Raw genomic sequence first — 115,343 nt, 5'->3', positions numbered from 1 at the left:
CGTTTGTCTTCATCCCATTCAAATTCCATAGCTTAATTGTAGCTACATTTTGTAGTTACAACATACAACTAGTGCAGCACGGCGTAAATAAAGCCAGTCAGGGATATCCAATTTTTTAAATACCCAATAAATTTGTAGTGCGAGCGTAAAGGAAGCTGGTGTTCAAAAGCGAGCAAGATGTTTGTCTTTTGGACACGCTACGCGTTAAGCGAAGCTATGCCGTTCGCGCAGCGTCTCGTAGAGAAGGCTTTACGCACTACGGAATATGGGTAATTTATTTTTTGTAAGTCCCTAACAGTAACTTGCTGTGTGTTTCGGTAAATCCGCCTTCAGATTGGGGTGTCAGCAGTAATGGAACTTTATATAGCATCATGCACTTGTCGTTTTTTCACTAAATTGTCATGCTCCCAACTATTCAAACAATAGCGGCTTCGGGGATTGCTCCCTGCATTCTCACAAAAGCGTCAATTAAGCTTTGCAATTGTAAATCTGCCTTCATCACTGCTAAACCTCGCACTGTCACCTTACCAGGAGAGTAGACAAAACGAGTTTTGAGATGATCTGGTAAGTTCGCCGCTAGTAAATTCCAAGCTGGTTCTTCCATTGGGGTTTCTAAAATGATGTGCTGTTTGTTTTCTGGTTTAATGCGGCTAAATCCTAATTTCTTGGCTAGCTGCTTGAGTTCCATGACGCGTAATAATTGATTAGCACTCTGGGGAATTGTACCGTAGCGATCGCTCCATTCACCTGCAATCAGTGTTAATTCGTCTTTCGATTTCGCCGCTGCGACTGCACGATATGCACTCATCTTCTGATCTACATCGGGGATGTAATCGGCGGGAATAAATGCTGTCAGGTTGAGGTCAATTTGTGTATCATCAACTTTGGGAATTTCCTGTCCACGAATTTCGCGAATCGATTCTTCCAACATTTCCATATACAAATCAAAGCCGATCGCATCCATTTGACCGGATTGTTCTGCACCTAGCAAGTTACCTACACCCCGAATTTCCATGTCGCGCATTGCTAGCTGATATCCTGAACCCAATTGAGTAAATTCCTGAATTGCCCGTAATCTCTGCCGTGCCGCCTCAGATAATGTCCGCTGCTGGGGGTAAAATAACCAAGCGTGAGCTTGAATCCCTGCCCGTCCCACCCGACCCCGGAGTTGGTATAATTGCGCTAAACCAAAGCGGTGGGCATCTTCAATTAAGATCGTGTTGACTCTGGGAATATCTAAACCAGATTCAATAATTGTCGTACAAACCAAAATCTCCGCGTCACCATTGTTAAAGGTGAGCATGGTTGATTCTAACTGTCCTTCATCCATTTGTCCGTGAGCCACAGCAAATCTAGCTGAGGGAATAATTTCCCGCAATTTTGTAGTTGTTTCTTCAATTCCCTCAACTCGCGGAACTACGTAAAATACCTGACCGCCTCTGTCTAGTTCTTGACGGATAGCTGTACGGATAGTTTCATAATTCATCTGGGCGAGGTGAGTTTGAATCGGTCGTCTGGATGGGGGTGGTGTGGTAATTAAGCTCATTTCCCGAATCCCGGACAGAGACATATACAAGGTGCGGGGAATGGGTGTGGCGGAGAGTGTCAGCACATCTACCTGGGTTTTCAGGCTTTTAATTTTCTCTTTTTGGTTCACCCCAAAGCGTTGTTCTTCATCGACTACCAACAATCCTAAATCGCGGAAGGCTACACCTTTACCTAAAAGTTGATGTGTACCCACAACTACATCTAATTCTCCCGTTGATAACCGCTTTTGAATTTCTCGCCGTTCTTCAGCACTGCGGAAGCGGTTGAGTAAACCGACATTTACCGGGTAAGGTGCAAAACGTTCTTTGAGGGTGTGGTAATGCTGCTGAGTCAGGATGGTTGTGGGCGCAAGTAAGGCGACTTGTTTACCTGAAGTGACAGCTTTGAAAATTGCGCGAATGGCTACCTCTGTTTTCCCGAAACCGACATCACCACAAACTAAACGATCCATCGGGCGATCGCTTTCCATGTCTCTTTTGACATCTTGGGTGGCTTTGAGTTGGTCTGTGGTAGGTTGGTAAGGGAAAGAATCTTCCATTTCCTCTTGCCAAGGCATATCCTGTGGGTAACTAAAGCCTTGTTGTTGCGATCGCGCTGCATATAATTTCAACAAGTCCACCGCTAATTTCTTGATGGCTTTGCGGACTTTATTTTTAGTATTTTCCCAAGCTTTCCCGGTCATTTTGTGCAGTTCTGGCGCTTTATCGGCGTTAGTCCGGAACCGAGATAGAGAACCTACCTGATCAGCTGCCACTCTCAGCAAACCGTCAGCATACTGCACCACAATATAATCACGGGTTTCATCGTTAAATGTCAAACTTTCCAGTTTGATAAATTTACCAATTCCGTGGCTGCGATGAACTACATAATCCCCCTGACGTAGCTTATTAGGATCTACTTGCTTCGACGCAGCTTGACGACGCTTGCGGATATAGCTAGGAGTAGCTAAGGAATGCTGTCCGTAAAATTCTCTGTCTGTGATTATTACCAAGCGGTAGGTAGGGAGAATAAAACCTTCCAGTTCCGCCAACCCAGAATATTTGAGTGCTACAGGGATATGGTTGATTTGTAGCTTGTCAATTGCGAGGTAATCGCGGGGATTAGGGATAAACTGCGCCGGACAGTCATGTTCTTGGAGTAGAGAAACCGAACGGGAAGGTTGAGCCGAAATTAGCCAAGTAGAAAAATTGCGATCGCGTTCTTGGCGTAATGTGTCAGCCAGTTTCGCAAACTGATGTGGTGTCACCGGCACAGGTCTACTAGCTAGATTAATACCACTATTTTCTTCTGCCAGTTCTGACAAATATACTTTTTTAAACTTCGTCGCTGTGGCTAAACAATCTTCAAAAGACCGATGGATTTTTGGCAATTGTAAAGCACCTAACCCAATTTCCCCAGTTCCCAAAGACCATTGTTCCTCAGCATTTTCTACCCAGCGATCGCTATGCGCATGACATTGTTCTGGCTCATCAATGGCAATTAAGGTATTTTCGCTCAAATAATCTAAAAGTGATGCTGGTTGCTCAAAAGCTAAACCCAAAAACCGACGACTACCTTCAAGTTGTTCTGTGTCAAATTCTGACTCAGCACTCAGTACTGTTAATTCAGTACTATTCTTTAGTTTTGCGGTCACAATCGCTGCAAAACTAGTGGGAGTTAGAATGATTTGGTCAACTTTGTCAAGAGCAGAACGTTGAGTTGCGGGATCGAATTCCCGGATTTGCTCAATTTCATCCCCAAACCATTCCAGCCTGACGGGTAACTCGGACGCTACAGGAAAGATATCAACAATATCACCCCGCCGACTCCATTGTCCTTCTGTTTCCACTAAGGGTACTCGTTCATAGCCTAAAGTAGTAATTTTCGTACTGAAGGTATTTAAGTCAAATTCCATCCCCTTTTTCAAAGTTAGACAAAAAGGAATGAAAGCCTCTGGTGGTGGTAAATGGGGTTGTAGGGCCCCTGTAGTCGCCACAATCGCCATTTTTGGCTGTTGGTTGTTGACTGTTGACTGTTGACCGTTGACTGTTGACTGTTGACTGTTGACTGTTGACTCTTGAATTTTCACCAAATCAGCCAACACCTGCATTTGTCCCCAAGTCATTTCCGTTTCTGGGTCAAATGGTTCGTAAGGGGACGCTTCCGAAGTGGGGTAAAAATAAACATTCTTCCATCCCATCGCTTCTAACTGTGCATAGGCGCGTCCGGCTTCCTCTAAAGTGGCACAAACCACAAATAAATTATTGTCCGAATTTTGCGCTAGTGCAGAAGCGACCAAACCCTTAGGGAGGCGGGGAATACCATTTAACCGCAATTCCTGTTGACGGTTGAGTTTAGAAATAAATTCACTAGTTAAAGGCGATCGCGCTAAAGCACGCACAATAGAAGAAAAGGCCATAACTTTTAATGTAAATGCAAGTCGTTGTGAGGCAGCTGATGTCACTTATTGTAAATACTGTTAACAACCGTCTGATTCTTTGGGGCGAAGAAATTGGACAGGGAAGACAGTTGACAGTTGACGGTTGACGGTTGACTGTTAACTATTGCCCAATGCCCCATGCCCCATGCCCAATGCCCAATTTCCCATGCCCCATGCCCAATGCCCCATGCCCATTACTTAGGAGTTTATGTACAATTAAAGCGTTTATCGATGCGCCTTTAATACTAGATACTAAAAGTTAAGCTAAGTTCGCTCTTGATAGCGGCAATTCTAAACATGTCCTCCATGACTTTTGAAATTTTAATCATTTTGGTATTAATTATTGCCAACGGGGTGTTTTCTATGTCGGAGATGGCGATTGTCTCGGCACGGAAAGTAAGATTACAACAGATGGCGAATCAAGGAGACCTCAAAGCCAGAGAAGCATTGAAGCTGGCTGAGTCTCCGAATCAATTTTTCTCGACTATTCAAATTGGCATAACCCTGATTGGGATTCTGACTGGTGCTTTCGGGGGAGCAACTATTGCTGAGAAATTAGCGGTTTATGTGAAGGCTATACCGTTTTTAGCTGCTTATAGTCAACCGTTCTCCTTCGGGCTAGTGGTTTTGATTATTACCTATTTGTCGTTGATTGTCGGTGAATTAGTGCCAAAGCGGTTAGCGTTAAACAACCCAGAAGCTATTGCGGCGTTTGTGGCAATTCCGATGAGAGCTATAGCCGCGATCGCTTCTCCCGCAGTTTATCTGTTAAGTGCTTCTACGGAAATGGTGTTAAGGGTGTTAGGGATTACACCATCTACAGAGCCGCAAGTCACAGAAGAAGAAATTAAAATTTTAATTGAGCAAGGTACAGAGGCGGGAACCTTTGAGGAAGCCGAACAGGATATGGTGGAGCGAGTTTTTCGCCTAGGCGATCGCCCCGTCAGTTCCTTTATGACACCCCGTCCTGATATTGTTTGGCTCGATTTGGACGATGCGCCGGAAGAAAACCGCCAAAAAATGGTTGACAGTGCTTATTCCCGGTATCCGGTTTGTCAGGAAGGACTAGATAACGTCCTGGGCGTGATCCCCGTGACAGACTTATTAGCGAGAAGTTTTAAAGGTGAACCCTTAGATTTAACAGTAGGATTGCGACAACCCGTATTTGTCCCCGAAAGTACCCGTGGGTTAAAAGTTTTAGAATTATTTAAGCAAACCATTACCCACATGGCGCTAGTAGTTGATGAATACGGTGTGATTCAAGGACTAGTCACCCTCAACGATATTATGAGTGAAATTGTCGGTGATGTTCCCGCCGACCCAGGACAAGACCAACCCCAAGCCGTCCAACGGGAAGACGGTTCCTGGCTGTTAGATGGGATGTTACCTGTAGAAGAGTTTTTAGAAATCTTTGAGATGGAAGAGTGGGACTCAGAAGAACACGGTAGCTATCAAACCTTAGGCGGGTTTGTCATCACTCACCTAGGACGTATCCCCGCCGCCGCCGATCATTTTGAATGGGAAGGAATGCGTATTGAGGTGATGGACATGGACGGTAACCGGGTAGATAAAGTACTAGTGATTCCCAAGGCAAATAATAGTCAAGAGTCAAGAGTCAAGAGTCAATAGTCAATGGGCATTGGGCATTGGGCATTGGGCATTGGGCATTGGGCATTGGGCATTGGGCATTGGGCATTGGGCATTGGGCATTGGGCATTGGTGATTTCTTCCTTGTCCCCCTTGTCCCCCTTGTCCCCTCTGCCCCCAGCCCCTAACTCTGAGATAACCGCCTAACCTCCTCTCCCCCCAAAAGCTGATGTGCTTGCGTCAGAATTTGGGGGATTTTATTTGCATGGGGACTGTTCACAAGACATGGGCGTAAGTCTAGTTCTTCTAGTCGGTCGGCTTTGTTACCAGGAAACCAGTGACTCGCATTACCTAGCAAGTTGTAGCGCATTTTGGCATAGTCTACCATGTCGTAGGCGATCGCTAAATTCCACAGCCACAAAATCACCGGAATATTCACTTCACCAGGTGTTTGTTCAAAAGTGGGTAAATTAACTCGCCAGGTTTTTACCCAATCTTCTCCTAAAGTGGCGATCGCTTCTTGTTCTAACCTTGCCAAAATTGGTGGTAGAATTTCGTCTGAGCGATCCAGCAATTCCAAAGTTTTTATATGTTCATCAAAATTTTGGGGTTTTGCTGCGCCTAAACTCAGGGTATGTACCTGTGGATGACTGAGGCAAAATAAATCGTTAAACACCATCGGACTCAAAGGCGCACACAAATGCACTAATTTTGCTGGTGGTTTATACAGCATTCCGCCTTTATCCGATGGGCTAATAATAAATACCCCCATATCATGCTGTGTAGCCGCTGCAATTGCTGCCCAATTCCATTGATTAATGTAGTACCAATGCAGGTTGACATAATCAAAGAGATTGGTATTAATTGCTTGCACAATCGTATTTGTAGCTCCGTGGGTGGAAAAGCCAATAAATCTCACTTTCCCTTCTGCTTGTAGCTGCTGCGCTACTTCTACACAGCCCCCAGTCCGAATGCTGTGATTCATGCTTTCGTCATTATTAATACCGTGTATTCCTAGTAAATCCACGTAATCTAGTTGGAGATAATTAAGCGATCGCTCAAATGTCTCACGAAATTCTTGAGGATCTGCTACGGGGACAACTTTAGTTTGAACAATTAACTCTTCGCGCTTAAATTTCGGTAATATTCGCCCCAATTGCATTTCCGAAGTGCCATAACCACGGGCTGTCTCAATATGATTAATGCCCAACTCAATCGCCCGTCGAATAGTTGCTTCGAGATTTTCCTGATTATCTTGGGGAATCTCACCAGGGGACACATCCTGCCATTGGAACTGGTATCTCATCCCACCGCAGGAAAACAGTGGCATCTGTAATTCTGTGCGTCCAAATCTTCTATATAGCATTCATCGATTTTATCTTAAGTCTGGTTAAATACCAATCCTTGAAGGCATGGGGGAGGCAGTGCGTTGGTGAGGCAGTCCGATCTTGGGGAGCCACTGCGGTCTTGGGGTTTCCCCAAGTGGAGCAAGTGGCGTGGTTTCCCCCAGGAGGAACTGCCAAAAGGGTTTCCCGGCTTGTAGACGCGGAGCGGCTTCCCGCAGGGTAGCAACTGCCGTCATGGGGCTTGTGGCTCCCAAGGGGCATGGGGAGGTGAAAATAGTAATTAGGGTTTGCTGAAATAGTAATTGAGTACTCCCAAATAGCTTCGGTTGATTACCGATGATTTGAATGCTTCTGTCCATCGGAGTAAATTGACACGCGAGCATTTCCAACATTGGTATTCTCAAGGACTAATACTATTTTTCCTACCACCATTAAATCCACAGATGAATCGTATCTTTTATTTATCTTGCCATGATCCGCATTATGGTGAGGCGATTAGCATAAAATTTGACCCTTCAAAACTTTTCAAACACCCTCTTACTCAAGAAGCGTTGGGTTGTTGAGCGTACTTTTGGTTGGTTGATGGGGTGTCGCCGATTAGTCCGAGATTATGAGTTATTACCCGAAACATCAGAAACGTTTATCTACATTGCGATGATCCGAATTATGGTGCGGCGATTAGCATAAAATTTAACCCCTCACAACTTTTCAAACATCCTCTTAGATACTTTGCGATCATGTTTAATATCAAAGATATTGAAATCAAGAATATTGACCATTTGGGAATAGTGCTAGGAATGATATAGCAATCCGGTTTGATTATTGAAAAAATCTAAGTATTTGTAGGGTGGGCAATGCCCACCAAAACCCGGATACGGTGGGCATTGCCCACCCTACGTATATGTTCAAAAATCAAATAGGAGTCCTATAGATGCAATTGGTTTAGTAGAAATAATTAATAATTTATTGGGGTCAGAAGCGCCATTTTTTTATCAGACTCACGCATAGATGTATAGATACAGAGTCTTTACCCACAGGGAAGACACAAAGATGAATCCTATTATGATATTCAGCTCATTGTTATAAATAATGGGATTAGTCCCCACCCATAACAGAAAGACTCTTCGTAGATGAATTACGAACTTGTACTGAGCGTAAAGCCTGCGGCATAGCTTCTCCTGTCGGAGAGGCTGCGCCAACGCTTAGCGCGTAGCGGACGCACCAGAAGTCGAAGTATTAAGAATTACGAATTATTAAACACCCGCCGTTTTGGGGAAAATGTTGATTGGTTGTGTGACGGGCGGTAAGAATTTTTCTTCTAGCAGTTGGCGAAAAGTTTTTAAATCATCTTGCCAATTTTGAATCAATTGCTGTATGGCTAGTAGTCTTTCACTATCTGAGTTACCAGATAAAGGATAGTTGAAGTTACCAGAGAACACTATTGCCGATTCTGATTTATCGGGATACTGAACTTTTGCTTGATTGATTCCTAAAATTAGTTGACCACGCTTGAGGGTGTAAGCTAACTGAAGCCCAGCTTGAAGGGGTTCTTCGCCAAATTCTTGCCATGAACCACGAGACAGGAGGTATTGACATAAGTATTGATGGGTTTGTGTTTCCGAGTCAAACATAAACAACCCGACAGGATTAATACCCACACTCTGGTACTCCACCTTGGGTAACTTTTCGACTAGCTGACAAGCAATTTGCGCAACTTGTACTTCCTGTAATTCTTTGTTTCCAATAGCCTCCGCGATAACGATGCGGTTGGATTGCGCCACAATTGATAGCCCATTGCTAAAAGTTATCTGGGCGATACCATTGGCGTATACTGGCGATCGCCCCAGTTCCCAATCACTAGGAACCACCCCGGTATATTTTAAAAAGTCGGGATTGAGAACCGTCGGGTTGAGATTCTTCGCCGCAATTGCGATCGCTAACTCTTGAAGCAGCAAATTTCTGTTCATAAACTCTCAGTTTTTACATTTCAATATTTTTCAGCATTCCCAGATAATCCTACTCTTCGTTGCAGCGGATTTCTTGTATAACTCTTCATCAAAAATTTTAACTTTCCGTAAAAATACTGCCAATATTTACACAATTATCATAGATTTTTAGTGAAGGCTGTCAAAAGTCCATAGTCAATAGTCAATAGCCCACAGTCCAGAGTCAAATGAAAATAACCAAGAACCAATGACCCTTGAGCGAAAATATTTATGCCTCTTGTGATTCTAGAATGTAAAATATTATTCGTCAAAATTATCGCAATAATACTGAGCCGTAGCAACTTATTTCATTAAATATTTACGATTTCCTGACAAAATACGAAGAAACCGTAAAATTAGCCAGAGATGAGGGATTTGGGGCGATGATGGGCATAGAGAGGGACAAGGAGGATAAGGGGGACAAGGAGGACAAGGGAGACAAGGGGGACAAGGGAGATAAATGCCCAATGCCCCATGCCCAATGCCCAATGACATTTACTTCCGTTCCGATCAGAAAACTATATGATTCAGTATGAAGTCTTGTATTAGAACAAATATCTCAATCTCTGGAGGGTGCTTATGCCAGAACATTATCACAATCATTTAATAAATGACTCGGTTCATATCGAACAGAGTCACCATAATTCTGTATATATTAATACTTTTATTTGGCTAGATATCATGATTATTCATGTTTGCTTATTTGTCGCTTTAAATGCCTATAAGAAATATCGCGCTAGAGTTCTACGCCACAAGCTAGCCACTTTAGAAAAACTTTGGCTTTTGGATATCAATAAGAAAAAAGCTTAAAAAATGGGAATTTAGACAATGAAATACTTAGTTGTAATTTGGACAATGGTATTGTGCTTAATTTTTCCATGTGCAGCTTTTGCCCAAGCACAACAACCCTATGCTTTAATCCCTGGATTGGGAACGCACCACCATCAGGTTTCTACCCAGAATACCAAAGCGCAACAGTTTTTCGATCAAGGGTTAAATTTGATTTACGCCTTCAATCATGATGAGGCGGCGCGTGCGTTTAAATATGCGGCAAAACTCGATCCGCAATTAGCAATGGCATATTGGGGTATTGCTCTGGCGCTTGGGCCTAATATTAACTTGGAAGTGGACAGCGATCGCGAATTAGCAGCATATCAAGCCATCCAACAAGCTGTAACTTTGTCTAAGCAAGCATCGCCAGCAGAACAAGACTATATTAACGCCTTAGCAAAGCGCTACTCTAACAATTCCCACGCTTATTTGTACAAGCTGGCGGTAGATTATAAAAACGCCATGTCAGATGTAGTCAAGCGTTATCCCCAAGATTTGGATGCCAAGACACTATACGCCGAAAGCTTGATGGATTTGCACCCTTGGCAACTCTGGACTAAAGACGGCAAACCTGGGGAAGATACTGAAGAGATTGTCGCTGTTTTAGAATCAGTACTTAAAAGCAACCCGAATCATCCCGGAGCCAACCACTATTATATCCATGCAGTGGAAGCTTCGCTGACTCCAGAACGCGCCTTGGAAAGTGCCAAACGCCTAGAAACCCTAGTTCCCGCAGCCGGACATTTAGTACATATGCCTTCCCATATTTATTTTCTGGTGGGAGATTATACCGCAGCCATGCAGTCAAATGCATTAGCGATCGCTCAAGATGAAAGTTACATCAGCAAAAATCACATCCAGGGTTTTTATCCGGCTTCCTACTATAGTCATAACGTCCATTTTTTGGCAGTAGCCGCCGCGATGGCAGGCAGATATGAAGATGCACTGGAAGCCGCAGATAAATTAGTATCTATGGCTACACCTTTTGTGTCGGAAATCCCAATGGTTGAGGGTTATCTGGGGACTAAACTGTTGATTCAGGTACGCTTTAGTAACTGGGATGCAATTTTAAAATCTCCTGTGCCAGATGATAAATTAGTTACAACTAAAGCATTGTGGTATTTTGCTCATGGGATGGCTAACGCTGCCACTGGTAAACTTGAAGATGCCGCAAGCGATCGCACTGCATTGCTAAACGCCCAAAAAACAATTCCCGCCAACGCAACTATCGGCATGAGTCCAGCCAGTAGTATTTTAGAGATAGCCAGCAACCAGTTAGACGGAAAAATTGCCAAAGCCAAGCAGGACTATGAATCTGCGATTAAATTCCTCGAAACAGCAGTACAGAAGGAAGATGCCCTTAATTACATGGAACCACCAGACTGGTACATACCAACACGGGAAGCATTAGGGGGGGTGCTATTAGCAAAAGGTGATTATGCTGCGGCAGAAACAATATTTTATGCAGATTTACAAAAACATCCCTTAAATGGGCGTTCTTTATTTGGCTTGCAAGCCAGTTTGCAAGCATTAAATAAAACTACTGAGGCGCAAGAAGTTCAAACCAAATTTGCCACAGCGTGGAAAAACGCCGATATGCAACTAGCTCTGGAAAAATTGTAAACAAAAACTCTGCACTCCTGAGCGTTTCAATTTGAATCCTAAGTATAAGCAAGGAAATGTATTATATGACTCAACTCAATAACAATCCAAATACTCCTGTACCCCCACCGATTGCCATGCTGCAAATGATTTCTGGCTTTTGGATATCAAAGGCCATTTATGCAGTTGCTAAACTTGGTATCGCCGACTACCTCATAGACCGTCCCAAAACTGCCGAAGAACTAGCTGCAATTACCGAAACTCATCCGCTATCTCTCTACCGCTTACTACGTGCCCTTGCCAGTGTCGGTATATTTGCTGAAGACGAAAATCACAAATTTTCTTTAACGCCTTTAGCGGCAACATTGCAGACAGATGTTCCTGGTTCACTGCGTTTTTTTGCGATCTCTGAACTGGGAACCCATCACTCTTTAGGTTGGAATAATTTGCTACATAGCCTAAAAACAGGCGAAATTGCCTTCGATAACGCCACCGGAATCAATATCTGGGAATACTACGCCCAACATCCTGAAGATGCGAAGCGTTTTAATCAGGCAATGACGAATATAACTGCTGTTGAAGTAGCAGCAATTATTTCTAGCTATAATTTCTCAGAGTTTCAGAACATTGTCGATATTGGAGGTGGACAGGGCAGTTTGTTAACTCAAATTCTTAAAGCTAATCAAAAGCTGAAGGGATTTATCTTTGATTTGCCCCAAGTCATCGAAGCTACGAAACTACAGCTGCAAGCAGAAGATATTGCACATCGTGTTACAGCAGTTGCAGGCAACTTTTTTGAGTCAGTCCCAGAAGGTGGAGATGCTTATTTGCTCAAGCACATCATCCACGACTGGGATGAGGAAAAAGCTACTACTATCCTGAAAAACTGTCATCAAGCTATGCCACAGCATAGCAAACTACTGCTATTTGAAATAGTCATTGCCCCTGGTAACGAACAATCATTCGGTAAGCTACTGGATCTGAATATGCTAGTCATGGCAGGTGGTCGAGAACGTACACAGGAGGAATATCGGGCGCTGCTAAAATCTGCTGGCTTTCAACTAACCCGAATTATTCCCACCCCTTCGATAGTGAGTATTATTGAGGCTGTTAAAGTTTAGGATTGGGCATGGGGCAAACAAAGAGTGTGGGAAGTGTGGGGGGATGAAATCAGTTATCAGTGAACAGGGGCATGGTACTGATAACTGTTCATTGTTAAAGCCGGGAGCATCCCAAATGTGTAAATTTATTTTTTGTAGTGATGGCTCTCTAGCCCGCTGACTTTGCCTTAGGGAGCAAGATGCTCCCACTACAAATTTATTAAGGGCAAAATTGGGATGCTCCCTTAAAGCCCAATGCCCCATGCCCTATTCCCTAATCAAAACTGCCTTACCAGTGGTTGCCCATCTTTAACTTCGCCAACCAAGACTAAATCGACGCAATTGACGAAAATACCATTTTCGAGAACACCAGGAAGATTATTCAGGGTTTTTTCGAGGTTTACTGGGTCGTCAATTGAGTCAAATCGCACATCTAAAACGAAGTTGCCTTGGTCGGTGATGACTGGGCCTGCTTTTTTCACACCCATACGGAGTTCTGGTTTACCACCAAGTTTTTTGATAGCATTAGTCACAGGAGCGATCGCCATTGGAATAACTTCTACGGGTACGGCAAAGCTAGAACCCAAACGGTCTACTAACTTTCCACTATCCACGACGACGATAAACTGATTTGCCAAGTAATCTACCACTTTCTCGCGGGTGTGGGCTGCACCACCACCTTTAATCAAATTCTTCTGCGGATCAACTTCATCCGCCCCATCAATGGCAATATCAATGTGATCAATAGCGTCCAAGGTAGTCAGAGGAACACCGTATTGCTTTGCTAGCACTTCTGACTGAAACGAAGTAGGAACGCCTACAATATCTTTGAGTTCACCAGACTGGAGGCGTTCGCCCAAAAACTGAATGGTGTACGCCGTGGTTGAACCCGTACCCAACCCGACAATCGAACCTGATTTGACTAAAGCAGCGGCGGCTTTGCCAACTTCTTGCTTCATCAACTTCACGGGGTCTGCTGCTACGGTCATTCCCAAATATGCTCCATAAAACTTATCTAAAATGAACATAACCCAAAGTTACATACATTTTGCGCTTACTTCTCGGTTTCAGGGGCAAAGGGGAAGGTTGACGGTTGACGGTTGACTGTTGACTGTTGTACGGGCGGGTTTAACCGACATATCTGTTTTCTGTGTAAAGATCTCACAGAACCCGCCCCTACAGACTGTTGACAAATGACAAATGACAAATGACAAATTACTATTGACTGTTGACTAGTAAAAATATAATTATGCATAAGTTTATCAGTACTTTATCTTTAGTTTTTTTACTCCAAAACTTGCCCATAATTTATGTATTGCCAGTGGCGCAAGCTGCTGCCAGTGAACCATCTGAAGCAATTCAACAAGTAGTTGCTGCTAAATGGATGACAAACTCTGCTGATGGTAATTTTTATGCTGAAAGATTAATTAATCGCGCAGAATTAGCGGCGATTATGGTAAAAGTATTTCGGCTAGATAAACGTCAGGCTGTCAGCAAAGAAAATGTAGTAGTTCCAGATGTACCCCCTTCCCATTGGGCATTTAATGATATTCAAATAGCTTTAAAAACTGATATAATGAAAGGTTATCGGGGTAATCTGTTTTTCCCGAACCAAAAAGTGACCAAAGCAGAAGCCTTAGCAATTTTTGCCCAAGCTTACGGTGTATTCCAGTTTCCTGATGAAACTGTCAAGGACATTCTTGCTTCCCATCCAGATGCAGCATCAATACCGAGTTGGGCAAGACAAGCGATCGCTACTGTAATTACTGAAGGATTTCTGACTACAGATGCCCAAGGAAATATCTTCCCATTACTTCCCATGACTAGGGGGGATATGGCTGATGTATTAAGTAAATATTTGCAACGACAACAAAAACAACCCGATACACCAGTTGTTCCTGGTGTTCCAGATAGCCCACAATCACCTTAAAATCGATTTTGTAGTGTGCTTTAACGCACCTTACTTACTGCTGCGTAGATCCCCGACTTCTTAAAGAAGTCGGGGATCTAAATCAAGTTTATTTGAGTGAATGTGTAAGTTGTCGCTTAATCCGGTAGGTTACGCCCATCGCACCCAAGGCTAAAATACCTAAAATCAAACTTGGTTCCGGCACATTTGCCGTTGCGATCGCTCCTGAGTTACTATCCACGATGAAATCAGCACCAGATAGCGGAACCTGATATAAAGAGAGATTCGTACCCACTGTTCCTGACAAATAAGTATCGCCTGCTACTTCGCCGCCTAAATCTATTGTGCCAAATATTTCTTGCTTCACTGTGTTGAAGTTAAATTTGAAATATTGAGCAGTTGCGTTGCCATTGACCACATTATCATAAGCGGCAATGAGATTATTCAGAGGATTGAAAAAAGAAATATTCAGCGATCGCAAAAAATTAGTTGCTCCTGGCCCACTTTCGGAAAAAGTTGCTGGGGCTGTATTCTCGTCATAATTAAACGAACCTTTAGCTGAGTAACCTGCATTCCCATTCCAGGCAAAGTTTAAGGTCACAGCTTGAGCAGGAAAGGCTCCTGCCATTGCTATGCCCAAAGCTGCTCCTGTTGTCAAAGTGAGTTTTTTCGCCAATCCTTGCATACTTTTTCCTTGGGTTTACGAAAGTATCCTAAAATATAGGATTAATATTTAAATTTTTAAACCACAACTCAGGAAGTCACCCTAGCTCAGAAAATTACTATAGATAAAAAATAATTAGTAGATAAATCTCACTTGATATTGTGGTTTATTTTCACTTAAATTGGACACTTTTGTAAAGTATTTAAAGCAAGTAATTTCACGGTGGCATCCGTATAATAAAAAGCTGTTAATTGTACAAAATTTTGCCAGCAAGTTTTATTACATTTTGTTAAATTAAATAGAACCAAGCCAAGCCAAGTTCTTATACAAGAGCATTGGGTGATTCATCAATGAGAAAATTCGGAGTCAAAGATGGTCAATTATCAAATTAAACTGTGGAAATGCAACTTATTTTAAGTATGCTTCTGCAAGCAACATTACCGTGGGAAAATCAGAGAATATTCAGAAGTAGAGATTAGAGAGGAAAACCCTATAATATGCATCTGAGCGAAATCACCCATCCCAATCAGTTACACGGCTTATCGATTCGGCAGTTGCAACAAATTGCCCGTCAAATCCGAGATAAGCACCTGCAAACGGTAGCCGCAACTGGGGGACACCTGGGGCCAGGTTTGGGTGTTGTAGAATTAACTTTAGGGCTTTACCAGACCCTGGACTTAGATCGGGATAAAGTTATCTGGGATGTAGGACACCAAGCTTATCCCCATAAACTAATTACAGGTCGCTACAGCAACTTTCATACTCTCAGACAGAAAGATGGAGTCGCTGGTTATCTCAAGCGCTGTGAAAGCAAGTTCGATCACTTTGGGGCGGGACACGCTTCCACCAGTATCTCAGCCGCTTTGGGTATGGCGTTAGCCCGTGATTTGAAGGGGGAAAAATTTAAAGCCGTTGCTGTAATTGGTGATGGTGCTTTAACTGGCGGTATGGCGTTAGAAGCAATCAACCATGCAGGACACTTACCCAAAACTAACCTGCTGGTTGTGCTGAATGACAACGAAATGTCTATCTCTCCCAACGTTGGTGCAATTCCTCGCTATCTCAACAAAATGCGCCTCAGCCCACCTGTGCAATTTATTAAGGATAATTTTGAGGAACAATTCAAGCACATTCCTTTTGTGGGTGAATCCTTGTCTCCCGAACTGGGACGCATCAAAGAAGGGATGAAGCGGTTAGCGGTTCCCAAGGTGGGTGCAGTGTTTGAAGAACTGGGCTTTACCTACATCGGGCCAGTAGATGGGCATAATTTAGAAGAGTTAATTGCTACCTTCCAACAAGCGCATCAAATAGCAGGGCCAGTTTTAGTGCATGTGGTTACTACCAAGGGTAAAGGTTATGAACTTGCTGAACAAGACCAAGTAGGCTACCACGCCCAAAATCCTTTTAATCTGACAACAGGGAAAGCAATTCCTTCTAGCAAGCCGAAACCTCCAGCTTACGCCAAAGTCTTTGCCCACACCTTAGTCAAACTCGCCGAACAAAACCCGAAAATTATCGGAATTACAGCGGCGATGGCTACAGGAACCGGCTTAGATAAACTCCAAGCCAAACTACCCAATCAATATATTGATGTGGGGATTGCGGAACAGCACGCTGTTACCCTAGCTGCTGCACTAGCTAGTGAAGGAATGCGTCCTGTGGCTGCTATCTACTCTACCTTCCTGCAACGTGCTTACGACCAGATTATTCACGATGTCTGCATTCAAAACCTGCCAGTGTTCTTCTGTCTAGACAGGGCGGGAATTGTCGGTGCTGATGGGCCGACACACCAAGGCATGTATGACATTGCATATCTGCGTTGCATTCCTAACATGGTATTGATGGCACCCAAAGACGAAGCCGAACTGCAACAGATGATCGTCACTGGGATTAACTATACCAAAGGCGCGATCGCCATGCGCTTCCCCCGTGGTAATGGTCATGGTGTCCCGTTGATGGAAGAAGGCTGGGAACCTTTAGAAATCGGCAAAGGCGAAATTCTCCGCACTGGCGATGATGTGTTAATCGTTGGCTATGGCACAATGGTTTACCCAAGTATGCAAGCTGCCGAAATTCTCAGCGAACATGGTATTCAAGCCACCGTCATCAATGCGCGCTTCGCCAAACCCCTAGATACGGAATTGATTTTGCCTTTAGCTAAGAAAATTGGGCGCGTTGTTACCTTAGAAGAAGGTTGCGTCATGGGTGGCTTTGGTTCTGCGGTAGCCGAAGCCCTACTCGATGCTGATGTTGTCGTTCCCGTGAAGCGCATCGGTATACCAGATATCTTAGTAGATCATGCTACACCAGATGAATCTAAGGCTGCACTCGGTTTAACTAGTCGGCAAATAGCAGAAAGAGTTCTGGAAGCCTTCTTCCAGCGCCAACTATCTACTGTGAGCTAGTTAATTAGGCAGTAAAATTCAGCGAAAATACACCTTACAAGTATTGGAGCACAAATCCCACCAGTAAGACTCAAAAATCCCAAAAAGATTTTAGAGTCTTACTTCTTTTAGAGGTGAAGGAAAATGGTTAAGAATGATCTAGAACTCAGAAGGAAGAAATATTTCCATCTGAGTTCATACATCGCTCAGTTGAATAATGCACAATTGTGTTCTCTGTTTGACAATCTTGAGTCGAATGAGTCAAGCACGGGTTGGGGGAGAAATCACATCATCGTCCTTGAACAATCCAAAGTCTTTGTGAAACGCATTCCGGTGACAAACCTCGAATATGACAACCTATTCTCCACCAGAAACCTCTACGATGTGCCGACTTACTGTAATTACGGCTTCGGTTCCACTGGTTTTGGAGTCTTCCGTGAACTTGTGACTCATCTCAAAACAACGCACTGGGTCTTAGAAGGGGCGATCGCCACCTTCCCACTAATGTACCATTATCGAATTATTCCATTCTCCGGGCGGCGGGCGGATGTAGATAGGTCGCATCACAAAAGATATGTAGAGTACTGGGGAAATAGTGAAAATGCCGGGAATTATCTGCTGGATAGAGCGATCGCCGATTATGAGTTAGTTTTGTTCCTAGAGTATATCCCGTATGTTCTGGAAACATGGCTGCGGGACAATCCCAACAAACTTCAAAAACCCCTGGATGACTTACGCACAACGATTGACTTTTTGAAGACGAAAGGAATCATCCACTTCGACGCCCATTTTCAAAACGTTCTCACCGACGGCGAACAAACTTATTTGACTGATTTTGGTTTGGCGCTAGATCGGAGTTTTGCATTGACGAAAGATGAAGAGTCTTTCTTTGAGGAGAACACATTTTACGACTATGGAGAAATCCTGCGGAATCTGGGACACCTGATTCGACCGTCTTATGATTCATGTTCAGAGAACAATAAGCGCAGAATCAGGGAAAAATATGGTATCAAAGAAGGTTTACAGTCTTATGAACTGCGATCCATTTTACTCGACAACATCGAGCAGATCCATGCCGACAAAGACCTGATATTAGATGAGTTTTATGTTGCCAGCATCGTTAAATACCGCAGTATCATCGCGCTGATGCAAGACTTCTTTACTGATATGTGGGGAAATAACAACAAGGATACGAAACTTGATCGCGCAAAACTACAATTGCTGCTTAAAGAGACGGGATTTCTTTCTGGTGCTATATCCCTCGGTGGATAAACTTACAGGAAAATACCCGCCATGCCTACCCAACAAAAGAAGGCTTTACACTCAACTCTCGATCTCTGAGTTGGTTGAGCGAAGTCGAAACCAACGGCGGCGGTATATTTATTCCTGTAAATCGCCTAAAGGAAGCTTACGTATTTATAATTACCAATTACGAATTACAAATTAAAATGAACCTGTTGAACGATCGCTATCAAGTTATCCGCACATTGGGTGCTGGTGGGTTTGGTGAAACCTTTCTGGCAGAGGATAGTTATATGCCCTCAAAGCGCCGTTGTGTGGTAAAACAGCTCAGACCAATTCACAGCAATCCCCAGATTTACCAACTTGTGCAAGAACGGTTTCAACGGGAAGCAGCGATTTTGGAAACTCTTGGCGGTGCGACTGACCAAATCCCAACTTTATATGCTTATTTTGAAACAGGTGAACAATTTTATCTAGTTCAGGAGTGGGTGGAGGGAGATACCTTAACAGCGAAGGTGCAACAGCAAGGGTTATTTAGTGAAATTGCTGTGCAAGAATTATTGCTGAATTTGTTACCTGTATTGGAATACGTCCACGGTAAGTATATCGTTCATCGCGATATTAAGCCGGATAATATAATTGTCCGCCATCGTGATGGTAAACCTGTACTGATTGATTTTGGTGCAGTGCGGGAATCGATGGGAACGGTAGTGAATTCTCAAGGAAATCCTACCAGTTCAATTGTAATTGGCACACCGGGATTTATGCCCAGCGAACAAGCGGCAGGTAGACCAGTTTATTCTAGCGATTTATATAGTTTGGGGATGACTGTCATTTATTTGCTGACTGGGAGACAACCACAGCAAATCGAAACAGATCCCCAGACGGCGGAGATTATTTGGCGACAATATGCAAGTCATCTTAGTCCGATGATGGCAGATATCATCGAGCGGGCGATCGCCTATCATCCCCGCGATCGCTATCCGACAGCGAGAGCTATGCTGGATGCTTTACAGAGCATAGCAAGTCCCATTGCACCGACGCAAGCGCAGGTGAATTCTGCACCACCACCGCCAACCATTTCTCTCAGTCCTGGTGCGATCGCTCAACCAGCGAAAACCTTACCGCCAACCACCGCACCCCTTCTAAGGGAAAGTAATAATCGCAACGGTTTTATCATTGGTGGTTTAATTGCTGGCGGGTTAATTGGTGCGTCTGTAATTATTAGTCAGGTGTTAAAACCTACCCAACCAATAGCCCAAACAACAGTAACACCAGAAACATCGTCAAATGTGACATCCCCAATTAAAGAAACTCCAACTAGTTCACCGTCTCCTGTACAACAACCAACTTCAACACCACAAGCCATCGCCACTCCCACATTTTCACCTTCTCCAAATACCTACACACCACCAACTAACAACGCCACAGCCAATAATTATGCTTGGCTTTCCCAAAGAATGGTTACAGATGCAGATTTAGCAGGTAAAGATGCTTTTGAATTAGATATTATGCGTAATTGGATATTTGCCATTCATGGTCGGCGGTTTGATACTCCGGGATTACAAGATTACTTTAATAATCAACCTTGGTATCAACCGGCATATTCACCAACACAATTTCCTAGTAAATTACTTACACCATTAGAACAGAAAAATGTAGACTATATCGCCAAATATCAAGACCGTTATAACTTGAGATATTTTAAGAAATAACGCCCACGAAACTCAACTGAGGCTATTATTTTAATATAGAGGTAGGACTTACGCAAAATATGACCGAAACGCTGATTATTGCCTCGCTCCCATTCATTAATTACCGCTACTTTCGCTCTCGTTATGCGTAAGTCCTACAAAGGGAAGAATTATATTCTAAAACCTCCAGCATAGCTGCCTCGTGCCCTGAAGCCTTTCTTTGCTCAAATAACCCAAACTGAATATTTTGAGGTGATACCAATTCTCTATGAAGATGCATATAATTAGCCTGCGTTAGGCAGGCTTTGTTCATAGAGCCAGTGGCTTCTAGCCTTGCAGCTTTAATATGCAGCCTCACATAAAATTGGTATGAGTAGTCTTGACTATGCCCTATGCCCTATTTTTCAACTTCTATCTAGTGAGAGAATCATTGATTTATTAATTATAGTATAATCTACCAGCAATACCTAAATAAAATATAGGAATCCGCTTTGATTATTGCAAAAGTTATATACACTGAAAGCTTCAGCAAAGGGTGGTATTGCCCAGCGAAACCTCGATATAGTAGGCAATGCTCTACCTAATATTAATATTTATCACGCTATGTTAAGTAGCATCATCAAATAAAAATTATTCAGAGAGTTAGGAAAGCAAATATACACAATAGTATACTTTGAATCGCATTTATACACATAATCATTGCTTTTAAACCAATTAGCTCCACACCCCAAATTATTACCTACTAACATCATGAACCGTAGGCGGTCTACCAAAAAATCTCAATCCGATTCCCCTGCTGAGCAATCATCGAATCCAGAGCAGCAGAATCATCAAAATGAATTATTTCCGATTGTGGGGATGGGAGCTTCAGCAGGTGGATTGGAAGCTTTCACACAATTGCTGAGTCATTTGCCCAATGATACCGGGATGGGATTTGTGCTGATTCAGCACTTGAGTCCGAATCAAAAAAGTTTGTTGAGTGAGATTCTCTCACGGGCTTCCACTATGTCTGTTGTGGAAGTGCGGGATGGGATGGTTGTTGAACCGAATCATGTTTACGTGATTCCACCTAATGCCAAGATGACTATTGTTGAGGGAGTATTGAAACTGTCTCCTAGAGAAAAAACATCCGGATTTTTTATGTCAGTGGATGCTTTCTTGATATCTTTAGCACAGGATCGGGGAAACAAAGCGATTGGCATAGTGCTGTCGGGGAGTGACGGCGATGGCACACGGGGGCTAGAATTTATCAAAGAAGCTGGAGGGATTACTTTTGCTCAGTGTCAAGAATCGGCAAAAGTCACTGGGATGCCGAACACGGCTGTAGCTTCGGGTAATGTAGATTTTATTCTCACCCCGCGAGAGATTGCTGAGGAGTTGGTAAAACTGAGCCGTCATCCTTATATCAACCAACCACCGCCAGCCACACAGACTGAGGTAGCTGAGTTACTTCCAGCTAGCAGTGATGCTCTCTCAACTATCTTTAGTCTGCTACGAACTGCTACGGGGGTTGATTTTCACCACTACAAACAAAATACTCTCAAGCGGCGCATTCTGCGGCGGATGATTTTGTACAAGCTGGAAAGGTTGGAAGATTACGTCAGCTATCTGCAAGAAAATCCCGCAGAAGTTATGGCGTTGTATCAGGATGTATTGATTACTGTCACCAGTTTTTTCCGCGATTCGGAATCTTTTGAAGCCTTAAAGACAAAAGTATTTCCGCTGATTACCCATGAACGTACACCAGATTTACCCATCCGCATTTGGGTAGCGGGATGTTCAACCGGTCAAGAAGCTTACTCGATCGCTATTTCCTTATTGGAATTTTTGTCCAATCAAATAATCGCTACAACGATCCAGATTTTTGCTACGGATATCAATGAGGCGGTAATTGAAATTGCTAGAATTGGCTTCTACAAACCCAATCAAGTCACAGAAGTTTCCCCAGAACGTCTCCAGCGGTTCTTTGTCCAGGTAGAAGGTGGATACCAAATCAGCAAGCCGGTGCGGGAGTTGTGTATCTTTGCTCGGCAAAACCTGATGAGCGATCCGTCTTTTTCCCAACTGGATCTGATTACCTGTCGCAATGTGCTAATTTATTTAGGAACCCCGATACAGAAGAAACTCCTACCAATCTTTCATTATGGTCTCAAGCCCACTGGCTTTTTGATGTTAGGCACCTCAGAAACAGTAGGGGAATTTTCTGATTTGTTTAGTATAGCGGATAGAAAGTACAAAATTTATAGCCGCAAAATGGTTCCGGCGCGGTTGGGTATAGATTTAATCGCCAGCAACTACCCCCTCAAGGTAAATACGCCGCAGCCATCAGTGGGTGAAAATGGTTGGACTGAGATGGAAATGCACACAGCAGCCGACCAAATAGTGTTAAATAACTATGCTCCGGTGGGTGTAGCGATCAACTACGATTTAGAAATTGTGCAATTTCGCGGACAAACTAGTTCCTATCTGCAACCGCCACCAGGTAGACCTAGCTTTAATTTGTTGAAAATGGCAAGGGAAGAACTGCGGCTTGAGCTACGCACGGCGATTCACCAAGCAAAACAGCGACAGACAACAGTGCGCAAAGAAGGGATTCAAATAATCGAGAACGGTCAAGTCAGGCTGGTGCGGGTTGATGTTGTGCCGTTTAAAGCTCACAGTAGTGATGAACGCTACTTTTTAGTACTGTTTACAGATATGCCATCGCCAGCAAATACTGTTTTTGAGTCAGGGAGCGATCGCCACATCAAATCTGCACGGGGAAAACAAGCGGCGGCACAGGAAGAAATTAACACACTGAAACAGGAGTTAGCCACTACTAAAGAATATCTGCAATCAATTATTGAGGAACAGCAAGCCACTAATCAAAACCTCAGAGCTGCTAACGAAGAAATCCTCTCTAGCAACGAAGAATTGCAAAGTACTAATGAGGAATTGGAAACTGCTAAAGAAGAAATTCAAGCAACCAACGAAGAATTAAATACGATTAACGACGAACTGCAAAGGCGGAATTTTGAATCCACTCAGGTGACCAATGATTTGCAGAATTTGCTCAGTAATATCAATATTCCCATTCTCATGTTAGGCGGTGATTTGCAGATTCGCCGCTTTACTCCGGTAGCTGGCACAATTTTTAACCTGATTTCCACGGATGTGGGGCGACCATTGAGTGATATTAACCATAGATTAAATATTTCTGATTTAGAGCCACAAATTTTAGAAGTAATTAGTACACTCAACTTTAAAAGCCAGGAAGTTCAAGACTCCGAAGGACACTGGTATGATTTGCGTATCCGACCTTACCGGACAATAGATAATAAAATTGACGGTGCGGTGGTGGTATTGGTTGACATTGACGGACTCAAACGCAGCGCCGAACAGATCAGAGCATCAAGAGATTACGCCGAGGCAATAGTAGATACCGTGCGGGAATCCATAGTGGTGCTAGATTTAAACTTACGGGTAGTCAAAGCTAACCGCTCTTTCTACGAAACCTTCCAAGTGCTATCCACACAAACAGAACAACGGTTGATTTTTGAACTCGGTAACGGACAATGGAATATACCCAGCTTGCGATCGCTCTTAGAAGATGTTATCCCCAGCAATGCCCCATTTCAAGATTTAGAAGTAGAGCATAACTTTGAGGCGATCGGGCACAAAATCATGCGGCTAAATGCGCGGAGAATGCCGCAAATCGACAATATGCAATTAATTCTCCTAGTAATTGAAGATATCACCCAGCAAAAGCAACTAGAAGCAGAACGCACACAGCTATTAACTCAAGAACAATCAGCCCGCACTGCTGCGGAGACAGCCAACCGCGCCAAAGATGAATTTTTATCAATTCTTTCCCACGAACTACGCAACCCGCTTAATGCTTTACTGGGGTGGGCACAGATGCTACAAAGGCCAGATCTCCCTCAAGAGATAATTAATCAAGGACTAGAAGCAATTGAGCGCAGTGCGATCGCTCAAGCCCAGTTAATTGGAGATTTGTTAGACATCTCACGCATCACCGCAGGTAGGCTGCGTCTGGATGCTGAGCCTATTGAACTTATACCCGTAATTCAAGCCGCCATTGACGTTGTCCGGATCTCAGCCGCAGCCAAAAATATCCAAATTGAATCTAGGCTAGATCCTACAGATATAAGAATCAATGCCGATCCCAATCGCTTACAGCAGGTGATGTGGAACTTGCTTTCTAACGCCATTAAATTTACCCCCGTCGGCGGCAGAATTGATATTGAGCTACAGTACACTGATTTTTACGCTCAAATTCAAGTTAGCGACACAGGGCAAGGTATTAAACCCAACTTTCTCCCCTATATTTTCGAGCGCTTCCGTCAAGCTGATGGTAGCAGCAGGCGCTCAAACCCTGGTTTAGGGCTGGGGCTTTCCATCGTGCGTCACTTAGTAGAACTCCACGGTGGTACAGTTGAAGCACAAAGTCCAGGTGAAGGACAAGGAGCAACTTTTACAGTCAGGCTACCCTTGCCAACTCACTCCCCAGAAATTTCTCTGCCCAGTAATAGACAGTTGATTGCCTTACAAAACCAGCCAGAAATCCCAATTGAAAATATTACCTCATTGGCAGGTGTGCGGGTACTGATTGTCGATGACGAAGCTGATATTCGCCAGTTATTTACCATTATCCTTGAGCAGTATGAAGTAGAAGTCACAGCAGTTGCATCAGCTAACGCCGCACTCTCAACCTTAACAGCTAACCCTAACGGCTACGATGTTCTGCTATCAGACATTGGTTTACCAGAACAAGACGGTTACGATTTGATTCGTCAGGTAAGGGCGCTGGATGCTGAAGCTGGGGGGCAAATTCCCGCCGCCGCCCTCACCGCTTATGCTGGAGATGCTGAACAAACAGAAGCCCTAGCCGCCGGATTTCAAATGCACATTGCCAAACCCGTTGAACCCACGCAATTACTATACATCGTCGCTGCTTTGGCGGGAAGAGTTAGGCAATAGGGCATGGGGAATGGGGCATTGGGCATTGGGCATTGGGCATTAAGGCTCCTTAATGGAGCTAAAAGCCTCGTTAACGGAGTTCAAAGCCTGATTCACGGAGTTCAAAGCCTCGTTAACGGAGTTCAAAGCCTGATTCACGGAGTTCAAAGCCTCGTTAACGGAGTTCAAAGCCTGATTCACGGAGTTCAAAGCCTCGTTAACGGAGTTCAAAGCCTCGTTAACGGAGTTCAAAGCCTCGTTAATGGAGTTCAAAGCCTCGTTAACGGAGTTACAAAGCCTCATTAACGGAGTTACAAAGCCTCATTAACGGAGTTCAAAGCCTCGTTAATGGAGTTCAAAGCCTCATTAATGGAGTTCAAAGCCTCATTAATGGAGTTCAAAGCCCCGTTAGGGAACTCCAAAAAATAAATTTAGGACTTACGCACTGAAGCCTGAAACCCAGATCCCCCCGCCTGCGGCGACCCCCTTAAAAAGGGGGTAAATCTGGAAAAATAGCCCCCCTTTTTAAGGGGGGTTGGGGGGATCTTGGATAGATCAAAACACTAACCGAACCGTATTGACCCCACCCCGGCTTTGCTGACGCAAAACCGCCCCTCCCCTTGCCAAGGGGAGGGGTTGGGGGTGGGGTAAAAAACAAAAACGCGCTGTTAGATCCTTTGCAGCGCGTTTGAGTAGATACACATTGCCCTTTAATTAACGGCGGAATCTATCGGGGTTGAGGCGAATGCTATTATTTGGTTGGCGAACATTTGTTTGGCTAGTGGAACGGTTACGCAATGCGACACCATTCTTCAATCCGTTACCAGTACCACCATCTTTGCGATCGAGGAAAGGTTTAAGATTGATACCACTTCTAGCGGTAGAAACGCGATTCCCACCTAAAGCTGTGCGAGTTAGGTTATATAAATCGCCTAATCCGCCTTGATTGCGGTAGGTGTTGACGGCGATGGTTTGCTGTCCGCTGTCGGCTGTGGTTAAGTTTTGGAAGATGCTATTGCGGACAGTATAGGGGTCTTTTTCCCGGGGTACGGTAAGGACAATTCGACAGGTGGAATTAGCTTCTGTGGTGACGCAGACAATATTCTCGTTATTTTCTCTGGTTACTTGGAGTTCTTGTAAGCCGTCTGGACGATACAATTCTAAACGACTGGCTATTGTTGCACAGCGTTTTTGTGGGTCCCAGCCACCACCCAAAGCCGCAGGTGCTGCCCAAGCAAAGTATTGACCAGGTTGACTTTGGGGTTGATACATGACGGTATACTGACCGTTATACATCTGACAGCTAAAGCGAGTATTACTATCGGCTGTGGGTGAAGTAGGTGTACCTGTTGATGTATCTATTGGTACGGGTGTATTTGTTGGTGTCGGTGAGCCGGTGGAGTCTGTGGGGACAACAACACCACCAGAATTATCAACTTGGGCAAATGCTGCGGAATTGCCCAGGAAACAGGATAATCCTAAACTACTCAAAAGTACAAACTTCAAAGCGTGTGATGACATAAATCATCCTCTAGGGAAATAGGTAAGGATATTGATAGCTTCAGTGACGAAAAATTTTGGTTTTAGTTCATCGAGAATGCTGCTTTTTTTCTTCTTCTGCTTTTTTCTCTTTGAGTAGCTGTTTTACCTTGATTTTAATTTCGCTGTGTCGTTCGACTCCTTCGTAGGTGTAGCGGTTATAGTTGCTGTTGATGATCATATCTTCTAAATAACTGACTCGCTCACTACCTCCGGGATGAGAAGATAACCAACCAGGAGGAGCATTTTTTTGTTGTTTTTCTAGTGTCACCATTAAGTTACGTAAGCCGTCAGCCGCATAACCTGTGGCGACAATTAAGCGGGTTCCGAGGGTATCTGCTTGACGTTCCATGTCGCGGCTGTAACTTAGGGCTGAGAGTTGTCCGATAATGCCGCCTAATGGAAGATACTGAGTGAGGTTGCCAACTAAATTACCTTGAGTGACTAGTTGAAAGCCGTGGGATAAAACTACATGGGATAATTCATGGCCGATTAACCCAGCTAATTCGGCTTCGGAGTTGCTTTTGGCGATCGCACCTGCATTAATAAAGATTTTCCCACCAGGCAGGGCAAAGGCGTTAAGGTCTTCTTCGGGAATTACAAAAAATTCATATTTAAATTCATTCCGTCCGGCTACTTTGGCTAATTTCTGTCCGATTTCATTGACGTAGGCAACTACTGTCTCATCGGTAATCACTTTAAGTTGTTCTTTGGCTTGTTTGGCTACGGATTCTCCGATGGATTCTTCCCCCCGTAGCAGCAAGATGGTAGAATCAAGGGCAGAAAATGGCCCTAGTAGAGAGCCAGTAACAGCGTAACCTAATGCACCTGTAAGAATATTTGCGATCGCATTACCTCTGATCTCAGCTTGAATATGGGTTTTGTAACGTTTAAGATGAATTTCTGCTAAATTGGTAAACTCCCCAGCTTGGGGATCTTTGGGGTTGAGAATCGCAAATTGACGGGCGGCTAAAGAAGCTTCCATCCATTTTTGGGCTTCTGCGAGGGCTGTAACTCTGGCTTTAATGAGTTCCGGTTGGTTGGGATAAAGTGAAGCTGCCCGTTCTAATATATCTAATGCTTGTGGAGAGCGATCGTATTGCTTGAGAACTTCCGCAAATCGAATATGTCCGGGAATAAACTCCGGATACTGTTCCACCAGTAATTGCAGAGGTACTAAAGTTTTTGATTGTAACTTCTTCGCTATTCCCGCTTCTGATTCTCGCCAGTAAACTTTTCCGCCTGGGGATAGTTGCGTTGGATCAATTATTGCTGGTTTGAGTTCTTGGGGTTGAGTAGTTTTGGCAAAAGGTGCTTTCACCTCGCGATAAATTTTTTCCGCTTCTGCAAATTGTCCCGCCAGATAAAGCTTGTCTGCGGCGATCAATTTTTCTTGACGGGCGATTTCTTCGGGAGTGGGTGCTGGTTCGTCCGCCTCATCTGGCTTGGGTGTAGGTGTCGGCTGTGGTGTACTCTCAACAGAGGGTGTAGTTTGGGGGATGACAACCGGCTTTGATAGCTGTTCTTCTCTAGTCTGTTGTGAATTGGGTGTATTAGTAGTTTCAACCGTGGTAGAAGCAGGCGATTGGGCGGGAACGGGTGCTGTAGGTTGGGCGAGAATAATAAAAATCGATGTGCCAAAAGAGAGTAACACCCAGTTCAAAGCTAATAGCAGAGACTTCTTAGTTCGTTTCATGCTGGGGTTGTTTTATTAAAAATTTTTTAACTGTAAATCTAGCTTCGCCGATCGAGATGCACGTTGAAAACCTTTGAATAGAAATGTAATTATACAGTGAGCCGCGACCAACATTGATGCGATCGCGGCTCTTACCCCACCCCATTAATTTTGATGAATTCGTACCAATAGCAATTTACAGCCATTTTCAGGTAAAAATACCACACTGTAGGGGCACAGCACTGCTCATTGGTGTCAACTTAAGTTAAAAGGCTTATCCCACAGGCATTTTACCCCACCCCTCAATCCCCTCCCCGTTTACGGGGAGGGGAGGTTTTGCGTCAGCAAAGCCGGGGTGGGGTGACGCGGATCATGATGTTAAGTGAGAGAATTCGCTCATCACGTCTTGGTAAGGGTTTCACGTTAAGTTGACACGTATGAGCACTGCTGTGCCCTGACGATAGATGTAGTGCAAATACGTGAAAACTGCTGTAAAAAAAGAATGCGACAGATGCATTTGTAGGGGCGGGGTTTCCCCACCAATTGGTTTTACACCACCCGTTGAGAAACCTTACCAAGGGCCCTTAATCGCAAAGGTAATTCCTGGTGACTGCATATTCACAAACATGATTTTTCCATCTGGAGAGAAACAAATTCCCGCAAACTCTTCTCCATTCAATGCATTATGCGCAAATTTATAAAGTGTGCCACTTGGCGTAATACCGACAATAAAGATTTCACTGTCTTCGCCATCTTCACAAACGAACAAATCACCGTTGGGTGCAACGACAATATTATCTGGGTAATCTAAAATACCCCGATTGTTAGGTTCTGCAAACAACCGCAATGTTTCCGTCGCTGGAGTGTAGCGCCAGACTTGACCATATCCAGCACTACCACCGTTAGTACAGCAAAAATAGATATCTCCTTTGCCATAAAAGATACCTTCGCCACGACTAAACCTAGCTGCACCCAAGTTATAACCTTCAACCCTGACTGTATCACTAGAAGGATCGGGGTTAGTGATGCGAACCCAATCTACTGTGTAGGCTTGACCAACTGTAAATCCTGTTTTGGTATTTGCTTTCGGTTTGATTTGAATTCTCAAAGCATACAGTGTACCTCCCGCACTCAAGTTACCTTTTGTGTTCGGTACGAAGCGATATAACAAGCCATCTCCCCGGTCTTCGGTCATATATACATAGCCTGTATTGGGGTCTACAGCTGCGGCTTCGTGATTGAATCGACCCATTGCTACCAGGGGTACAGGCGTGACGAAACTAGTTGCACTACTAGGGACTTCAAATACATAGCCATGCTTCTTGTTACCAGTTTCAAAACTCTCTTCGCAACTTAGCCAAGAACCCCAAGGAGTTGGGCCACCCGCACAGTTGCGGTCAGTACCTGCTAAAGAACCGTGGTGTCTGAGTAATACCCTCGTGGAACTGACTTCTAAAGTAGTTGTGCCACCTTTTCCTTGGCTATCATATTTCTTACTGCTTGGTGCGCCCACACTCTTACCCGATGAGAAGTTGAGTTCGTGGTTACGGATCAGAATAGTACTACCATTTGTACCGGGAAATGCTGCCATACCATCATGTCCACCCGGAACTTTGTAGCCATCACTCATTGTTTGTCCAGTCTCTGACAATCTCACATAAGAAAATCCCGCAGGTAGATCCAACACACGTTTCGGGTCAGATTGCAGAGAACCATAGGGGCCTGCTGCAAAAGCGCGCTTAGCATAAAAAGCCTGCAATGGAGATAATATCAAAGCACCAGCAGTTCCTGTGCCTGCTAGGGTAAAGAATTTACGCCTTGATAAGGTCACAATTTGCTCCTTAATTTTTTCATCTCATGGAGACAAAGTGATTTATCTCTATTAAGAGAAAACTAAGATAAATTTATGAAAAGCAAAATCAACAACATGTAAAATATATCAATTTTAACTTAATTAATTCTCTACTTTTAAATATATAATTGATAGTTTTATCAGTAACTAAGTTTTGTCATGATCGATGGCAAATTCAGCCTAATTTTAACCCAAAGATAAACTAGATTAAAAATTCATCGATTGAGTTAAGAATAATTATATTTTAGGTTAAGCGCAGATAACCTCACTCAAAAGAATCTGCGATATCTTTTAACTTTGCTACTAATCCCGATTCAAAAAATGTTTGCGACATATAAATCATTCTCTGGGCACAGCACTGCTCATTGGTGTCAACTTAAGTTAAAAGGCTTATCCCACAAGCGTTTTACCCCACCCCTCAATCCCCTCCCCGTAAACGGGGAGGGGAGGTTTTGCGTCAGCAAAGCCGGGGTGGGGTAACGCGGATCTTGATTTTAAGTGAGAGAATTCGCTCATCAAGTCTTGGCAAGGGTTTCGCGTTAAGTTGACACGTATGAGCACTGCTGTGCCCCTACCCATCTGTCACATTGTTTTTTCAAATTGGTATAACTTATTAGTACGTAATACCAATTTTATGTGAGTATGAATTTATCGTTATCAGTTTCAACTTGGTGGCTGCTGTTTTTGAGAAGTAGAATTAATGGAAATTTAAATATTTTGTAATTTGCGAGATTCTAGACATATCGCTGCTGTTTTTAAGGAGTGAATTAATGGAAACGGATTCAACTCAAACCAGACTTTATACCGATTCAATCAATTACAGGACTTACGCACAAGTAACGGAAAAACAAACCGCTCCAGGACGCAGAGTACACGGAGAAATAAGAGTTTGAAAGTTTTTTTGCGTAAGTCCTAAATTATCGAAAATTTGGGTCTAAAACCTCGCCCTGGAAGGGCGACTTTAATGGTAAAATGACTTGAACAGGACGGGTAATCAACCTGTTTAAAAACCCGATTGCTACCTAACACGTAGACGCTGTACCTTGACAACTGAATCTAGGGGGTTCTACAAGTTGCTCTAGAGCGTGCTTTTGCACAACCTGAAAGTAGGTAAAAGATTCACAGGAGCTAGACTACCAGCATTAAACAAAAAACAAATTTTGCACGGCAGTTGCTTCAAGTCGGGAAACCGCAAGGGCGCATTGCCTCAGCAACGCAACTACGGTAGGGCATACCGGAAGTTAAAGCTTGGGGAGAGAACCACCTCTGGGTTAGGTAACGCAAGGAGCCTAGTCTAAGTGGACTCGCTGAACCAAGAATCCTCGTACCTTTAGGTCGAGGAGTGTCAATGAAAGTATGTATGCATCTTTGCAAAACTTCCCCCCCATCACTGCTGAAGGTTTTGCGACTGTCAAGAAAGTTGATGTCAATTCCCCAAATTTTGATATTTCCCAAATTTTCAACCAAATCCAACTTTTACCCCATAGTCTCATCAATCGCACTAACCGCGATCGCTATTTAACTTTTCACGCTTACATTCGGTTGCTAGATTTTGAACGCTTAATGTATCTCATTTCGCTGATTATTCGCTATCCCGGAATTGGGAATTTACAAGCTACTAACCCGAGTATCCTCGAAGGTATATTTGGTGATGTTCCCCAATTTACCAGCGCGTTAGCGGAAATTACCGCTATCATCGGCAAATTGTCCGGTCATATCTACGCTGATGCCCAGGCGATCGCTTCTGATTTACACTGGTTACAAGAAAATTCTCTAATTAACATCAATACTATCTCTGCATCTGCTTTTATTCCCATCGTTTCTCCCCATTCCCCCATCTCTGTTTCACCTCCTCACGCTTATTCTGATGTCGCCACTTTCCAACGGTTAATCGCAATTATTCGCTTTATCCTCCAGCACCCGTTTTTACCAAGTTCCGAACAGGGAAGCCTGCAAACTTTTGTATGTGCACTTAGGGACAATGGTATTATTGATGGTGATGGCTTGGATACGGTACGTAAAGATATTGAGAGAGTTCTTAAGCCGTATAAAATCTTGCCTGATTTTCAACTTGAGATTGGTAGCAAAGATTCCCAGTATGTGACAGGCGATCGTTCAGGTGTCTGAAAATAATTTGTAATTGCTCATGTGTCATTTGTCAATTACTCTAAAACAGATTTTAAGGGAGAAATCTCTATTCTAGAGTTATATTATGAAATGGTAAATACAGCGTACTTTTTAATTGAATCTTTACAAAGTGGGGATAAATTAGCCTTAGAAATCTGGCAAAAAAGTATTTAAAAAAAGACGGCTACTTTGCAGAAATCAAAGAAACCCCAGAAGTGTAAATAAATTTTTACTACCTCAAGTGTAAAGGCCACTCAGGACATGTAAAACAAGTTCATCATCTAACATCCCTTAATATACCCAATGCAGTAATAAATTAAAAAATTTATTATAACTTCTCTGCTAGTAGAAAAATTACTGACGACAATATAGGCCACAGTTAAGCAAACTAAAATTATGTCTCCTGAGGTTCAAGAACTAACAGGAGTATATATTTATTTAGCTGGGGTTTAAAATGAGTAAAAACAAGGGATTTCTAGTGGGCTTAAATTTGCTACTACTAATCTCCTGTCTGGGGATTATGCATCTAGGGGCATCTCAACCTAAAAAATCAGGGCTGCTAAATCTGTGTGAGCTAAAAGCTGGGGAACGAGGAATTTTAAAAGGAGTTGTGGTTTCAGTAGAAAAATCCTCACCTGGTAGTGGTAAAGCAATAGTAACTCTAACAGAAGGTTCCCAAGGATGCCACATAATGGTTTATCAAAGATATAACCAATTAAACGAAATGGGTACCCCAGGTAATCGAGTTAAAGTGCCTGTAAAAGTAATTAATGATTATTCAGTAGAAGGAATAGGTTTACCTGAATTTGACTACTCAGTAGTAGATACTTCTGGAAATATAGAAAAACCAAAAATGATTAAACTAACAATTGGAACAATACCAAATGTTGATAACGGAGACTACCTAGAGTTCAGAAATATAGATGAAGGAAAAATTCCTTACATTGAAAGACTTAAAATTAGCAAAAAATTGAACAGCCAGTTAAAACTAGGAAACAACACAATCTACTATTCAGAAACCACAAAAGAAGTATTGGCAGTTGAGAACTAATGATTACTGGACTCTTAATTGGAAGTGTAGTAGGAATAATACTTGGTCTCATACCAGGATTTAATATAGGATTTATTCTACTTGCATCACTAAGTATTCCTGACCCACAATTAGCCTGTGGATTAATTATAGGGATAGATGCAACCAGCTCAGGAATTAAAGCAATTAGCTTACTTACAGGAAACAGAGATGAAGAATTTCCAGATAAACTACAAAACAATAGTCAACCTATTAATTTAGTATGGACTAATATAAGTTCATACACAACTGGAAAAATACTAGGGTGCTTTATTGGCAGTTTCCTAATCCTTGGTATAGGAAAGACAGCGTTTCAAATAACAGAAGTTCATAAAGGATTAGCAATTGCAATATCATTAGGTATCTGGATAGAAATAAGCAGGCTATCAAAAGATAAAAAACTAACTGTTCTCTCACTAATAATTACAAGTATTCTAAGTGTACTTGTAATCAACTTACCGATTGAGCAACCCATGTTTATATTAGTAAGCTCTTTATTTATTGGAAACTCTCTACAATCACTTTTCCACTATAAAAAAATAGAGCTTAATTCAACCGAACCAACAGAGTATATTATTCAATCATGGGATGGCATATTAGCAGGATTACTATCCTCAATGTTATGGGGATTACCTACAAATGCAATGTGCAGACTAATGGATGAGGGAGAAGATAAACCAGAAATTGTTGCAGCCAGAGGAGCGATCGCAGATGGAATAGCCTCTAGTATAGGCTTAGCAATCCTTCTCTGCACAGGTGGTGCTAGAAGTGCAGCCGCATCACAAGCAGCATTACTAAATTTAGATTTTGGTAGATGGGAATCTGTTGGTATACTAGGAGCTTCGTGTGTTCTATCACTTCTGGTTTATCTGATGTTTGATAACTTGATAAAAATCTTCATAGTTATCCACAATAGTTTACCTTATGTAGTTAACATCTTAATTGTGTTGCTAACTATAAGTATATTAACCCTTTTGTCAAATGGCTGGTTCATCATCATCGCCATCACTAGTCTATTGACAAACAAGTTGATTAGACTAGCAGGAGCCCCAAAAGAGTCCAACTTAATTGCGATCGCAATTCTGCCAATCATGAATCTGTTTTAGTCAAGCGGATTGGAAGTTAGGAGTCGTGTAAAAATAAGTTGAACAATTTAATATTTGTAGTGCGGGCATCTTGCCCGCGCGAGCAAGATGCTCGCACTACTTATTTTTACTTGATGCCTTATATGGTGTTGTCTTAGAGGGCGGGGAAACCCCTGCCTCTGCAAAAGGAATAAATATTGCGATCGCTCTTCTTCACCCACAATCCCTGACTATCTTCGATAAAATCACTATGGTGCTACTTAAACTTACTCCAGCCTGATGAAAAGCGATCGCCCCCACAGCCCTCAAACTCAACCCAACTCACTCACCCGACAACGCCCGGAACTACTCGCACCAGCAGGTAATTGGGAATGCGCCAAAGCTGCTGTGGAAAATGGGGCGGATGCGATTTACTTTGGTTTGGATCGGTTCAACGCTAGAATGCGGGCACAAAATTTTACTGAGGCGGATTTACCCGAATTAATGGCATTTCTCCACCTGAGAGGTGTGAAGGGCTATGTGACAGTCAATACACTCATTTTCCCCCAGGAACTACCAGAGGTAGAGCAGTATCTTCGCTCAATTATTGCCGCAGGTGTGGATGCGATGATTGTGCAAGATGTGGGTTTATGTCGTCTCATTCGTCACCTATCACCTGATTTCCCTATCCATGCTTCTACGCAGATGACGATCACTAGTGCAGCTGGGGTGGATTTTGCTAAGTCCCTCGGTTGTCATTTGGTGGTGCTAGCCCGTGAATGTTCCCTGAAGGAAATCAATAAAATTCAACAGCAAATCCAGCAGAAACAAGCTTCTTTACCTTTAGAAGTCTTTGTTCACGGTGCTTTGTGCGTCGCTTATTCCGGTCAGTGTTTGACGAGTGAAGCTTTAGGCGGGCGTTCTGCCAATCGGGGTGAATGTGCCCAAGCTTGCCGAATGCCCTACGAGTTAATCGCTAACGGGGAAGTTGTAAATTTAGGCGATCGCAAATATCTCCTCAGTCCCCAAGACCTAGCAGGGTTGGAAGTTCTGCCTGATTTGGTGAAGTCAGGGGTAACTTCTCTGAAAATTGAAGGTCGTCTGAAAACACCAGAGTATGTGGCTAATGTTACTCGTGTTTATCGGGAAGCGTTGGATCGGGCGATGGAAGAAAGGGACGCTCTGACGCGGGGACGCTCTGACGCGGAGTCTAATCGGGAACGATATAACTTGGAAATGGCGTTTTCTCGCGGGATTTACACAGGTTGGTTTGGGGGAATTAACAATCAGGAATTAGTTCATGGGCGGTTTGGGAAGAAGCGCGGGGTATACCTGGGTGAAGTTATCCGCATTAGTAATGAACAGGTAGCAATTAGATTAGAAGCACCAGTTAAACCAGGGGATGGAATTGTCTTCGATTCCGGTCATCCAGAGGCGAAGGAAGAAGGTGGGCGAGTGTATGCAGTCACGCCCAAGGGAAGGGAGACATTGCTGAGTTTTGGTCGCAGTGACCTCAATTTCCGCCGGGTACATATAGGCGATCGCGTTTGGAAAACTAGCGATCCAGAACTGGATAAGCAATTACGGCAAAGTTTTGCGGGTGAAAATCCCCAATTTCAGCGTCCGATTGACTTAGAGATTTATGGCGAAATCGATCAACCATTAACTGCGATCGCCCGCGATCAACAAGGTCATGTAGTCCAGGTGGATTCTACAATATCCCTAGTCGAAGCACACACCAAACCCCTAACCACAGAACGCTTACAAGAACAATTTGGTCGTCTGGGTAATACTCCCTTCTGTTTAGGAAAGCTCACCAATCACCTCAGTGGCGCGGTGATGATACCCGTGAGTGAGTTGAACAAAATGCGGCGAGATCTAGTATCTCAGTTAGCAGAGTTACGCAGTCAACCCCAACGCTGGGAACTACGTTCTGATGTATCTTTTCAAAACCTACTCCCCGCGTCAGAGCATCTCCCCCTCCCCGCGTCTTCTTCATCCCCCTCACTCATTGTTTTAGTCCGCAACCTCAAGCAACTCCAAGCGGCACTTCAAGCGGGAATTCAGACACTGTACTGTGAATTTGAAGACCCCCGCTTTTATCGAGAAGCAGTGCAGATAGTGCGTCAAGGGGGACAAGGGGGACAAGGGGGACAAGGGGGAAAAGGAGGACAAGGAGGACAAGGGAGACAAGGAGGACAAGAAAAAGAACCAGTAAATCAACCGTCAACCGTCAACCGTCAACAGTCAACAGTCAACAGTCAACCGTCAACCATCCCCTCTATCTGGGTTGCGCCTCCCCGAATTACCAAACCTGGGGAAAACTGGATTTTGCAACAAGTGCGTGACTGTAATGCAGATGGTTATCTGGTGCGCAATTATGATCAGCTAGAATTCTTTTCTTCAGACCGTTGTATCGGAGATTTTTCACTCAATGTTGCTAACGCTTTAACCGCAGATTACTTTCAACAGCGCTATGGTTTAGAACGGTTAACCGCATCCTACGACCTAAATATTACTCAACTCGAAGACCTGCTGACTAGTTGTCCACCCCAGTGGTTGGAAGTGACAATTCACCAACATATGCCGATGTTCCACATGGAGCATTGTGTATTTTGTGCTTTTCTTTCTACGGGGACAGATTACACTAACTGTGGAAGACCCTGTGAAAAACAAGAAGTAAAATTGCGCGATCGCGTGGGTAGTGAACATGTCCTGAAAGCAGATGTCGGTTGTCGCAATACTGTATTTAACGGCACTGCCCAAACAGGAGCCGAGTACGTACAGCGCCTGATAAATTTGGGATTGAGGCAATTCCGCATTGAGTTTGTCAATGAGTCACCAGAGCAAGTGAGTAAAACAATACATTGCTACCGTCAACTCCTACAAGGTGAGATTACAGGTTCCCAACTTTGGCGGGAGTTAAAGCTGCAAAATCAGCTTGGTGTCACTCGTGGACCGATGGGATTTTCTCCAGTCAGATAAATTTTAGGGTTGGAGTAAATCCGGAGTTATTCATCAAAGACGGCGGGAAACCCCCTTTTTCAACGGGTAAGAGAGACAAGGGACAACCGCCCTTCCAGGGGCGGGATAGGTTTAACGCATGGGCGTTGGAACCCACTTTTGGAAACTTTCTAGATGATTCCAGTAAGCTAAATAACCAGTAAATGCCCAAATCAATGCTGCTATAATTAATACTGCTACACCAATTAACCGCCAAGTTCGGTTTGTTTTCCAGTAAAGAGTTGGTGCGGCACAAACGCCACTCAAGCCGGTGAGAATAAAGCCGATTCCCGACATTAATGGTTGCTGTGTCATCCCTAAGTTGATGATGCGGATACCGATAACAATTGCAACTGAACCAGCGAAGAATGCGTAAATTGCTAGTGTGGCTAGATCCCAGCCGAAGGAAAGAGCGATCGCACTACCAATAAACAATATGCCAAATAAAAGCGTCGTTTCCCCAAAAGCGATGTTAAAACTACCTGTAATCGGCCAGGTAAAGGTCATGTGTAACCCAGTTGTCAATGCGATCGCCCCTGTAATCCCAAAACCAGGAACCCACCGTTTCTGGCGATCGCTATCTATCCCTCGATATACGTAATCGGCGAGTAAAAATAACCCAGCTACCATATTGATCAACATAAGTGTGATGTAGTCAATAAACACGATTTACCTCTAAATAGCTTTCTGGGTTCAAAATATACTGTTGCATAAGTTAATATTTCGCATATCTAACCAAAGAACGACATAGATATATTTCTATGGTTTTCGAGAACGTAGGCGCAACAAATATTCAAAACTCAGATAGAAAATATGAGAACGGTACTTAGCCCTTATTTTGATGCTCCAGGGCCTGCAAGATTCCTCCGGCGAGGAAACTTTGTCGAACATCCAGATGTGGCACAAAGAGGTAGTAAAATTCTTGCCGGACTGGAACAGGCTGGATGTGAGATAATTTCGGTATTGCCTTGTGAGCTAGACTTGCACCCATATATTCTGGCAGTTCATGACAAAGCTTATGTTAAGTATCTGGAAAATGCTTGGTCAAACTGGTCACAAATGCCAGATGCTAGTACGGAAATAGTACCAAACATTTTCCCCCATCGCCAGATAGCTCAGTTTAACGACAATCCAGTTGCTATGGCGGGTTGGTACATCGCTGATTGTGCAGCCCCTATCGGTGAATATACTTGGAGAAATGCATTGGGGAGTGTATCTGCGGTGATTGCAGGAGTAACGTGTCTGCGAGAGGGAGATGCTGCTATTTATACTTTGTGTAGACCAAGCGGACATCATGCTTCCCAGGATAAAGCAATGGGTATGTGCTTTTTGAATAATGCCGCGATCGCAGCCCAAGAACTCCGCAAACAGTTTTCCAAAGTTGCAATCCTCGATATTGACATGCATCATGGTAACGGTACACAGCAGATTTTTTATCAGCGCCGTGACGTTTTCACAATCTCAATTCACGGTCATCCAGCAAATTTTTATCCCTTTTATACTGGCTTTGACAGCGAACGTGGTGCTGGCGCAGGCGAAAAGTATAATTTGAATATTCCTTTACCTCCAGGCACGAATGAAGCTGCTTATATCCCAGCTTTAGAGCAAGCTATTGAGGTCATATCAAACTTTAAAGCAGAAGCCTCAATCGTAGCAACTGGCTTTGACACGTTTAAATCTGACTCGCTAGGGTGTTTTGCGCTTGAGTCTACGTCATACAATGAAATTGGCAGAAAAATTAAGTCACTTCAACTGCCGACTTTATTTGTGCAAGAGGGTGGTTACTATGTTGCAGCTTTGGATGAAAATGTCAGACAACTGGTCACAGGTTTTGAAAATGCTTAATTAAAGTTAATACTGTGCAAGAGTAACCGCAACCGACTGTTTTGTGGAGATTTCATTAATATTTGTAATCGCCACACAGAGTAATTTCCGCATTGATGGCTGGAAACACCAGTTTTGTTAAAGTTAAGGAATGTACTAAAGAAATGGAGTTGCTTTCTTTGTGTATACGCCCTTTGGTAGACTTGAAAACTGGAATAGCTAGATAAAACGACGCTAAGTCAAGCAGTTGAGAGGGCGACTCTGTGGAAAATACACTTGGATTAGAGATTATTGAGGTCGTAGAGCAAGCCGCGATCGCATCCGCTAAGTGGATGGGTAAAGGCGAAAAGAACACTGCTGACCAAGTAGCGGTGGAAGCAATGCGCGAACGGATGAATAAAATTTATATGCGCGGTCGCATTGTCATTGGTGAAGGTGAACGCGATGACGCCCCTATGTTATATATTGGGGAAGAGGTGGGTATCTGCTCCCGTCCAGATGCTAAAGACTTCTGTAACCCAGATGAACTCATCGAAATTGACATTGCCGTTGATCCTTGTGAAGGTACAAACTTGGTAGCATACGGCCAACCAGGCTCAATGGCTGTATTGGCAATTTCGGAAAAAGGTGGCTTATTTGCCGCGCCTGACTTCTACATGAAGAAGTTAGCAGCGCCTCCAGCAGCTAAAGGCAAAGTAGATATCAACAAATCAGCAACGGAAAACCTCAAAATTCTCGCCGAGTGTCTAGATCGCTCTATTGAAGAACTTGTGGTAGTCGTCATGAAGCGCGAACGCCACAACGATTTAATTAAAGAAATCCGCGACGCTGGGGCGAGAGTACAACTGATTTCTGATGGTGATGTGGGTGCAGCTATCTCCTGTGGTTTTGCTGGAACGAATATTCACGCCCTGATGGGTATCGGTGCTGCACCTGAAGGTGTAATTTCCGCCGCCGCTATGCGTGCTTTAGGTGGACATTTCCAGGGTCAGCTGATTTATGATCCTGCGATCGTCAAAACAGGGTTAATTGGCGAAAGCAAAGAAGCTAACTTGGATCGTCTCAAGTCAATGAATATCAATGACCCTGATAAGGTCTATGATGCCCATGAACTGGCATCCGGTGAAACCGTACTGTTCGCTGCTAGCGGTATTACCAGTGGTAATCTCATGCAGGGTGTACGCTTTTTTCATGGAGGAGCTAGAACTCAAAGCCTAGTTATTTCCAACCAGTCAAAAACTGCGCGCTTTGTGGATACTATTCATATGTTCGATCAGCCGAAGTACGTACAATTGCACTAAGCAATAAACTCTGAGGAGTTAGGAGCGATCAATTCCCTACCTAACTCCTCAGTTACCATTCACCACTTACCATTTACCATTTAGCAATTACCAATTAGCAGATGAATATAGCAGTGGTGGGGTTAAGCCATAAAACAGCCCCAGTAGAAATCCGGGAAAAGTTGAGCATCCCAGAACCTCAAACAGAAAGCGCGATCGCTCAACTTACCAGCTATCCCCATATTGACGAAGTTGCTATCCTCAGCACTTGTAACCGTCTGGAAATTTATATCGTCACAAGTGAAACAGAACACGGTATCCGGGAAGTAACTCAGTTTCTTGGCGAATACAGTAAATTACCTGTAATATCTTTGCGACAACACCTGTTTATGTTGTTGCATGAAGACGCTGTGATGCATATGATGCGCGTAGCAGCAGGTTTAGATAGTTTAGTCCTCGGCGAAGGACAAATTCTGGCTCAGGTGAAGAATACTCACAAACTGGGTCAGCAATATAATGGTATAAAAACAATTTTGAATCGGTTATTTAAACAAGCTTTAACAGCAGGTAAGCGAGTTCGTACGGAAACTAGCATTGGTACTGGCGCAGTTTCCATTAGTTCGGCGGCGGTGGAATTGGCGCACATGAAAGTGGAAAATTTAGCCGCTTGTCGTGTGGCGATTCTCGGTGCTGGGAAAATGTCACGCTTGTTGGTACAGCATCTAATTTCTAAAGGCGCTCAGCAAATTAGAATTTTAAATCGCTCTCGCGATCGCGCCCTAGAATTGGCTAAACAATTCCCCGATCAGCCCCTGGATATTCAACCACTGTCGGAAATGATGACAGTAATTTCCCAGAGCGATATAGTATTTACCAGTACTTCAGCTACAGATCCCATCTTAGATCGTGCCAAATTAGAAATGGTTTTAGAGCCGAGCCAGTCTCTAATGCTATTTGATATTTCCGTCCCCCGCAACGTCCATGCAGACGTAAATGAGCTAGCCAATGTCAAGGCGTTCAATGTGGATGATTTGAAGGCGGTTGTGGCGCAAAATTACGAAAGTCGTCGAAAGATGGCTCAAGAAGCTGAGAAAATCCTCGATGAGGAAGTAGAAGCTTTTGATGTGTGGTGGCGCAGTTTAGAAACTGTCTCCACCATTAGCTGTCTGCGCAATAAAGTCGAAACCATCCGCGAGCAAGAATTGGAAAAAGCATTGTCGCGCTTGGGTTCAGAATTTGCCGAGAAACATCAAGAGGTGATCGAGGCACTCACAAGAGGAATAGTTAACAAAATTTTACACGATCCGATGGTGCAATTACGAGCGCAGCAGGATGTGGAAGCCAGACGGCGATGTATGCAAACTCTGCAAATGTTATTTAATTTAGACGCAGAAGAGCAGTTTAGCTAAATTAATTTGGAATTTTGGATACATCCCGATCTAAAATCCGCCAAATACCTTTTAACAACCGTTGATACGGTGTTTATTAGGCGATCGCCTGAATGTTTTGAAGGAAGATATTCAAGCGATCGCCTAAACTTCGACTACCAAAATTATTAAATAATTAGTAGAAAATACACTAAAAAGTTAATCACATGGTATCGAGGCATCAATGACCTCACCCCCAACCCCTCTCCTCTGAGGAGAGGGGAGAAGAGTATCTTTTATGATTGGAGATGATTTTTCTTACCCCTCCCTCTCCTAAAAGGAGAGGGAGGCTGGGTGGGTGAGGTTCCGCCAAACATAGCAAATAGCATTCCTATCCAGTGGACATCAGGAATAGGAATGCTGTAGCCTTTTATGAGAATGTCAGCGGCTTATAACAGAGGTCTGGTTCTAGCGCGATAGTCCATTAAAGCGCCTTGACTAATAAAAGTGCGCCCATTTCTTCTGCTGGTAGGAATTTGTCCTTTTTGCAAAGCCATATACAGAGTACTTTGGTCTACACCTAAAAATCTAGCTGCTTGTACCAAGGAAGTACCTTGTTTGGATGTACTTCCTCTCCATCTGTTTCTATTTGAGAATGGTCTGAACATAGCGAAATGTAAAGAACAACTTAAGAAATCTCAACTTGTGACAGAACGAGTCGCAGAATTAACAATAATTCACAATCAAGCAAAACACTCCTCTGCTTGTTCAGAGGAGAACAACATGACTAATTCGATTTCATTCTAATTAGATCGGGGTCGAATTTGATTATAACAAATTATGAGGAAAGAACAATTTCAGACTCTACTGCAATTTTTCAAAGCTTTGGCAGATGAGAGCCGATTAAAGATTGTAGGTATTTTAGCGAACCAGGAGTGCAGTGTTGAAGAATTAGCGGTGCTATTACAACTCAAGGAACCGACAGTATCCCATCATTTGTCAAAACTCAAGGAACTGAATTTAGTGACTATGCGCCCAGAGGGTAATAGCCGGTTCTACCAATTAGATAGCGAAGCTTTGCAAAATATTAGCAAGGAAATTTTCACCCCAGAGAAAATGGCCTCCTTAATTGAGGATGTAGATGTTGAAGCTTGGGAAAGCAAAGTCTTGAGCAACTATTTAGAGAGTAATGGCAATAATACAGAGGAAGGACAACGCCTTAAGGAAATTCCCGCAAGCCGTAAAAAGCGCCTAGTCATTCTCAAGTGGCTGGTGAATAAATTTGAGGAAGGAGTTCAGTACCCAGAACGAACCGTGAATGAAACACTCAAACGCTATCATCCTGACTACGCTACCTTGCGACGAGAGTTAATTGGTTACAAGTTAATGCAGCGAGAAGAGGGGGTTTATTGGCGATATACCACAGATGTGAAAACCAGTCTCTAATTCGGTTTCCCAGAAGATGGGGTTACCTGAGCAGATTCACAGATAATTAGATATACTTCTAATTAGATGCTTATCTAATTAGAAGTTATGTATAACCAGCAGTTTCAACTCTTGCTGCACTTTTTCAAAGCTTTGGCTGACGAGAGTCGATTAAAAATTCTCGGTATTTTAGCTAATCGGGATTGCAGCGTCGAGGAATTGGCGGTGCTATTACAACTCAAAGAACCGACAATCTCCCATCATCTAACCAAATTAAAAGAATTAGATTTGGTGAGTATGCACCCTGAGGGTAACACCCACTTTTATCGGTTAGAAAGCGAAACATTGCAAAACCTGAGTAAGACAGTTTTGACACCAGAGAAAATAGTATCTTTATCTGAGGATTTTGATAGTGATTTGTGGGCTAATAAGGTGCTGCAAAATTATCTAGCAGGTGATGAACTTGTGCTACACCTCAAGGAAATTCCCGCAAGCCGCAAAAAGCGCCTAGTCATTCTCAAGTGGTTAGCAAGCAAATTTGAGCCGGATATTCAGTACCCCGAACGCTTAGTAAATGAAACACTCAAGCGTTATCATCCTGATTGCGCCACTCTGAGGCGGGAGTTAATTGCTTCTCAATTAATGCAGCGAGAAAATGGGGTTTATTGGCGTATTTAAAATAGAAAATGGCACTAAAAATAATTATCAGTAATAACACCACTTGCTACAAGTTGGAGAGTTTGTCCAACGCAGTTGCTCATCAATAACATTCAAGTACCCAAACGCGATCGCACTCAAACACGATCGCGTCAATATTCTGTTCGATAATCAGAAAAGTCATCCCGTCTTGGCGGTTCCAGTTGAGAATGCGATCGCAAATATCATCAATTAATCTCGGATTCACGCCCACTGCTAGTTCTTATTTTATGGGGATTCCTTCTGCCGTCTGCCTTCTCACTAAATTTGTGTTTCTTCCTCAGTAAAGATAGGAGGCCACAATTCAGTAATGGGCAATTCCCAACCAGGAAAAAGTTCTGGTACAGTTAAAATCTCGCCATTTTCTAAAACTCTAGGTTCGCCTGTAGAGCGATAAATTGTAACTGTCTGTTCATCAGGGTCAATCAGAATGCCGACGATCGCTCCCATCTCCACAAATTTCAAAATTTTAGCGGCTATAAGTTTAATTTTATCGCTCTGAGATTTAATTTCTACCACCAAATCAGGAACAAGTTCGCCAAAGTAACGAGGACTTTGGAGCAGCCGGGAAGCGCGAACAAAGGAAACATCGGGTGCTTTGAGGTTTGTATCTGGCATAATGAAACCGCCAGCCGAATCAAACACTCTTCCCAAACGACGAGGATTTACCCAAGCAAACAGAAAAGCAATGAGACGACTACTAATTTCGCTGGATACAATATCTGATGGCCCCACTATTGAAATTTTCCCATTATCGAGTTCCAGTTGGTAATCTAAACCTGCTTGGGTAAAAGCGGCTTGAACTTGCTCTAAGTCTTTGACTGTCATTATTGACATAAAAAGCTTTTTACACTATAATTACTACCTTGATTTTAGCATTCGCTATTTTCCCAAATACGCTTCCAAAAGTTGGGCATTCGTTTGAATTTGGGCGGGTGTACCGTCGGCGAGATTTTTACCTTCAGCAAGTACCCAAACGCGATCGCACAAGGACATGATCACGTCCATATTGTGTTCGATCATCAGAAAAGTCATCCCGTCTTGGCGGTTCCAGTTAAGAATTAAGCCACTTTTAAAGATTTACCTAATGTTTGTGGATCTGGTAAAGGCTGACCATCTTCTAAATACGATTCGATTAACATTTCTAAAACTTCCTGAGCATTTTTCAAAGCCTCCTCATAAGTGTCTCCATGAGTACAAGGCTGCATAACATCCAGGAAATCAGGTAATGAAACTACATAACATTCATCTTCATTTGACCATTGAATTAATATTGTATATTTCATGCTTCTGGTTCCTCCTTGTCCTCTGCTTCTATTTTATTTAATTCTTCTAGTGCTTCATTAACCTGCTTTTCTAAATATGGTTTAGCGTCACTACCATCTTTACCAGCAATGATAATAGCTTTAGATAATTTTGGATGTATCCATTTGCTATGATTTCCCTTTGCTGGTTTATAGGTAAACCCCGATCGCAGTAATAAACTTTTCAGTTCTCTAATTTTCTTGGGCATATACTAATTTGCCTTTTACCCAAGATTATTTGGGAATTTCATATAAGTTTATTTCCCTAAATACGCTTCCAAAACTTGGGCATTAGTTTGAATTTGGGCGGGTGTACCGTCGGCGAGATTTTTACCTTCAGCAAGTACCCAAACGCGATCGCACAAGGACATGATCACGTCCATATTGTGTTCGATAATCAGAAAAGTCATGCCGTCTTGGCGGTTCCAGTTGAGAATGCGATCGCAAATATCATCAATTAATCTCGGATTCACGCCGGCTGCTGGTTCATCCAACAAAATCAACTTGGGATTAGTCATCAGCGCCCGCCCCATTTCTAGCAGCTTCCTTTGTCCCCCAGATAAACCACCGGCGTAGTCATGGGCTTTTTTTGCCAAACCCACCGACTCTAACAAAAACATCGCTTGTTCTTTGAGTTGCTTTTCTTCCTTCGCCACCACATGGGGTTGTAATTGTACTTGCCAAAAATTCTCACCAGTTTGTTTTTGCGCCGCTAAGAGCATATTTTCTAACACCGACAACCGCGAGAGAGTCCGGGCTACCTGAAAAGTGCGGACTATGCCTTGCTGGGCGATTTGGTATGGTTGCAGGTGATGAATCGGTTCACCGTCAAAAATCACTCGCCCCTTATCTGGGCGGATGAAATTAGAAAGTAAGTTAAAAAAAGTGGTTTTACCAGCACCATTAGGGCCAATCAAACCTGTAATGCTGCCTTTTGCAACTTCTATGTTGGCATCATTAACGGCTTTAATTCCACCAAAGCTTTTAGAAAGTCCAGTAGCCGCCAGTAGGGGAAGTTGGGGTGATTGGTTATTTACCAAGGGTAAGTTCCTCCTTTTTCCCTAAGATACCTTGGGGACGCCAAATCATCAGTACCATCAAAATTAAACCGATAACCATGATGCGAAATGCACCCAGGCGGGCTTCGTCAAGGGGAATGATTTTCGGTAAGAATTCGCGAGTCAATGCATCATAAGCAAAGTAAACCACCGCACCCAAAATTGTGCCGATGTTATTCCCCGAACCACCTAAAATCACCATAATCCAAGCGTCAAAAGTTAGCTGTGGTTGGAAATTATCTGGGTAAACAGCACTCAGTTGCCAAGCGAAGAACCCACCAGCAATTCCCGCGATCGCACCGCCTAACATTAATGATTGTAGTTTATACCAAAAGACATTTTTTCCCAGCGCTTTGGGAATTTCCTCATCTTCGCGGATCGCTTTGAGGACTCGACCCCAAGGCGATCGCACTAACATTTCTAACCGCCAGAATACAAATCCTAATACCAACAGCGCTACCACCATTAAACCAGCTTTGGGGATGTAGTTATACAGGGTAACAATTCCCGAAATATAAATAATTATCGCCAACAACCCCAAGACAATCCCTACTCCCAAACGGGATGCAAATTCTTGTTTGCTAGTTTTTCTTGTCAAAGTCTCAGTAACGCCCGAAATTCTGGTATTATTTATCCAGCGCCACAAAGAAAACAAAGTTACAGCCAAAAGCAGCGTCAGCAGCCCCATCATCAGCAATCTAAAAAATAAATTAGGCGTTGTCGATAGAGGTATTGGGTAACTTTGAATACCAAAAGCTCCAGATATCCAAGTATTACCCACAGGTAAATCCTGGTTATTCACCACCAACCGAATCAGTTCGCCCACACCGATAGTGACAATACCCAGATAATCTTCTCGCAAGCGCAGAGTAGCGAAACCAATTACCAAGCCCAACAAAGCCGCGACAATAGACCCAAAAATCGCCGACAATAGTATGGGGACACCCTTTAAGGTCAACAATACCGTTGTGTATGCTCCCAAGGTCATAAAAGCAATATGACCAAAGTTAATTAACCCCGTAAAACCCCATTGCAAATTCAGTCCCAAACTGAACAGCGCAAAGGTGGCTGTAGAAATTGCTAAAAAAATTAAATATTCAAACATATAAATTTAGGCATTTGTCATTTGTCATTTGTCATTTGTCTTCCTCATCCCCCTCATCCCTTCTGCCCCCTAGCCCCTAGTCCCCAGATTGTAAAGGATCGTGCCGTCTTACGGTTAGCGATCGCCTAATTTGTGGGCATACTATTTTTGGGTTAGGGGTAATCAGAAAATATATGAATTTACTGCGAACGAGAATCCATCACTTAATCGATCAATTACCGGATGAGCATTTGCCAACCACTTGGGAAGTTCTTCACAGCCTGTATTGTGACCTTTATATGCTCCAAGCCATAGAACAAATCAAGCGATCGCAGCAACCGTGGGACATCTTAACCCAAGAAGAAGCGATCCGACTGTTAACTTTTCTCTGAGTGAGGCCTAGTGATTGTAGAAGTGCGCTATGCTAGGTCTTTTTTATTAGACCTGAAGAATTTAGAAGCATCTGCTTATGAGCAGGTGTATGAATTTGTCTTTATTGAGTTCGCCCACCACTGGCAGATGCGTTCTGTCCCAGAATTGCGGCAACTTGATAGTGAAGGTATATATCACCGCTTTACGATAGATAATTATTTAATTGGGATAGAAGTGATCGGTGAAATTGTAAAGTTTTTGCGTGTCATACCTATGCCAGATGTCTAAGGGCAGAGCTTAGGTCAACACTTAAAACTGTATAAGACAAAGCAGGGATCGCTATAACCTTACATTAAACTGGTTTTTGAAAAACACTTAAAGTTGAGATTTCCCTTATGGATGCTAGGGCACTTTGGCAACGATACCAGAATTGGTTATATTTCCACGAGGGATTAGGACTGTATCTTGATGTCAGTCGGATGCGGTTTGATGATACCTTTGTAGAATCGTTGCAGCCGAAGTTTGATAAGGCGTTTGCGGATATGGTAGCACTGGAGAAGGGTGCGATCGCTAATCCGGACGAAAATCGCATGGTTGGACATTACTGGCTGCGGAATCCTGATTTAGCACCGACTCCAGAACTCACTCAAGAAATTGTCCAAACCTTAGAACAAATCGAAGCTTTTGCAGAAAAAATCCAAACAGGTGCTATTCATCCTCCTAGAGCTAATCGCTTTACTGATATTATCTCCATTGGCATTGGTGGTTCTGCTCTAGGCCCCCAATTTGTCGCTGAAGCCCTGTCCCCTGATTTCCCACCCCTAAAAATTCACTTTATCGACAACAGCGATCCGGCGGGTATCGATCGCATTCTCACTCAGTTGCGCAATAGCCTCGCCAGTACTTTGGTTTTGGTGATTTCCAAGTCTGGGGGGACACCAGAACCGCGCAATGGCATGATAGAAGTGAAAAAAGCCTACGCTGGGCAAAATTTGGAATTTGCCCAATATGCCGTAGCTATTACCAGCGTCGATAGCAACCTGGATAAAATTGCCAAGGCTGAAGGCTGGTTGGCGAGGTTCCCCATGTATGACTGGGTGGGAGGACGCACCTCAGAAATGTCTACTGTTGGCTTAGTACCCGCCGCCTTGCAAGGCATTGATATTCGCGCCATGCTAGAAGGTGCGAAAGAAATGGATGATGCTACCCGACAAGCTGATGTAAAAAATAACCCCGCCGCCCTACTTGCCTTATCTTGGTACTATGCTGGCAATGGCAAGGGTGAAAAAGACATGGTTGTGCTTCCCTACAAGGACAGCCTGCTTTTATTTAGCCGGTATTTGCAACAGCTGGTAATGGAATCCTTGGGTAAAGAAAAAGACTTAGATGGTAACACCGTATATCAAGGTATCGCCGTTTATGGCAACAAAGGCTCAACAGATCAACACGCTTATGTACAGCAGTTGCGCGAAGGTGTACCCAATTTCTTTGCTACCTTAATCGAAGTTTTAGAAGATCGTAAAAGTCCATCTCCAGAAATTGATCCTGGAGTCACATCAGGCGATTACCTCTCTGGTTTTCTCCAAGGAACTCGACAAGCGCTGTACGAAAATCACCGCGATTCCATTACAGTCACCATTCCCCAAGTTAATCCTCGTACTGTCGGGGCGTTAATTGCTTTATATGAGCGTGCTGTTGGCTTCTATGCTAGCTTGGTCAACATCAACGCTTACCATCAACCAGGGGTAGAAGCTGGTAAAAAAGCCGCCGCTGCTATTCTTGACTTACAAAAACGTGTCCTAGAAGTGCTGCAAAACGAAAAAACTGCCCTTTCTTTAGAAGAAATTGCCGAAAAAGCAGGTGCAGCCGAACAAATTGAGGCAATTTACATTATTCTGCGTCACCTGTACGCCAATCAGCGAGGTGTGGTACTGCATGGTAATCTCGCACAACCCAGCAGTTTAAAAGTTTCTGTCGGCTAATATAGGTTTTCACAAACACATTTTTTTTATTGTTAAGCATCCTAGTGTTAGAGAGCAAATGTAATATTAGGATGCTTAACTTTTGTGTTTTTGTCCTTACAGCCATTTTCAGGTAAAAATACCACCCTGTAGGGGCAAAGCAGTGCTCATTGGTGTCAACTTAACGTAAAACCCTTGCCAAGATGTGATTTGATACAAAATCACGTACCACCAAGATCCGCGCTACCCCACCCCAGTTTTGCTGACGCAAAACTTCCCCTCCCCGTAAACGGGGAGGGGATTGAGGGGTGGGGTAAAATGCCTGTGGAATCAGCGTTTTGACTTAAGTTGACACGTATGAGCAGTGCTGTGCCCTGACGATGTGGTGAAATACGTGAAAACTGCTGTAAAGATTGGTTTGGGAAACACCAAAACACAAACCAAAGAATCATTTTACTAATACCAATTCAAATAATATTTGCGACACATCAATATATTGCCTGTATGGTGAAATTTAGATCCCCGACTTCTCGAAGAAGTCGGGGATCTAGGGGAGCAACTTTTTTTTCTATTTCCTGGAACCACCTGTTTCAGTATTTTCTAGGGCCCTTTCTGTACGTGAATACGGATTAGTTTTGGGTTCCCAATCTGGAAACAACCCAACAAAAAATTGGTTGATTGTTGTGCGAGTATGTAAGCTGGCAGTACTTAAGGGTTTAGGTAGGAAGCTATCTCCAAAACCCACAAATATCAAGAACAACAAAATCAACCATGTGCTAGCTGTCTTGTGATGCATTTTTTTATACCCAGCAACAGTTTATTCATAGTTTAATCGACATTTTTTGCAAACAGCCACATCTTTATTTCTTCTTTGAGCTACCTCAAAGACAGCATGATAAATTTTTGGCAAATTGAGGGTAAGATCATTTCAGAGGGTCGCACAGATGACCAACTCCACTCTCAATTTCCCCACTGCATCCGGACATCAAGTCTTAGCAGCCGCAGGCAAAAAATATCTGCGTCCCGGTCGACGGATAGCTACCGAACAATTACTTCAATGGGCTGATTTTCAACCAGGAGAGACCGTTTTAGAGCTAGCTTCTAGCTTTGGTTATAGTGCTATCTCTCTGGCGCAACGCTACCATGTAAAAGTAGTAGGAATAGAAAAAGATACTGATAGTGTTACCCGTGCGCGTGCCAATATTCGCGCGGCTGGCTTAGAAAATCAAATTGAAATCATTGAAGGTGATATATTTCACCTGGATAAAATACCTGGTAAGTTTGATTATGTCTTAGCAGAAGCCATTCTCACGATGCAATCTCCCCAGGGGAAAGCTAAGCTTTTGGCTGCAATTCATCATCATCTTAAACCGGGAGGAAAATTTCTCTCTCATGAACTATTAGCACGTAACCAGGAAGAAGAAATTCGTGCTGATTTAGCAAGGGTAATTCGAGTTAATTCTACACCACTTTCACAAGCTAACTGGATTACTGCTTTGACAACAGCTGAGTTAGAAGTGCAGCAGCATCTCACTGGTTCTCTGAATTTATTAAATGTGAGAAAGATGTTGCAAGAAGAAGGAATTTTTAACACTATGCGGATTCTTGGGAATATTTTGACGCAGCCATCCATCCGTCAGCGGGTTTTAGAAATGCGCCAGATATTTCATAAATACCGCCATGAATTGGGCTACATAATTATATGCGCTGTTGCTGAGTAACATCACGAAAAATATGAGTTCTACAATCACAACAAATCAATCTTTTTTTACTCAACTGCGAGAACAAATCGAATATCCCGGTAGTGGAGTTCTCAGCAAAGTGTTGCTCAAAGATAAAGCTTGTCAATACACATTATTTTGCCTAGCAGCTAACACTGAAATTTCTGAACATACGGTCACACGCAATGCCACAATCAACGTCATTGCAGGCAAGGGTTTCCTGAATTTATCAGGTGAAAATATTGTTCTTGAACCTGGTGTTTTAGTTTTTATGCCTGCTAATACACCTCATGCTTTACAGGCACAAGAAAATCTGTCATTTCTGCTCATACTTTCAGAAAAAGTAATTGAGGAATAAATTATGCGATCGCTAATTTCAACTTTCAGCCAAAACTTAGGCTTTTCAACGATTCAGGTAGAAGCAATACTCTCAAAGCCGCTAACCGAAGTTCTCAAATCCCCTGAATTAAATCAAGAACTAACTAGCTTAGACAGTAATTTGCTGAAGAAAACATTACCAACAGCAGGCGCAGTTTTAGCCAAAGAACTACCACCTTTTTATAACTGGCTGAAAAATGAATTAGGAGTGAAGCGTGTTCCAGATAGCCCAGACCATACCACAGCTTGGGTAATTGGGTTTGTCCATAATCGCGAAAGTCTGACTAGCTTAGTAGATTTACACCGCCCTGTACCGCGTGCAGCTTTAGAGGCTTCTGTTCCGCGTTTGGTGGAGTTATTTGCTGGTGTAGAAAATGCCCAGATACGCCAAGAATGGCAAAAAGCGATCGCGGCTTTGTGTCTCATTCTCGTTGTCGCTGCGCGTGAACATGATAAATTGACTGTAGCTGCTTGATAATAGTTGGGTAATCCCCACGCTACAAATCCTACGTTAGCTTTCTCTTTGCCCAGATATCGTAGGGGCGGGTTAAGCGAGATCGTCGTGAATAATTTGATCATATCTGTGAACCCGCCCCTACTGCTTGTGAGAAATGCGGGAAATCTACAAGTAAAGCTGACTATTGTGTTGTTAAAACAGTTTTACCAACAGAACTCTCTAGTTCTACATCTTCGAGAAACATTTCGTTAACTGTTTTTTGACGGTAAATCATCATCTCCCTTACCCAAGTGCGTAGGCTACGCCCGCCGCAGGCATCGCCTTGTTCCATGTATTTACCAATGCAGTAACCAGAATACTCAATATGCTTTGTTTCATCATAGATTAACAAATCAGACATCCGAGTCACTCTAGGTAAATTCTCAGGTGTTGCATAAGCTTGCAATACAGGACGTAGCAATAGTTGTAGAATCAAAGCCCGAATTTCTAGGAGATTGATTTGGATAATTTCATCCATCACTCGTTTTTCATCTAGCACCTGTTCAGCAGATACTGGTTCTATAGATGGATGTTTGTGATGATAGTATTCAGGTGATAAAGCTTGCAATTCAGTGCGAAAATCAGCCTCTATTTTTGTCGGAAAAATCATGTTAAGTAGCGCCACAAACATTTTTGAGTGGCGCGATTCATCAATAGCATGACTGCGAACCAACTCTGCAAATTGCTGATTTCCGATGTGGTTAGCAAATTGCCAAACTTCTCTAGCACCGTTACCTTCTTCAGTTGCGTTGGTGATTAAGGAGTTAGCAAACCATTCAGCGTCACGGGAATACTGACGATATAATTTACCGTACCATGCCTTACCATGTGGTGGCGGGTTAAGATTACACGCCTCCCTCAACAAAGTTTTATAATCTTCAGAAACTTGGCAATTATAACGTTGCAAATAGTCGATTGCTAACTCACTAACTTTGTTCATAACTTTCCTTTGATGCTACTGACAGCAAAATTATTATTTGAATTTTTACTTTAAAAGCGTGGTTGAAAAGTTGAATAAGAAAGGCAGAGGGTAGAGGAGACTGTTACCTATTGCCTTCTTGATAAATTACCAATGAATATTGACTATTATTTTTAAATTGCCGCAAGTGGATCTACTGGAGGCGGTGCTTTAATTTGGATGACAAATATGCGAATCGGATAAATCCGAATGGGGTGGATACGAATCGCGGTAATCTTAATAGGAAACGGACGATTCGGAGGAATAGATATATCCTCTATTGCCGCTACCCCACCTTTAATAGATTGCACATCTTCGTCAGTTAAATCAAACGAAATTGGTTCATCATCGAGATTGTCTATGTTTAACTGTCCCATACAATTTAACCTCAATTGGCTTTTTTCTTTTTTGGTCAACTTTAGAGACTATACAAAAGCAACTTACTTTAGATATATCGGAATCTTCTTTAGGGTTGGCATTGCTAGCCCTACAGCTATTAGTTAGTATGGTGCGTCAGTATGAATAATTTTTTGCTAGTTGCAGGTTATATCTGACTGATACACTATACATACATCTAGGATTCCTCGAAAAAAGCAAAAATTCTTGCTATCTTCAGTAAGCAAGCACAAAAAACATCGTCTGTTTGCATATTTTTGATGCAGAATACCAGGCGATGTGAGTTTATCAATTCTGATAAATTAGGAACATCAAAAAATAAATTATCTGATATTAATAGAGTGCTTGTTACTTTGCTACATTTCGGGTAAACGAAGTTATAGCAGCGCATTACACGCTCTAAAAATGGGATATTTTGTTAATTGCAAATCCCTAATTTAACAGAACAACTTATAGGATTAGACTGACAGTAAAGTATCTGGCGTTAGATACTGTTTTGAATATAGCTAAATTCGCCTAAATAATCTCGCCATTTTGGCTATGTTTTCCTAAAAAGCAGCCAAAATGGCTATTTTTTGTGTAAATATGTCAATATTATAACCAGACTTTTTAAGGTGGATAAAAATTCTCGTGCAATCCATTACTCTGTGACTTATTATCTCTGTGTTCTCTTCGCTTCTCTAGTTATATAAATTACTGTTTAACCGCAGAGGACGCGGAGAACGCAGAGAAAACACAGATTTTTCCAGTTACCTTGAAAGGGCTAGTCTGAGAATTAACTATTACCTATATTCAGAAAGTGACGTATCCGAGAAACTATATATTGTACGTTCTTTTCATTTGTATATTCTGGATTGATGGGAATTTGTTGGTAAAATCGCAACACAATCACAGCACGGTAAAGCTTAGAGTATTTAAATTGCTTCTCTTGGATATCAAAACGCAAAATCGATTCTAAAGGATATTCAATGATTTGTTGACTACGTAAGCCTTTACGCTCTATAAATACCTTATTAAGGCTTTTGTAAAAAGTACATTTGCTTACAGGTGTTGTCGCCAAAAAAGCACCGATAGCTGTAAGTATCAACATAAATAAGCTGACAAAAAATACATAGCTGTGCTGGGTTTCGTATACAGAGTAATAAGTTGCATGAGAATTCAGAAATTTATTAATTTCTCCAGCTAATTCCTGATTTTTTTGATAACTGAGATGTGATAAAAAAGCATATTTATCAACGGGTGTCACAATGATAATTTCATAACTGCGTTCCCCTTTGCTGCTGGTATGTGTCTGGATGTATGCTGCTTGAGGCTCAAAAATTTTCAGCTTATTCATACCTCCTAGTAAATTAAACCGCTTTAATTCACAGTTCACTAAGTCGGATTGGGGACGCTTACAAGTTAGACTAGCTGAAGCAGATTCAAAAAATATGCAATAAATCAAAAAGCTCAAACCGAAAATTAAAATAATCCCACCGCTGAACCAAATTCTTATTGGTTGGTGCTTTACCTGCAATCTGGTGCGGGTTTCTTCGACAATTTTCATCAGTGCCGCTCTACTAAATAGTAGACTACAAGTAGAGTATTCCCTTCATAGTCTATTTTTCTATCATTGGATACTTTGAATTCGCTTATATAAGAAACAGTTATAGACTATTGAAATCCTAAATAGCCATGACAGAAGAAAATAAAATCTTGGAAAAGCTCATCATCAGGCTCCATAGTAGAAGCTTATCTGAAGATATTTCTAACCAAATTATCAAACTTGGTAAGCCAGCATATAATTACTTACTCCAGAGAATTGATGATCCAACACTTACGGAATATCAAGTTGAGAATATACTTCATGTTTTATATATTATGAGGTATCATGGCGATATGAAGGTATTTGTTAAAAAACTGTTATCGTTTATCCAAGATGAAAGAGTATTAGTTCGTTCTGTAGCATCACATTTGTCAATTTGCTTGGTTCTGATGGCAGAGGCTTTTAAAGAATTAAACATTCCTTTACAAAGAGAAATGCTAAAACCCTTACTCCAAAATGCTTTGGCTAGGGAACTATCGCCAGGTGTTGCAGAATTCGCAAAACATTTCTTGGGTATTTCACCTTAATCTGTCAGTGATATTGCACCAGAGGCGATCGCATCTAGTTTCTGCATATCAATTATCGTCATCTTCCCACCGCGACTATAAGCAATTATCGACTTCAAGCTTTTAATTAAACGCACGCATTCCTCGTAAGAAATCCCCACACTCCGCGCCATGCGATAATAAGATAATTTAACTTTTAAATGCTCACCTTGGGGAGTTAATTCAGTTCCAGATTCAGCAGCAAAATATTGAATTAACCTCGCCAGTCTGACAATCGCCCTTTCGGAAACTAATCCATGAACTGTTTCATGCAATTGCTGAATCCGATTATTAAAAACCATCAACATCCGTAAAGCAATCTCCGGATTTTGTTGGATAGCTGTTAATAAAGCATCTCTTTCTACTGTGAGAATTTCGCAATCAGATTCAGCAGTTACAGTTGCGGGGGAAATTCCATTACCTAACAAAGCAGGTGCAGCAAAAATTTCCCCATTGGTTAAGGTACGCAGAATCGTTTCTTTACCTGTGGTTGCTGTTTTGGTAACTTGAATAGCACCACTGACAACAGCATATAATTTGGCGGGTAAGGAATCGCCTTCATGTAGAATAATCTCTCCTTTGGTATAACGTTTTACCAAGGTTTGTGGTTGCAAATTTACCTTGTCTGCTATTTCTAAATCTGCAAACACGGTAATTTTAGAGAGTTGTTCTAAAGAGGCTTGCATAAGATTACGTCGCCAAGGCTGGACGATGCTGAAGCCAAGGATTAGCAGCTTCTAGTTGTGCGGCTAGGCTGATCAGAGTTTCTTCACCACCTGGTTTACCAACTAACTGTACGCTAATCGGTAATCCGTTACTATCAAAACCCACAGGAAGTGCGATCGCAGGTTGTCCAGTCGCATTGGCTGCTGGACATGGTGCTACCCAGTTGATAATGTTTTGGAATGTTTCTTCTGGAGTTAAGTCAGCCCATTCTCCCACCCGAATTGGTGAATGCAGATACACTGGCAATACCAACACATCAACGTTATGGAAAAATCCGACAATTTGCCGTGATACCATCTGCATTTGCGCTACAGCTTGCAAATATTCCGCCGCTGAACCCGATCGCGCTAACAAAAATTGATTGAATGGTTGTAACGCTGGCGCGGGAATTCCCGCAGCACCTACCCCAGCTTGCCAGACAATTTGAAACGGTTCAACTAAGCCGCTATAATCTGGCGATTTTTGTTCAACTTTGTGACCAAGTTCTGCTAAAAGCTGGACTGTTTGCAATACCCCTTGTTCACAGGTAGGGTCTGCTTCACCCAAAGGTGGGATGATAGTGCTAAAAGCAATGCGTAATTCCCCCGGTTGTTTTTGCGTAGCGGCGAGAAATGATGGCTGTGGTTCAGGTAACCAGTAAGGATCGCCGGGGAAATAACCAGATATTGTATCTAAAAGTGCAGCCGCATCCGCAACAGTACGGGCAATCGGCCCATTAGTAGCAATTCCCGAAAGGCGATCGCCTACAGGCGCATGTGTCACCCTTCCTCGTGATGGCTTAATTCCTACCACACCACAACAAGCCGCAGGCCCCCTAATCGAACCACCGCCATCGGAACCTTGGGCGATCGCACTCAACCCAGCTGCTACTGATGCAGCTGCACCACCGCTAGAACCACCAGGGGTGTAGTCTAAATTCCACGGATTTCTGGCTGGGGGAAATCCCGTAGGTTCGCTGTAAGGAAAAGAACCTAATTCAGAAGTGGCGGTTTTACCCAGAAGAATAAACCCAGCTTCTTTAATCCGTGTCACTACCCCATCATCATAGTTCACAATATTGTTGAGTAAAGCCGGGTTGCCGTAAGTACAAGGTACACCTGCTACAGCATTGAGATCTTTAATGGAAATCGGTACACCAAAAAATGGCGGGAGTTCTTTTGTAGTGGCGAGAACTTCGGTTTTGGCTTTCGCATCTGCGATCGCTAAATCCGCCATTACCGTAAAATAACTTCCTAATTGGGGATTTAACCGCTGAATTCTTTCTAAATATATATTTACCAACTCTAGGGGCGACACTTCCCGGCGACGGATCAATTGCGCCAAATCCAGTGCTGGAGTAAAAGCTAAATCAGTTTCATTCATGCCTTAGCTACGGGGTAGTTTGAAATTTTCTGCCAATTTTTCAACTTAAGTTGTTACTTTAACAAAATTTCTGGGAATTCTAGCTTTATAGATCCTGAGATTTTTCAATCAACTAGGATACCAAGCTGCAACAGGCTTCATACTTCATCTTTCATACTTCAGCCTTCCTTCGATCCATCCCCAAGGGATATTTATGGCTAATCTCGAAAAGCTTCTACATGAATTGACAAAACTTGTTGAGAGTCTTAAGCTGACTGTTGGTGATTCTCATGCCATTAAGCAAGAAATCATCCGGCTAAATTTTATTCAAGAAAAACTTCGCAATCTCCAAAGTGCGATCGCTGAAGAATTAGCTGTGGTAAAAATTAATAGTCCGGCTGGTGCTGTACTTTCTTTGGGTACAGAAAGTACCCTATTTACCTCTGACAGTTGTTTAGTAAAACCCTTGCTGACAACTGGAGAAAAATTTATTGCCGAAAAATTTGGTAATGGATTATCCAAACTATCTTTAAATGATTTAGAATCTAAAATTTTCCGTTGGCTAGAATGGGGACAACTACTTCAGACAATAGCTGAGGATATTTTAAGTAATTCCCAATTGATTAATCAACTTAATTGTAATATTAACTATCCCAGCTTACCAAGTAAATTCCAAGAACTGTCAGCCAAACTCAAGATTGACTTAGCTTATGGTAAATCTAGAGTTTTACAGCAGCAATTCCAGCAAATCATTAATTCTCAAGCAGAATTGTTGCAAGTACAGCAAAAATCTACAGAAGTCTTTGACAATATTAAGAATACACAAAATATTTTATTGATATTACTCAATTTATCAGCCTTTTGTGGTAATTCCGGCTTAGAATTAGAATGGTTTGACGATGAATACGGATTTATCATATCCAGTGGTGGTAAATGTCAAGCCTTGGCAGATATTATTTATGACTGCGAATTATTTCAAGGAAAAATTCAGGCTTTAGTTGTAGATACAAAGAACTTGTTAGAGTCAGCCGAAAAAGCCTTAACCAATCTTCCCCAACGTCCAAAAATAGCAGAATTGGGCAAAATATTCACCCAAAAACCAGTACATTCAGCTTTAGTAATTAGTGCAAGTTTATTGATATTGGGTTTTGGTACTTGGATAGTTACAAATCAAATTATCCATATACAGCACCTGCAAAAGCTCAAACATGAAAAAACTTCTCTATCTAATTTAACATCAGCACAAAAGCTAGGCATGGAAGCTGCTGTTTTAGTTCAGAAAACACCATTACCTCTCACAAGTTGGCAGCAGGCACAAGCTAAATGGCAAAAGGCAGTCAACTTGCTAGAATCTATTCCCAAAGGCACATCTGTTTCTGACAAAGCTCAAAATCAATTAGTTAAATATCGGGTAAACTACAGCGCTATTAGTAAAAAAGTCACCTTGGAAAAAAATGCAGCCTCAAATTTAGAAGCTGCGGATAAATTAGCCCAGGAAGCTGCTTTTATAGTTAAAAATGCGCCGGAAAAATCAGTGATTTTACAGCAAGCCAAAGCTAAATTCCAAGCAGCAATCAATTTATTACAAGCTATTCCCGAAGGTACGTTTGTCTCTCAACAAGTGCAAGAGAAACTTGATAGTTATAAAAATAACTATGAGAAGATTAAGGGAGAATGAGGGATGAGGGGGACAAATGACTGTTGACTGTTGAGTGTTGACTGTTGACTGTTGACTTTTTGACAACTGACAAATAAGAGAAAATAGAAAACAGTAGGCTGTACGATAGGGGGATAAAGACCATGACTGCAACCCAAAATCGCTTGTGGACTATAGAAGAATACCACCGCATGATTGATGCTGGTATTCTCACTCCTGAGGATAAAGTTGAACTCTTAGATGGTCGGATAATTCAAATGAGTCCACAAAAACCACCCCATGCAGGTACTACCCAGCGCGTTGACCGCTATCTTCAAGATTTACTCAGAAATAGGGCAGAAATTCGCGTTCAGTTACCTATTACTCTGGCTACTTCCGAACCAGAACCAGACATCGCCGTAGTCCGCATTGATGCAGCAGCTTATGGCGATCATCACCCTACATCCTCAGAAATATTACTGTTAATTGAAGTTTCCTATAGTACTTTTGATATTGATTTTAATGAAAAATCTCTGATTTATGCCAGAGCAAATATTGCAGATTACTGGATTTTAGATGTTCTTGAACGCCAAGTTTATATTTTGCGTCAACCAACAGAATCAGGCTACCAAGAGGTAGTTGTTCTATCTCAAGATGCAGTCATAGCACCATTAGCTTTTCCCGAAATTACCATACCTTTTGCGGAATTATTTCTTCCGTAACTAACTTGAAAATAGTGTTGACTGTTGTAGGGGCGGGTTCACAAATATCTTCGATTGTTAATGGGAATCTCGGTTAACCCGCCCCTACAGACTGTTGACTGCGAAGAGAGATTTTCATACTTGGTTGTGAGATTTTCTCGTGAATGGCTAACTTGAAAATTTCGTAGTCAGGACTTCAGTCCTGTAAAAAGCTATGACTCAAACAGCAGCAATTACAGAAGCGATTACTACCTTAAAAGATGCGGAAACTCGATTTGGTCTAGTCCGTATTGAATCTGAGCAGTTTTTTACAGAATGGTTTGCAGAATTACCAGAAATTACTGAAGTTGAAAAAACTTCTCTAGATGTGTTGCGGCGTAGGTATCTTTATCACCGTGGTGAAGGTGATTTATTAGAGGGGACAGTCATGTTACTGGTAGTCTCCCCTTTGCTAGCACTAGCAGGATTTTACGACCCACCTTTTAAGATTCAGGCGGAATCATCTGTAGAACTGGTACTAGATGATGTTGAGGAAGTGCTAAGGGGACGGATTGATGTTTTGGTGCTGCAAAATCAATTTTGGGTAGTGGTGTTAGAGTCCAAAAAAACCACGCTTTCGGCTTGGTCAGCTGTTCCGCAAGCACTGGCTTATCTAATGGCTAATCCTCACCCTGATAAACCTGTGTTTGGTATGGTGACAAATGGGGATGATGTTTTATTTATTAAATTAACGCAAGCCCCTACGCCACAATATGATTTATCGCGGGTCTTTGCTTTGTTTACTTCTAATAGAGAACTGTATGCAATTTTACAAATTCTCAAGCGGATTGCTGTTGCGATCGCACCTTGAAAGTTCGCAGTCAGGAATTTAGTTGGAAGTCGCTAATGAGGCTTTTATCTTCGTGAATGAGGCTTTTATCCTCGTGAATGAGGCTTTTAGCTCCGTGAATGAGGCTTTTAGCTCCGTGAATGAGGCTTTTAGCTCCGTGAATGAGGCTTTTAGCTCCGTGAATGAGGTTTTTAGCTCCGTGAATGAGGCTTTTAGCTCCGTGAATGAGGTTTTTAGCTCCGTGAATGAGGCTTTTAGCTCCGTGAATGAATTAGGACTTATATTAATTTGAACAAAGTATGTGATAACCGGGTAGGGGCACAACAATGTTCATACGTGTCAACTTAACGTGAAACCCTTGCCAAGAAATGATTTTGCTTTTTCTCGCAACAATCCAGATCCGCGTTACCCCACCCCAGTTTTGCTGGCGCAAAACTTCCCCTCCCCGCAAGCGAGGAGGGGATTGAGGGGTGGGGTAAAATGCCTGTGGAATAAGCGTTTGACTTAAGTTGACACCAATGAACATTGTTGTGCCCTGACGAATAATTTATGTGTCGCAAACATTATTTGAATTGGTATGACGCATTGACAATTGCGTCGATGGTAAATAGATCCGCGCTTTTGGGTTTAGCAGTGCTAAACCCCTACGATTCATCGGGACTGTTTTCTGCCTTTGGTTGTAATTGCTTCCCCTCAAAACTGCATAAGCACCACCCTGCTCAGAGCTATATAGTAACAAGCCATTAAATAACGCTGGTGCTGCGGTTAAATTATCCCAAAATTTAGCCAAATTCACCAATTATTTCCTATCTTCCTCCATCAAACAACTTGATTTAATTACCTAAGCCCTATATTTCCCCTACCCAATCCTAACTTCATCCTTCATCCTTCATCCTTTAATATGCGTTTTCACAACATTGGTCTAAGTTTCCTCGCCCTAGTTATCGCCACTGCTTCCACACCGATCGCTTTCAACCTTTCAACCTCACCGGGAGAGTTAAGAGTACTAGCGCAAACACCAGCAAATCGCAAAGCCGAAGCAGATAGATTGTTTGAGCAAGGTAATGAGCAATATCAAATCAGTCAATTTGAAGCTGCATTACAATCTTGGCAACAAGCACTGATTATCTATCGCCAAATCAAAGACCGTAAAGGGGAGGGAAATGCTCTGGGCAATCTGGGAGTTGCTTACTATGCACTAGGAGACTACACCAAAGCCATTGACTACCAGCAGCAGAGATTGGCGATCGCTAGGGAAATCAAAGACCGTCAAGGTGAGGGACAATCTCTGGGCAATCTGGGAGTTGCTTACTATGCACTAGGAGACTACACCAAAGCCATTGACTACCTCCAACAGACATTGGCGATCGCTCTTGAAATCAAAGACCGTTTAGGTGAGGGAAAAGCTCTGGGCAATCTGGGACTTGCTTACTATGCACTAGGAGACTACACCAAAGCCATTGACTACCACTCAAAAAGTTTGGCAATCAAAAGGGAAATCAAAGACCGTTTAGGTGAGGGTACTGCTCTGGGCAATCTGGGACTTGCTTACGATGCACTAGGAGACTACACCAAAGCCATTGACTACCAGCAGCAGAGATTGGCGATCGCTAGGGAAATCAAAGACCGTAATGGTGAGGGACAATCTCTGGGCAATCTGGGAGTTGCTTACCAAGCATTGGGAGACTACACCAAAGCCATTGACTACCTCCAACAGACATTGGCGATCGCTAGGGAAATCAAAAACCGTTTAGGGGAGGGTGCTGCTCTGGGCAATCTGGGAGTTGCTTACTATGCAGTGGGAGACTACACCAAAGCCATTGACTACCAGCAGCAGTTCTTGGCGATCGCTCTTGAAATCAAAGACCGTAATGGTGAGGGTGCTGCTCTGGGGAATCTGGGAGTTGCTTACGATGCACTAGGAGACTACACCAAAGCCATTGACTACCAGCAGCAGAGATTGGCGATCGCTAGGGAAATCAAAGACCGTAATGGTGAGGGACAATCTCTGGGCAATCTGGGAAATGCTTACGATGCACTGGGAGACTACACCAAAGCCATTGACTACCAGCAGCAGTTTTTGGCGATCGCTAGGGAAATCAAAGATCGTTTAGGGGAATGGCAGTCTCTGAACAATCTGGGAGCAACTTACCAAAAATCTGGCAAACTCCCAGAAGCTGAAAAAATCCTGCTTGCTGGTATTGAAGTATTAAAATCTATCCGAGGAGACTTGGGTAACAACGATGCTTATAAAATCTCAATTTTTGAAGAACAAGCTCGCACCTACCGCACCCTACAAGAAGTACTGATTGCTGAGAATAAAACCAACGATGCACTCTTAATCTCCGAGCAAGGACGTAGTAGGGCGCTGGTGGATTTGTTAAATTCACGTTTGTCTGGTAAAAATGCCCTTGCAAATGTAGAACCCACATTATCCCTGCTGCAACAAATAGCCAAACAACAAAAGGCGACACTTGTTGAATATTCAATTATTTATAACGAATTCAAGATTCAGGGTAAAGAAGAATCTCATGAATCAGAACTCTACATTTGGGTAATCAAACCCACAGGTGAAATTACCTTCCGCAAAGCTGACCTTAAACCTTTATGGCAAAAAGATAATACAACCTTAGCTGAATTAGTCACCAACAGCCGCGACTCAATAGGTGTCAGAGGTCGTGGTCGCGGTGGTATTGACGTAAGTTACAACCCCAATTCACCCAAAGCCAAAAACCGCTTCAAACAGCTTCACGAATTACTAATTAATCCCATTAATGACCTTTTACCCAAAAATCCTGATGAGCGAGTAACATTTATACCGCAATCATCTTTATTCCTTGTCCCCTTCGCAGCTTTACAAGATGAGCAAGGTAAATACCTCATTGAAAAACACACTATCCTCACTGCCCCAGCCATTCAGGTATTAGATCTAACTCGCCAACAACGCCAACGAGTTTCCGGTAATCAAGCGCTAGTTATGGGCAATCCTACCATGCCCAGCGTTGCCCCCAAAATCGGCGAACCACCGCAACAATTACCTCCCTTACCAGGTGCAGAAACGGAAGCAAAAGAAATTGCTGAAATTTTGAATACCAAAGCCATCACTGGTAAAGATGCTACTAAAGCCGCTTTGATGCAAAGATTACCGCAAGCCAGATTTATTCATCTGGCTACCCACGGCTTACTTGATGATTTTAAAGGTTTGGGTGTCCCTGGTGCGGTGGCTCTCGCCCCTGATGGTAAAGATAACGGCTTGCTAACTGCAAATGAAATTTTAGATTTAAAAATCAACGCGGAATTAGTTGTATTAAGTGCTTGCGATACCGCCCAAGGTAAACTCACAGGTGATGGTGTAGTTGGCTTATCTCGCGCTTTAATTTCTGCGGGTGCGCCGAGTGTAATTGTAACTTTGTGGTCAATTCCCGATAGTCCTTCGGCTTTATTAATGGGGGAATTTTACCGTGATTTACAGAAAAATCCTGATAAAGCTACGGCGTTGCGTCAAGCGATGTTGACAACGATGAAACAGCATCCTCATCCTAGCGCTTGGGCTGCATTTACCTTGATTGGCGAGGCGAGGTAATTTGTAATTACAGCAGTTTTTGTAGTACCAAGTTGCTGTCTAGATCCCCGACTTCTTGAAGAAGTCGCGGATCTAAATCGCGATCGCAAAACATTCCCTTAGACCAGGGAGTGTCAATACTTCAAGCTCACAATCCCAGACCACTGGACTTTTTTCTGTTGTTCTCGACGGTAGGAAAAGAAATGTTCTGGAGTTTGGTAAGTACAGTAAGGCGCGATCGCAATTTGTTCGCCGCTAATTCCCAGGCTTTCTATTTGTAAGGTATTTACCCGGCGCACATCTACTCTGACTTTACCAGGGTCAGAATCGGCAATCAACGGAGAATTGGCTAGTTCATGCAAAGCAGCAACTATTTGTTGTTCGTCGTCATGTGGTATAATGCTAGCCCCAATTTCCGCAGCCACCTCCACTGAGACTTGGTAAACCTCCCCAGCGATCGCAGGCCCCATCGCTATGCGCAAATTTTCCAGCTTGCTACCTTGGGCTTGCAAACGGGCGATCGCTTGCGGGACAATTTTTTTTGCAGTCCCCCGCCACCCTGCATGAATTGCCGCTACCTGTCCGGTGTTGACATCGCCAATCAGCACAGGTGTACAATCAGCGCTGGCGACCCACACCGCTTGCAAAGCCTTCTCGCTAACTAAACCGTCGGCTGCGGCTAAAGCCGAATCATCATCAGAGTCTGAACTTAACTTGCTTTCAATTTCTTGTGGGGTAAGTACAGTGTTGCCATGAACCTGCTTCAAGCGATAAACTGATGCCTCTGGTTGCAGCACCTGTGTTAACTCTTGGGGTGAACGTGGCCAAAACGGCTGGGTGAAAAAGCCGTGTGACCAAGGTTCTAGGAGACTACAAGTCAGGTAGGGCATTCCTTGCCAATTGCTCCAGTGCCAAGTGTGCATCTTAAACCAAACCTAAACAGAAAATCATCAGTCAATTAATGCTAACTTGTACAACGGGATTTGGGTTAACTGCGTGGGATTTGATTTGCAATATTTGACAGCAGCCCTGCATTCAGGGCGGAAGTATTCATATTTACCATTTTCTTTACATATTTTTGATAGTGTAACTTCAACGAATCAAACCCTCTGGAACTTGCTGGCACAGGGGGGCCAACCAGGATGTGTAGTAATTGCGACTCAGCAGACGGCTGGGCGTGGACAGTGGGGTCGCCAGTGGATTTCTGCTAATGGGGGATTATATGTTTCGGTAGCGATTAACTCGAAATTAGAGGCTACAGACAGTTACCAACTAACTTTGGCTACGGCTTGGGGTATTGCTGCTCAATTGCGTAACTGCGGTGTCAACGTTGGCATTAAATGGCCTAACGATTTAGTTTTAAATAGTCGCAAGCTAGGCGGTATTTTGACGGAAACCAAAGTCAAGGGAGGAAAAATCACCCAAGCAGTCATTGGTGTGGGGATTAACTGGGCAAACCCAGTACCAGAAACCGGAATCAACTTAGAATTGTGGCAAGCATCCCAGCCTGTAAAACCAATATCCTGTCTAGAAATGTTAACCTCAAAGGTTTTATTGGGAATAGAATCCGGTATTGAGTGCCTTTTTGAAGAAGGAGTAAACATACTCTTATCTCACTATCTAGATTTACTGACCAATATGGGCGATCGCGTACACTTTAATAATCTGGTGGGGACAATAGTTGGGGTCACACCCCAGGGAAATTTACGAGTAAATGTAGAAACTTATAATACAGAGAAAGTAATCGCACCAGAAATTTACATCGAACCCGGTACAATCAGTTTGGGTTATCAAAAATCTTCGGTTTAAATTAAGGTTTGTTCAAAATTTCGCTCTTTGGGCAAGACAAACCACCGGCATCATTCTGTTTAGACTATTGAGACAAAATTTGAGAGAACAAATGACGCAGCCAAATCACTCTGCCCATAAACGTTTGCTAATCACAACAAAACGCTTTGCTTCTACGCTACCAGCACAGAGCCTCTGTTGGCTCAGTAGCTTTAGCCTCCTGGGCAATAGTTTGGTGTTAGCGCAAACGGAAACATCTATAGACAACATCGTTCCTACTATTGAAAATTCTCAACCGACCGCAGTTACACATCCAGTTAAAAAAAATACTGTAAGCTCAGAGGTAACTCGACCCCAGGTAGAATTTTCCGAACGGCGAACCAGACTCAAAAAAAGATTACAAAGGGAAAATGTATCCCAATCTTCACAGCCAGTCAGACAGTCTCAACCGAAAATCGAAGCTGCTGAACCTGTGATCATCCGGCGTTTAAAACCCAAAGTACAAACTTCGCAGGTTACGCCAGTTAAAGTTAACCCGGAAAAACCTACACCTACACGGTTACGCACTGTACCTGAGAAACTTCCAGAAATTGCTCAACCAGCCAACAACTCCAACAGCCCTGTGGGTAGCACGGAAGTAAAACCCCAGAAGGATTACAATAACGCCTATATTGACCCCACTGATTATCAAGCTGGTGGTACTAATTATCAAGCACCTAATTCTGTAATCATTACCGAACGCTCAAGTGGTTGTCGAGCGACTTTGCCCTCAGGACAAGCTATATCGGGTAGTCTTTGTGCTAAAACACCAGTCAATCAGCCTGTAGCGGGTAATAATGGCAAAGAATCACCCAGTTGGTTGCGCAGAAGTCAAACTGCTAATTTAGCAAATGCTCCCGTTGTTAGACCCATAGCATCTACTGGTAACACCCGCAGATGGCGTAATCAGCAAGTTGTTCCTGATAATGTTGCTACTCGCATTGCAGCTAGCGTGACTAAGAGCGAATATCATCCTAGTCGGTTTATTCCTAACCCCAGCGATTTTTCTACCACCAGAGTCAGCGCCACCCCGATCGCACCCAGCGCTGGGACTTTACCACCACCAATGGCTGATGGGAATGTTGCACCCCGTCCGAGTACGGTTGTTTATGATTTTCCACTAGCGTCAACCTTACCCCAAATTTCTTTCGTAGGCAGAGTTGCCTATAGCGGTCAGGGAATGATGTTTCCCCTATCTATCCCCGCGCCAATTACCTCATTGTTTGGCTGGCGAGTTCATCCGATCACAGGCGATCGCCGCTTCCATGCTGGTACAGATTTAGGCGCGCCTACGGGTACACCAGTTTTAGCCGCTGCTAGAGGTCAAGTAGAGGTTGCTGACTGGATGGGTGGTTATGGTTTAGCTGTCACCATTAACCACAATTCAGCTCAACAAACTCTCTACGGTCACATGTCACAAATCTATGTGCGACCTGGTCAGTGGGTAGAACCGGGAACTGTCATTGGCCAAGTTGGTAGCACTGGCGCTTCTACAGGCCCCCACCTGCACTTTGAAGTCCGCCACCTGACAGCAAACGGCTGGGTAGCCGTAGACCCAGGTGTAGAATTAGAGACCGCTCTGAGTCACTTGGTTCAAGGCTCTCAGACAGCCCAGTTAACCAAGGAACCAGGCTCTTAGGAAGGATAAAGTCTGAAGGATGAAGGCTGAAATTTTTAGCTTTCATCCTTCATCCTTCATCCTTCTACAAGTAGCCGTGTTCTGCTAAAAATGCAGGTGTAATGTCAGCAGAACTGGAATTATCCCCAGAGTTAGGGTTTGGTTTGCCAGAATAAAGGAATTTTTCGACATATTTGCCGAGAATATCTCCTTCGAGATTCACCAAACTACCAGGAACTAAATCACGGAGATTGGTTTCGGCGTAGGTGAGGGGAATTACCGCCACTGTGAATTGAGAGAGTTCTGGCTCGTAGGCGGCTACTGTGAGGCTAATTCCATTGACAGCAATACTACCCTTGGGGACAATGTACCGCGCGATCGCCTCAGCTGCTATAAAGGTCATTTCCCAAGAACTAGCTGTTTGTTGGGCACTCACCATCCGCCCAACACCGTCTACATGTCCCATCACAAAATGACCGCCTACTTTGCTTCCTACCCGCAACGAAGCTTCAAGATTAACCCATTTCTGTGGTGTGTCCTCATCTCCTAAAGTCGTGCGGCGCAAAGTTTCTGGGGATGCAGTGGCGATAAAACCATCCTTTAACACTTCTTCCACTGTCAGACATACGCCATCAACGGCAATACTGTCGCCGTAAGCCAGATCCTGCATAATTAAATCAGATGACTGACTTACACAAGTAATTTGCCAAGAATCTCCCCCAAGGGGTTTCATGGTTCCTAAAGCCTGGATCAATCCTGTAAACACAGCTTGTTTGCCAAAGTAAATCTATTTATTGCCTAATTTTGCCGAAAAACTACTGCTAATTCCCTCCATAAATGTTGCAAAATCTGAGTATATTTTCTGACGTTATTTAAGATAGGGATATTATCACATTAGCATCATGGACAAGGCATACTTGGGTAAGAAGGATATTGTCTAAGTAGACCACTTTGACTTAATCTGGTGTTCACATCAAGTTCGGAGTTCAATAGCAGCAATTATAGAGAACAAATGCCTATGTTTATTCCTGTCCCGGACTTAACCCATTTAGGGTATTATTTGATACTTAATAACCAAGTACTCCAAGGAGCGTAGAGGCTTAGCCAATGATTGAAATGAGAGTCGCTGGCATAGCATTAGATGCCATAACCCGCAGCCCAATTGTACTTCTGAAAGATGCTTCCGATCGCCGTGCATTGCCAATTTATATCGGTCAGGAACAGGCTAGGGCGATCGCGGGAGCAATAGAGAGTCAAAAGCCTCCACGGCCTTTAACTCACGATTTAATTGTAAATATTCTGGAAACGTGGAACTTGACTTTAGAAAAAGTAATTATTCATTCCTTGCAAAAGGATACATTTTATGCAGCATTAGTTGTCAAGCACGGCGAGACAACAAAAGAAATTGACTCCCGTCCTAGCGATGCGATCGCCATTGCGCTGCGTACCAATACCCCCATTTGGGTAATGGAAGAAGTCATTGCTGATGCTTCTATCCCTGTTGATCGCGACGCTGATGAAGCAGAACAACAAGCATTCCGCGAATTTGTTTCTAATCTCCGTCCTGAAGATTTGATCAAACGCTTTGGTAATGGCGAAAGTTAGAAAATTACGGAAGTGCTAATTGCTAAACCAGAAAGAATCAACAAATTAAACCATAAAGAACTAGGAAGAAGAAGTAAAGAAAAGCACACAATTTCTTTATTTTTTCTTCTTACGAGTCATTGGGCATTGGGCATTGGGCATGGGACAATAGGCTTGGTGTTAAGGCTGAAACTCTGTCATCAAGGTTATTTTTTTAATCAACCGCCAAGTACGCCTTCGCGTTAGCGTCTCGCAGAGAAGGACGCAGAGAGAAGAAAGAAATGCTTAAGTGAACTGCATTGGGGCATGGGACAAATGACAAATGACAACTGACAACTGACTATATGCAATATCGACGCTTTGGCAAAACTAATCTACACCTGTCGGTTTTTTCTTTGGGAACAATGCGCTATTTGGCTGATGCTGAAAATGCGCAGCAAACCATCGAAACAGCCTTGGCGTTGGGAATTAATCATATAGAAACTGCTAGAGGTTACGGCAAAAGTGAGGAGTTTTTTGGTAAAGCACTCAAAGCTGGGTTATCTGTACCTCGTTCCCAACTTCACATCACTAGCAAAATTCCCCCGACAGCCGATGTTGACACGATGCGTCGCTATATTGATGAATCTTTAGAAAAATTGCAGCTAGATTATCTAGATTGCTTGGGAATTCATGGCTTAAATACTTGGGAACATCTAGAATTGGTGCAATCTGGTTGTATAGAGGCTGTACAAGAAGCGATCGCCGATGGTAGGGTGCGACATGTGGGTTTTTCTACTCACGGATCGTTAGATCTGATTCAAGCAGCCATAAATACAGATTTATTTGAATTTGTCAATCTGCATTATTACTATTTTTTCCAACGCCATGCACCAGCTATTCAGCTAGCGACGGAGAAAGACATGGGGATTTTTATCATTTCTCCTGCGGATAAAGGGGGACGACTTTACACACCACCCCAAACCTTAAAAGATTTGTGCGATCCATTTTCACCCTTAGAGTTAAATTATCGATTTTTATTGAGCGATCGCCGGATTACTACCTTGAGTATAGGGCCAGCCAACCCAGAGGAATTAATTGCTCCTTTGCGGGTTGCTGACAGTGTAGATGAATTAACATCAGCAGAAATTGCAGCTTTTGGACGGTTAGCAAATCAACAGCAAATTGCTTTAGGAACTGATAAGTGTAGCTCTTGCTATGCTTGTTTACCTTGCCCGGAAAATATTAATATTCCAGAGGTATTGCGATTACGTAATCTAGCAGTGGCATATGACATGACAGACTATAGCAAATATCGCTATGGAATGTTTGAAAATGCCGGTCACTGGTTTGCAGGAATGAAAGCGAACCGTTGTACAGAATGTGGGGATTGTTTACCCAGGTGTCCTGAAGAATTAGATATTCCCGCTTTATTGCAAAATAGCCATGAAAGATTAAATGGCAAAGCAGGTAGGAGATTGTGGGGATAACCACGTTACACTGTTCGTTGAATGCGATCGCTATCTCAAAAAATTATGCAAATCACACAACAGCGATACTACACCCCAGAAGAATATTTACAACTAGAGGAAGCTGCTGACTACAAAAGCGAATATATTGATGGGCAAATAATTCCAATGGCTGGTGGTACACTAAATCACAATCAAATAGCGCTCAATTTAAGTACTGATTTAAATTTTGCTTTCAAAAAACAACACTACCGAGTGTATATGGGTGATGTTCGTTTATGGATAGCTCAAAAGCGTACTTATACTTATCCAGATGTGATGATTCTGGCAGATGAACCAGAGTATTTCAACAATCGTTTAGATATAATTGTGAATCCACAAATAATTGTGGAGGTTTTATCACAATCAACCAAAAACTATGATCGCCAAGGTAAATTTGAGGCTTACCGGACAATTCCCACTTTTCAAGAATATTTATTAATCGATCAAAATCGGATTTATGTAGAACAATTTTCCAAAACTGGTAAGAAACAATGGGCGCTGCGTGAATACGATGAAGAAGATGAAGCAATCGCACTTGTAACCGTACCTTTTGAAATTTCTTTGCAAGATTTATACAACAAAGTGCAGTTTGAGCTTGTGGAAAAAGAAGCCGAAAGCGCTGATGTAGAGGCATGAGGTGAAAAGAGCCACCTATGTTTGCTAGATTGAGAGATGTCAAAGCTGCGTATACTAATACCAGTCATTATCTCTTTGTTGTCTCCGGCTAGCAAAATTATGTTGAAGACGATAAAAATAAATAATTTCCGTAGTTTCCAATCTTTCGAGCTTCAGCAGCTTGGTAGAATAAATCTGCTAGTTGGCAAAAACAATACTGGTAAAACATCAATACTCGAAGCTATTCAACTTTTATGCTCACGGAATAATCTTGATCCACTACGCCAGACAATGACTAACCGGAGTGAATATTTTTTTGATGATGAGCGTAGTGAACGTAGGTTAAGGCCAGATAAAGAGCTTGATGTTCGTCACCTTTTTTATGGTCACGAGATTGAACTGGGAAGCAAATTTTCAATAACCGGTACTAATGGCAATATTCAAGAGGAGCTTATTGTATCAATAGAAGAACGCAAAATTTTTTCAAAAGAGCAACTTAGCTCATCACCTGAGTTTCTATATGATGAAGTCCCAGATGCATTAAGGGAACTAGATTTCAGTATTAAGTGGAATTATGGTCGAGAAGAAAAGCCTTGGAGACTACCACTATCAGCTAATGGCGGACTTCCTGTAGAGGATTATACTCGTCAATTGCGTAGAGATCCTAAAAATCCAGCACCAAAAATACAATTTATAACATCATCTTCTCTAGGAACCGAGAAGATGATTGAACTATTTGATCAGATAGTACTAACGCCTGAAGAAAAACTTGTAGAGCAAGCACTTCATAGAATAGACTCTAAAATTCAACGGATTGCTCCAGTTAGTTCTCGAAAGTCCAGATATTCCTTTGATTCGCGGGGCGGTTTTTTTATCCTTCTTTCTGATAGTAATCAGCGTGTACCAATTGGCAGTATGGGTGATGGTATTTGGCGTATCTTAGGACTTGCATTAGCTACAGTGTGTGCTAAAGATGGATACTTATTTGTTGATGAAATTGATACGGGACTCCATTTTACGGCTATGTCAGATATGTGGAAACTGATTTGGGAAACAGCCAAAAGATTAAATGTGCAAGTTTTCGCAACTACTCACAATAGTGATTGTTGGACAAGTTTAGCCACTATTGTACAAGAGGAAGATGTAACTGAAGATGGTATTAGGATTCATAGGATTGAAAGAGGTAAAGATAAAAGTATAGTTTTTAAAGAATCTCAAATTGTCATTGCTGCGGAAAGAGAAATTGAGGTGCGTTAGCAATGGCCAAAGGTTATGAACCCAAGAAGCTTTTGGTAGAAGGAACAGATGATCTGCGCGTCATACCAGAACTTATAGAAAATAATGGAATTCCTTGGGGAAAGAAAAACAAGCCGATTGTCTTTATACAAGACTGTGGAGGTTATGAAAATATTAATGCAGAGCTAATATCTACTGAGCTACAAGCATCAGGACTGACAAATCTAGGTATAATAATAGATGCAGATGAAGATGCCTCAGCACGTTGGACAAGTATCAGAAATGCTTGTTTGCAAAGTATCCCTACAATTCCTCAGCAAATACCACAGACAGGACTAATTATCAGCACCAATGGCATCAAATTCGGTATCTGGATTATGCCAGATAACCTGATGCGAGGTATGTTAGAAACTTTCCTAGCTTATATGATTCCAGATGAGAGTGAGCCTCTCTGGCAATATGCTCAGGAGGTAGTAGCAGAAGCAAAAAATAGAGGGGCGTTATTTATAGATCCTCATGTTGATAAAGCTCACATTTATACATGGTTAGCTTGGCAACATCCACCAGGGCGACAGCTACATGATGCCATTAAGCAGCGAATTCTAAATCCGATACATCCAAATGCACAGATATTTGTAAATTGGTTTAAAACTTTGTACGACCTCTGAACTAATTTGCTGTCATTGATAGTAAAAAAAGCGATCGCTCCTTTCACTCACCCCTTGGGAAAAGCTGCTCTAAGCCCCAGCCAGAAAAATACATTTCTGGTATTATTTTTTAACAGTTCCGTAAGTTTTATCTAAGGCTTGTTTGGCTTTAAATAGTGCTTTGAAATAAGGCAATTGTCTATCCCAAGCTGAACGTGGTAGTAGGGATAGTTTCTCTACTTCGCTCGTATTTGTCTCAATATTAGCTGAGAAGTCCATATTTCCTCCAAATTACCCAACCACAGAGTAAGCATTTTCAGGTTCTTCTTGCCAACTACCAGACCATTGAATGCGATCGCTGGTAAAATGTAGCGGATCGTTTTCCGGGAAAGGTGTTGCGTTCGCCTCTTCTATCAGTTCAAATTCCCCATTATCAAAAGGAAGCCCTTTAGCTTTCACTTTGGGAATAACTCGCTCTCTTAAACCTTTTTCTGCATGGACAAGCGCGCGATGATGACAGTATGGATTGTTACCTCGCTTATCAAAGAACACATGAGCAGTCCAACTGCAACCACCACGACAAAGTTCAGCGAATTCGCAGGTTTTACAGAAACCCCACAAATGTTTTGTGCCTTCTGGTGTTCCTGCTCCTAAATTAAACCGCAATTCTTCAGCGTTTTCAATTATATCTTTAAGATTATGGTCGCGAATATTACCACCTGTGTAAGCTGTAGTAGGTAAGGAAGGACAAGCTTTAATTGCACCGTCAGCTTCAATTCCCAAGGTGGAAAGTCCAGCAGCACAGCCTTGCCAAAATGTCCATTCCTCCTCGGTTCCCCGTCCCCGCAACAGCCGTTCGTAAGGGCCGTAGTAGCCAATATTATTTCCTGGCTGGAGTTGCACACCTTCGCTGTAAGCACGACGAGCCACGCGGGCTATCATGGGGTAAACATCTAGTAATTCGTAAGGTTGGAGTAGAATGTCTGCGTTGTCGGCTGCATTACCCATCGGTACAGTTAGCTGAATTTGCCAAGCTACAGCACCAGCATCGCGAATGCATTCATAAATACTAGGAAACTCCGGCGCTGAGAGGCGATTAATTTGGGTATTGCAACCAAAAGTAATACCAACTTCTCGCAGATGACTCATGGTTTTAAAAGCGTATTTCCACGAACCTGGTTTTCCCCGCAGGCGATCGTGAGTTGCTTCTAAGCCATCAATAGAAACAGAGACAGTATTAATCCCTGCGGCTTTCATTTTGCGTGCAGTTTCTAAAGAAATGCCATAGCCACCTGTAGTCATACCACAACGCATTCCTGCTTGATTAATAGCTTTGGCAATTTCCAACCAATCAGGACGCAAAAATGCTTCACCACCTATCAAAGTAACTTCTTTAATCCCGACTTCTGCCATCTGCTGCACGAGATTTAATGCTTCTTCTGTAGACAGTTCTTTGGTGCGTGCATTACCAGCGCGAGAACCACAATGGCTACAGGCGAGATTGCATTTTAAAGTGATTTCCCAAACAGCATAACTTGTGCGCTGATATGTCATCCTCTCCCCCAAAAATTGCCATCATTTATAGTTATGAAGGGTTGCTTATTAGATCCCCGACTTCTTCAAGAAGTCGGGGATAAAGCAGCCGATCAAAATTAATGTGGTGAACCACCAAAGTTATGATGTTGGTCTATCATCGATAATTACACCGTATAGTGGCTGTGCTATTGGTGGATCGATGACTATTGGCGGATCAACGACTATTCCATACAGCGGTTGCGGCCAGGGCCTTGGCTTTGGACATGGACGAATGCATTTTTTCGGAGTCCCGACGATAACTCCATAAAGTGGCTGAATAGTAATTGAACCAATGTTTGTAATACCACCTACAGCCCCGATTAATTCTTGTTCTGTGAGTTCGTGAAACTCACCTAATTCTTTTAATTCCAAGATTTTGATAGTTGCTGTTTCAAATTCTTCTGGCGAAAAGTTATAGCCGCCATCTTCTATAACTTTTTTAACTTCGTCAACTTTATCGCTCATCAATTGAGTGCGAAAACCTTCATCTTTGACAAGTCTGATCAGGAATTCCTTAACTTTTTCTAAAATTTCTAGGGACATCTTATTCTTATTCCTCCCATACCATAAGAATAGAGCAACAGGCATTTTTAGCTGCTATGCAGCCACAGCAAAATATATGCAGTTACGCCTATTAAAGTCTTTGATTCTATATTTTTAATACTCTAGCAGAGAGAATAAAACAGATGTAGCCAATTCGGCTAGTTTTTTGATCAAGTTGGAAGTTAGATATGATTATAAAGTAACTCACATCTGGCAATAAAGTATTAATACTGATTTTTCCGGTTGTAATAAACATATATTTTTATCAACAACCGGAAAAATCATAAATTTAAGCGCACATACAACTAAGTCGTTCCCGTTACCTCAAACAGGATTTGCGCTTTTTTAGGGTAGGTAAGCTCTGTTTGTATAGCTTCACACTTCTAAGTGTAGGTGTAAGATATTAGGTAAAACTTAAATTGTCGCGACTGTTTTAAAAGTCAAGCAATGTCTAGGACAAGCCGATGCAGCGTCTACCCATGAAGTGATAATGCGATCGCATTACTTTGCAAAAATTACAAGGGTGCGTTACAGCCAAGCTTAACGCACCGATAAATATGATGCGCTGCGGTTTTAATTCCTCATCACTGCGTCTAACAGGATGTTAGCGTCAAAACGGACTGCATCAGTACAGGGTAATCCAGTTTGTGCTGTTGTTTGGGCGATCGCTTCTTTAGCCCCCGTCTCATCTAAATGAGCCGTATTCAATGCAACAGCAACTACTCGCACAGGGGCAAAGGCACCGCCTGCACTAGCAACTGTTTCATAAAGCCGGATCACTTCTGGTAAAGGCGGAATTGGTACATGGGGATTATTGCGGTTATGAGTTTGTCCAAATCGATGAACTAACACTAGTTGAGTGGGTTGGGAACCACGGATTAAGGGCAGAGTTGCTGTTGAACCGGGATGTAACAGAGAACCTTGTCCTTCTATATGCACGATGTCGTAGTTTTTGCCATAGCGCATCAGCATTTGTTCGACAGCACCAGCAGCATAGTCTACTCGCACGGCATCTAAGGCTATGCCATCTCCTTCTAGCATGACACCAGTTTGACCGGTGGCTAAAAATTTAGAACGCCAACCCCTAAGTCTTGACGCCCAATGCATTTCTAGGCTGGTTGACATTTTCCCAATTGCCATGTCAGTTCCCACAGTTAATACCCGCCGACAGGGAAGGGTACGTGCTAAACCGCTAGCAACGTCTAAATTCGGTGGTTCTTTGCGCACATCCCAAATTAATTGCCCTGGTTTCAGCAGTGCATTTAATTCTGGCATCGTTGCTAATGGTGTGTGCAAACCATTCACCAATGACATTCCAGCTTGTAGCGCATCTTTGAGTTCATGCCAATAATCATCTGGTACAGCACCGCCTTTGGGTGCAATACCAATTACCAAAACTTGCGGCTTGTATTCTAAAGATGCGGCTACAGATCCAACAATTGGTACATCACGCTTAATACCTGTAATTTCTGGTAAAGATTTTCCTACACATTCGCGATCGATGACGGCGACGATTGGGGCTTCACTGTAACGTAAAAGTGACAACCCTGTTTTGCCCTGAGTTCCAGCCGTTCCCTCATGCAGCAAAATAGCTATTCGTTGATTAAGTGGCAAACGCACTATGTTGTACCCCCAAACCTGGTAAATCGTTGGGCAAAATTTTCCCTTGTTGAATCGATGCACCCATAAAAGGATCGTCGATTAAATTCAGATGACTGTCTAAATCTAAATAATCAGCTAGAGGTGCTAGCTGTGCTGCTGCTGTATTGGCTAGCGAACTATCAGAATAGCAACCAAACATGACTTGCAAACCATAGGCTTTTGCTGTATTTACCATTCGCATTGCTTCTGTTAAGCCTCCTGATTTCATCAGTTTGATATTAATACCATCAACATAGTTTGCTAGTTGGGGAATATCAGCGCAACTAAAGCAACTTTCATCGACAAAAATCGGCAGCGGTGTATGCTCCTTTAATTCTGCTAAACTTTGTTCTTCTCCCCTTGGCAATGGCTGTTCTACATACTTTATACCTAAATCACTCAGCCAATTACACATTTCCATCGCATCGTTCAAACTCCAACCACCATTAGCATCAACAAAAAATTCCACATTTGGTGCTTCTTCTTTAACTGCTAATAACATTTGCCGATCTGCTTCTATGCCATCAGGATTACCTAGCTTTACCTTGAAAAGACGGACATCTGTAAATTGTAACCAGTCCCGCGCCCTAGCTCGCGCTCCTGCGGGAGAATTTATGCCAATAGTGACTGAAGTCGGGACGATGCGATCGCGATCGAGTCCCCAAAGTTGCCACAGTGGTAAGCCGACGCGCTTCCCCAACCAATCGTGCATAGCCATATCCAGCGCCGCCCTCACAGCCGAAGGAACCTGCATCTTGATTAACTCTTCCTCAACTTGCTGCCGTTGTAACGGGCTGAATCTCTGCAAAATCGGTGTAACTTGCTGCAAAGCATCTTTGATTTTATCAGTCGATTGCCCATGATTGCCGACACCAAAAGGTGATGCTTCCCCCCAGCCTGCAATCGCATCTTGAGAAACACTCACCCAGATATTTGTTGTCTGTGCAGTTGTACCCCGACTAATCGTCAAGGGAAACCGCTTATTGACAGTAAATACTTTTACTTGAATTTGCATAGATATTTTGATTTCAGGCTAGGGCGAATTACACAAATATCACACTTTAGCTCTAAAGTATTGTTGTTTGAATACATCTGTTATACTTTTTTACCGAAAAAAGCAGGGGCAGGGGATACTGTTGACTGTTGACTGTTGACTGTTGCAAGAGTGCCCTTGTCCCGCCACAAGCCCAATGCCCAATGCCCAATAACAACTGACAACTGACTATTGACAAATAACAAATGACCAACCTCAAAAAATGGACTATCTTAAAATCAAAAATGGTATTAGATCATCCTTGGTGCCAAGTGCGGCAAGATGAAATAGAATTACCTAATGGCAAAATTATCGATGATTATTTTGTTAATCTTAAACCAGAAGTAGCTTTAATTTTACCGATTACTCTCAATCAAGAGATTGTATTTGTGCGGCAATATCGACACGCAGTCGGTGAATTTTTCATCGAACTGCCAGCAGGAAGTTTTGATCCACAACAAGAAAGTGCGGAAGTAGCAGCGGTTAGAGAATTGGCAGAAGAAACTGGTTATATTACTCAACAAGTGAGAAAAATCGCCACTCTATACGATAAGCCCAGTAAAGATACTAATCAAATCCATTTATTTTTAGCAGAAAATGTCATAAAAGCCAAAGAACAACAGTTAGATATTACAGAAGAAATTGAAGTTATATTAATTCCTGTAAAATCGGTTTTAGAGAAAATTACCCAAGGGGAAATTGCTGTAGCCGGGACTGTGGCGGCGCTTTTATTAGGGTTAAAGTTTCTGAATTTTGGCAAGTAGCCAGGAGGTAAAATATGACAGATTATTCTCACATAGATCGCGAAGCTTTCAAGCAATTTGAGCATGACGGATTTTCTCGAGTGGCGCAAACATACGATCGCGCGATCGCCCAGGTAACATCTCAGGTGAATACAGCCATCTTAGATGCAGTCGGCGTGGGATATGGTACGCAATTGCTGGATGTCGCTTGTGGTACTGGATGGCTGAGTGCGGCGGCGGTGGGCAGACAAGCCATAGTCACTGGCTTAGACTTGGTAGAGAATATGGTGGCGATGGCGCGATCGCGTTGTCCCCAAGCTGAATTTTATACTGGGGATGCCGAAAATCTGCCTTTTGAGTCAGCTCGATTTGATGCCATCGTCTGTAACTTGGGTATTCTGCATTTCCCCGCACCCCAAAAAGCGATCGCCGAATCTTGGCGAGTACTCAAAACCCGAGGGCGCTATGCTTTCACCTGCTGGACACCACCAACCCGTAATCCTTTCATGAAACTGATCCTCGGCTCAGTGCAGACTCATGGCAACATGAATGTAGATCTACCTCCAGGTCCACCTTTGTTCCGCTTTGGCGAACCCACAGAATGTGAAACAGCTTTGCAAGCAGTCGGATTCACCTCCGTATCAGTTACCGAACTGCCTATATTGTGGAATTTCCCCACACCTGAAGATGTCTTACCCACAGTGATTGCAAGTACAGCGCGGCTGGGGCCGATGTTGGCAATGCAAACCACAACACAACGCCACAATATTGAGAATGCAATTATCGAGGGAGCAAAAAAGTATGTCTCCAACGGTAGTGTGGAAATTCCTGCTGCTGTGGTGTTAGCTGTAGCCTCCAAACCATCAGTGCAATAACTATCAATAATCAATGAATCGCGCTGGTGACATTTAGTGAGCGATCGCACTCTTCAAATTTAACTAATACCAATTGGCAAAAAGAATGAAACAGATGCATGTTTTGGGTTTCTCCGCCTTTGCAACTGTTTCTTAACCTGTCGTTATCACAGTTACAGTGTTCAGGTGAAACAACTCTCAAGGTATGATTTCCAATAACCGTGTTTTTTCACGGCTCAATTAGGATTGGGATATGCTAATTCTGCTTACCTTTTCTCAGAATCATCTGGAAGTATTCACCAGTAACAATGTCAATGCCATCCTGGAAAGGATTAATAGCCCTCACAATATCTGGTTGCGCTGTATTCGCTTCCGCGATCGCACTGCTATTGCGAAAATTATCAACCAATTTAAAATCAAGCCATCTCGTGTTGACATGATTTTCAACCATTTTCCTATCGGCATTGATGAAGATATAGAAGATTGTTTATTTGATTGCTATGAAATTCTCACTAATCAAATGAAAAATCGCGAATTTGAGATAGTGCGTGGCAGTATTATTGTGGGAAACAACTTTATCATCACCTTTGAAGATACAGAAATTAGAATTTTAAGTATTTTAAGCAACAATATTCAAAGACGAATTATCAATCTTGAAAATTGGGGCATAGATTATATTTTATATCTCATTTATAAAGATATTTTAAATAATTACTATACTGTATTTGACTATATTTCTAGACAACTTGATGATTTAGAGGATGCAGTTTTAGATAATTCTGGTGATGAATCAACTTACAAAAAAATTGCCACAATGAGGCAATCTACTCGCTGTGGACGGCGTAATTTTCAAAGCATCAAGTCTCTTTTAGCTATGATGGATTACGAAGATTTCCAATGGTTAACCCAGCCAGTCAAGGAACTTTTCACTCAAGAATTGATTCATCAAGTCGATAAACTTTGGCAAGAATACCAAGCTTTGAGAATCTGGATGTCAGAATTACTCGAAATTCAACGCGACAATACTGCTAGCAAAACCAGTGAACGAATTAATCGCCTGACTATCCTTTCCACAGTATTCTTACCCCTCACTTTCATTTCTGGCTTTTATGGTATGAACTTTAAATATATGCCGGAATTAGATCAACCTTTGGCTTATCCTCTCGTCATCGGCGTGATGATATTAATTGTGATTGCCAGTATTATGTATGCCAAAAAACAAAGTTGGCTTTAGTTATATAGCTTTTCCTCATCAAATGAGCTACATCATAGCCATACGTGTCAAATTGTGCTTCTAACGCTTATTCTACAGGCATTTTACCCCACCCCTCAATCCCCTCAGAGCCTGCTCTGAGGGGAAGTTTTGGCTTTAGACAAAACTGGGGTGGGGTGACGCGGCGGATCTTGCTTGATGGGAAGCGAAAAAACGCACTCATCACGTCTTGGCAAGAGTTTCACGTTACCCCTCTTCTGTCACTTTCCGGAAGGGCGATTGCTAGAAGCCTTATGAGGCAATCAATACAAGCTTTCCTATTAGAAAAAAATGGGTCAGGTATTTGTAATTAGGAAATAATCGTGCGATCGCTTGCTATGCAAAAGCTCTAGAATTCAGCAATAGCAAATGTTTTCGGAGAGTGACAGAACAGGGTTACAGCAGTTTTCATGTATTTAGACCACAATGAAAAGACCTAACCCCCAGCCCCTTCCCTACTAGCGTTGGGGAGAAAATCAAAGCCTCTCTCCTCTTAGGAGAGAGGAATGGAAGTGAGGTTTGTTTGTGGTTCATTTACCTGAAAATTGCTGTAAGTTGACACCAATGCATCATAGCCCCCTCCTCGCTTGCGGGGAGGGGGTTGGGGGTGGGGTTCACCTCTCAAGGGCTGAGAACCGCCATATATTTATTTACTTGCGCTCTATAATTACGGTGTCTTTTCCATCAGAATATTTTGGGCATTCCGTTCTTGATCATTTTCATCGGGGTGACGTTGCATATAAGAACCGTCTGATTGTAGTTCCCACGCTTGTCGATTATCTAATAGCATGATTGCTAAAATATTTTGTAAATTTTGTACAATATCGGCATCTTCAACTGGTGTCACAGCTTCCACCCGCCGATCTAAGTTGCGAGGCATCCAATCAGCACTACCAATATATACTTCACTTTGTTCATTATTATAGAAGTGAAATATCCGCGAGTGTTCTAAAAACCGACCGATAATACTAATAACTCTGATATTTTCACTAACTTCGGGAACTCCCGGACGCAAACAACAAATTCCCCGGACAATTAAGTCAATTTTTACCCCCGCTTGAGAAGCTTCGTAGAGAGTGGTAATAATCTCGGCATCAACTAAAGAATTCATTTTCGCGATAATATGACCTCTGTTGCCGTTTTTACAATGCTCGATTTCTCTGTGGATTAACTCAATAATGCGAGTACGCATATTCACAGGAGATACTAGCAACTTGCGATAAGAATCTTGGCAAGAATAGCCTGTCAAATAATTAAATAAATCGGTTAAATCTGCTCCTAAATCTTCTCGACAACTTAGTAATCCCACATCAGTATATAAATTGGCTGTTTTGGCATTATAATTTCCCGTACCAATATGAACATATCGCCGGATATTTTCTCCTTCTTGACGCACCACCAGCACGATTTTGGTGTGAGTCTTGAGTCCTACCAATCCATAGACTACATGAACACCAGATTTTTCTAATTTAGTAGCCCAAGTAATGTTATTTTCTTCATCAAAGCGAGCTTTAAGTTCGACGATCGCAGCAACTTGTTTACCGCTTTCCGCCGCATTAATCAGAGAACTGATAATTTCCGAATCTCCCGAAGTGCGATAAAGAGTCATCTTGATTGCTAATACATTGGGATCGCGAGCAGCTTGAGCAATAAATAACTCTACAGAACCCCGGAAAGATTCATAAGGATGATGTACTAGCAAATCTTTTTGCTGAATTACTGCGAAAATATTGCTTTCCTCACCATCTATATTGGCGATTTTACTAGGTTGATGGAAATGACGCAGACGGGGTGGAATTACTGGTGTCCAAGTTAGATCTTTCAAGTTAGGCAAAGGCAATTTCATAAACGACATTAAATCTTTCAAATTCAATAAGCCGTCTATCTCATAAATATCACTCTTAGCCAGTTCCATTTCTGCCATTAACATCTGTCGGACTGAATCAGGCATTGATGGCTGGATTTCTAATCGCACTACAGAGCCACCAAAATGACGCTTACGTAACTCCTGCTGAATTGCTAATAATAAATCATCCGCTTCTTCTTCTGCTAATTCTAAATCTGCATCACGAGTTAAGCGAAATAGATGATATTCTTTAATAATCATCCCCGGAAATAAAGCTTCTAAATTGTGAGCAATAACTTGCTCTATAGCCACACCTGTCCAGGAATTTAACTTACCATTATGTTGCTGTAATTCCTGGGGTAACGAGATAAAGCGAGGTAGAATATTTGGGACTTTAACTCTAGCAAACTTTTCTTCTCCTGTGTTGGGAGCTTTGACTACGACTGCTAAATTGAGACTGAGATTAGCCATCAAGGGGAAGGGATGACTAGGATCGACTGCTAGGGGGGTGAGAACGGGAAAAATCTTGTTTTGAAATAGTTGTTGTAAGTAACTACGCTGTTCAGGAGTAATATCAATGTAATTAAGAAGATGAATACCATGCGATGCCATTTCTTTGCGCAGCACTTGCTCAAAGTAACGATGCTGTTCCATCACCATTGGATGCAGACATTGATAGATTGCTTCTAATTGTTGTTGTGGGGTGCGTCCATCGATACTTTGCTGGCTGAACTGTGCTTGAACTTGTTCTTTAAGCAGTGCAACACGAACCATGAAAAATTCATCTAGATTAGAACTGAAGATAGCAGTAAATTTCAGTCTTTCTAATAAGGGGGTGCGGACATCTAACGCCTCATGCAACACCCGCCGATTAAATTCCAACCAGCTTAATTCTCGATTAAAGTAATACTGAGAATTAGTTAAATTAATACTTTTGCTAGTCTTTTTGGTTTTACTCATAATTGTTTGCACCCAATTTAAATTATTTAAGCTAAATTATTATTTTTCACTTAAACTCTTCTGAACAATTGATTTTCGTCTAGTGAACAACCAAAGATAATTTAATTTCTATTCTGAATGTTTGAATTGAGGTTAAGTAAAGGTTTAATTTAGGTTAAGTTGTAACTTAGACTTGAATTGATTGATAGATTTAAAATATCTATTACTTCCAGTTTAAATGACAATGGCGGCAAACATAGAGGGCAAATTTTAGTCAGCTAGGGGCAGATGTCAGCAGTGCGATCGCCTCGGTATATAATTGCATTCAAATGGTTTAAAATTTGTCCTCTGTGACAAAGTTCTGATGCTTGCAGTAATCCCTATCCTATGAAAACAGCTAAACTCAACGGTGTACGCAGGTTTCCCTATAGTGACTGACGAAAAAAAATTGTTCTTGAGCTTAATTCTCAGAGCGATATTTTGTACCATCCGGCATAATCGCACCTTCCTTGAAAGCACTTCTGAGTTCATAATCGCTGACTTTAGCATTTTTAAGATTCGCACCAGTCAGGTAGGCTCCCTCCAGGTTAGCACCACTCAAACTAGCTTCCTTCAAATTCGCACCACTCAGGTTGGCATGACTCAAATCTGCACAAATCAAATTAGCACCACTGAGATTGGCACTACTGAGATTAGCTTGACTCAAGCGAGCAAAACCCAGTTTTGCATGACTCATATCTGCACCACTAAGTTTAACCTGAGAGAGATTAGCATTATCTAAATTGGCATGGCTGAGATTGGCATTAGTCAAATCGCTTTCAATCAAATTGGCATTACTCAAATTAGCATTGGGGAGATTAATATCTACTAACTCTGCACTAGGAGCATCCAAACCTCTGAGAGAAACACCATCTTCGTTCAAATCTTGAAGTGCGAGAATTCTAGCGTAACTGACTTTTACCCCATGCGCTGCATCAATTGTACTCCAAGCTTGATAGTGAAATTGTTTGCGGCGATCTGGAGTTTCCTTAATGAATAAAACTAGCGCCACTACCAAACTAATAGTGTCAGCAGAACCGAAAGCCTTTCCCAACACAGAATTATCATCGACAATCACAACAACCACCGTAAAAATGACTGCTGAAGCTATAGCGATTATCCATGTTGGTGTGATCCAGAAAGCATCAATAAGTTTCCGAGGAATTTGTTTGAGGACTTGATTTAATGGCTGTTCTGAAATTTTGGTCTGAAATTGCTGATAATTAACAGTAAAATTATTAATAATTTCTTTTAAAACATCACCATCAAACTGAATTGATATCAAAGATTTTTTCTCTTGTGTTGCTGTGGGCTGCAATAGCTGAGATTCTTTGGCTATTTCGGCTTTTGATGTTGTAGATTTTGCTAAAATTACAGGTTTTTCAGCTGGTACAGGTTTCTCTGCTTGGACAACTTGATGTGCAGATTCTTCCGCCGCTCCTTTTAACATCAACGCAGTAATTGCTCTAAAAGCATCTAGCCAAGCTTTTTTGATTTCAGGAGTCCAATTTGGTTGGAGATACTGCTCAAACGTTACCAGCAGGACTTCCCCCAGTGGTCTATAATATTTGGGAATAATTCCATAGCTGACGTGTCTAGCTCCTAGAGCTTTGAGAACTGACCCTAAAGCTTCGGGAGCGCGGAGATTTTCGACTACCAAAACCAGAGAATTTAACAATTTTTTCTCTTGGTTTTTTATATCTGTTTTAGTAAACAGTGGTTTCATTTCTGGGTGCGCTTTAAACAGATTTTCGTAGAAGCTGGCTGCAAATTCGTCACCGCAGGGTTTAATTTTTTCAAAACTGGTTACTAATATTTCTATAGGTAATTCTGAATATTCTTTTTCTGGAATTTCTGTGAAAATTTCTTGGGCTGGTTCTAGGGGAATTTCCTCTAATTTTTGCTCAATTGGTTTTATAGATGCTTGTTGTTCTGAATTGACTGCTATCTCTGATTTATCTAATTTAATTACTGATGGTGCATTATCTACACCTGCACCGTTTAACATCAATGCAGTAATAGCTGTAAAAGCATCTAGCCAAGCTTTTTTAACTTCAGGAGTCCAATCTTCAACAAGATACTGCTCAAATGTGAGCAGCAAAGCTTCCCCTATTGGCCCATAATATTTGGGAATAGCACCATAGCCGATGTGTCTCGCGCCTAGTGCATTGAGAACTGGACTTAAAGCTTCTGGATTGCGGAGATTTTCTACCACCAAAATCAGAGAATTTAACAGCTTTTTTTGTTGATTTACCATATCAGTATTGGCAAATAACGGCTTTACCTCTGGGTGTGCTTGAAAAAGATTATCGTAAAAGCTGGCTGCAAATTCATTAGCACGGGGTTTAACTTTTGCAAAACTCTGCTCTAAAATTTCAACATTTAAAGACATACTGTTTTCCTTATTGTCACTTTGTACACACCTAGAAAATTAAAAGTAAACAATAAATATTTATTGAAACAGTGAGGGTTTAAAACCGAGTGGAATTGTGGGCGAAAAAGTCCTTGTATCTCAAGGTAGGTAAAAACCCCACCCGAAGTGTCTGGCTTAGTTCAATACTTGCGAAAAGCGACTTGCGACTTCATTTTTTATTTATAGGGTGATACCTACTCTTATAACTATTTAAAATCCAATGTTCTATTTTCATCGGTGTCCAGAGTGGCACCAGGGTAATATGTTATAGCTACGTTCGTGTATTACCCCTGATATTGCCAAATCCACAACCTGAGAAATTCTTTCCCAGATGGATGCTCCTCCTTGGATATTATTAATGCTGTTTCTAAAATTTATAGAACCTCGGATTTTGAAAACAGCACTTATAAAGTCAAACTTTCTAATTCCTGCCATATAGTAGCCATAAACTCATTAGCATCCTTAATACCCATTTCTCCCAGGGCTTTCCATTCCTCAGTAGTGTAATCTAAATCCTGTCCCATAATGTCTTGAGTCCAATAAGGCAACTTAGAGGGATTTTCCATTAGCTCATAAGTCATTTCCAATATTTTGGTTCCTGTAGTATTTTCCCTAGCTTTTGTACTCAGGCAAAAAGCCAGTAATTTAGCTAGTTTACTTTCTGGAGGGATAGATATCAGGAAAGCCATATTTTGTGCTAGAACAAACTTGTCTAACTTCATGATTGTTTTTTCCTAATTTACAAGTATTTGAGCAGGTATTTTCATGACTATCAAGCTGAAATACTGAGATGTCAAGGAGCGGGGGATCGCTATTTCTCTTTAAGGTTTATTCCTGAAGCAATTTTATTGGGTTCACAATTAATCCATTCTGTTTCAATTTCCGCTTGTAGCTCTTGACAAAATCGGTCTAAAGGTAAGTCATTGCGATCGTAACCAAAAGGATTTTCAATTTCTACCCCAATATCTTCTATTCCTAGTAGTGCAAAGCTAATAATTCCTACAGTCGGGATAGTGAACCAATCTAGTGCCTGTACAAATTGAAAAGGTAAAGCAAAACAATATAACAATAATAAATGTTTTAAATGAATTGAATAAGGTCTGGGTAACGGTGTGTTTAAAATTCGTTCACAGCCGCTAAATAACATTGTTATTTGGTCTAAAGAGCGATTTAATTCAACAAACAATCGGTAGGGAATTACTTTTTGGTCGTGATAAAGATGTCCAAAATATTCGGCAAGCCAATTAATAATTCTGATTGGTACATTATGAACTTGCTTTAATTCTAAATACTGTTCTTTAGTAAGATTTTTTTCAATTGTGTCATCTATATTCTCATTTCTTAAATGTAACTTAATCGCTGTTATTAATATAGCTATCAATCGAATATTAAATATTTTATTTCGTAAATCTTCGGGATTATTGACTTGAACAATTGTCCAAATATTTCGGCATAAAATGCGACTGGCATTGAGCAAGTCATACCAAATTTTACAAGCTTCCCAAAATCTGTCATAAGCTGTATTAGTTCTAAAAACCAGTAAAAGCCCAAGGACAACTCCAGGGATTAAACTAGCTAGAGTAGGCTGGTTAACGGCAACTCCTTTGTGATAGGCGATCGCAATTAGAAAGGCAAATATCATAGTAGCTAGTACTCGTCGCCAAATGGCACGAATAACAGAACTTCTTACATCAATTGCTAAATCTAACCAAGTTGATCTTTTTATCAGTTTCACCATCTTCGAGCGCCTAACTTACCTGTTTGTATTTGCCATAATCATCTTAGTTTATTTTACTTGAATAGACGAAATATGGATAAATTATTTTCCTATTTCTATATGCTTTGCCTTTTGGCTGCTAGATATTTTTATTTTTGTATGAGAAATTAATTTAGGTTTCCATACTGTCTTGATTTGTTTGATAAGCAATGAATTCTTCAATATTGTTCTGAATAGTTTGACAAATTTTATCTAGTGGTAAGTCATTATGGTCGTAACCGAAGGGATTTTCGATTTCCACGCCAATTTCCTCAATCCCAAACAATGCAAAACTGACAATGGCGACAAATATACCTGTCCACAAACCTAAATCTTTGACAAATTGAAAAGGTAGAATTAAACAGTAGATAAGTACCAATTGATTTAAATGAATGACGTAGGCTGGGGGGATTGGTGTTTTCAAAATGCGTTCGCAGCCACCTACATTATCCATCAAATTATTCATCAGAGTGTGAATACTAGCCAATTGATAATTAGTTAAAAGACCTCGCTTGTATTCCTGCTGTAAGTAATCTCCTAACAAACGAGAAATTTCTAAAGGCATATTTTGAATATTTTGCAACCTGCTATATTGAGAGGGCGAAACCCAAGGTTTTAACTCCTCACTAGCTGGTTCATAACGGAGATATAGCTTTTTGGAGATCGCAAACGCCGGCAATAAACGTAATGCAGTAATTTTGCGCTCTTTATCTCCAGGTTCAACTTCGTCAACTGCAACCCAAATTTCCCAAGCTAAATTGCGGATAGTGTTAACTGTACTACCCCAGAGTTTTCTTCCTTCCCAAAATCGCTCATAAGCTGTATTAGTACGAAAAACTAGCAATAAAGCTAAAACAATACTGGGAATTACACTACCTAAAATGGGTTGAGAAACTGGCAATTGCTTGGAGTAAAGAAAGGAAATCAGAATGCCAAATGCGCCACAGAAGAGCGCACGTTCCAAAACTCCTGGAATAACAGAACCTTTAAATATCAGTATTTCTTTAAGCCATAATTTTTTGACAGCCTTTTTTGATGCTTTTACCATAAACTTGCCTATCCTCAAGTTGCTATTTGCCGAAAAAAACTCCTCAATAATTGCTCTGCTTGCAGTAGTTTAAGGAGTAGCAGTCATGTCAACTTAAGCAGAATGACTGCCTGATCCTCAATATTTATGCTCGTAGATGTTAGCTTAATTTGACTTAGAATTAAGGCTACCTAAAGTTACACCCAATTGCACAGCAAGCATCCCAACTACCATACTGCCTAACCAATAGATTAAAGCTACTGTTGTATTGCCTTTATCTATTTGGGTAAACGTCTCTAATCCGTAAGTCGAAAAAGTGGTATAAGCTCCGCAAAAACCAGTGGCGATTATTAACCGAATTTCCGGTGAAATATTTTTAAACTTTTCCTCGTTTAAGGTGTAAAACAAAGCAATGATAAAACACCCAGTTACATTAATAAAAAATGTCCCATAATAGGGAAAATCTTTACCAAAAGTTGCTTTGGTAAATTCAGTTATCAAGTAGCGTGCTAAAGCACCTGGCATCGCACCTAAAGCTATCGCCATAACAGTACGAAGAAAAGTAATTTGCATTATTAAAAGTTGCCTTTTTAATGAGGTAATTAGATGAAAATTGGTATTTTTGTTGAAGTGAATCGCTATGAGCCGACAATTAGCTGCGCTAAATAACGACCTAAGATAATACCAACTACCGCTAAAATCGCACTACCTGCCCAGTAAAAAATGCTGGCTCCCTGCTTGCCATTTCGCCACAACGTAAATGTATCGTATCCGTAGGTTGAGAAGGTTGTGTAAGAACCCAAGAAACCAGTTCTTACCAGCAAATCTATCTCAGGGGGAAATTCTTTAATCCCCTTAAATAATGTGAAGAAAAAGCCCATTAATAAACAGCCTGTGAAATTGATAATAAAAGTGCCGTAAGGAAAGTTTGTACCTATGGCTCTTTTGCAAAATTCAGTCAGATAATAGCGACTCACAGCACCAGGAATTGCACCGATAGCGATCGCCAACACACCTAACAACGTAACATTTTGCAGCAAGTAACACACTCCTTCGCTAATTACATCTACTGACGAGTAATTTAACTACCGAATATTAAAACCCTTAAGAATTTAGGTTAATAGGACATGTCCGTAAAGTCTAATGCTTTATAAGCATGGCACTTATAACTTTTAGGCATACCCGGTAAAATTATGGAATTATGACATTTTAAATATTTTGTAGCCGTCGTAAAATAGCTCAGATTCAGCCTTACTATACTCCAGCTTTATATTTCACAACTCGTATTAAGTCTTCCAATCAAAAACCTTGACAATGAATAAAGCTTTATATTCTTTTTAATTCATGTTAATGGATTGAAACTCACATAAGCACTGTAGTCATGTGGCTGTTCAAACTATCAAGGATTATGATAGAGTTCTAGATTATACTTACATAATCTAATGTATATCCCGATACCAGCAATAAATTAACAGATGAACCATAAACAAAAATTAGAGCATTTTGTAGAAACTACACTGTGGACAGTCAGATTTTTGGCGATTGTCCCTGTCTTGTTTGGGGTTTTTAGCGTACTAGGTTTATTTATATTGGGTAGCGCAGAAATTATTTCAGGATTAAGCGGATACTTACATTTTAAACATGAGGAAACAGCTAAAAGTATCCTCAGTGGCATTATTGGTGGTATTGATATGTACTTAATTGGGATTGTTTTAATGATATTTAGCTTTGGAATTTATGAATTATTTATCTCAAAAATTGATATTGGCAGGCAGAATGAAGAAATTCAGATTTTGGAAATTAAATCACTCGATCAGTTAAAAGACAAAGTTTTGAAAGTTATTGTTATGGTACTTGTAGTTGGCTTCTTTAAAAAAGTCTTAGAAATGCCAATTTCAACAACTCTTGATCTGCTCTATCTTGCGATTTCAATTCTCTTGATTGCGGCCAGCAGTTATTTATTGCGATCAAAACACGATATTCATCCGTGACAACTTATTTTAAGGCTCCCCAAAGCCAGTTACCAGGGGCTTCAGGATCGTTACCATAACAAAATCTGTCGCGTTTTCTCAATCCTACCTGTGCGCGTTTGGGTGTGCCAGTGACCGTAGAGACGACCTGTGGTCAGTACAAAGGGATAATCTGCATCTGGTGGTTCAGCCAATCCTCGTGGAGGATGCCTGCAAAGATAACGGCAGAATGGGACAACAGGATTCTGATAAATGTACTGATTTATAGATTAATAAAACATGTCCCTAAAATCCAATGCTTTATAAGCATTAGATTTATAACTTTTAGGTATAGCCGAGAGAAATTTCAAATCAAATTTACCCCTGTTTTTTAGTGTTTAAAGTATCATTCAATGCTCCTAAATAGGTAATTATAGAAGCAGTAGGCCTTGGTGTAGACTCCCAACCAAGACCTACATCAATATCAAGTTGTCAACGCTTTTAAGTTAAATCCCAGTAGTCAAACTGTTAAGCGCGAGTTAAATTATCCCGTGGGATTGAGTAATTCCGTTTGCGGTGACGGTAACTGTGTCAGTAAAGGGGAAAGGAATACCTGAATTTGGTTCCACACCCAATGTAATAGTCAGGGAGTCCAAGACAGACGCTAATCCTAAATTGGAGAAGGTATGCTCGGCTACATTTCTGTTGATGATTTCATAGAACTCATTCGGATTTTTAGAATTCATCAGGCTATCTTTGACAAACTTCGCAACTGGTATGATGTCGCGGAACTCACTATCGTCTACTCCTGCTTTGTAGTCTAAATCAACGGTGACGTTGGCTATACCTGACTGTGCCGGAATCAAAACATCTTTGAGTTCAAAGGAAACCAATTCATCGGTTTTGCCATCGGTCGTGATTTTGACCGTGTTACTAAATGCGAAGGGAATGTTTGCATTTGGTGCCACATCCAGTGTGATGGATGCTTCTTCCAGAACCGATTTTAAATCAAAGCTGTTATTATTCAGCAGTGACGTAGCGAGATTTTTGTTGATGATTTCATAGAACTCACCAGGATTTTGAGAATTCGTTAGCTTATCCTTGACAAACTCAGCCACTGGAAGGATATTGCGAAACTGATTATTGTTTACTCCTGGTTTGTAGTCGAGATTCACACTCACATCGGCTACAGCTGACTGTGCGGGAATCAGAACATCTTGGAGTTCAAAGGAAACTAATGCATCAGTTTTGCCATTAGGAGCGATCGCAACTGTGGTGCTAAATGCGAAGGGAATGTTTGCATTTGGTGCTACATCCAGTGTGATGGATGCTTCTTCCAGAACCGATTTTAAATCAAAGCTGCGATTATTCAGCAGTGATGTAGCGAGATTTTTGTTGATGATTTCATAGAACTCACCAGGATTTTGAGAATTCGTTAGCTTATCCTTGACAAACTCAGCCACTGGAAGGATATTGCGAAACTGATTATTGTTTACTCCTGGTTTGTAGTCGAGATTCACACTCACATCGGCTACAGCTGACTGTGCAGGAATCAGAACATCTTGGAGTTCAAAGGAAACTAATGCATCAGTTTTGCCATTAGGAGCGATCGCAACTGTGGTGCTAAATGCGAAGGGAATGTTTGCATTTGGTGCCACATCCAGTGTGATGGATGCTTCTTCCAGAACCGATTTTAAATCAAAGCTGCGATTATTCAGCAGTGATGTAGCGAGATTTTTGTTGATGATTTCATAGAATTCATTCGGATTTTTAGAATTCGCCAGCTTATCTTTGACAAACTTCGCAACTGGGATGATATCGCGGAACTGACTATTATCTAATCCTGGTTTGTAGTCGAGATTCACACTCACATCGGCTATAGCTGACTGTGCAGGAATCAAAACATCTTGGAGTTCAAAGGAAACCAGTTGATCGCTAGTTAGATTTGACGTTTGTCCGGTAGAAAAGCTGGCAGTGATATCTTGATCGAATACTGCCAGAGTTCCGCCACCAAACTTGGTCTTGTAAGCGTTGAGAACATCATTAATGGCTTTTTCATTGGCTAATGTATCTTGCAAGATCAGTCTAATTACCTGGGAATCTTCCTTGACGATTTTTCCGGCAGCATTTTTGACTTCCCCTTTGGCATCAAATTGTGTTAAGCCAGGGAAACGTGGTGCAATTTCTCGATCGACAAACTTCTGAAACGCATTTTTGGAAATGCTACCACCGCCGGGAGCGTTCTGTCCAAAGTATAAATCTGCCTGGATGAACTTAGGTGTGGCGGAATTATCAAATAAATCGGCGGCTGCGCCAAAGCTAACTTTGACATCCTGATTGGCTACGATTAATTCCCCAGCGCCGTTAAACTTTTGCTGATAGGTTTTCAACGCATTGCTGAGTGCGGTTTCATTCGCCAAGGTATCTTCTAAAATCAACTTGACGACTTGAGAGTTTTCCTTTGTGATGCTCCCGTTTGCCGAACGCACCTGTCCTTGAGCCTTAAAAATCGTCAATCCGGGGACGCTGGGTGCAAGTACGTTGTCGATAAACTTCTGGAATTGCTTTTGAGAAACTTCTCCATCACCAGGAATGTTGCGTCCAAAATATGCGTCTACCTCGATCAACTTGGGTGTGGCGGAATTGTCAAACAAATCCGCAGCAGGGCCAAAGTTGATTTTCAGGTCATCAGCATTGGTGACTTGCAACGAACCCTTACCATTGAACTGCTGACTGTAAGTTGCTCGCACTTCGGCGATCGCAGTTTTGTTAGCTGGTGTATCTTCTGTAATTATGGTGACGAGTCGAGAATTTTCTTTATTAATTTTGCCGTTAGCATCCTTGACTTGGCCTTTAACATTGAACTTGGTCAAGCCGAAGAAGCGGGGTGCAATAACTTTGTCTAAGAATGCTTGGAACTCGGCATCAGATAACTTTCCTTCTCCGGGAATATCTAGTCCAAAGTAAAGGTCTTGCTGAATCAAGGGTACAGGATTTGTGGGAGTGGCGTTAACGCTGACGTCAGGAACTTTATTACTGCTTTTTGATGTCATTTAAATTACTCCAAAAGTATTCATGTGGAATCAAAAACTTGGTGAATAATTCACTGAAAAGGATGAAGGCTAAAAAATCGCTACATTTCCTACCATTTTTATCAGTAGATAGTTTTATACTTCATGCTTAAATTGACCGCTTTTGCTGTCAAAGCAGTTAATATTTACCAGAAAAATCTTGAAACATCAAAGAATTAGCTGCAACAAAACTGGAGAATATTTGGTAGTTCAAGCCAGTAGTTATTACTTTGTTAACTAACTTTTATTCATGATTAAAAAATGATTAAAAATTAGTTAATTTTTTATTAAAATGTGCAATGCCTGTATGACAAACACAAATATGTTTGCTTACACTTACTATTGGTCTGACAAGGAATACCTCAAAAAAAATATACCGCAAGAACACAATAAATTTATATAAATTTTTGATGAAGAAGTAAATCAAGAGGTAGCATCCCAATTTTACCTTTAATAAATTTGTAGTGGGAGCATCTTGCTCTCTAATGTCAAGTCAGCGACCAAGGGAGCCATCACTACAAAAAAATCAATTTACACATTTGGGATGCTCCCGATCAACATATTAATAATTATCCAAATTAATTCTTTCTTATTTTCTTATATCAGAATATATTATATTTTCATAAATCTGCATTTGGGTAGTTGACAAACAAAGTTTATTATAATCCAAACTGTAATTAACTAATACCAATTTGAAAAAAATGCGACAGATGAGTAGGCTCACATCTTGCACCAAGAAAAATTGATGTAATTTTATTACTCAGTAACAAACCAAAACCCTCAATTTAGCGATAAAAACCTATAAAAATGAGGTAGCTTTATCGCGCATCTTTGGACTTTACCTGAGGTTGTACGTAGAGGTGCAAGATATGAGTAGGGGCACAACAATGTTGTGCCCTCATGAATAATAGGGAAAATTATTTACTCAGGATTCAGAACTTTAGTGTTTCTGAATCCTGAATTTTAATATGATTTACGCCTGATGATGAAACGGACATTTACCAGCAGATGGTTCTTTTTCCCAAGGATCTGGGACATAGAAATAGTTGGGTTTGAGCAGGCGATTTTCAAACTCTAAAGGGTAAACAGGAGTGGTTGAACCCGATAGCGGTGGAAGTAACCAACGCCAATCCCCATAAACGTGGCGATCGCATTTTTGCTCTTCATCCACAAATTGCATAAAGGAATCAGTTAGAGTATGGTGATCCAACATCCTGACGCCATGCAGTTTGTAAGAGTGCAGCACAGCCACATTCATTTCTACCAAAGCTAAATCTTTCCACAGCGTGATATTTTCGCTGCTATCTAAACCCATTTTTTCAGCAATAATCGGTAGCATATTGTAGCGGTACGTATCGCTAAAATTCCGCCCACCAATTTCTGCACCCATGTAAAAACCGTTAAATGGTGTGGGGTATTGAATTCCTCCCATATCCAGCATCATGTTAGCAACAGCAGGTAATCCAAACCATTTCAGATCCAAGTCTGCAAACCATTCATAGCGAGGGTGAGAAATCGGAACTTCTAAAATAATTTCTGGGGGAATTTCAAACAATTTGGGTTCCCCTTCTCCTACTTGGATAATTAAAGGTAAGACATCAAAGCGGGTTTTAGACTCTCTTGTCCAACCTAATTTAATTGCCTGATCTGTTAATTCCACATTGGCAGGATCGCCAAGAATGCTACCATCTGGTTGACGATACCCAGCATAACGCAGCATTAAATTGTTCCAAACTTTGATATTTAAATTTGGATTTAAAATCGTAATCGTCGAGCGCAGATTGCCGTTATTAGTCGCAAACTTAATGTGTTCGACTAATGTTTGAAAAATCTCCTCCTCGGTTTGTAAATGGCGCATATCCCGGAGTTGCAAACTGCGCCAAAAGTTGCGTCCCAAACAGCGGTTACTATTACGCCATGCCAGCTTTGTGCCGTAAACTAGTTCATCTAAAGTATGTTCGTAAGTCCCTGTAAGCTCAATTGATTCCTTGACTTCTTGCCAACGAGGGAGGAAAACTTCTGCTAAACCTTGTTCGAGATAGCATTGCTTGAGGAAAACCTCGGCTTCTTGGGCAACGGAATTAATCGGTTGGACGTAAATGCTCATCTGCTCGATGGGTGTAATTCCGCCTGCTAGTTGTACCGCTGGACGCTGCGGGATGGCAGTTTGAACGTTACCTTCTTCATTCAGTTTCGAGGAGAATAATTCTTGACGAATGGCACAGTCCGGCCAACCTGCTGTTTTTAAATAGCTGCGCACTCCATCCATAAAGGGTTCGGGGCCGCACATAAAGGCAACGGTTTCTTCTGTGTAGGGATAAAGGTTTTGCACATCTTCAAGTGTGAGTCTACCTGTCCGGCGAGTTGCCCGAACTGTAAAGCTTAAATTCGGGTGAGTAGTTACTAGTTGCCCTAGTTCTGTGAGAAAGACTAAATCTTCTGCATGGGGGGCTGAAAAATCGAGATGGAATTTGCGGGTATCGCCGCGATTCGCCAGAGTTCGCATCATAGCGATCGCGGGAGTGATACCAATTCCCCCCGCAAAAAAGATGACGGGGTTTTCATCTTCTAAGAAAAACTCACCTCTCGGCGCAGAGATGCGTAATAGAGCTTCTGAATCAGCGCGATCGCACAACCAACGGGAAAATAATCCTAATTCTTCTCGTTTCACCGTGATTTCATACTGCTCAGTTTGATCGGCTGGTGAACTCAAAGTATAAGCACGAGTCACCCAAGAACCATCCACCCGTCCTTGAATCAAGAGATGTTGTCCAGGTTTTGAAGCCACGACTTGTTCATACACTGGGCAAAATTGGAAGCGCATCATCCCCCGCCCCAAATCTTCTTTGTTCACGAGTTCTGCAACAGCCAGATTTGCTGAACCTAGCATTTCTTCGACTAAAGGCTGACAGCTACCGCAGATCATTGTGACTTGTGTTTGTTCGACAATTCCCTCTAAAGAATCTAAACCTGTATCTATCAGTTCTCGCACTTTGCCACAGGTTGTTTTCGTACAATTACAAACGATATCGCTATCGGCTCCTGATGTCGTTACTTCCTCAATTTGCAGTTCTCCTAACTCGCGGAATAATGCCACTTGCCAACGGGGAAGGAGTCGATCTTCAAAAAATAGCTGAATGGCTAATCGTCGCCCACTCCAACGTCCACGCACTGATAAACTAGCAATTTTGCCATCCTTTAATCTTAGGATGCGTTCGCCACCATTTTCGGGAGTATAGCGAACTTCTTCTAGGTTATTGCTATCTTCATCTGCCCAATACCATTCTAGGATTTCGCCATCAAGCGATCGCTCTCCAATTAACAGGCGATCGTTTGCTTGCAGCAGCCGTGTAATTATTCCTGGTTTTTCGGCGACAAACCCCTCACTAATCGTTAAAATACCGCGTCCCGGCAATATATAGACGTTAATGAGTTCTAGAATGTGTTGAGCAATCCAATGTCTCAAGTCAAGAGTTTTTCGCCCTAACCATTGGGCTGATGCTTCTGCTTGATTGCTTAATCCAGATTCACTTAATGCCACCAACCAATCTAGTTGCGATTGGGCTGCTTTGCCATTCATTCCCAGAGCCATTGCATCGTGTAATGCTGCGGATGCTGGGACATCAAAATAGCGAACTTCTGTAGGCACATCTGCAAGAATTCGGTTTAAATGGGCTTCTAACCCATAGACAAATTCGTCAAAATCAATTGTACCACTACCATCTGTGTCCGCCTGTTCTAGGATAGATTGACATTCATCGTGGCTATATCCTAAATCTAAGAGGTAGGGAAGCAACTCTTGAGCGTCAATGTGTCCACTTTGATCGAGGTCGATGGCGTCAAATCGCAAGCGGGCAAATTGTTGAGCCGACAGAGATTGTCGCAGGATTGCAGATATTTCTGAGGCGATATCTGCACCACTAAGTTGACTCAAACCTGTTAAGATTTCTGGAGGCTGGTTGTTGATTTCACCGTGCAACCACTTGGATAAACCAAAGGCGATCGCTTCTGGCTCTAACCAAGGTAAGCTACTAGTACCCAGGGGTAAGGATAAAGTCCGGCGAAACCTCAATTCCTTTTTCTGCCCCAGCATCTGGGAAAATAAAGGCGCGTGACGTAAGATGAGAGTTTCGATATTCAATCCACGTACTAGGCTTTCGGCTTCGGCCAAGCGTTCCCCAACCTGTCCACTTGGACAAGCAGGTGCAACCCAAGCTAAACGGCGAATCCCCTGCTTTTGCGCGATATCTATCAAGGAACGAGTCAGCGATACCACCTCAGATAAGTCTGTCGGCATAATGAAAATTACTGCCGCTTCAGCACCGTCAAACTCTTCTGGTAAAATCTTTTGAGAATTTAAGTTTAAATTGAACCACTCACCACTAACTAGGCTTGTGGAAGTAGCGATACCTTCGGCACGCTGCGCGAACGCCCCCAAACGTTTGAATCCATAAACCTCAGAGCGATCAGTCGTTGTCACCCAACTGACAAATTCTTTTGCAGGTAAATAGTGAAAATCGGATGTAAAAACCAGAATCGTTGCCGTTGATGATGCTGATATTTCCCCAAGTTGTTTGGTGTTCATCTGGATGCGATCGCTGAAATAAAAGACTCCTGAAATTTAGGTTAATAGAACACATCAGTCAAGTCGAATGCCTAAAAGTTATCACATCTATAACTTTTAGGTATACCAAATACAATTCATAGAATTACGGCATCTGATAATTCCGGACAAAAGTATATTTATCAGTAGTTCTGTCATCCAAAAAGATCTTGTAAGTGCTACCAGGTGCAACAGGTTTACCACTAGTATCAACTATTGCCAATGAAGTAGTATAGAAACTAGCTTCTTTTTTACTAAAAATTTAACTTGATTAATTAAGTTTTTATTTAAGCTCTAAGTAGGGCGGTGCAATTAAACATAACTGGCGAGGACTGTCATTTGTCATTTGTCATTTGTCATTGGTAAAGGTTTCAAGCCAATTTACGTTTCGTAACATAGTTTGGTTTTTTTCTACCGACTTACTTAACTTATGATTTGTAAAATTACAATATTTTAATAAAGCTGTCAATGATTTATACAAAACATCCTACTTTTCCCACTTTTCCCACTTTTTAGAAAAATAGTATCTCAATTAGGTTTGAAACAAGAAACCAGACAAATTTATTGATTCATGACAAAATACCATATTCTTTGTCATGGGAGCATCCCACTTTTTTGCATGTCATTGCGCTAAGCAAAGCCATGCCCGGAGAGCTTTACGTAACGAAGAGGAGTGAAGCAATCGCACAGTCTCACACTCAGAACAAGTCCATAGGATTGCTACCATACGGGAAGCCACTGACGCTCCTTCTCCCAAGGGGAGACGCTACGCGAACGTCGCTACCGCTGACGCTCGAAGACTCGCTAACGCTGCGCTAACGCTAACGTGTCTAAGTCGTTCCGCCTCTCGAAGAGAAGGCTTTACGCAATGCCAGTCCAATTCTCTAGCTGAAAAATAAAAACTGGAATGCATCCCAATTAGCTGATGTAAATCATCAACATCCAGGCAAGTCAGATTTGACTATCTTTGCTGTTCCGGGATGATTTATCGGAATACATTTCACTTGAGTTTCTAAGGAATTAATTTGACGTAATAGTGAAAATCCCCACGCTAAAGAAATGACAAATTTAATTGTCATCCCTACCAATAGGAATGTGACTATTTTGGTAGATTTTTTTTGTTGCGCCTGTCTTTTTTGTTGTTCCTTCAGTCGGGCTTCAATTTCTTTAGCACGCTCTGCCTCTAGAGACTGTTGTATTTCTTGATGCTCTAATTCTTCACTAGCAGCTAAAAATAGATAATCTAAGTTACTCAAGCTTTTTCCATTTGCCCAGTTTTTAGCATCAATCAAAGCTTGTCCGCGCAATAGACGAGATGTATCCTCTTGATTGGAAGCTAACCAAATATCAAAGGCTTGAGAATAAGGACGCAAGTTGGCTAATTGTTTTTCAACCCATTCGAGATTAAAAACTTCTTGATAAATTGGGCTTCTGACAGTTAAACGACCTTCTTTTCTACACACCAAACCAGATAATAACAGTTCTACTTGTTCTCGACTATCGTCGGTGGGTACTTCCATTCCTTGTAATAATTGCCGATAAATACCTAGCAAACTACCAGCAAATTGTTCGTTTCTGAGGATGCGATCGCGAATTGTGCGTAAATGTTCTGGTTCATCCTGTGATTCCCATTTATCAATAATGTAGGAACGCACGAGATTTTCTACTAAATAAGTTTCATTTCCAGGAATAAATTTTAGCTTATTGTCTATATTATTTTGTAGAGAATTGACTAATAGATGGCACAATTTTTGAGTAAGAAAAGGTTGACCTTTTGTCCAAAACAACACTTCTCTAAGAATAGAATTAGGGTTATTGCCTGTAGTTTCTAAGCCTTTGGCTAGTGGTTGAGATTCATCAAATGTAAATCCTTCTAGTTCTATAGCTTTACCGATATTAAATGGCGTATTATGCTTTTTATATAAAATTAAATTGTTTGGTGTAGCTACACCAAAAATCGCAAAAGTAATGCGGTTATATTCTGGATTAATTGCTCTTTGGTTATAACAAAAGCGAATTAAACTAAAAAAATCATCAACGGAAAAATCTAAACTTTTAATACTATCAATTTCATCAATAAAAATAAAAAAATGTTCGTTAGGAAATTGAGCCAACAGTATATCCGAAATAAATCGACTGAGCCTTTGTACTAAAGAAATATCATTATGTTCTTGCCACCAGGATTTTAAATTAAGCTTATTTACTAATTTAAAACCCAACCATAAGTCACCTATAAGCCCTTTATACCACTGTTGTGGAGTAATGTTTTCACAACCAATATTTGTTAGATCGATAGTGGCACATTTATAGCCTTCTTGTTGTAGGTGGTGTTTAGTTTTGACTAAAAGTGAGGATTTACCCATTTGCCTGCAACTGAGAACATAGCAAAACTCTCCTTGTTTCAAGGCTTGGTAGATTTCCCTATCTGCCCGTCGTTCAACGTAGCTAGGTGCATCAATATTTAGCGTGCCGCCAACTTGGTATCGATAATTATTCATGTGTTCAGAAAATTTTATTTTTTTTAATTTTTTTTAGGACTGGTTGATTGCTAATCTGCTTGATATTGATTCAGTTATTTTCTGGTAACAGGTTAACGAAAAGTTTAGTAGAATTTTTACTGATGAGTTGTTGATGAAAATAAAGACGATACAATTCACAGCTGACACGGGCTTGATTGCCTTCTAGTTGCACTAAACCCATACTTTCTAGTTTATAGGCAGCGATCGCATCTAGTTCTACTCTTTCATTAACTGCTACCACTTGCTGCATCGCAGAGATTAATTGCGGTTCTTTTTGCAGTAGAGTTAATAGTTCTCGAAGATGCTGACTGTAGATTCCTGCTGGTGTGGATGCTGTTTGTAATAATTCTTCTAGTGGCATTTTGCTCTGACGCAGATGATATAGCGCCAGGTTTACTAAATAGGGATGCCCACCAACCATTGCTTGTAGGGATGCTAGAAGTTTCAAATTTTCTTCGTTGGCTGCCCAATCGAGTCCGTAATGCAATGCTAAGGTTTGTACTTGTTCTAAGGTAAACGGTGTTAGGGTAACAGTTACCCCAACATTAAACGGAGACTGATTGATATTCAGCGGGATGTAAATTTCTGTAGAGTGAACTACCACAATCCGCAGTTTTTCCCATATTTGATTCTGCTTGGACTGTTCGTGCCAACATCGCAGCATCGGTAAGACATCTTGTGCAATTTTGGGATGTTCAAAAATGCGATTGACTTCATTTAAAGCCAAGACTACCGGATGATTATCGATGTATTGCAATATATAGGCTTCAAAGTAAATTTTACAGCTTACCTTGCTGCCCATATCTGCATCCCAAAAATCATCTAGACTCGGAAACAGGTTTAACTGCTGACTGACGATGACACAAAACCAACGCAAAAATTTATCTAGCGAAGCAAAAACCTCTTCATCAGCTTCTTGAAAATCTAGATAAACAGTGTGATAACCTTGCTGTTTAGCGTGAGCAATCATTCGGTGTAGCACAGAACTTTTGCCCATCTTCTTAGGTGCTTTGATTCTCAGCAAACAACCCGGTTGCATGATTTCATTACAAATTAGTTCTTCTAGGGGAGGTCGAGGGATATAAAAAGGAGAATTTACCGGGACAGGCCCGCTAGGAAAGTCCATTTTCTCTTTTGAGATTAAGTCTAGTGAAAGCTTATCTGCCGACTCAACGAGCAATGATTTTTTTTGAGGTAGATTTCTTTTTAGATGTTTACTATTTTGCTGAACTTTATTGAATACTAAATGTAAGTTCTTTTTTGTCACTCTTTGCCCTAGTGCTTCAGATAAGTCTTGCCACAACTGAGAACCTATTTCTTTAATGTAGTCAGCACCATAGCCCGAATCCTTAGCCATCTCACCATAGGTTTTGCCCAACCATGATTGGTGAAGTACAAACCGTTGAACGTATCCAAGAGGCTGACGTTCTGGCAGAATTTGTTCTACAGATTTCAGAAGTTCATCCACAATTATGTAACTGATAATTTTAAGATATTTTGGGAAATTTTTGAATTTTCTGGTGTTGTACCATGCGATTCAATTCGAGAACTGGAGTTTTTTAAAAGGGAATATGCAACAAATAACAGCCAACAGTATAGAATTTCACAATCAACCTAGATTATGAAAAAAAATCTATGTCTCAAGATAGATGCTGTTTAATAAATCGCTAAGGACTTTTCAAACAACCTCTTACTCTTGCTATTGACTTGCTAAGCAATACTATAATAAAAAATATATCGTAATCATACAGAAATTTTATATAAATTTTTGATGAAGTAGTTCCTGAAAATATTAATAAATATCTGATAAATCTCTTTAGTTATTGGTCATTACAAGCTCTGTAACTTTTTCAAAAAGCTGAATTTTAGCTATTTACATAAAAAAAAATAATCGCCAGAATTAATATAATTAAAATAAATAATACTAAAGTTAGTGTTGGAGCAACGTTTCATTGCTTCACAACCTGTAAATTATATATTCTACATGATACAGATGAAAAGAAGTTCAGTTCCAAACAATATTTGAAAGTATTTTATGCTTGCATACCTAGAACGCAGTTGTGCAAACAGCTTTGCGCCATCATCAGTTTTCAATTGCGTATATGTAGGTAGTTCACACGTTTCCATATTGCGTAAATCGCACAATAGTTATGGGTGAAACTGACAGGTGAACGCTCGCGAATATCGGACGTGTTCCTACGGTTCAATAACAGCTTAGACGAATTTAAGCGTTTAGCTGCAAGCAGCGCATTGCCAAATAAGTGAGGATGTTTGAGCGGAAATTCAAAATCTTCCTGAGAATTAATCACCTTTTCCAGTGATTAGCCTTATCCCTACTAAAATTGGGCGGGTTCTGTTAATAATGATGAGTCTGCTAAAGGGTAGGCTGGGTGGCGATATAGATAACCTGTATTTAATATCTCAATAAAAGCGATCGCGAATTCCCTCTTCCCAATCATCAGGAGTGACTAATTGATCGGCTAACCATGCTAGGTGACGCTTTTTCCAAATGCTTCTCCCGTCCCTGGCGATTGGCTTCAGCCTGAATTTCTTCTGCTGTAATAGTTATCCCTTTTTCCTCGGCTGCATAATTTATCAATTTTTTAAACAAAACATTTTGGTAAACGGGTTTAAAAGTCATTTTGTTTTTGAGAAAGTTGAAACTTTCCGGCTCAAAAACAAACTTATCAAGTTCAATTATTAGTTTTTAGGCTTAGTAATTAATTAATAAATTGTAATTCTTGAACTTATAATTGCAGCAAATTTTTGTTTTAGAAAATTAATTTAATATTTTTAATTTCAAACCCAAATTTATTGAATTAATAAGTGCAGATTACCTCAACATAATTCTTAAAAATTAATCAAATCGTTATTTTTTATTTAAATAGCTATATATCCAATTGCTCAGAATCAGGTAACATTGGCAACTCTGGCAACCAAAGCTCAAATTGAATTGCTTAATTCTGAATTACGAACCGCTAATTAATTACTGAAAATAATTTAGCCTAATACAACACTTTAGTGGTGTCGAATACCTTATAATTCTGATAGCTATAACTTTTAGGTATACCTGAGACAATTCATGGAATTACGGCATCTGAAATATTTTGTCACCGTTGCAGAAGAACTCAACTTTAGCCGTGCTGCTGGAAGGCTGTTTATTTCCCAACCAGCGTTAAGTCGTCAAATCAAAAACCTGGAAGATGAACTGAGGGTTATGCTATTTCTGAGACAATCTGATGGCTTGACACTTACACAAGCGGGGCAATTTTTTCTTGAACAAGCACAAGATATTTTGAATTGTAGCCATGTGGCTGTGCAAAGTCTCAAGACTAATTACACCAATACTTTGGAGCCTTTGGTTATTGGCTATATCCCAACCATCCTCCAGAGTTTGCTTGGTGAAACCCTACACCGCTTTAAACTTGCCTATCCTGAAGTTGCCATTCGTTTCCAGGAAATGCCTCCTAGTGAACAAGTTAGAGCATTAAGAGAGGGCACGATCGATATTGCCTTTATGGGCAACCCACCTGATGAGTTAGAACAAGAGTTTATAGTCAAATGTGTGAAGAAAATGCCTATTGCGGCTGTGATACCGGATACACATCGATTGGCATATGAATCCTCGATTGATCTAGCTTCCCTGGCATCGGAAAAATTTATCGGCATGTCTGAAAAAAAGTATCCAGGGCGAAACGATCGCATCTGTGATGTTTGTCGTGGCGCTGGCTTCGTGCCAAATCTGCATTTGTTTGCCGATAGTCACCCTTCAATGATTGCTCTGGTTGCCGCTGGGCAAGGAGTTGGAATCATGCCGAGTGAAGGAGCCTCCCTGCCTCATCCCCAAGTTGTGTTTATGCCGCTCCACCATCCGATCTACTATGGGCGATCGACTGCTGCGTGGCGGAAAGAAACACCTAGTAAATCTTTAGCTAAATATCTCCAAATTCTGTTTGAGAATGGAGAAGCTAGTTTCTCAGTCCCGTTAAGCGATCGCGTGTATTAGATTTCTTCTTTTTAACAGTTCTCTATTTTTTCCTCGGCTGTATAATTTATCAATTTTTTCAAGAAAGTATTTTCGTAAACGTGTTTACAAATCATTTTGCTTTTGAGGAAGTGTCCGATTTCTTACAGTTCAGCATTTAATTTATCAAGGTCAATCATTAGTAAACCTTAAATTGTAAGGGAGGCAAAAGTGGTGTGGATGTTCTTCCCGCTTTATTGCCGTTGTGTAAGTCCTGACAGATTTGAAAGTTTTTATTCTCATTATTATTTTCGTTAAATCTATATTATTGGGAGCATCCCAATTTTACCTTTAATAAATTTGTAGTGGGAGCATCTTGCTCCCTAATGTCAAATCAGCGGGCTAAAGAGCCATCACTCTAAAAAAATCAATTTACACATTTTGGATGCACCCATATTCTTGAGCTAAGAATGAAACTTTATTCATATAAAAATTATCTATATAATATTACCATATCCTCATGAATAAATCAATAATTTCTTTAAAAGAACCTACTTTTCCCACTTTTCCCACTTAAGTTATAAAACCGCACAATAATGTTGCCAAAATAATATTTTGTATTTTGCAAAAATCCAGATTTTAATAATTTTAAAATTTAATTTTAATGCCTTATAATTTTTTCAGCTATAACTTTTAGGCATACCTGAGACAATTCATGGAATTACGGCATCTGAAATATTTTGTCACCGTTGCAGAAGAACTCAACTTTAGCCGTGCTGCTGTCCGACTGTTTATTTCCCAGCCTGCTTTAAGCCGTCAAATCAAAAACCTGGAAGATGAACTCGGTGTTGTGCTGTTTGTTAGACAATCTGATGGCTTGATACTCACACAAGCGGGTCAATTTTTTCTCGCACAAGCAAAAAATATTTTGAATCGTAGTCATGTGGCAGTGCAAACCCTCAAGACTGATTACACTAATACTTTGGAGCCTTTGGTTATTGGCTATATCCCAACCATCCTCCAGACTTTTCTCGGTCAAACCCTACACCGTTTTGGACATACCTATCCTGAGGTTGCTGTACGTTTGCAGGAGATGCCGCCTGCTGCACAAGTTAGAGCATTGCGAGAGGGTGCGATCGATATTGCCTTTATGGGCAATCCACCGGATGAGTTAGACGAAGAATTTACAGTCAAATGTGTGAAAAAAGTGCAGATTGTTGCTTTGTTACCAGATAACCATCGATTGGCACAGGAATCCTCGATAAATCTCGCGGAATTAGCATCGGAAAAATTTATCGGCATGTCTGAAGACACCTTTCCAGGGCGAAACGATCGCATCCGGGGTGTTTGCGACGAAGCGGGATTCACGCCAAATCTGCACCTGTTTGCTGATAGCCATGCCTCAATGATTACGTTGGTTGCCGCAGGGCAAGGGGTAGCAATCATGCCCAACGAGGCACAAGCCCTGCCCCATCCCCAAGTTGTATTTATGCCGCTTCACCATCCCATATACTACGCCCGCTCCACTGCCATGTGGAGAAAAGAAACACCTACTAAATCTTTAGATAAATATCTCAAAATTCTGTTTGAACATATTCAAGATTGAATCAGTGAACAGCGACCAACTAACCAACTAAACTAGGCTGCATCATCAGCTGTTGCTCTTTTTGCAGATCCTCAAATAAAGTGAGGTGTTGTTTATTTCCGGGAATATCGCTGCCAACGACATAAAACTCTTGAGGATAAATCCAGTTTGTATCCATCGGCCCGTGAATTTGAATTCCAGTCATTACTGCATATTTAAATACCTCTGTATCTACATTACTGAGCAGTTTTTGAATATCTCGAGAAACAATTTGCGATGCCAATTTTGTGATTTCTAGTAAGTCAGGTTTATTTCCATAGTAAATGGTAGAAAGAATCTTTTGTCGAACGATGGTTTGTTCGACATCTTCCATATCTATCTCTAATTTGATCTGACCAGACAAAAGTTCTTTGGCGATCGCCTCCAATGCACTGCAAGCATGAGAAACTTTTTGGATACCATAGCGGTAGACTTTGCCTACTTCCCCATCTTGAGAAATGGCAATGTGAGGCATGGCGTAAAAGGCAAACCGCCGTTTGTCATCAACAATTGGCACATAGTCAACAGCCGCACCTAAAGCTGTTTTGCCCATCATCACAAACCCCGCCAAGCTTGAGCAGTTGAAGGATTCACCCCACTTACGGATCACTTCAGCCAAAAATGGCTCGGTAATTTCATCCCGACACAGGGTAGTCATCCCCATCGTATTTTTATCATCAAATCCGTAAGCAGCTAACGCCTCATAGGTCATTTGTATATAAGTAGACATGGGTAGGGCGCCGGGGAAGTGCTTTTGCAGGACTTCGTAAAAGATCGGGTTTGACTCTGGGCTGTAGACATCAGCAGATTCTTTGACGCGGTTAAGCCAGAGTTCTGCTTTGGAATAGTTGTCTTTTTGTAGCTGTTGGATAGCTTGCTTGAAGTTCAACTGCACACCCCACACATCGGTATGGAAGCGTTTTTCTTGCTTCATCCGCTCAAAGAATTGTACCGCTTCTATGTGGTTGAGTTTCCCTTGCTTTTTGGCGATCGCCATAAATACTTCAAACACATCATCCGCCATCTTGGCATCACCGCAGACATAGTAATGAGATTGCGGATGGCACAAAAATTGCCATAAGCTTTGTGCGTTTTCCTGCATTAAGCCTTGCACGTAGAGTTTCTTCTCTGTGAGGCGGGAGAAAGCCACTTGCAGATCGGTCAACACTCCTTGATTTTGCCAGGTTGTCAGTTGCTCGCCATACAAAAAATCGCTGTTATTGCGACAGCCAAAGTACAGACAAGCTTCGCCTAAGGTAGTTCCTTGTTTCTGTAAGGCTTCACGGTACTGAAGGAAGGCAATTAGCGGTGATACTCCTGTACCAGGCCCCACCATCAACATCGGTGATAGCGGGTCGGCTGGGGGACGGAAGTCAGAAGTACGAACGCCAGCCGCACAAAAGTGTTCATATACGCTGGAAGTTTGATCGCCTCGTCCTACTATTTTTTGCCAATATTCTAGCTTTTGCTAACCAGTGTAATATTTCACAGAACGCTGATAATTTCAACTAAATCTAAGGCTATGAATTATTACGTATAATCTCCAAGGAAGATGGCAAAACTCGAATTAAGGAGTCATCCTAGAACTAACACCAATAAGTTTTTTACAGGTGTAGCATGACTATTACTTTAAATCACACCATTGTACCTGCAAGGGATAAAGAAGCATCGGCACAGTTTTTTGCAAGTATTTTTAATTTGAAGGTTGAGTCGGGCGTAGGACATTTCGCTGCTGTTCGCATTAACGACACATTAACCTTGGATTTTGCCGCTAGTGACGTGTTTGAGTCGCATCACTATGCATTTCATGTGAGTGATGAGGAATTTGATGCCATATTTGCGCGGGTTAAAGAGAAAGGTATTGAATATAGTAGCGATCCCATGCATCAAAATAAAGGTCAAATCAATCACAGGAAACAGGGACGTGGTTTCTATTTTTATGACCCCAACGGGCATAACTTAGAGCTGATTACCCGTGTGTAAATATTTACTAATTGACCCCAAAAGTTACCCCAGCTTTGGAACCGAAGAAGCGATCGCTCTCCAAGTTTATTTGTTATTGTTGAGTTCAAGTAGCATTTTACCTTAGTCTTTTTATGCGCACCAAAGCATCAGCATGACTGAACAATGGCGCATATATAAAAATTCGCATTTATGCTTAATTGCGCTTAGATTTTTCAAGGTTAAATTAAACTTAAGAACCTATTTTTATCCCCAAAGATAGAGACATTTGTCAAAAATTGCAGCACACTAGTAAGAGCAAATTTACGCTAAAATTCTGGTGTGAAAATGTGGCTCAAATATGGTGTAGATGAAGAAGAAAAATTAGTATCTATTGAAGATACTAGCAAGGGTAAGACTTTACTTAAGTGCCCTTATTGTCAAGGTAGTTTGATTGCTAAAAAAGGCACAATCAAAGAACATCATTTTGCTCATAATGGCGAAACTTGTCGCCCCGTAGCTAAACGAGAATTTCCCACTCTGCCACTTTATAACAATTTCAACATTCAGCTATCAGGTAAGGATTTGACACAATTAAAATTGCTTTGGCAAGAGTATGGAGCCAAAAATTACCCTATTAGTTATTATTTAGTTTTTCCGGGGTTGATCAAAGCAGGAATGTTGAGAAAAAACCTATACCTAACTCCACCTGAATATGAATTTAGTGATTTGGGTAAAATTCCTGTAGGAGCGCTAGATTTGCCGCTATTCAATGAAGTGCAGCAGCCACTATTACTGCAAAATTTATTGAAACTTGAGTTAGCTTTTGAACACGCTCTGCACAAAAACGCCCCAGATTTAGCATACAAAATCACTGATTTCAAACTGTACTGTGTCCAACTCCAACGCATCTTAGCCTGTAAACTCTATTTTTTAGAGATTCAAACAAATAAAGGAATCATCTATAAAATTGGAGTTACCCAAAGACCGATTCAAGACAGATTGGCGGAAATAAAATTAAATTTAGTTGCACATTACCAAACTGTTGATATTAAGGTACTGGGAACTTGGGAACATAGAGGGAATGTTGAGAAGTATTTCAAACACCGATATCAGAGTTTTAATTATCCCATTGGGTCTTTAACGGAGTACTATAAATTTACTACCGATTCTGCTAAAATCGTGCTGCACGATCTGCAACAAATGAAACCTAAAGTACTTTCTCAAAAGGAAATAGATATTCTTCAATATCAGCCTGGCTTAATTCAAGTTGCCGCTTAACTCAAATAGTGTCTCTGTATAGTTGCGATCGCCAGTAGATAATCACTGACATTTCCTATCACAAAAAGCTGGAAATACTTCTATTATTTCGCTTTGAGTGGGGCGATCGCAGTTTCTAAAGTTTCACAAGGTTCCGTATCTAGCAAGTGGGCATTGGTATTATTTCTCATGTCCCATTACCCATGCCCGCGAAATCCCATGCATAAAACGAGTTGGATGAACTTATTTTATCATCAGTGATTATCCGACTATCATCTCAGTCCTCAAGATTGAAAGCATAGCCGTTGTCTAATTTGCTGAAGCACCCGACAATTTCGGTCTTTTTGCCAATGGAAGTCCTAATAGTCAATCTTCTTGTGATAAATCTCAGTAATTTCTAGGTGGTTTTAGCAGATTTTTAATCTTTTTAAATAAAATTTCTAACAAAAATTATTTAATTTTTGAAAAATAGATTGATGCTATTGTTCATCAAGGTTAAGCTGATAAAAAGAAATTAGCAAGCTTTTGGGTCTTTAGTACTGGCATGACAAGTAATAATTTACAAAGTAGTCAGGAAAATCAAGATTTGGTTAAGTACAAGTCTCAACAGAGCAATCACCAAATTGCACAGGAAAGACTCTACAGTTTTTTGGTGGAAATTGTCCAAAAATCTCCACCTGATGAGGTTTTAACCGAATTTAAGCGGTTGTTTATAGATTTTCTTGACTCAGTTAAGTTAAGTAAAGCTACAGGAATTTATGGAATTTCGTTTCTGGAAACCGAGCAAGAGTTTTACTATACATTAAAACGGTGTTTTTATATAATAGTTAATAATTGGGAAGCTCAAAGGAAATATCAGCATATTCAACAATTAATTAAATTATTTGAAAGCTATAAACCAGAGATAGATAACAAGCATACTCAAACTAAGATTTTCCAAAATTGGCTGAAAAATTTTGTTGAGAGTAAAGACTATAAAGAACTCAAGGGTTTAATTCACAAATACAAAAAACAAGCCCAAAAATATGAAACTGACAGTAATTGGGCTAATCGCTACACTTCTTATTTATTAGTAGCTCAATCTTTTGATGCGAAAAGGCCCAGGGAGCAGCAAGAAGTAGCCAGAAAGCTCTCGAAACAAATGAAAGACAAATTTAAGTTTGATCTAGCAATGTATATTGCTCGTTCTCAGTCTGCATCTTCAAGTACAACACGTTATAAAAATCCCACTATTTTGGGAGATAATGTTTTGCGCATCATTAAAATGATAGTAGTTAAAAAGGGTGCATTTAGTTATGAGAATGTAGCGAATATATTTATCAAGCAAACCGCCAATCAAACCCTGAGAAGCTTTAAAGAAACTGTCCAGAAATATTTATTTTATACTGTAGATAATCAAGACTTAGTAAATACTGTAATTCAGTATTTATCAGAGAAGTTATCTTCTTGGAAACAAGAATCTAATGAAGAAATGATCAATAATAATTTAATTTTGAGAACCTGTAACCGATTAATTGATTGCCTGACTATCGAAAACGGCAAAGAACCTTCACCATTATTTATTTTATTGCTGTCCGGTGGGAATCCACTCACATTAGTAATTATCCTCCTAAAAATTATTTTAATTTCGAGAAATTCCCGCAGCCATTTAGAAATTAGAATTGCTAATTTAATTAGTTATTACGAGAACTTTCCAGAGAAAGAATGTCAATGGTTTATCAATTTTCTCGAATTCTTTAATATTACTTTTGCAATATATGCCGAGAATATTGAATACAATTTGATTACGATGAGAAAAGAACAGTCTAGTCTTAAATCTCTAACTCTAGATGATTATCGTGTATTTTCACAATTGAAACTAGATAAACAAAAATGAAGCCGGGTTGAGTTTTTACAACTAAGATTCAGTCAGCCGTTCGTCAAGCCAAGCGAAGAACGCACCAGCAGTTTCAGCGATAATGCTAATGAGACGATAGAGGGCGATCGCACTAATGACTAAAGCTGTGGGAAAATGATGTTGCAAAAGTGCGATCGCCGTTGCTTCAAACACACCCAACCCACCAGGCGCACCGGGAACCACAAAACCCAACAACCAAGCAAAACTAAAAGCCCCCAACAACAAGGGAATTTGACTGGCGTTTAAAGGACTCAAAGCGAAAACAGTTAAGATAAACCCAGTACTACGCAATCCCAAAAAGCCCAATTCTCCTAACAATGGGCGCAACGGATAGCGTTCAATCTTGAGATTAACGCTCTCGTTGCTATCCTTGTTGTCCTTTTTGGCTTTCAATCCCACCAGGAAGTGGATAACTGGGTTTAAAAATTGGGGATGAAGCGCAGCAAGTATCACAGCCAAACAGAGAAATTGTAATATTTGCCACACAATACTATTAGCAGATGCAAGTTGAGTGCCAAATAGAACAACGATAATTAAAGCAGCAGCCGCCATCAGTAGCGGTTCTAGTAGTACACTTAGGGTAGCCGCACCGATAGAACCTGTAGCGTTTTTCGCAGCAACAATTCGACCGTAATGGTGCCATACATTACCTGGTAAATACTTGGCTATGTTTGTTTTCAGGTAAACCTGGATGAATACTAAAGATTCTACAGGTTGATTTAGCTCTTGGAGAACCCAAGTCCAGATCCAGCCCGCCCAAGTATGTGCTAATAAGGTTACACCAGTAGCGATCGCCAAAATTGCCCATCCTATAGCATCAATCTGGATATTGATTACCTCTTGCCAGTGATCCTTTAAGGCTTTACCCAAAAAAAACAGCGTTCCGCCTAAAATTATCCAACGTAAAATTTTTTTCCACATTCCAGTAATTTAACGGTTAAATCTTCTAGGACTGAACATCTCAAATTTTATGCTACATCAGCTATATAAACAATTTTTTGGCTTCAACATGCTGGTGATTTTAAATAAGTTGATGTATTTATTTTGACAATTTTTTGGCTATTTAACTACAAACCCTAAAATTTTATCATCAAAGAAAAATTTTGAATGCTAAGCATTACCGTTTGTACATAGTTGCTTATCAAAAGTCTATTAATTATTAGGATTTATAATTTCATCTATAGTTAATATTACGTAACAAACTTATATTAGTAAATATAAATTGAGAACTTAATTTATAAACAAAATTATATACTCCTAAAAATAGCTGAAATACCTGTAATCATTATCAGCAGCTAATCTACTTATATAATATCTCTCTTGGGTTAGATAAAAACAGTGTATTAGATGCAATAAACATGTGACCTACGCTAGAGGAAAAGCTTATTCAAAAGCCATATTGTTGGTAATTGTTGAAACCAAATTAGTCAACTAAAAACAAGCGGGAATCTCGCTGAACAATAAATAATGCTCGGCGAAAGTCAGCTTGCTCATAGTTGCGAGGAGGAATGAGTGAATCGTTTGACAGCTTTATTGAAAAAACTACGGCTGCACCAGATTTTGACTGTATTTTTAGCCAGTCTATTTTTGATAGTTAGCACAGTAACTAACTCTAGCAACCAGAATCAGCGCGATCAAGCTAGCTCACTAGAGCTAAATTCACAACTATTGATTGCCACAGCCACCACAAATAGAGAATCGGAAATACTTTACCCTGGTGCAGAAACACCAGCAGGTAGACTTCAAAAAGAAGCCGAATTACCCCTAATTACAGAAAAGAACTTCCAACAACCTGAACCAGGCGGTTTAATTCAGCGCCAATCAGATGTCGGTAACCGAATTCAAGACAGACTAGAAACTGTCAAAGAAACTTTCAAAGATGCTTCCGGCTTTTTACAAAATAAGGCAGACGAAGCCAGTGCTAGACCTGAACTACAGAAAAATCCAGCAGTCGGCAGATAGAAATTTTGCCTTACCACTGGATTTTTCCAGGGTAAATATAGCCAAAAACCATCTTGGTTAAAGTTTAAATTCCACAAAATAACGTAAGGAGTAGCAGAATGAAAAGAGTTATTGCTTGGTTCAAAAACATTCGTCCCGCAAAAGTTTTAACAGCTTTTGTAGCCAGTATGTTCCTCATGCTGACACAAGCTTGTAATAATCCCGGAATAGCTGCACAGCCACCGCAACCTGGTTCTCAACCACCTAATGCCGAACGTTACGATCCGACAAAAAGTTATGATCTCAATTCTCCTAAAGGTGGGATGAACAACTTTAATGATGTAGATTCCCGAGCAGAAGGTGATCAAAGCGCCGCAGAAGCGAGAAGTAAAGGTCTGCGGGACAATGCTCAAAGAAATATTAATCAAAAGGGCATTGACAGCGTAGACCAATATGTAGACAATTATCGCCAAGGTACACCCTTGGGTCAAAGAGTGAAAAACCTCGGTGAAGATATTGGTAGCTCTGCTCAAGAATTAGGCGAAGGTGTTGCTAAAGGAACCCAACGCGGCATTGAAAATCTCAAAGGAAACACCCAGAATGCTACTGAAGGTGTGGGCAAAAATGTCCAACGTACAGGCGAAGACGTTAAAACCAATGTCCAACGTTCAGCTGAAGATGCAGCGGATGCAGTGAAAGGGACATTTAGATAAGTTAACTTAAATTACTCATCGGTTAAACATAGGGCGAGGCGAAATCCTTGCCCTATTTTTTATTGCGCTTAAGTGCGGGACGCTGTGTCAGTTGTCATTTGTCATTTGTCATTTGTCATTTGTCTCCCTTGTCTCCCCATGCCCCTATTTTTATGTCAGCCTTTTTAAATACCAACTGTGGAGCGCTAACCGCTGAATTTCACGCCAGGGAAGATTGTATTTGCGTGCTAATTCGGCACAATCTTCGTATTCTGGCTGCACGTTAGCAATTACGTCTTTTCCTTGCCAAGCAACCTTGACACGCACTTTACCATATTCAGTTTCTACTTGTTGAATTTC

The 115,343-nt window shown here is 41.6% G+C and carries 97 protein-coding genes and 3 pseudogenes (2 of these 100 only partly in view); 50 read left to right on the top strand and 50 right to left on the bottom strand.

Annotated elements, in window-relative coordinates; translation table 11 throughout:
• Both AACU32_RS09845 and mfd read right to left on the bottom strand, forming a co-directional pair.
• Window positions 1-29 carry the start of a BrnT family toxin gene (locus tag AACU32_RS09845; protein WP_096599399.1) on the bottom strand. 247 nt of this gene lie to the left of the window's left edge, so only the first 29 of its 276 coding nucleotides appear in the window; its start codon is at window positions 27-29; its stop codon lies off the left edge, out of view.
• 386 nt (window positions 30-415) lie between these two features.
• Window positions 416-3,946, bottom strand: coding sequence for a transcription-repair coupling factor (gene mfd, locus AACU32_RS09840; RefSeq protein WP_096599398.1), 3,531 nt, complete (start codon window positions 3,944-3,946; stop codon window positions 416-418).
• A gap of 318 nt (window positions 3,947-4,264) precedes the next feature.
• Here mfd and AACU32_RS09835 point away from each other — a divergent pair, with 318 nt between their 5' ends.
• Window positions 4,265-5,596: a hemolysin family protein gene (locus AACU32_RS09835; RefSeq protein WP_096599397.1), complete on the top strand. Its 1,332-nt coding sequence runs from the start codon at window positions 4,265-4,267 to the stop codon at window positions 5,594-5,596.
• A gap of 142 nt (window positions 5,597-5,738) precedes the next feature.
• On the opposite strand, the gene AACU32_RS09830 is transcribed toward AACU32_RS09835, so the two are convergent.
• Together AACU32_RS09830 and AACU32_RS09825 are read right to left on the bottom strand one after the other, a co-directional pair.
• Window positions 5,739-6,920 (bottom strand): aldo/keto reductase, encoded by a 1,182-nt coding sequence (locus tag AACU32_RS09830; protein ID WP_096599396.1) that lies wholly within the window; start codon window positions 6,918-6,920, stop codon window positions 5,739-5,741.
• 24 nt (window positions 6,921-6,944) lie between these two features.
• A complete protein-coding gene (locus AACU32_RS09825) occupies window positions 6,945-7,292 on the bottom strand; it encodes a hypothetical protein (RefSeq protein ID WP_096599395.1) in 348 nt (115 codons plus the stop codon).
• 145 nt (window positions 7,293-7,437) lie between these two features.
• Between AACU32_RS09825 and AACU32_RS09820 the strand changes: the two are divergent.
• Window positions 7,438-7,587 (top strand): annotated as a pseudogene (locus AACU32_RS09820) (transposase); the annotation flags it as partial.
• Window positions 7,588-8,153: 566 nt separating this feature from the next.
• On the opposite strand, the gene AACU32_RS09815 reads toward AACU32_RS09820, so the two are convergent.
• On the bottom strand, window positions 8,154-8,867 hold the full coding sequence (locus AACU32_RS09815; RefSeq protein ID WP_096599394.1) for a hypothetical protein: 714 nt from the start codon (window positions 8,865-8,867) through the stop codon (window positions 8,154-8,156).
• Window positions 8,868-9,464: 597 nt separating this feature from the next.
• Here AACU32_RS09815 and AACU32_RS09810 point away from each other — a divergent pair.
• The 3 genes from AACU32_RS09810 to AACU32_RS09800 all read left to right on the top strand — a co-directional run bounded on the left by AACU32_RS09810 (window position 9,465) and on the right by AACU32_RS09800 (window position 12,439).
• Window positions 9,465-9,695 (top strand): hypothetical protein, encoded by a 231-nt coding sequence (locus AACU32_RS09810; protein ID WP_339377716.1) that lies wholly within the window; start codon window positions 9,465-9,467, stop codon window positions 9,693-9,695.
• An 18-nt stretch (window positions 9,696-9,713) separates the two neighbouring features.
• Window positions 9,714-11,339 (top strand): tetratricopeptide repeat protein, encoded by a 1,626-nt coding sequence (locus AACU32_RS09805; RefSeq protein WP_096599393.1) that lies wholly within the window; start codon window positions 9,714-9,716, stop codon window positions 11,337-11,339.
• Between the two features lie 65 nt (window positions 11,340-11,404).
• Window positions 11,405-12,439, top strand: coding sequence for a methyltransferase (locus AACU32_RS09800; RefSeq protein WP_096599392.1), 1,035 nt, complete (start codon window positions 11,405-11,407; stop codon window positions 12,437-12,439).
• Between the two features lie 257 nt (window positions 12,440-12,696).
• Here AACU32_RS09800 and rpiA read toward each other — a convergent pair whose 3' ends face one another.
• A complete protein-coding gene (gene rpiA, locus AACU32_RS09795) occupies window positions 12,697-13,407 on the bottom strand; it encodes a ribose-5-phosphate isomerase RpiA (protein WP_096607934.1) in 711 nt (236 codons plus the stop codon).
• A gap of 260 nt (window positions 13,408-13,667) precedes the next feature.
• Between rpiA and AACU32_RS09790 the strand changes: the two genes are divergently transcribed.
• Window positions 13,668-14,348 (top strand): S-layer homology domain-containing protein, encoded by a 681-nt coding sequence (locus AACU32_RS09790; protein ID WP_096599391.1) that lies wholly within the window; start codon window positions 13,668-13,670, stop codon window positions 14,346-14,348.
• A gap of 88 nt (window positions 14,349-14,436) precedes the next feature.
• On the opposite strand, the gene AACU32_RS09785 is transcribed toward AACU32_RS09790, so the two are convergent.
• Entirely contained in the window at window positions 14,437-15,012 is a 576-nt protein-coding gene (locus AACU32_RS09785; RefSeq protein ID WP_339377714.1) for a PEP-CTERM sorting domain-containing protein, read from the bottom strand.
• A 476-nt stretch (window positions 15,013-15,488) separates the two neighbouring features.
• Between AACU32_RS09785 and dxs the strand changes: the two genes are divergently transcribed.
• The 4 genes from dxs to AACU32_RS09765 all read left to right on the top strand — a co-directional run bounded on the left by dxs (window position 15,489) and on the right by AACU32_RS09765 (window position 25,291).
• Window positions 15,489-17,396 (top strand): 1-deoxy-D-xylulose-5-phosphate synthase, encoded by a 1,908-nt coding sequence (dxs, locus tag AACU32_RS09780; RefSeq protein WP_096599390.1) that lies wholly within the window; start codon window positions 15,489-15,491, stop codon window positions 17,394-17,396.
• A 123-nt stretch (window positions 17,397-17,519) separates the two neighbouring features.
• Window positions 17,520-18,647 carry a hypothetical protein gene (locus AACU32_RS09775; RefSeq protein ID WP_096599389.1) on the top strand — a complete coding sequence of 376 codons (1,128 nt, stop codon included), beginning with the start codon at window positions 17,520-17,522 and terminating at the stop codon, window positions 18,645-18,647.
• A gap of 176 nt (window positions 18,648-18,823) precedes the next feature.
• The gene (locus AACU32_RS09770) at window positions 18,824-20,332 is read left to right on the top strand and encodes a protein kinase domain-containing protein (RefSeq protein WP_445223220.1); all 1,509 of its coding nucleotides are present in this window, start codon (window positions 18,824-18,826) and stop codon (window positions 20,330-20,332) included.
• 729 nt (window positions 20,333-21,061) lie between these two features.
• Complete coding sequence (locus AACU32_RS09765; protein WP_096599388.1) at window positions 21,062-25,291, top strand: chemotaxis protein CheB; 4,230 nt, start codon at window positions 21,062-21,064, stop codon at window positions 25,289-25,291.
• Between the two features lie 39 nt (window positions 25,292-25,330).
• Here AACU32_RS09765 and AACU32_RS09760 read toward each other — a convergent pair whose 3' ends face one another.
• The 4 genes from AACU32_RS09760 to AACU32_RS09745 all read right to left on the bottom strand — a co-directional run bounded on the left by AACU32_RS09760 (window position 25,331) and on the right by AACU32_RS09745 (window position 30,315).
• Window positions 25,331-25,543 carry a hypothetical protein gene (locus AACU32_RS09760; RefSeq protein WP_339377712.1) on the bottom strand — a complete coding sequence of 71 codons (213 nt, stop codon included), beginning with the start codon at window positions 25,541-25,543 and terminating at the stop codon, window positions 25,331-25,333.
• Between the two features lie 441 nt (window positions 25,544-25,984).
• Window positions 25,985-26,791, bottom strand: a complete 807-nt coding sequence (locus AACU32_RS09755; RefSeq protein WP_096599387.1) for a COP23 domain-containing protein — start codon at window positions 26,789-26,791, stop codon at window positions 25,985-25,987.
• 67 nt (window positions 26,792-26,858) lie between these two features.
• Window positions 26,859-28,505: a M48 family metalloprotease gene (locus tag AACU32_RS09750; protein ID WP_096599386.1), complete on the bottom strand. Its 1,647-nt coding sequence runs from the start codon at window positions 28,503-28,505 to the stop codon at window positions 26,859-26,861.
• 550 nt (window positions 28,506-29,055) lie between these two features.
• Window positions 29,056-30,315, bottom strand: coding sequence for an alkaline phosphatase PhoX (locus AACU32_RS09745; RefSeq protein ID WP_096599385.1), 1,260 nt, complete (start codon window positions 30,313-30,315; stop codon window positions 29,056-29,058).
• A 1,377-nt stretch (window positions 30,316-31,692) separates the two neighbouring features.
• Between AACU32_RS09745 and AACU32_RS09740 the strand changes: the two genes are divergently transcribed.
• From AACU32_RS09740 to AACU32_RS09725, 4 genes are all read left to right on the top strand, one after another.
• Window positions 31,693-32,463: a hypothetical protein gene (locus AACU32_RS09740; protein WP_096599384.1), complete on the top strand. Its 771-nt coding sequence runs from the start codon at window positions 31,693-31,695 to the stop codon at window positions 32,461-32,463.
• 454 nt (window positions 32,464-32,917) lie between these two features.
• The gene (locus AACU32_RS09735; protein ID WP_096599383.1) at window positions 32,918-33,514 is read left to right on the top strand and encodes a hypothetical protein; all 597 of its coding nucleotides are present in this window, start codon (window positions 32,918-32,920) and stop codon (window positions 33,512-33,514) included.
• Window positions 33,514-34,638, top strand: a complete 1,125-nt coding sequence (locus AACU32_RS09730) for a hypothetical protein (RefSeq protein WP_096599382.1) — start codon at window positions 33,514-33,516, stop codon at window positions 34,636-34,638. Before AACU32_RS09735 ends, AACU32_RS09730 begins: the two co-directional genes overlap by 1 nt.
• Before the next feature lie 258 nt (window positions 34,639-34,896).
• Complete coding sequence (locus AACU32_RS09725; RefSeq protein ID WP_096599381.1) at window positions 34,897-37,581, top strand: U32 family peptidase; 2,685 nt, start codon at window positions 34,897-34,899, stop codon at window positions 37,579-37,581.
• A gap of 111 nt (window positions 37,582-37,692) precedes the next feature.
• On the opposite strand, the gene AACU32_RS09720 is transcribed toward AACU32_RS09725, so the two are convergent.
• The gene (locus AACU32_RS09720) at window positions 37,693-38,241 is read right to left on the bottom strand and encodes a DUF981 family protein (RefSeq protein ID WP_339377711.1); all 549 of its coding nucleotides are present in this window, start codon (window positions 38,239-38,241) and stop codon (window positions 37,693-37,695) included.
• Window positions 38,242-38,412: 171 nt separating this feature from the next.
• Here AACU32_RS09720 and AACU32_RS09715 point away from each other — a divergent pair, with 171 nt between their 5' ends.
• The 4 genes from AACU32_RS09715 (at window position 38,413) to AACU32_RS09700 (ending at window position 42,262) form a co-directional block, all read left to right on the top strand.
• Window positions 38,413-39,444 carry a histone deacetylase family protein gene (locus tag AACU32_RS09715; protein WP_096599379.1) on the top strand — a complete coding sequence of 344 codons (1,032 nt, stop codon included), beginning with the start codon at window positions 38,413-38,415 and terminating at the stop codon, window positions 39,442-39,444.
• Between the two features lie 242 nt (window positions 39,445-39,686).
• Window positions 39,687-40,724: a class II fructose-bisphosphatase gene (gene glpX / locus AACU32_RS09710; protein ID WP_096599378.1), complete on the top strand. Its 1,038-nt coding sequence runs from the start codon at window positions 39,687-39,689 to the stop codon at window positions 40,722-40,724.
• Between the two features lie 101 nt (window positions 40,725-40,825).
• Window positions 40,826-42,112 carry a glutamyl-tRNA reductase gene (locus tag AACU32_RS09705; protein WP_096599377.1) on the top strand — a complete coding sequence of 429 codons (1,287 nt, stop codon included), beginning with the start codon at window positions 40,826-40,828 and terminating at the stop codon, window positions 42,110-42,112.
• Between the two features lie 6 nt (window positions 42,113-42,118).
• Window positions 42,119-42,262 (top strand): hypothetical protein, encoded by a 144-nt coding sequence (locus tag AACU32_RS09700; protein WP_339377710.1) that lies wholly within the window; start codon window positions 42,119-42,121, stop codon window positions 42,260-42,262.
• Between the two features lie 257 nt (window positions 42,263-42,519).
• On the opposite strand, the gene AACU32_RS09695 is transcribed toward AACU32_RS09700, so the two are convergent.
• Window positions 42,520-42,738, bottom strand: a complete 219-nt coding sequence (locus AACU32_RS09695) for a helix-turn-helix domain-containing protein (RefSeq protein ID WP_096599376.1) — start codon at window positions 42,736-42,738, stop codon at window positions 42,520-42,522.
• Window positions 42,739-42,910: 172 nt separating this feature from the next.
• Here AACU32_RS09695 and AACU32_RS09690 point away from each other — a divergent pair, with 172 nt between their 5' ends.
• Window positions 42,911-43,516, top strand: coding sequence for a DUF2087 domain-containing protein (locus tag AACU32_RS09690; RefSeq protein ID WP_096599375.1), 606 nt, complete (start codon window positions 42,911-42,913; stop codon window positions 43,514-43,516).
• Window positions 43,517-43,603: 87 nt separating this feature from the next.
• Complete coding sequence (locus AACU32_RS09685; RefSeq protein ID WP_096599374.1) at window positions 43,604-44,173, top strand: DUF2087 domain-containing protein; 570 nt, start codon at window positions 43,604-43,606, stop codon at window positions 44,171-44,173.
• A 94-nt stretch (window positions 44,174-44,267) separates the two neighbouring features.
• Here AACU32_RS09685 and AACU32_RS09680 read toward each other — a convergent pair.
• The 7 genes and pseudogenes from AACU32_RS09680 to AACU32_RS09650 form a co-directional block, all read right to left on the bottom strand.
• A pseudogene (locus AACU32_RS09680) lies at window positions 44,268-44,414 on the bottom strand (ABC transporter ATP-binding protein); the annotation flags it as partial.
• Window positions 44,415-44,452: 38 nt separating this feature from the next.
• On the bottom strand, window positions 44,453-45,028 hold the full coding sequence (locus AACU32_RS09675) for a Uma2 family endonuclease (RefSeq protein ID WP_096599373.1): 576 nt from the start codon (window positions 45,026-45,028) through the stop codon (window positions 44,453-44,455).
• Between the two features lie 45 nt (window positions 45,029-45,073).
• A pseudogene (locus tag AACU32_RS09670) lies at window positions 45,074-45,253 on the bottom strand (ABC transporter ATP-binding protein); the annotation flags it as partial.
• Window positions 45,253-45,477: a type II toxin-antitoxin system HicB family antitoxin gene (locus AACU32_RS09665; protein WP_096599372.1), complete on the bottom strand. Its 225-nt coding sequence runs from the start codon at window positions 45,475-45,477 to the stop codon at window positions 45,253-45,255. The pseudogene AACU32_RS09670 and the gene AACU32_RS09665, both read right to left, overlap by 1 nt.
• A complete protein-coding gene (locus AACU32_RS09660; protein WP_096599371.1) occupies window positions 45,474-45,704 on the bottom strand; it encodes a type II toxin-antitoxin system HicA family toxin in 231 nt (76 codons plus the stop codon). The genes AACU32_RS09665 and AACU32_RS09660 overlap by 4 nt, the downstream gene beginning before the upstream one ends.
• Before the next feature lie 48 nt (window positions 45,705-45,752).
• Window positions 45,753-46,535 (bottom strand): ABC transporter ATP-binding protein, encoded by a 783-nt coding sequence (locus tag AACU32_RS09655; protein WP_096599370.1) that lies wholly within the window; start codon window positions 46,533-46,535, stop codon window positions 45,753-45,755.
• Window positions 46,525-47,658, bottom strand: a complete 1,134-nt coding sequence (locus AACU32_RS09650) for a branched-chain amino acid ABC transporter permease (RefSeq protein ID WP_096599369.1) — start codon at window positions 47,656-47,658, stop codon at window positions 46,525-46,527. Before AACU32_RS09650 ends, AACU32_RS09655 begins: the two co-directional genes overlap by 11 nt.
• 173 nt (window positions 47,659-47,831) lie before the next feature.
• Here AACU32_RS09650 and AACU32_RS09645 point away from each other — a divergent pair, with 173 nt between their 5' ends.
• The 3 genes from AACU32_RS09645 (at window position 47,832) to AACU32_RS09635 (ending at window position 49,991) form a co-directional block, all read left to right on the top strand.
• Entirely contained in the window at window positions 47,832-48,029 is a 198-nt protein-coding gene (locus AACU32_RS09645) for a hypothetical protein (RefSeq protein ID WP_096599368.1), read from the top strand.
• A gap of 10 nt (window positions 48,030-48,039) precedes the next feature.
• Window positions 48,040-48,297: a cytotoxic translational repressor of toxin-antitoxin stability system gene (locus tag AACU32_RS09640; RefSeq protein ID WP_096599367.1), complete on the top strand. Its 258-nt coding sequence runs from the start codon at window positions 48,040-48,042 to the stop codon at window positions 48,295-48,297.
• A gap of 107 nt (window positions 48,298-48,404) precedes the next feature.
• Window positions 48,405-49,991: a glucose-6-phosphate isomerase gene (locus AACU32_RS09635; protein WP_096599366.1), complete on the top strand. Its 1,587-nt coding sequence runs from the start codon at window positions 48,405-48,407 to the stop codon at window positions 49,989-49,991.
• 547 nt (window positions 49,992-50,538) lie between these two features.
• Here AACU32_RS09635 and AACU32_RS09630 read toward each other — a convergent pair.
• Window positions 50,539-50,766, bottom strand: a complete 228-nt coding sequence (locus AACU32_RS09630; protein ID WP_096599365.1) for a hypothetical protein — start codon at window positions 50,764-50,766, stop codon at window positions 50,539-50,541.
• A gap of 148 nt (window positions 50,767-50,914) precedes the next feature.
• Between AACU32_RS09630 and AACU32_RS09625 the strand changes: the two genes are divergently transcribed.
• From AACU32_RS09625 to AACU32_RS09615, 3 genes are read left to right on the top strand one after another with little or no spacing between them, the layout of a single operon-like run.
• Window positions 50,915-51,691, top strand: a complete 777-nt coding sequence (locus tag AACU32_RS09625; RefSeq protein WP_096599364.1) for an SAM-dependent methyltransferase — start codon at window positions 50,915-50,917, stop codon at window positions 51,689-51,691.
• Window positions 51,692-51,704: 13 nt separating this feature from the next.
• Window positions 51,705-52,049 carry a cupin domain-containing protein gene (locus AACU32_RS09620; RefSeq protein WP_096599363.1) on the top strand — a complete coding sequence of 115 codons (345 nt, stop codon included), beginning with the start codon at window positions 51,705-51,707 and terminating at the stop codon, window positions 52,047-52,049.
• A gap of 3 nt (window positions 52,050-52,052) precedes the next feature.
• Complete coding sequence (locus tag AACU32_RS09615) at window positions 52,053-52,544, top strand: hypothetical protein (RefSeq protein ID WP_096599362.1); 492 nt, start codon at window positions 52,053-52,055, stop codon at window positions 52,542-52,544.
• 163 nt (window positions 52,545-52,707) lie between these two features.
• On the opposite strand, the gene AACU32_RS09610 is transcribed toward AACU32_RS09615, so the two are convergent.
• From AACU32_RS09610 to AACU32_RS09600, 3 genes are all read right to left on the bottom strand, one after another.
• A complete protein-coding gene (locus AACU32_RS09610; protein ID WP_096599361.1) occupies window positions 52,708-53,505 on the bottom strand; it encodes a hypothetical protein in 798 nt (265 codons plus the stop codon).
• A 152-nt stretch (window positions 53,506-53,657) separates the two neighbouring features.
• Window positions 53,658-53,900 (bottom strand): hypothetical protein, encoded by a 243-nt coding sequence (locus AACU32_RS09605; protein WP_096599360.1) that lies wholly within the window; start codon window positions 53,898-53,900, stop codon window positions 53,658-53,660.
• A gap of 794 nt (window positions 53,901-54,694) precedes the next feature.
• On the bottom strand, window positions 54,695-55,465 hold the full coding sequence (locus AACU32_RS09600) for a hypothetical protein (protein ID WP_339377708.1): 771 nt from the start codon (window positions 55,463-55,465) through the stop codon (window positions 54,695-54,697).
• A gap of 128 nt (window positions 55,466-55,593) precedes the next feature.
• On the opposite strand from AACU32_RS09600, the gene AACU32_RS09595 reads away from it, so the two are divergent.
• On the top strand, window positions 55,594-56,031 hold the full coding sequence (locus AACU32_RS09595; protein ID WP_096599359.1) for a hypothetical protein: 438 nt from the start codon (window positions 55,594-55,596) through the stop codon (window positions 56,029-56,031).
• Here the strand turns inward: AACU32_RS09595 and AACU32_RS09590 are convergent.
• Both AACU32_RS09590 and AACU32_RS09585 read right to left on the bottom strand, forming a co-directional pair.
• A complete protein-coding gene (locus AACU32_RS09590) occupies window positions 56,028-56,735 on the bottom strand; it encodes a Crp/Fnr family transcriptional regulator (RefSeq protein ID WP_096599358.1) in 708 nt (235 codons plus the stop codon). The two genes, AACU32_RS09595 and AACU32_RS09590, sit on opposite strands and share 4 nt — an antisense overlap.
• A 4-nt stretch (window positions 56,736-56,739) precedes the next feature.
• Complete coding sequence (locus AACU32_RS09585) at window positions 56,740-58,137, bottom strand: amidase (protein ID WP_096599357.1); 1,398 nt, start codon at window positions 58,135-58,137, stop codon at window positions 56,740-56,742.
• A gap of 193 nt (window positions 58,138-58,330) precedes the next feature.
• On the opposite strand from AACU32_RS09585, the gene AACU32_RS09580 reads away from it, so the two are divergent.
• The 4 genes from AACU32_RS09580 (at window position 58,331) to AACU32_RS09565 (ending at window position 61,574) form a co-directional block, all read left to right on the top strand.
• Window positions 58,331-59,794, top strand: coding sequence for a hypothetical protein (locus AACU32_RS09580; RefSeq protein WP_096599356.1), 1,464 nt, complete (start codon window positions 58,331-58,333; stop codon window positions 59,792-59,794).
• A gap of 122 nt (window positions 59,795-59,916) precedes the next feature.
• Window positions 59,917-60,474 (top strand): Uma2 family endonuclease, encoded by a 558-nt coding sequence (locus AACU32_RS09575; protein WP_096599355.1) that lies wholly within the window; start codon window positions 59,917-59,919, stop codon window positions 60,472-60,474.
• 193 nt (window positions 60,475-60,667) lie between these two features.
• Entirely contained in the window at window positions 60,668-61,303 is a 636-nt protein-coding gene (locus AACU32_RS09570) for a type I restriction enzyme HsdR N-terminal domain-containing protein (protein ID WP_096599354.1), read from the top strand.
• Between the two features lie 22 nt (window positions 61,304-61,325).
• Entirely contained in the window at window positions 61,326-61,574 is a 249-nt protein-coding gene (locus AACU32_RS09565) for a hypothetical protein (RefSeq protein ID WP_339377707.1), read from the top strand.
• Between the two features lie 255 nt (window positions 61,575-61,829).
• Here AACU32_RS09565 and AACU32_RS09560 read toward each other — a convergent pair whose 3' ends face one another.
• On the bottom strand, window positions 61,830-62,078 hold the full coding sequence (locus AACU32_RS09560; RefSeq protein WP_096599353.1) for a hypothetical protein: 249 nt from the start codon (window positions 62,076-62,078) through the stop codon (window positions 61,830-61,832).
• A gap of 105 nt (window positions 62,079-62,183) precedes the next feature.
• Between AACU32_RS09560 and AACU32_RS09555 the strand changes: the two genes are divergently transcribed.
• A complete protein-coding gene (locus AACU32_RS09555; RefSeq protein ID WP_096599352.1) occupies window positions 62,184-64,865 on the top strand; it encodes a CHAT domain-containing protein in 2,682 nt (893 codons plus the stop codon).
• A 113-nt stretch (window positions 64,866-64,978) separates the two neighbouring features.
• Here the strand turns inward: AACU32_RS09555 and pgeF are convergent, their stop codons facing one another.
• A complete protein-coding gene (gene pgeF / locus AACU32_RS09550; protein WP_096599351.1) occupies window positions 64,979-65,767 on the bottom strand; it encodes a peptidoglycan editing factor PgeF in 789 nt (262 codons plus the stop codon).
• A 73-nt stretch (window positions 65,768-65,840) separates the two neighbouring features.
• On the opposite strand from pgeF, the gene AACU32_RS09545 reads away from it, so the two are divergent.
• A complete protein-coding gene (locus tag AACU32_RS09545) occupies window positions 65,841-66,653 on the top strand; it encodes a biotin--[acetyl-CoA-carboxylase] ligase (RefSeq protein WP_096599350.1) in 813 nt (270 codons plus the stop codon).
• A gap of 91 nt (window positions 66,654-66,744) precedes the next feature.
• Window positions 66,745-68,310, top strand: a complete 1,566-nt coding sequence (locus AACU32_RS09540; protein WP_096599349.1) for a M23 family metallopeptidase — start codon at window positions 66,745-66,747, stop codon at window positions 68,308-68,310.
• A 64-nt stretch (window positions 68,311-68,374) separates the two neighbouring features.
• On the opposite strand, the gene AACU32_RS09535 is transcribed toward AACU32_RS09540, so the two are convergent.
• The gene (locus AACU32_RS09535) at window positions 68,375-69,055 is read right to left on the bottom strand and encodes a riboflavin synthase (RefSeq protein WP_096599348.1); all 681 of its coding nucleotides are present in this window, start codon (window positions 69,053-69,055) and stop codon (window positions 68,375-68,377) included.
• 341 nt (window positions 69,056-69,396) lie between these two features.
• On the opposite strand from AACU32_RS09535, the gene AACU32_RS09530 reads away from it, so the two are divergent.
• The 5 genes from AACU32_RS09530 (at window position 69,397) to AACU32_RS09510 (ending at window position 73,882) form a co-directional block, all read left to right on the top strand.
• Window positions 69,397-69,894, top strand: coding sequence for a bifunctional nuclease family protein (locus AACU32_RS09530; protein ID WP_096599347.1), 498 nt, complete (start codon window positions 69,397-69,399; stop codon window positions 69,892-69,894).
• 323 nt (window positions 69,895-70,217) lie between these two features.
• Complete coding sequence (locus tag AACU32_RS09525; RefSeq protein WP_096599346.1) at window positions 70,218-71,342, top strand: aldo/keto reductase; 1,125 nt, start codon at window positions 70,218-70,220, stop codon at window positions 71,340-71,342.
• A gap of 45 nt (window positions 71,343-71,387) precedes the next feature.
• On the top strand, window positions 71,388-71,999 hold the full coding sequence (locus AACU32_RS09520) for a Uma2 family endonuclease (RefSeq protein ID WP_096607929.1): 612 nt from the start codon (window positions 71,388-71,390) through the stop codon (window positions 71,997-71,999).
• A 99-nt stretch (window positions 72,000-72,098) separates the two neighbouring features.
• Window positions 72,099-73,235 (top strand): AAA family ATPase, encoded by a 1,137-nt coding sequence (locus AACU32_RS09515; RefSeq protein ID WP_096607928.1) that lies wholly within the window; start codon window positions 72,099-72,101, stop codon window positions 73,233-73,235.
• Window positions 73,236-73,237: 2 nt separating this feature from the next.
• Window positions 73,238-73,882: a DUF3226 domain-containing protein gene (locus AACU32_RS09510; RefSeq protein ID WP_096599345.1), complete on the top strand. Its 645-nt coding sequence runs from the start codon at window positions 73,238-73,240 to the stop codon at window positions 73,880-73,882.
• Window positions 73,883-73,984: 102 nt separating this feature from the next.
• Here the strand turns inward: AACU32_RS09510 and AACU32_RS09505 are convergent, their stop codons facing one another.
• The 5 genes from AACU32_RS09505 to AACU32_RS09485 form a co-directional block, all read right to left on the bottom strand.
• Window positions 73,985-74,140: a hypothetical protein gene (locus tag AACU32_RS09505; protein ID WP_339377706.1), complete on the bottom strand. Its 156-nt coding sequence runs from the start codon at window positions 74,138-74,140 to the stop codon at window positions 73,985-73,987.
• A 12-nt stretch (window positions 74,141-74,152) separates the two neighbouring features.
• The gene (locus AACU32_RS09500) at window positions 74,153-75,415 is read right to left on the bottom strand and encodes a nif11-class peptide radical SAM maturase 3 (protein ID WP_096599344.1); all 1,263 of its coding nucleotides are present in this window, start codon (window positions 75,413-75,415) and stop codon (window positions 74,153-74,155) included.
• A gap of 120 nt (window positions 75,416-75,535) precedes the next feature.
• Window positions 75,536-75,979, bottom strand: a complete 444-nt coding sequence (locus tag AACU32_RS09495) for a Nif11-like leader peptide family natural product precursor (RefSeq protein WP_096599343.1) — start codon at window positions 75,977-75,979, stop codon at window positions 75,536-75,538.
• A gap of 573 nt (window positions 75,980-76,552) precedes the next feature.
• On the bottom strand, window positions 76,553-77,599 hold the full coding sequence (locus tag AACU32_RS09490; RefSeq protein WP_096599342.1) for a DUF1611 domain-containing protein: 1,047 nt from the start codon (window positions 77,597-77,599) through the stop codon (window positions 76,553-76,555).
• On the bottom strand, window positions 77,583-78,635 hold the full coding sequence (locus AACU32_RS09485; RefSeq protein ID WP_096599341.1) for a dipeptide epimerase: 1,053 nt from the start codon (window positions 78,633-78,635) through the stop codon (window positions 77,583-77,585). The genes AACU32_RS09490 and AACU32_RS09485 overlap by 17 nt, the downstream gene beginning before the upstream one ends.
• A gap of 224 nt (window positions 78,636-78,859) precedes the next feature.
• Here AACU32_RS09485 and AACU32_RS09480 point away from each other — a divergent pair, with 224 nt between their 5' ends.
• The 3 genes from AACU32_RS09480 (at window position 78,860) to AACU32_RS09470 (ending at window position 81,484) form a co-directional block, all read left to right on the top strand.
• Window positions 78,860-79,417 (top strand): NUDIX hydrolase, encoded by a 558-nt coding sequence (locus AACU32_RS09480; protein WP_096599340.1) that lies wholly within the window; start codon window positions 78,860-78,862, stop codon window positions 79,415-79,417.
• Between the two features lie 14 nt (window positions 79,418-79,431).
• The gene (locus AACU32_RS09475; protein ID WP_096599339.1) at window positions 79,432-80,271 is read left to right on the top strand and encodes a class I SAM-dependent methyltransferase; all 840 of its coding nucleotides are present in this window, start codon (window positions 79,432-79,434) and stop codon (window positions 80,269-80,271) included.
• Window positions 80,272-80,503: 232 nt separating this feature from the next.
• The gene (locus tag AACU32_RS09470; RefSeq protein ID WP_096599338.1) at window positions 80,504-81,484 is read left to right on the top strand and encodes a magnesium transporter CorA family protein; all 981 of its coding nucleotides are present in this window, start codon (window positions 80,504-80,506) and stop codon (window positions 81,482-81,484) included.
• Window positions 81,485-82,169: 685 nt separating this feature from the next.
• Here AACU32_RS09470 and ppk1 read toward each other — a convergent pair.
• From ppk1 to crcB (AACU32_RS09435), 7 genes are all read right to left on the bottom strand, one after another.
• Entirely contained in the window at window positions 82,170-84,308 is a 2,139-nt protein-coding gene (gene ppk1, locus AACU32_RS09465) for a polyphosphate kinase 1 (protein WP_096599337.1), read from the bottom strand.
• A gap of 439 nt (window positions 84,309-84,747) precedes the next feature.
• Window positions 84,748-86,718, bottom strand: coding sequence for a pentapeptide repeat-containing protein (locus AACU32_RS09460; protein WP_096599336.1), 1,971 nt, complete (start codon window positions 86,716-86,718; stop codon window positions 84,748-84,750).
• 425 nt (window positions 86,719-87,143) lie between these two features.
• The gene (locus AACU32_RS09455; RefSeq protein ID WP_096599335.1) at window positions 87,144-87,461 is read right to left on the bottom strand and encodes a hypothetical protein; all 318 of its coding nucleotides are present in this window, start codon (window positions 87,459-87,461) and stop codon (window positions 87,144-87,146) included.
• A gap of 89 nt (window positions 87,462-87,550) precedes the next feature.
• Entirely contained in the window at window positions 87,551-88,477 is a 927-nt protein-coding gene (locus AACU32_RS09450) for a bestrophin family protein (protein WP_096599334.1), read from the bottom strand.
• 151 nt (window positions 88,478-88,628) lie between these two features.
• A complete protein-coding gene (locus tag AACU32_RS09445; RefSeq protein ID WP_096599333.1) occupies window positions 88,629-89,543 on the bottom strand; it encodes a bestrophin family protein in 915 nt (304 codons plus the stop codon).
• 144 nt (window positions 89,544-89,687) lie between these two features.
• Complete coding sequence (gene crcB / locus AACU32_RS09440; RefSeq protein WP_096599332.1) at window positions 89,688-90,095, bottom strand: fluoride efflux transporter CrcB; 408 nt, start codon at window positions 90,093-90,095, stop codon at window positions 89,688-89,690.
• 65 nt (window positions 90,096-90,160) lie between these two features.
• Window positions 90,161-90,562, bottom strand: a complete 402-nt coding sequence (crcB, locus tag AACU32_RS09435; RefSeq protein WP_096599331.1) for a fluoride efflux transporter CrcB — start codon at window positions 90,560-90,562, stop codon at window positions 90,161-90,163.
• A gap of 435 nt (window positions 90,563-90,997) precedes the next feature.
• On the opposite strand from crcB (AACU32_RS09435), the gene AACU32_RS09430 reads away from it, so the two are divergent.
• Entirely contained in the window at window positions 90,998-91,513 is a 516-nt protein-coding gene (locus tag AACU32_RS09430) for a YqhA family protein (protein WP_096599330.1), read from the top strand.
• 50 nt (window positions 91,514-91,563) lie between these two features.
• On the opposite strand, the gene AACU32_RS09425 is transcribed toward AACU32_RS09430, so the two are convergent.
• The 6 genes from AACU32_RS09425 to AACU32_RS09400 all read right to left on the bottom strand — a co-directional run bounded on the left by AACU32_RS09425 (window position 91,564) and on the right by AACU32_RS09400 (window position 104,305).
• Window positions 91,564-91,686, bottom strand: a complete 123-nt coding sequence (locus AACU32_RS09425) for a hypothetical protein (RefSeq protein WP_339377705.1) — start codon at window positions 91,684-91,686, stop codon at window positions 91,564-91,566.
• Between the two features lie 324 nt (window positions 91,687-92,010).
• Entirely contained in the window at window positions 92,011-94,524 is a 2,514-nt protein-coding gene (locus AACU32_RS09420; protein ID WP_096599329.1) for a DUF3574 domain-containing protein, read from the bottom strand.
• 991 nt (window positions 94,525-95,515) lie between these two features.
• Window positions 95,516-99,127, bottom strand: coding sequence for a nitric oxide synthase oxygenase (locus AACU32_RS09415; protein ID WP_096599328.1), 3,612 nt, complete (start codon window positions 99,125-99,127; stop codon window positions 95,516-95,518).
• A gap of 953 nt (window positions 99,128-100,080) precedes the next feature.
• On the bottom strand, window positions 100,081-101,643 hold the full coding sequence (locus AACU32_RS09410) for an AAA-like domain-containing protein (RefSeq protein WP_096599327.1): 1,563 nt from the start codon (window positions 101,641-101,643) through the stop codon (window positions 100,081-100,083).
• A gap of 70 nt (window positions 101,644-101,713) precedes the next feature.
• Window positions 101,714-103,138, bottom strand: coding sequence for an AAA-like domain-containing protein (locus tag AACU32_RS09405; RefSeq protein WP_445223219.1), 1,425 nt, complete (start codon window positions 103,136-103,138; stop codon window positions 101,714-101,716).
• Window positions 103,139-104,122: 984 nt separating this feature from the next.
• Complete coding sequence (locus AACU32_RS09400; protein WP_339377703.1) at window positions 104,123-104,305, bottom strand: hypothetical protein; 183 nt, start codon at window positions 104,303-104,305, stop codon at window positions 104,123-104,125.
• Window positions 104,306-104,746: 441 nt separating this feature from the next.
• Between AACU32_RS09400 and AACU32_RS09395 the strand changes: the two genes are divergently transcribed.
• Together AACU32_RS09395 and AACU32_RS09390 are read left to right on the top strand one after the other, a co-directional pair.
• Window positions 104,747-105,670 (top strand): LysR family transcriptional regulator, encoded by a 924-nt coding sequence (locus tag AACU32_RS09395; protein ID WP_096599326.1) that lies wholly within the window; start codon window positions 104,747-104,749, stop codon window positions 105,668-105,670.
• A gap of 673 nt (window positions 105,671-106,343) precedes the next feature.
• The gene (locus tag AACU32_RS09390) at window positions 106,344-107,234 is read left to right on the top strand and encodes a LysR family transcriptional regulator (RefSeq protein ID WP_096599325.1); all 891 of its coding nucleotides are present in this window, start codon (window positions 106,344-106,346) and stop codon (window positions 107,232-107,234) included.
• A gap of 19 nt (window positions 107,235-107,253) precedes the next feature.
• On the opposite strand, the gene AACU32_RS09385 is transcribed toward AACU32_RS09390, so the two are convergent.
• Window positions 107,254-108,594: a hypothetical protein gene (locus AACU32_RS09385; RefSeq protein WP_339377702.1), complete on the bottom strand. Its 1,341-nt coding sequence runs from the start codon at window positions 108,592-108,594 to the stop codon at window positions 107,254-107,256.
• A 275-nt stretch (window positions 108,595-108,869) separates the two neighbouring features.
• On the opposite strand from AACU32_RS09385, the gene AACU32_RS09380 reads away from it, so the two are divergent.
• The 3 genes from AACU32_RS09380 to AACU32_RS09370 all read left to right on the top strand — a co-directional run bounded on the left by AACU32_RS09380 (window position 108,870) and on the right by AACU32_RS09370 (window position 112,329).
• Window positions 108,870-109,235, top strand: coding sequence for a VOC family protein (locus AACU32_RS09380; RefSeq protein ID WP_096599324.1), 366 nt, complete (start codon window positions 108,870-108,872; stop codon window positions 109,233-109,235).
• 306 nt (window positions 109,236-109,541) lie between these two features.
• A complete protein-coding gene (locus AACU32_RS09375; RefSeq protein WP_096599323.1) occupies window positions 109,542-110,474 on the top strand; it encodes a competence protein CoiA family protein in 933 nt (310 codons plus the stop codon).
• Between the two features lie 523 nt (window positions 110,475-110,997).
• On the top strand, window positions 110,998-112,329 hold the full coding sequence (locus tag AACU32_RS09370) for a hypothetical protein (protein ID WP_096599322.1): 1,332 nt from the start codon (window positions 110,998-111,000) through the stop codon (window positions 112,327-112,329).
• Window positions 112,330-112,350: 21 nt separating this feature from the next.
• Here the strand turns inward: AACU32_RS09370 and AACU32_RS09365 are convergent, their stop codons facing one another.
• Entirely contained in the window at window positions 112,351-113,271 is a 921-nt protein-coding gene (locus tag AACU32_RS09365) for a lysylphosphatidylglycerol synthase domain-containing protein (RefSeq protein ID WP_096599321.1), read from the bottom strand.
• A gap of 591 nt (window positions 113,272-113,862) precedes the next feature.
• Between AACU32_RS09365 and AACU32_RS09360 the strand changes: the two genes are divergently transcribed.
• Together AACU32_RS09360 and AACU32_RS09355 are read left to right on the top strand one after the other, a co-directional pair.
• Entirely contained in the window at window positions 113,863-114,312 is a 450-nt protein-coding gene (locus AACU32_RS09360) for a DUF6658 family protein (protein WP_096599320.1), read from the top strand.
• Window positions 114,313-114,410: 98 nt separating this feature from the next.
• The gene (locus AACU32_RS09355; RefSeq protein WP_096599319.1) at window positions 114,411-115,004 is read left to right on the top strand and encodes a hypothetical protein; all 594 of its coding nucleotides are present in this window, start codon (window positions 114,411-114,413) and stop codon (window positions 115,002-115,004) included.
• Between the two features lie 150 nt (window positions 115,005-115,154).
• On the opposite strand, the gene larC is transcribed toward AACU32_RS09355, so the two are convergent.
• Window positions 115,155-115,343: the 3' portion of a nickel pincer cofactor biosynthesis protein LarC gene (larC, locus tag AACU32_RS09350; RefSeq protein WP_096599318.1), read on the bottom strand. Its footprint extends 1,086 nt past the window's final position; the window shows 189 of its 1,275 coding nt (coding positions 1,087-1,275); its start codon lies beyond the right edge, outside the window; it ends in the stop codon at window positions 115,155-115,157.

The sequence above is a fragment of the Calothrix sp. NIES-2100 genome, assembly GCF_963875285.1.
In the GTDB taxonomy this organism is placed as follows: Bacteria; Cyanobacteriota; Cyanobacteriia; order Cyanobacteriales; family Nostocaceae; genus Aulosira.
Note: the sequence above shows the minus strand (reverse complement) of the source record. Positions and strands in the feature narration are given on the sequence as shown.

Bases quoted from the DNA above. Each gene is read 5' to 3' on its own strand.
- mfd (WP_096599398.1), bottom strand. From the start codon at position 3,946: ATGGCCTTTTCTTCTATTGTGCGTGCTTTAGCGCGATCGCCTTTAACT.
- AACU32_RS09835 (WP_096599397.1), top strand. From the start codon at position 4,265: ATGTCCTCCATGACTTTTGAAATTTTAATCATTTTGGTATTAATTATT.
- AACU32_RS09830 (WP_096599396.1), bottom strand. From the start codon at position 6,920: ATGCTATATAGAAGATTTGGACGCACAGAATTACAGATGCCACTGTTT.
- AACU32_RS09825 (WP_096599395.1), bottom strand. From the start codon at position 7,292: ATGTTGGAAATGCTCGCGTGTCAATTTACTCCGATGGACAGAAGCATT.
- AACU32_RS09815 (WP_096599394.1), bottom strand. From the start codon at position 8,867: ATGAACAGAAATTTGCTGCTTCAAGAGTTAGCGATCGCAATTGCGGCG.
- AACU32_RS09810 (WP_339377716.1), top strand. From the start codon at position 9,465: ATGCCAGAACATTATCACAATCATTTAATAAATGACTCGGTTCATATC.
- AACU32_RS09805 (WP_096599393.1), top strand. From the start codon at position 9,714: ATGAAATACTTAGTTGTAATTTGGACAATGGTATTGTGCTTAATTTTT.
- AACU32_RS09800 (WP_096599392.1), top strand. From the start codon at position 11,405: ATGACTCAACTCAATAACAATCCAAATACTCCTGTACCCCCACCGATT.
- rpiA (WP_096607934.1), bottom strand. From the start codon at position 13,407: ATGACCGTAGCAGCAGACCCCGTGAAGTTGATGAAGCAAGAAGTTGGC.
- AACU32_RS09790 (WP_096599391.1), top strand. From the start codon at position 13,668: ATGCATAAGTTTATCAGTACTTTATCTTTAGTTTTTTTACTCCAAAAC.
- AACU32_RS09785 (WP_339377714.1), bottom strand. From the start codon at position 15,012: ATGCAAGGATTGGCGAAAAAACTCACTTTGACAACAGGAGCAGCTTTG.
- dxs (WP_096599390.1), top strand. From the start codon at position 15,489: ATGCATCTGAGCGAAATCACCCATCCCAATCAGTTACACGGCTTATCG.
- AACU32_RS09775 (WP_096599389.1), top strand. From the start codon at position 17,520: ATGGTTAAGAATGATCTAGAACTCAGAAGGAAGAAATATTTCCATCTG.
- AACU32_RS09770 (WP_445223220.1), top strand. From the start codon at position 18,824: ATGAACCTGTTGAACGATCGCTATCAAGTTATCCGCACATTGGGTGCT.
- AACU32_RS09765 (WP_096599388.1), top strand. From the start codon at position 21,062: ATGAACCGTAGGCGGTCTACCAAAAAATCTCAATCCGATTCCCCTGCT.
- AACU32_RS09755 (WP_096599387.1), bottom strand. From the start codon at position 26,791: ATGTCATCACACGCTTTGAAGTTTGTACTTTTGAGTAGTTTAGGATTA.
- AACU32_RS09750 (WP_096599386.1), bottom strand. From the start codon at position 28,505: ATGAAACGAACTAAGAAGTCTCTGCTATTAGCTTTGAACTGGGTGTTA.
- AACU32_RS09740 (WP_096599384.1), top strand. From the start codon at position 31,693: ATGTATGCATCTTTGCAAAACTTCCCCCCCATCACTGCTGAAGGTTTT.
- AACU32_RS09735 (WP_096599383.1), top strand. From the start codon at position 32,918: ATGAGTAAAAACAAGGGATTTCTAGTGGGCTTAAATTTGCTACTACTA.
- AACU32_RS09730 (WP_096599382.1), top strand. From the start codon at position 33,514: ATGATTACTGGACTCTTAATTGGAAGTGTAGTAGGAATAATACTTGGT.
- AACU32_RS09725 (WP_096599381.1), top strand. From the start codon at position 34,897: ATGAAAAGCGATCGCCCCCACAGCCCTCAAACTCAACCCAACTCACTC.
- AACU32_RS09720 (WP_339377711.1), bottom strand. From the start codon at position 38,241: ATGTTGATCAATATGGTAGCTGGGTTATTTTTACTCGCCGATTACGTA.
- AACU32_RS09715 (WP_096599379.1), top strand. From the start codon at position 38,413: ATGAGAACGGTACTTAGCCCTTATTTTGATGCTCCAGGGCCTGCAAGA.
- AACU32_RS09705 (WP_096599377.1), top strand. From the start codon at position 40,826: ATGAATATAGCAGTGGTGGGGTTAAGCCATAAAACAGCCCCAGTAGAA.
- AACU32_RS09695 (WP_096599376.1), bottom strand. From the start codon at position 42,738: ATGTTCAGACCATTCTCAAATAGAAACAGATGGAGAGGAAGTACATCC.
- AACU32_RS09690 (WP_096599375.1), top strand. From the start codon at position 42,911: ATGAGGAAAGAACAATTTCAGACTCTACTGCAATTTTTCAAAGCTTTG.
- AACU32_RS09685 (WP_096599374.1), top strand. From the start codon at position 43,604: ATGTATAACCAGCAGTTTCAACTCTTGCTGCACTTTTTCAAAGCTTTG.
- AACU32_RS09675 (WP_096599373.1), bottom strand. From the start codon at position 45,028: ATGTCAATAATGACAGTCAAAGACTTAGAGCAAGTTCAAGCCGCTTTT.
- AACU32_RS09665 (WP_096599372.1), bottom strand. From the start codon at position 45,477: ATGAAATATACAATATTAATTCAATGGTCAAATGAAGATGAATGTTAT.
- AACU32_RS09660 (WP_096599371.1), bottom strand. From the start codon at position 45,704: ATGCCCAAGAAAATTAGAGAACTGAAAAGTTTATTACTGCGATCGGGG.
- AACU32_RS09650 (WP_096599369.1), bottom strand. From the start codon at position 47,658: ATGTTTGAATATTTAATTTTTTTAGCAATTTCTACAGCCACCTTTGCG.
- AACU32_RS09645 (WP_096599368.1), top strand. From the start codon at position 47,832: ATGAATTTACTGCGAACGAGAATCCATCACTTAATCGATCAATTACCG.
- AACU32_RS09635 (WP_096599366.1), top strand. From the start codon at position 48,405: ATGGATGCTAGGGCACTTTGGCAACGATACCAGAATTGGTTATATTTC.
- AACU32_RS09630 (WP_096599365.1), bottom strand. From the start codon at position 50,766: ATGCATCACAAGACAGCTAGCACATGGTTGATTTTGTTGTTCTTGATA.
- AACU32_RS09625 (WP_096599364.1), top strand. From the start codon at position 50,915: ATGACCAACTCCACTCTCAATTTCCCCACTGCATCCGGACATCAAGTC.
- AACU32_RS09620 (WP_096599363.1), top strand. From the start codon at position 51,705: ATGAGTTCTACAATCACAACAAATCAATCTTTTTTTACTCAACTGCGA.
- AACU32_RS09615 (WP_096599362.1), top strand. From the start codon at position 52,053: ATGCGATCGCTAATTTCAACTTTCAGCCAAAACTTAGGCTTTTCAACG.
- AACU32_RS09610 (WP_096599361.1), bottom strand. From the start codon at position 53,505: ATGAACAAAGTTAGTGAGTTAGCAATCGACTATTTGCAACGTTATAAT.
- AACU32_RS09605 (WP_096599360.1), bottom strand. From the start codon at position 53,900: ATGGGACAGTTAAACATAGACAATCTCGATGATGAACCAATTTCGTTT.
- AACU32_RS09600 (WP_339377708.1), bottom strand. From the start codon at position 55,465: ATGAAAATTGTCGAAGAAACCCGCACCAGATTGCAGGTAAAGCACCAA.
- AACU32_RS09595 (WP_096599359.1), top strand. From the start codon at position 55,594: ATGACAGAAGAAAATAAAATCTTGGAAAAGCTCATCATCAGGCTCCAT.
- AACU32_RS09590 (WP_096599358.1), bottom strand. From the start codon at position 56,735: ATGCAAGCCTCTTTAGAACAACTCTCTAAAATTACCGTGTTTGCAGAT.
- AACU32_RS09585 (WP_096599357.1), bottom strand. From the start codon at position 58,137: ATGAATGAAACTGATTTAGCTTTTACTCCAGCACTGGATTTGGCGCAA.
- AACU32_RS09580 (WP_096599356.1), top strand. From the start codon at position 58,331: ATGGCTAATCTCGAAAAGCTTCTACATGAATTGACAAAACTTGTTGAG.
- AACU32_RS09575 (WP_096599355.1), top strand. From the start codon at position 59,917: ATGACTGCAACCCAAAATCGCTTGTGGACTATAGAAGAATACCACCGC.
- AACU32_RS09570 (WP_096599354.1), top strand. From the start codon at position 60,668: ATGACTCAAACAGCAGCAATTACAGAAGCGATTACTACCTTAAAAGAT.
- AACU32_RS09555 (WP_096599352.1), top strand. From the start codon at position 62,184: ATGCGTTTTCACAACATTGGTCTAAGTTTCCTCGCCCTAGTTATCGCC.
- pgeF (WP_096599351.1), bottom strand. From the start codon at position 65,767: ATGCACACTTGGCACTGGAGCAATTGGCAAGGAATGCCCTACCTGACT.
- AACU32_RS09540 (WP_096599349.1), top strand. From the start codon at position 66,745: ATGACGCAGCCAAATCACTCTGCCCATAAACGTTTGCTAATCACAACA.
- AACU32_RS09530 (WP_096599347.1), top strand. From the start codon at position 69,397: ATGATTGAAATGAGAGTCGCTGGCATAGCATTAGATGCCATAACCCGC.
- AACU32_RS09525 (WP_096599346.1), top strand. From the start codon at position 70,218: ATGCAATATCGACGCTTTGGCAAAACTAATCTACACCTGTCGGTTTTT.
- AACU32_RS09520 (WP_096607929.1), top strand. From the start codon at position 71,388: ATGCAAATCACACAACAGCGATACTACACCCCAGAAGAATATTTACAA.
- AACU32_RS09515 (WP_096607928.1), top strand. From the start codon at position 72,099: ATGTTGAAGACGATAAAAATAAATAATTTCCGTAGTTTCCAATCTTTC.
- AACU32_RS09510 (WP_096599345.1), top strand. From the start codon at position 73,238: ATGGCCAAAGGTTATGAACCCAAGAAGCTTTTGGTAGAAGGAACAGAT.
- AACU32_RS09505 (WP_339377706.1), bottom strand. From the start codon at position 74,140: ATGGACTTCTCAGCTAATATTGAGACAAATACGAGCGAAGTAGAGAAA.
- AACU32_RS09500 (WP_096599344.1), bottom strand. From the start codon at position 75,415: ATGACATATCAGCGCACAAGTTATGCTGTTTGGGAAATCACTTTAAAA.
- AACU32_RS09495 (WP_096599343.1), bottom strand. From the start codon at position 75,979: ATGTCCCTAGAAATTTTAGAAAAAGTTAAGGAATTCCTGATCAGACTT.
- AACU32_RS09485 (WP_096599341.1), bottom strand. From the start codon at position 78,635: ATGCAAATTCAAGTAAAAGTATTTACTGTCAATAAGCGGTTTCCCTTG.
- AACU32_RS09480 (WP_096599340.1), top strand. From the start codon at position 78,860: ATGACCAACCTCAAAAAATGGACTATCTTAAAATCAAAAATGGTATTA.
- AACU32_RS09475 (WP_096599339.1), top strand. From the start codon at position 79,432: ATGACAGATTATTCTCACATAGATCGCGAAGCTTTCAAGCAATTTGAG.
- AACU32_RS09470 (WP_096599338.1), top strand. From the start codon at position 80,504: ATGCTAATTCTGCTTACCTTTTCTCAGAATCATCTGGAAGTATTCACC.
- ppk1 (WP_096599337.1), bottom strand. From the start codon at position 84,308: ATGAGTAAAACCAAAAAGACTAGCAAAAGTATTAATTTAACTAATTCT.
- AACU32_RS09460 (WP_096599336.1), bottom strand. From the start codon at position 86,718: ATGTCTTTAAATGTTGAAATTTTAGAGCAGAGTTTTGCAAAAGTTAAA.
- AACU32_RS09455 (WP_096599335.1), bottom strand. From the start codon at position 87,461: ATGAAGTTAGACAAGTTTGTTCTAGCACAAAATATGGCTTTCCTGATA.
- AACU32_RS09450 (WP_096599334.1), bottom strand. From the start codon at position 88,477: ATGGTGAAACTGATAAAAAGATCAACTTGGTTAGATTTAGCAATTGAT.
- AACU32_RS09445 (WP_096599333.1), bottom strand. From the start codon at position 89,543: ATGGTAAAAGCATCAAAAAAGGCTGTCAAAAAATTATGGCTTAAAGAA.
- crcB (WP_096599332.1), bottom strand. From the start codon at position 90,095: ATGCAAATTACTTTTCTTCGTACTGTTATGGCGATAGCTTTAGGTGCG.
- AACU32_RS09430 (WP_096599330.1), top strand. From the start codon at position 90,998: ATGAACCATAAACAAAAATTAGAGCATTTTGTAGAAACTACACTGTGG.
- AACU32_RS09420 (WP_096599329.1), bottom strand. From the start codon at position 94,524: ATGACATCAAAAAGCAGTAATAAAGTTCCTGACGTCAGCGTTAACGCC.
- AACU32_RS09415 (WP_096599328.1), bottom strand. From the start codon at position 99,127: ATGAACACCAAACAACTTGGGGAAATATCAGCATCATCAACGGCAACG.
- AACU32_RS09410 (WP_096599327.1), bottom strand. From the start codon at position 101,643: ATGAATAATTATCGATACCAAGTTGGCGGCACGCTAAATATTGATGCA.
- AACU32_RS09400 (WP_339377703.1), bottom strand. From the start codon at position 104,305: ATGACTTTTAAACCCGTTTACCAAAATGTTTTGTTTAAAAAATTGATA.
- AACU32_RS09395 (WP_096599326.1), top strand. From the start codon at position 104,747: ATGGAATTACGGCATCTGAAATATTTTGTCACCGTTGCAGAAGAACTC.
- AACU32_RS09390 (WP_096599325.1), top strand. From the start codon at position 106,344: ATGGAATTACGGCATCTGAAATATTTTGTCACCGTTGCAGAAGAACTC.
- AACU32_RS09385 (WP_339377702.1), bottom strand. From the start codon at position 108,594: ATGTTGATGGTGGGGCCTGGTACAGGAGTATCACCGCTAATTGCCTTC.
- AACU32_RS09380 (WP_096599324.1), top strand. From the start codon at position 108,870: ATGACTATTACTTTAAATCACACCATTGTACCTGCAAGGGATAAAGAA.
- AACU32_RS09375 (WP_096599323.1), top strand. From the start codon at position 109,542: ATGTGGCTCAAATATGGTGTAGATGAAGAAGAAAAATTAGTATCTATT.
- AACU32_RS09370 (WP_096599322.1), top strand. From the start codon at position 110,998: ATGACAAGTAATAATTTACAAAGTAGTCAGGAAAATCAAGATTTGGTT.
- AACU32_RS09365 (WP_096599321.1), bottom strand. From the start codon at position 113,271: ATGTGGAAAAAAATTTTACGTTGGATAATTTTAGGCGGAACGCTGTTT.
- AACU32_RS09355 (WP_096599319.1), top strand. From the start codon at position 114,411: ATGAAAAGAGTTATTGCTTGGTTCAAAAACATTCGTCCCGCAAAAGTT.